98 protein-coding genes and 1 tRNA gene (2 of these 99 running past the window's edge) are annotated in these 115343 nt (G+C 47.6%); 23 read left to right on the top strand and 76 right to left on the bottom strand.

Going from position 1 to position 115343, the window contains the following annotated elements; all coding sequences use genetic code 11:
• The 31 genes from HGH91_RS25570 to HGH91_RS25420 all read right to left on the bottom strand — a co-directional run.
• Positions 1 to 394, bottom strand: partial view of a hypothetical protein gene (locus HGH91_RS25570; RefSeq protein WP_168741721.1) — the 5' portion only. The gene continues 86 nt to the left of window position 1, outside the view; 394 of the gene's 480 nt are visible here — the first part of the coding sequence; it begins with the start codon at positions 392 to 394; its stop codon lies beyond the left edge, outside the window.
• Between the two features lie 72 nt (positions 395 to 466).
• On the bottom strand, positions 467 to 1759 hold the full coding sequence (locus HGH91_RS25565) for a phenylacetate--CoA ligase family protein (protein WP_168741719.1): 1293 nt from the start codon (positions 1757 to 1759) through the stop codon (positions 467 to 469).
• 14 nt (positions 1760 to 1773) lie between these two features.
• The gene (locus HGH91_RS25560; RefSeq protein ID WP_168741717.1) at positions 1774 to 2151 is read right to left on the bottom strand and encodes a holo-ACP synthase; all 378 of its coding nucleotides are present in this window, start codon (positions 2149 to 2151) and stop codon (positions 1774 to 1776) included.
• Positions 2152 to 2162: 11 nt separating this feature from the next.
• Positions 2163 to 3854 (bottom strand): C45 family peptidase, encoded by a 1692-nt coding sequence (locus HGH91_RS25555; protein WP_317166856.1) that lies wholly within the window; start codon positions 3852 to 3854, stop codon positions 2163 to 2165.
• A gap of 1 nt (position 3855) precedes the next feature.
• The gene (locus HGH91_RS25550) at positions 3856 to 5373 is read right to left on the bottom strand and encodes a phytoene desaturase family protein (RefSeq protein WP_168741714.1); all 1518 of its coding nucleotides are present in this window, start codon (positions 5371 to 5373) and stop codon (positions 3856 to 3858) included.
• Positions 5360 to 9244: a trifunctional MMPL family transporter/lysophospholipid acyltransferase/class I SAM-dependent methyltransferase gene (locus tag HGH91_RS25545; RefSeq protein ID WP_168741713.1), complete on the bottom strand. Its 3885-nt coding sequence runs from the start codon at positions 9242 to 9244 to the stop codon at positions 5360 to 5362. Before HGH91_RS25545 ends, HGH91_RS25550 begins: the two co-directional genes overlap by 14 nt.
• Positions 9237 to 10430 carry a DUF2062 domain-containing protein gene (locus HGH91_RS25540; protein ID WP_317166855.1) on the bottom strand — a complete coding sequence of 398 codons (1194 nt, stop codon included), beginning with the start codon at positions 10428 to 10430 and terminating at the stop codon, positions 9237 to 9239. Before HGH91_RS25540 ends, HGH91_RS25545 begins: the two co-directional genes overlap by 8 nt.
• On the bottom strand, positions 10431 to 10790 hold the full coding sequence (locus HGH91_RS25535; protein WP_168741712.1) for a 3-hydroxyacyl-ACP dehydratase: 360 nt from the start codon (positions 10788 to 10790) through the stop codon (positions 10431 to 10433).
• 29 nt (positions 10791 to 10819) lie between these two features.
• Positions 10820 to 11458, bottom strand: a complete 639-nt coding sequence (locus HGH91_RS25530; protein WP_168741711.1) for a hypothetical protein — start codon at positions 11456 to 11458, stop codon at positions 10820 to 10822.
• Positions 11421 to 12053, bottom strand: coding sequence for an outer membrane lipoprotein carrier protein LolA (locus HGH91_RS25525; RefSeq protein ID WP_168741710.1), 633 nt, complete (start codon positions 12051 to 12053; stop codon positions 11421 to 11423). Before HGH91_RS25525 ends, HGH91_RS25530 begins: the two co-directional genes overlap by 38 nt.
• Entirely contained in the window at positions 12046 to 12825 is a 780-nt protein-coding gene (locus HGH91_RS25520) for a polysaccharide deacetylase family protein (protein ID WP_168741709.1), read from the bottom strand. The genes HGH91_RS25525 and HGH91_RS25520 overlap by 8 nt, the downstream gene beginning before the upstream one ends.
• Entirely contained in the window at positions 12819 to 13883 is a 1065-nt protein-coding gene (locus HGH91_RS25515) for a beta-ketoacyl synthase N-terminal-like domain-containing protein (RefSeq protein ID WP_211092423.1), read from the bottom strand. The genes HGH91_RS25520 and HGH91_RS25515 overlap by 7 nt, the downstream gene beginning before the upstream one ends.
• A 24-nt stretch (positions 13884 to 13907) precedes the next feature.
• The gene (locus tag HGH91_RS25510; protein WP_168741708.1) at positions 13908 to 15101 is read right to left on the bottom strand and encodes a beta-ketoacyl-[acyl-carrier-protein] synthase family protein; all 1194 of its coding nucleotides are present in this window, start codon (positions 15099 to 15101) and stop codon (positions 13908 to 13910) included.
• Complete coding sequence (locus HGH91_RS25505; RefSeq protein WP_145672153.1) at positions 15098 to 15364, bottom strand: phosphopantetheine-binding protein; 267 nt, start codon at positions 15362 to 15364, stop codon at positions 15098 to 15100. The genes HGH91_RS25510 and HGH91_RS25505 overlap by 4 nt, the downstream gene beginning before the upstream one ends.
• Before the next feature lie 27 nt (positions 15365 to 15391).
• Complete coding sequence (locus HGH91_RS25500) at positions 15392 to 16012, bottom strand: beta-ketoacyl synthase N-terminal-like domain-containing protein (RefSeq protein WP_168741707.1); 621 nt, start codon at positions 16010 to 16012, stop codon at positions 15392 to 15394.
• Positions 16005 to 17261: an NAD(P)/FAD-dependent oxidoreductase gene (locus tag HGH91_RS25495; protein WP_168741706.1), complete on the bottom strand. Its 1257-nt coding sequence runs from the start codon at positions 17259 to 17261 to the stop codon at positions 16005 to 16007. The genes HGH91_RS25500 and HGH91_RS25495 overlap by 8 nt, the downstream gene beginning before the upstream one ends.
• 34 nt (positions 17262 to 17295) lie before the next feature.
• Positions 17296 to 18360, bottom strand: a complete 1065-nt coding sequence (locus tag HGH91_RS25490; RefSeq protein WP_317166854.1) for a methyltransferase — start codon at positions 18358 to 18360, stop codon at positions 17296 to 17298.
• 14 nt (positions 18361 to 18374) lie between these two features.
• Positions 18375 to 19520 (bottom strand): beta-ketoacyl synthase N-terminal-like domain-containing protein, encoded by a 1146-nt coding sequence (locus tag HGH91_RS25485; protein ID WP_168741705.1) that lies wholly within the window; start codon positions 19518 to 19520, stop codon positions 18375 to 18377.
• 11 nt (positions 19521 to 19531) lie between these two features.
• On the bottom strand, positions 19532 to 19951 hold the full coding sequence (locus HGH91_RS25480; RefSeq protein WP_168741704.1) for an acyl-CoA thioesterase: 420 nt from the start codon (positions 19949 to 19951) through the stop codon (positions 19532 to 19534).
• Positions 19952 to 19954: 3 nt separating this feature from the next.
• Positions 19955 to 20704: a hypothetical protein gene (locus tag HGH91_RS25475; RefSeq protein WP_168741703.1), complete on the bottom strand. Its 750-nt coding sequence runs from the start codon at positions 20702 to 20704 to the stop codon at positions 19955 to 19957.
• Between the two features lie 11 nt (positions 20705 to 20715).
• Positions 20716 to 21141, bottom strand: coding sequence for a 3-hydroxyacyl-ACP dehydratase (locus HGH91_RS25470; RefSeq protein ID WP_168741702.1), 426 nt, complete (start codon positions 21139 to 21141; stop codon positions 20716 to 20718).
• Positions 21142 to 21216: 75 nt separating this feature from the next.
• Positions 21217 to 22092: a lipid A biosynthesis acyltransferase gene (locus HGH91_RS25465; protein ID WP_168741701.1), complete on the bottom strand. Its 876-nt coding sequence runs from the start codon at positions 22090 to 22092 to the stop codon at positions 21217 to 21219.
• A complete protein-coding gene (locus tag HGH91_RS25460; protein WP_145672184.1) occupies positions 22092 to 22349 on the bottom strand; it encodes a phosphopantetheine-binding protein in 258 nt (85 codons plus the stop codon). Before HGH91_RS25460 ends, HGH91_RS25465 begins: the two co-directional genes overlap by 1 nt.
• 90 nt (positions 22350 to 22439) lie before the next feature.
• Positions 22440 to 23666, bottom strand: coding sequence for a beta-ketoacyl-[acyl-carrier-protein] synthase family protein (locus tag HGH91_RS25455; protein WP_168741700.1), 1227 nt, complete (start codon positions 23664 to 23666; stop codon positions 22440 to 22442).
• Positions 23667 to 23743: 77 nt separating this feature from the next.
• Positions 23744 to 24472 (bottom strand): 3-oxoacyl-ACP reductase FabG, encoded by a 729-nt coding sequence (gene fabG, locus HGH91_RS25450; protein WP_168741699.1) that lies wholly within the window; start codon positions 24470 to 24472, stop codon positions 23744 to 23746.
• A gap of 46 nt (positions 24473 to 24518) precedes the next feature.
• Entirely contained in the window at positions 24519 to 26054 is a 1536-nt protein-coding gene (hutH, locus tag HGH91_RS25445; RefSeq protein WP_168741698.1) for a histidine ammonia-lyase, read from the bottom strand.
• Positions 26055 to 26204: 150 nt separating this feature from the next.
• The gene (locus tag HGH91_RS25440) at positions 26205 to 27494 is read right to left on the bottom strand and encodes a hemolysin family protein (RefSeq protein ID WP_168741697.1); all 1290 of its coding nucleotides are present in this window, start codon (positions 27492 to 27494) and stop codon (positions 26205 to 26207) included.
• 22 nt (positions 27495 to 27516) lie between these two features.
• Complete coding sequence (locus HGH91_RS25435) at positions 27517 to 28248, bottom strand: ZIP family metal transporter (RefSeq protein WP_168741696.1); 732 nt, start codon at positions 28246 to 28248, stop codon at positions 27517 to 27519.
• Positions 28245 to 28823 (bottom strand): phosphatase PAP2 family protein, encoded by a 579-nt coding sequence (locus HGH91_RS25430; protein ID WP_168741695.1) that lies wholly within the window; start codon positions 28821 to 28823, stop codon positions 28245 to 28247. The genes HGH91_RS25435 and HGH91_RS25430 overlap by 4 nt, the downstream gene beginning before the upstream one ends.
• Positions 28824 to 28825: 2 nt before the next feature.
• A complete protein-coding gene (locus HGH91_RS25425; protein ID WP_168741694.1) occupies positions 28826 to 29569 on the bottom strand; it encodes a class I SAM-dependent methyltransferase in 744 nt (247 codons plus the stop codon).
• A 92-nt stretch (positions 29570 to 29661) separates the two neighbouring features.
• The gene (locus HGH91_RS25420; protein WP_168741693.1) at positions 29662 to 31680 is read right to left on the bottom strand and encodes an LTA synthase family protein; all 2019 of its coding nucleotides are present in this window, start codon (positions 31678 to 31680) and stop codon (positions 29662 to 29664) included.
• 237 nt (positions 31681 to 31917) lie between these two features.
• Between HGH91_RS25420 and glmM the strand changes: the two genes are divergently transcribed.
• A complete protein-coding gene (gene glmM / locus HGH91_RS25415; RefSeq protein ID WP_168741692.1) occupies positions 31918 to 33300 on the top strand; it encodes a phosphoglucosamine mutase in 1383 nt (460 codons plus the stop codon).
• Between the two features lie 95 nt (positions 33301 to 33395).
• Here the strand turns inward: glmM and HGH91_RS25410 are convergent, their stop codons facing one another.
• From HGH91_RS25410 to HGH91_RS25390, 5 genes are all read right to left on the bottom strand, one after another.
• The gene (locus HGH91_RS25410; RefSeq protein WP_168741691.1) at positions 33396 to 34523 is read right to left on the bottom strand and encodes a cysteine desulfurase family protein; all 1128 of its coding nucleotides are present in this window, start codon (positions 34521 to 34523) and stop codon (positions 33396 to 33398) included.
• A 196-nt stretch (positions 34524 to 34719) separates the two neighbouring features.
• Positions 34720 to 35451, bottom strand: coding sequence for a LytR/AlgR family response regulator transcription factor (locus HGH91_RS25405; RefSeq protein ID WP_168741690.1), 732 nt, complete (start codon positions 35449 to 35451; stop codon positions 34720 to 34722).
• Positions 35448 to 36746: a sensor histidine kinase gene (locus HGH91_RS25400; RefSeq protein WP_168741689.1), complete on the bottom strand. Its 1299-nt coding sequence runs from the start codon at positions 36744 to 36746 to the stop codon at positions 35448 to 35450. The genes HGH91_RS25405 and HGH91_RS25400 overlap by 4 nt, the downstream gene beginning before the upstream one ends.
• Before the next feature lie 204 nt (positions 36747 to 36950).
• Positions 36951 to 37298, bottom strand: a complete 348-nt coding sequence (locus HGH91_RS25395) for a DUF4907 domain-containing protein (RefSeq protein WP_168741688.1) — start codon at positions 37296 to 37298, stop codon at positions 36951 to 36953.
• Positions 37291 to 38280 carry a Kelch repeat-containing protein gene (locus HGH91_RS25390; RefSeq protein WP_211092421.1) on the bottom strand — a complete coding sequence of 330 codons (990 nt, stop codon included), beginning with the start codon at positions 38278 to 38280 and terminating at the stop codon, positions 37291 to 37293. Before HGH91_RS25390 ends, HGH91_RS25395 begins: the two co-directional genes overlap by 8 nt.
• 247 nt (positions 38281 to 38527) lie before the next feature.
• Between HGH91_RS25390 and HGH91_RS25385 the strand changes: the two genes are divergently transcribed.
• Together HGH91_RS25385 and HGH91_RS25380 are read left to right on the top strand one after the other, a co-directional pair.
• Complete coding sequence (locus HGH91_RS25385) at positions 38528 to 39862, top strand: DUF4270 family protein (RefSeq protein ID WP_168741686.1); 1335 nt, start codon at positions 38528 to 38530, stop codon at positions 39860 to 39862.
• A 9-nt stretch (positions 39863 to 39871) separates the two neighbouring features.
• The gene (locus HGH91_RS25380; protein ID WP_168741685.1) at positions 39872 to 41101 is read left to right on the top strand and encodes a hypothetical protein; all 1230 of its coding nucleotides are present in this window, start codon (positions 39872 to 39874) and stop codon (positions 41099 to 41101) included.
• Between the two features lie 91 nt (positions 41102 to 41192).
• Here the strand turns inward: HGH91_RS25380 and HGH91_RS25375 are convergent, their stop codons facing one another.
• Positions 41193 to 42560, bottom strand: coding sequence for a GH1 family beta-glucosidase (locus HGH91_RS25375; protein ID WP_168741684.1), 1368 nt, complete (start codon positions 42558 to 42560; stop codon positions 41193 to 41195).
• 181 nt (positions 42561 to 42741) lie between these two features.
• Here HGH91_RS25375 and HGH91_RS25370 point away from each other — a divergent pair, with 181 nt between their 5' ends.
• Positions 42742 to 43788: a formylglycine-generating enzyme family protein gene (locus tag HGH91_RS25370; RefSeq protein WP_168741683.1), complete on the top strand. Its 1047-nt coding sequence runs from the start codon at positions 42742 to 42744 to the stop codon at positions 43786 to 43788.
• Here the strand turns inward: HGH91_RS25370 and HGH91_RS25365 are convergent.
• The 21 genes from HGH91_RS25365 to HGH91_RS25265 all read right to left on the bottom strand — a co-directional run bounded on the left by HGH91_RS25365 (position 43771) and on the right by HGH91_RS25265 (position 64227).
• Positions 43771 to 44283: a DsbA family protein gene (locus tag HGH91_RS25365; protein WP_247651841.1), complete on the bottom strand. Its 513-nt coding sequence runs from the start codon at positions 44281 to 44283 to the stop codon at positions 43771 to 43773. The two genes, HGH91_RS25370 and HGH91_RS25365, sit on opposite strands and share 18 nt — an antisense overlap.
• A 96-nt stretch (positions 44284 to 44379) precedes the next feature.
• A complete protein-coding gene (locus HGH91_RS25360) occupies positions 44380 to 45918 on the bottom strand; it encodes a M56 family metallopeptidase (RefSeq protein WP_168741682.1) in 1539 nt (512 codons plus the stop codon).
• 14 nt (positions 45919 to 45932) lie between these two features.
• Positions 45933 to 46292 carry a BlaI/MecI/CopY family transcriptional regulator gene (locus tag HGH91_RS25355; protein ID WP_168741681.1) on the bottom strand — a complete coding sequence of 120 codons (360 nt, stop codon included), beginning with the start codon at positions 46290 to 46292 and terminating at the stop codon, positions 45933 to 45935.
• A 147-nt stretch (positions 46293 to 46439) separates the two neighbouring features.
• On the bottom strand, positions 46440 to 47579 hold the full coding sequence (locus HGH91_RS25350) for an AhpC/TSA family protein (protein ID WP_168741680.1): 1140 nt from the start codon (positions 47577 to 47579) through the stop codon (positions 46440 to 46442).
• Positions 47580 to 47649: 70 nt separating this feature from the next.
• Positions 47650 to 48732: a TlpA disulfide reductase family protein gene (locus HGH91_RS25345; protein ID WP_247651840.1), complete on the bottom strand. Its 1083-nt coding sequence runs from the start codon at positions 48730 to 48732 to the stop codon at positions 47650 to 47652.
• A 261-nt stretch (positions 48733 to 48993) separates the two neighbouring features.
• On the bottom strand, positions 48994 to 49587 hold the full coding sequence (gene hisIE / locus HGH91_RS25340; RefSeq protein WP_168741679.1) for a bifunctional phosphoribosyl-AMP cyclohydrolase/phosphoribosyl-ATP diphosphatase HisIE: 594 nt from the start codon (positions 49585 to 49587) through the stop codon (positions 48994 to 48996).
• Positions 49588 to 49608: 21 nt separating this feature from the next.
• Complete coding sequence (gene hisF, locus HGH91_RS25335) at positions 49609 to 50364, bottom strand: imidazole glycerol phosphate synthase subunit HisF (protein ID WP_168741678.1); 756 nt, start codon at positions 50362 to 50364, stop codon at positions 49609 to 49611.
• Between the two features lie 11 nt (positions 50365 to 50375).
• On the bottom strand, positions 50376 to 51518 hold the full coding sequence (gene hisA, locus HGH91_RS25330; protein WP_168741677.1) for a 1-(5-phosphoribosyl)-5-[(5-phosphoribosylamino)methylideneamino]imidazole-4-carboxamide isomerase: 1143 nt from the start codon (positions 51516 to 51518) through the stop codon (positions 50376 to 50378).
• A gap of 1 nt (position 51519) precedes the next feature.
• On the bottom strand, positions 51520 to 52113 hold the full coding sequence (hisH, locus tag HGH91_RS25325) for an imidazole glycerol phosphate synthase subunit HisH (protein WP_145672239.1): 594 nt from the start codon (positions 52111 to 52113) through the stop codon (positions 51520 to 51522).
• Positions 52114 to 52118: 5 nt separating this feature from the next.
• Positions 52119 to 52892 (bottom strand): tryptophan synthase subunit alpha, encoded by a 774-nt coding sequence (gene trpA / locus HGH91_RS25320; protein WP_168741676.1) that lies wholly within the window; start codon positions 52890 to 52892, stop codon positions 52119 to 52121.
• 8 nt (positions 52893 to 52900) lie between these two features.
• Positions 52901 to 54109, bottom strand: coding sequence for a tryptophan synthase subunit beta (gene trpB, locus HGH91_RS25315; protein ID WP_168741675.1), 1209 nt, complete (start codon positions 54107 to 54109; stop codon positions 52901 to 52903).
• A 6-nt stretch (positions 54110 to 54115) separates the two neighbouring features.
• On the bottom strand, positions 54116 to 54751 hold the full coding sequence (locus HGH91_RS25310) for a phosphoribosylanthranilate isomerase (RefSeq protein ID WP_168741674.1): 636 nt from the start codon (positions 54749 to 54751) through the stop codon (positions 54116 to 54118).
• A 4-nt stretch (positions 54752 to 54755) separates the two neighbouring features.
• Positions 54756 to 55559 (bottom strand): indole-3-glycerol phosphate synthase TrpC, encoded by an 804-nt coding sequence (gene trpC, locus HGH91_RS25305; protein WP_168741673.1) that lies wholly within the window; start codon positions 55557 to 55559, stop codon positions 54756 to 54758.
• Positions 55560 to 55575: 16 nt separating this feature from the next.
• On the bottom strand, positions 55576 to 56571 hold the full coding sequence (trpD, locus tag HGH91_RS25300; RefSeq protein ID WP_168741672.1) for an anthranilate phosphoribosyltransferase: 996 nt from the start codon (positions 56569 to 56571) through the stop codon (positions 55576 to 55578).
• 61 nt (positions 56572 to 56632) lie between these two features.
• Complete coding sequence (locus HGH91_RS25295; RefSeq protein ID WP_168741671.1) at positions 56633 to 57202, bottom strand: anthranilate synthase component II; 570 nt, start codon at positions 57200 to 57202, stop codon at positions 56633 to 56635.
• 2 nt (positions 57203 to 57204) lie between these two features.
• Positions 57205 to 58614 carry an anthranilate synthase component I family protein gene (locus HGH91_RS25290; RefSeq protein ID WP_168741670.1) on the bottom strand — a complete coding sequence of 470 codons (1410 nt, stop codon included), beginning with the start codon at positions 58612 to 58614 and terminating at the stop codon, positions 57205 to 57207.
• A 331-nt stretch (positions 58615 to 58945) separates the two neighbouring features.
• Positions 58946 to 60082 carry a bifunctional histidinol-phosphatase/imidazoleglycerol-phosphate dehydratase HisB gene (hisB, locus tag HGH91_RS25285; RefSeq protein WP_168741669.1) on the bottom strand — a complete coding sequence of 379 codons (1137 nt, stop codon included), beginning with the start codon at positions 60080 to 60082 and terminating at the stop codon, positions 58946 to 58948.
• Entirely contained in the window at positions 60079 to 61152 is a 1074-nt protein-coding gene (hisC, locus tag HGH91_RS25280) for a histidinol-phosphate transaminase (protein WP_168741668.1), read from the bottom strand. Before hisC ends, hisB begins: the two co-directional genes overlap by 4 nt.
• Before the next feature lie 22 nt (positions 61153 to 61174).
• On the bottom strand, positions 61175 to 62455 hold the full coding sequence (gene hisD / locus HGH91_RS25275; protein WP_168741667.1) for a histidinol dehydrogenase: 1281 nt from the start codon (positions 62453 to 62455) through the stop codon (positions 61175 to 61177).
• A 14-nt stretch (positions 62456 to 62469) separates the two neighbouring features.
• Entirely contained in the window at positions 62470 to 63324 is an 855-nt protein-coding gene (gene hisG / locus HGH91_RS25270; RefSeq protein ID WP_168741666.1) for an ATP phosphoribosyltransferase, read from the bottom strand.
• Between the two features lie 222 nt (positions 63325 to 63546).
• Positions 63547 to 64227 carry a hypothetical protein gene (locus tag HGH91_RS25265; RefSeq protein ID WP_168741665.1) on the bottom strand — a complete coding sequence of 227 codons (681 nt, stop codon included), beginning with the start codon at positions 64225 to 64227 and terminating at the stop codon, positions 63547 to 63549.
• Positions 64228 to 64567: 340 nt separating this feature from the next.
• Between HGH91_RS25265 and HGH91_RS25260 the strand changes: the two genes are divergently transcribed.
• The 7 genes from HGH91_RS25260 (at position 64568) to HGH91_RS25230 (ending at position 69797) form a co-directional block, all read left to right on the top strand.
• Entirely contained in the window at positions 64568 to 64987 is a 420-nt protein-coding gene (locus HGH91_RS25260; RefSeq protein ID WP_168741664.1) for a LexA family protein, read from the top strand.
• A 19-nt stretch (positions 64988 to 65006) separates the two neighbouring features.
• Positions 65007 to 65501: a hypothetical protein gene (locus tag HGH91_RS25255; protein ID WP_168741663.1), complete on the top strand. Its 495-nt coding sequence runs from the start codon at positions 65007 to 65009 to the stop codon at positions 65499 to 65501.
• Between the two features lie 6 nt (positions 65502 to 65507).
• Positions 65508 to 66260 (top strand): SOS response-associated peptidase, encoded by a 753-nt coding sequence (locus HGH91_RS25250; RefSeq protein ID WP_168741662.1) that lies wholly within the window; start codon positions 65508 to 65510, stop codon positions 66258 to 66260.
• A 139-nt stretch (positions 66261 to 66399) separates the two neighbouring features.
• The gene (locus HGH91_RS25245; protein ID WP_168741661.1) at positions 66400 to 67398 is read left to right on the top strand and encodes a TlpA family protein disulfide reductase; all 999 of its coding nucleotides are present in this window, start codon (positions 66400 to 66402) and stop codon (positions 67396 to 67398) included.
• A 10-nt stretch (positions 67399 to 67408) separates the two neighbouring features.
• A complete protein-coding gene (locus HGH91_RS25240; protein WP_168741660.1) occupies positions 67409 to 68347 on the top strand; it encodes a hypothetical protein in 939 nt (312 codons plus the stop codon).
• 209 nt (positions 68348 to 68556) lie between these two features.
• On the top strand, positions 68557 to 68721 hold the full coding sequence (locus tag HGH91_RS25235; protein WP_168741659.1) for a hypothetical protein: 165 nt from the start codon (positions 68557 to 68559) through the stop codon (positions 68719 to 68721).
• Positions 68722 to 68816: 95 nt separating this feature from the next.
• The gene (locus tag HGH91_RS25230; protein ID WP_168741658.1) at positions 68817 to 69797 is read left to right on the top strand and encodes a hypothetical protein; all 981 of its coding nucleotides are present in this window, start codon (positions 68817 to 68819) and stop codon (positions 69795 to 69797) included.
• Here the strand turns inward: HGH91_RS25230 and HGH91_RS25225 are convergent, their stop codons facing one another.
• Positions 69798 to 70196: a DUF4267 domain-containing protein gene (locus HGH91_RS25225; RefSeq protein ID WP_168741657.1), complete on the bottom strand. Its 399-nt coding sequence runs from the start codon at positions 70194 to 70196 to the stop codon at positions 69798 to 69800.
• Between the two features lie 59 nt (positions 70197 to 70255).
• A complete protein-coding gene (locus HGH91_RS25220) occupies positions 70256 to 70837 on the bottom strand; it encodes a Crp/Fnr family transcriptional regulator (RefSeq protein ID WP_168741656.1) in 582 nt (193 codons plus the stop codon).
• A 143-nt stretch (positions 70838 to 70980) separates the two neighbouring features.
• On the opposite strand from HGH91_RS25220, the gene HGH91_RS25215 reads away from it, so the two are divergent.
• The 3 genes from HGH91_RS25215 to HGH91_RS25205 all read left to right on the top strand — a co-directional run bounded on the left by HGH91_RS25215 (position 70981) and on the right by HGH91_RS25205 (position 74863).
• Positions 70981 to 73740, top strand: a complete 2760-nt coding sequence (locus HGH91_RS25215; RefSeq protein ID WP_168741655.1) for a sensor histidine kinase — start codon at positions 70981 to 70983, stop codon at positions 73738 to 73740.
• Positions 73737 to 74486 (top strand): LytR/AlgR family response regulator transcription factor, encoded by a 750-nt coding sequence (locus HGH91_RS25210; RefSeq protein ID WP_168741654.1) that lies wholly within the window; start codon positions 73737 to 73739, stop codon positions 74484 to 74486. The genes HGH91_RS25215 and HGH91_RS25210 overlap by 4 nt, the downstream gene beginning before the upstream one ends.
• 107 nt (positions 74487 to 74593) lie before the next feature.
• Complete coding sequence (locus HGH91_RS25205) at positions 74594 to 74863, top strand: hypothetical protein (protein ID WP_168741653.1); 270 nt, start codon at positions 74594 to 74596, stop codon at positions 74861 to 74863.
• A gap of 56 nt (positions 74864 to 74919) precedes the next feature.
• On the opposite strand, the gene HGH91_RS25200 is transcribed toward HGH91_RS25205, so the two are convergent.
• From HGH91_RS25200 to HGH91_RS25170, 7 genes are all read right to left on the bottom strand, one after another.
• Positions 74920 to 75960, bottom strand: coding sequence for an isoaspartyl peptidase/L-asparaginase family protein (locus HGH91_RS25200; protein WP_168741652.1), 1041 nt, complete (start codon positions 75958 to 75960; stop codon positions 74920 to 74922).
• A 21-nt stretch (positions 75961 to 75981) separates the two neighbouring features.
• Positions 75982 to 77025: a cyanophycinase gene (locus tag HGH91_RS25195; protein WP_168741651.1), complete on the bottom strand. Its 1044-nt coding sequence runs from the start codon at positions 77023 to 77025 to the stop codon at positions 75982 to 75984.
• A 37-nt stretch (positions 77026 to 77062) separates the two neighbouring features.
• A complete protein-coding gene (locus HGH91_RS25190; protein WP_168741650.1) occupies positions 77063 to 78454 on the bottom strand; it encodes a RagB/SusD family nutrient uptake outer membrane protein in 1392 nt (463 codons plus the stop codon).
• 11 nt (positions 78455 to 78465) lie between these two features.
• Positions 78466 to 81822, bottom strand: coding sequence for a SusC/RagA family TonB-linked outer membrane protein (locus tag HGH91_RS25185; RefSeq protein ID WP_211092420.1), 3357 nt, complete (start codon positions 81820 to 81822; stop codon positions 78466 to 78468).
• 106 nt (positions 81823 to 81928) lie between these two features.
• Positions 81929 to 82972, bottom strand: coding sequence for a FecR family protein (locus HGH91_RS25180; RefSeq protein WP_168741649.1), 1044 nt, complete (start codon positions 82970 to 82972; stop codon positions 81929 to 81931).
• Positions 82973 to 83064: 92 nt separating this feature from the next.
• Positions 83065 to 83643: an RNA polymerase sigma factor gene (locus tag HGH91_RS25175; RefSeq protein WP_168741648.1), complete on the bottom strand. Its 579-nt coding sequence runs from the start codon at positions 83641 to 83643 to the stop codon at positions 83065 to 83067.
• 87 nt (positions 83644 to 83730) lie between these two features.
• On the bottom strand, positions 83731 to 85269 hold the full coding sequence (locus tag HGH91_RS25170; RefSeq protein ID WP_168741647.1) for a hypothetical protein: 1539 nt from the start codon (positions 85267 to 85269) through the stop codon (positions 83731 to 83733).
• 205 nt (positions 85270 to 85474) lie between these two features.
• Here HGH91_RS25170 and HGH91_RS25165 point away from each other — a divergent pair.
• Positions 85475 to 85545, top strand: a tRNA-Gln gene (locus HGH91_RS25165).
• A gap of 163 nt (positions 85546 to 85708) precedes the next feature.
• Here the strand turns inward: HGH91_RS25165 and HGH91_RS25160 are convergent.
• Positions 85709 to 86194: a nucleotidyl transferase AbiEii/AbiGii toxin family protein gene (locus tag HGH91_RS25160; protein WP_168741646.1), complete on the bottom strand. Its 486-nt coding sequence runs from the start codon at positions 86192 to 86194 to the stop codon at positions 85709 to 85711.
• A 136-nt stretch (positions 86195 to 86330) separates the two neighbouring features.
• Between HGH91_RS25160 and HGH91_RS25155 the strand changes: the two genes are divergently transcribed.
• The 6 genes from HGH91_RS25155 (at position 86331) to HGH91_RS25130 (ending at position 98957) form a co-directional block, all read left to right on the top strand.
• Positions 86331 to 90404, top strand: coding sequence for a hybrid sensor histidine kinase/response regulator transcription factor (locus tag HGH91_RS25155; protein WP_168741645.1), 4074 nt, complete (start codon positions 86331 to 86333; stop codon positions 90402 to 90404).
• A gap of 204 nt (positions 90405 to 90608) precedes the next feature.
• On the top strand, positions 90609 to 93800 hold the full coding sequence (locus HGH91_RS25150; protein ID WP_168741644.1) for a SusC/RagA family TonB-linked outer membrane protein: 3192 nt from the start codon (positions 90609 to 90611) through the stop codon (positions 93798 to 93800).
• 18 nt (positions 93801 to 93818) lie between these two features.
• Complete coding sequence (locus HGH91_RS25145; RefSeq protein ID WP_168741643.1) at positions 93819 to 95468, top strand: RagB/SusD family nutrient uptake outer membrane protein; 1650 nt, start codon at positions 93819 to 93821, stop codon at positions 95466 to 95468.
• 18 nt (positions 95469 to 95486) lie between these two features.
• The gene (locus tag HGH91_RS25140) at positions 95487 to 96740 is read left to right on the top strand and encodes a glycan-binding surface protein (protein WP_168741642.1); all 1254 of its coding nucleotides are present in this window, start codon (positions 95487 to 95489) and stop codon (positions 96738 to 96740) included.
• Positions 96741 to 96810: 70 nt separating this feature from the next.
• Positions 96811 to 98550: an alpha-L-arabinofuranosidase gene (locus HGH91_RS25135; RefSeq protein WP_168741641.1), complete on the top strand. Its 1740-nt coding sequence runs from the start codon at positions 96811 to 96813 to the stop codon at positions 98548 to 98550.
• A gap of 8 nt (positions 98551 to 98558) precedes the next feature.
• Positions 98559 to 98957: an SMI1/KNR4 family protein gene (locus HGH91_RS25130; RefSeq protein WP_168741640.1), complete on the top strand. Its 399-nt coding sequence runs from the start codon at positions 98559 to 98561 to the stop codon at positions 98955 to 98957.
• An 86-nt stretch (positions 98958 to 99043) separates the two neighbouring features.
• On the opposite strand, the gene HGH91_RS25125 is transcribed toward HGH91_RS25130, so the two are convergent.
• Positions 99044 to 100471 (bottom strand): SusD/RagB family nutrient-binding outer membrane lipoprotein, encoded by a 1428-nt coding sequence (locus HGH91_RS25125; RefSeq protein ID WP_168741639.1) that lies wholly within the window; start codon positions 100469 to 100471, stop codon positions 99044 to 99046.
• Between the two features lie 11 nt (positions 100472 to 100482).
• Positions 100483 to 103677: a SusC/RagA family TonB-linked outer membrane protein gene (locus HGH91_RS25120; RefSeq protein ID WP_168741638.1), complete on the bottom strand. Its 3195-nt coding sequence runs from the start codon at positions 103675 to 103677 to the stop codon at positions 100483 to 100485.
• Between the two features lie 119 nt (positions 103678 to 103796).
• Between HGH91_RS25120 and HGH91_RS25115 the strand changes: the two genes are divergently transcribed.
• Both HGH91_RS25115 and HGH91_RS25110 read left to right on the top strand, forming a co-directional pair.
• Positions 103797 to 104645 (top strand): hypothetical protein, encoded by an 849-nt coding sequence (locus tag HGH91_RS25115; RefSeq protein ID WP_168741637.1) that lies wholly within the window; start codon positions 103797 to 103799, stop codon positions 104643 to 104645.
• 286 nt (positions 104646 to 104931) lie between these two features.
• Complete coding sequence (locus HGH91_RS25110) at positions 104932 to 106533, top strand: NAD(P)/FAD-dependent oxidoreductase (protein ID WP_168741636.1); 1602 nt, start codon at positions 104932 to 104934, stop codon at positions 106531 to 106533.
• A gap of 48 nt (positions 106534 to 106581) precedes the next feature.
• Here the strand turns inward: HGH91_RS25110 and HGH91_RS25105 are convergent, their stop codons facing one another.
• From HGH91_RS25105 to HGH91_RS25085, 6 genes are all read right to left on the bottom strand, one after another.
• Positions 106582 to 107673 (bottom strand): sterol desaturase family protein, encoded by a 1092-nt coding sequence (locus HGH91_RS25105; protein WP_168741635.1) that lies wholly within the window; start codon positions 107671 to 107673, stop codon positions 106582 to 106584.
• Between the two features lie 23 nt (positions 107674 to 107696).
• Positions 107697 to 107819, bottom strand: a complete 123-nt coding sequence (locus tag HGH91_RS31425; protein WP_262888353.1) for a hypothetical protein — start codon at positions 107817 to 107819, stop codon at positions 107697 to 107699.
• Positions 107820 to 107840: 21 nt separating this feature from the next.
• Positions 107841 to 110153, bottom strand: coding sequence for an arylsulfatase (locus HGH91_RS25100; RefSeq protein WP_168741634.1), 2313 nt, complete (start codon positions 110151 to 110153; stop codon positions 107841 to 107843).
• Positions 110154 to 110180: 27 nt separating this feature from the next.
• A complete protein-coding gene (locus HGH91_RS25095; RefSeq protein ID WP_168741633.1) occupies positions 110181 to 111674 on the bottom strand; it encodes a SusD/RagB family nutrient-binding outer membrane lipoprotein in 1494 nt (497 codons plus the stop codon).
• Between the two features lie 18 nt (positions 111675 to 111692).
• The gene (locus HGH91_RS25090; RefSeq protein ID WP_168741632.1) at positions 111693 to 114911 is read right to left on the bottom strand and encodes a SusC/RagA family TonB-linked outer membrane protein; all 3219 of its coding nucleotides are present in this window, start codon (positions 114909 to 114911) and stop codon (positions 111693 to 111695) included.
• A 414-nt stretch (positions 114912 to 115325) separates the two neighbouring features.
• Positions 115326 to 115343, bottom strand: the final stretch of a protein-coding gene (locus HGH91_RS25085; protein ID WP_168741631.1) for a glycoside hydrolase family 43 protein. It continues 1068 nt past the right edge of the window; the window shows 18 of its 1086 coding nt (coding positions 1069-1086); its start codon lies off the right edge, out of view; it ends in the stop codon at positions 115326 to 115328.

Below are 115343 nucleotides of genomic sequence, written 5' to 3'. Positions count from 1 at the left end.
GTGCATAACTAAATACATCGCCATTCACTACGCCAAACTGTATCATCCCATCGGCATATACGATATCGGCAATGGCCGCTTCATCTTCAAATACGCTGATGTAACAGAACATGGCATTGTCGTTATAGGTGATGAGCGCTGTTTTGCCACCAACGGAAGCTTTTCTTACCCGGGTAGATTCTGCCACGCCGGAAGCCGGGCAGATAATAACGGTGCCCTTTTCACCATAGCACACGCTCATTGTCCATTCTGTAGCATTCATCCGCAAATGGCCGTTGAAAACACTCTCACCCGTTGGCTCCATACTTTTCAACCGGAAATCATCCTGTAAAGTGGATAACTGCTGAGGGTGATATACTTTATTGCTGAGCGCCACAACGAAACTCATGCCCATAGGGATACCTGTTTATATGTAATCAATAAGAATAAATATAAACATTATTTTATATATACAAATAAATAACGGCTAATTTCTGTTATCTAAAAACTTTACCGGTTTGCGGCTGTTTTCCGGAAACTGCATACGCATAATTTCCTGCTGGCCGGTATACCGCACCTGGGGGATTACCCGTAGCTTGGCCTGGAGATAGGATTTTATTTTGCGGTCCATTTCTTCCGACTCTTCCCGGGGCCAAAGGTGCAGGAGGATTTCATCGGTACCCAATTCATTGGAATATACTTCCACTACAAACTCTTTCACATCTTCCATATCGTTCAGCAGGTCGAACAGGGCCGGCGGATACAAGGTGGTACCCTTGTACTTGATCATCTGTTTTTTACGTCCTATTACGGGAGACAAGCGCAAGGTATGCCTGCCGCAGCTACAGGTATCGTAATGATACTGGCAGATATCGCCGGTCTTATAACGCAACAGGGGCATGCCTTCTACGCCCAGCGTGGTAATGGTAACTTCTCCTTCTTCACCGGGAGCCACTGGTTGGTTGTTTTCATCCAGTAATTCCACATACAACAGCTCCGGATGATGATGCCCGCCATTACCTGCTTTGCACTCCGTAAAGGCCGTTTGCATTTCAGTGGAAGCATAGGTGGAATACAATTTTATATTCCATTGCTCTGTAATTTTTTTGCCTAAAACATTCAGCGAAAAATCCGTATTCCGGATGTTTTCACCTATACACACGGCTTTCTTTACAGATGTTTTATTGATGTCGATGTGATGCTCTTTCGCGTAGGCGATCAGCTTTACGATAAAGGAAGGTACACCTACGATAACGGTAGGCTGTATACGCTGTATATTTTCCCATTGCATACTGGGTACGCCAGGGCCTACGCGTAATACGCCGGCGCCGAGTTTACGTATACCGTTGTAATACGCCATCCCTGCCATAAACTGGCGGTCCAGCGTCAGCATCAGCTGGTAAATATCGTTGTCTGTTCCGTCGGCGCAACAAAAAGAAATGTATTCGTTATAACTTAAACGTTGCAGGTCTTTTTCTGTGAGGGCAATAATGACGGGGCGCCCGAGGGTGCCGGAAGTGGTGGTATATTCCGCAATCTTACTTTTATCTACGCAAAGAAATTCCCAGTTGTGTTCCTGTAAGTCTTCTTTGGTTACCGGTGGAATCATGGAAAATGCTTCCAGCGACTGAACCTGGTCGGCAGCAATGTCATGCTTTTTAAACCACGCTTTATAGAATGGTGAAAATTCACGCAGGTAGCCCAACAGGCGCAACACTTCTTTCTCCTGGTAAGCCCTGATGGCTGCTTTCGACTGTAATTCAATATCTGGTATATACATCTTCCCCTAAAAATTTATCCTTCAATAATGACCATCGCCACGGCGGCGCTTTTTTCGTGAGATAAAGACACCCATATTTTTTTGATGCCCATGGTACCGTACCTGGAGGCACCCTTTCCAATCAGGTATACTTCCGGCTTGCCGGCTTCATCGTTGCGTATTTCTATCTCGTCGAAGTTAATGCCGCCGTTTCCCCAACCTGTTCCCATGGCTTTCAACACTGCTTCCTTGGCAGCAAAACGGGCAGCATAGCTATCGGCCGGAGCAGCCTGCTTTTCGCAATAGGTGATTTCATAGGGCGTGAATACCAGGTTGCGAAACCCCTCGCCCTTAGCCAGCTTGGCCGCGATACGGGGCACCTCCACAATGTCTGTTCCAATACCTATAATCATAACAGTTACTTTTAGTGGTTCGCCTGCAATTTTGCATTACATAACTCCAGCTGTTTACGGATATGATTCTCCTCTCCTTTGGTGGCAATGACTTTCGTTAAACCCGTTTCATAATATTGTTTGGCAGCCACATACTCCCTGCGCTTAAACGCATAATCACCTGCCAGCACATATGTATGATAGTATGCGGGGTTAGACGCAATCAATGCGTTAATATCTACCGTTTTACCTTCTTTTATCTGGTCTCTCAGCTGCCGGTAAGTATTGAAGGCAACATATTCTTTTGATAGCAGGAAGCTGTCGGCCGGAATAGTTTGTGCGCTATCATATACCTCATGATCGGAATCCAGGCCGTGCATGCTGAATATTTTGTTCAAATCGTAGGCCACAAACTGCCCCAGTTGCCAGGGTGCAGTAGATACCCACACCATCCGTTTTTTAGGTTCAAATACGATGGAATGATGGGCAATCAACTGGTTGATGGCTTTTTCATTCCCCAGGCCAATATTGGCATTATGTAAACCACCGCGGTCGCGGAGGATGTTCACTGTTTTTTGTACTGTATTGGGCCCGTTTTCCTGCATCAGCTCTTTCAATCTTTCATAACGGTATTCCGATGCACTTTCCTTCATCTGGAGCTTGTTCGACGCCAGGTTACCGAGTGTGTCGCCCTGGAAGTGATTGGTACAGGTAATGGTGTTTTTACCAGAGCTGTACATATCCATGCCCTGCGGCGTTTTTTCGATGAGCACCGCTTTGTTATCAGCAGCCGAGCCAACCAGGAAAGATTCCGACACAAACATTTCCCGCTTGCTGGCTATATTCCAGGCTTCGGAGATGTTACCTGCATATTGCAGGATTTCCCGGGCTACCAGCGATACCGGTGTAGCAGCAGCGGTAGGCACACTGGTTTTAGCGGCATTGATGGTCACTGTCAGGCCCTGGTCGTTCATACCGGATACGACTCCTGTAAAACCGCCCCAGGTTACAAACATGAACTTATGCCCTTTTTCCGGGCGATAGAACACTACCATCTTTTCTTTCGCAAAATCGTCGCCCATATAAAAGTCGAAATTGCGCCCGATAATCAGGTTGCTGTCGGCCGACTGATCGTTCCAGGTGCCAAAAGACGTACAACCCACCAGCATCATGCCTTGCAGTGCATGTCCTATATCGTGTGCCGCATGATAGTTCATCAAACGGGAATAGTTGGTACCAATGTAATCGTAGTTGGGAGAAGCGGAAAATGATTCTCCATAAATTTCTTCCTTAAACTCCTCCGGCACATGACTGGTCAGGTCCCTGTTAAACCAGCCTATAAAGTATTTCAGGAAGTGAAGCATGAACTTGGAGGGCACCATTTTACTGAACTGGGCCACAAACACATCTTCCTGCCGGCGGATCAACTCTCCGGACAATTTACCATTGATTACCCCGCGTTCAAAAGGCGCGCCTTCTACATACATTTCATACAGGCCACTGTTGCTCTTGCGAAACCAGTTGTTACCGAGTGTATAGCAGGTACTGTCCAGCTCTTTGCGTTGCAGCTGCAACGCGCGCTGATCTGTCACCACGGGCGGCGGCATTTTGCTCACGGCCACCAGGTAAACTGCCAATCCCACAAAGAGCAGCAAGAAAAACCCGATGATATATAAAAGTATGCGTCCTAATCTTTTCCAGCCGCTTCGTTTCTTTTGTTTCACTTTATATTGATATTGACTGATTAATTTCATCCACCAGGAAGTCCATGCCCAGCAATTCTGCCGAGGTAATCACCCCACTGATGGTCACTCCTAAAATTCCATGCAAGTTCAGGTTTTGACCTGTAAGATACAAATTGGATAATTTGGTACGGGCCGATATCATAGTCCGCAGTGGATCTGCGCTATCTTTCATAATGCCGTACATGCTGCCATCCCCGGTACCGATATAGTCGCGGTACGACAATGGTGTAGCCACATAATACGATTGTATACAGTTCCGGAATCCCGGGAATTGCTTTTCCACACAATCGATCAGCAGGTCTGCCTTTTGTTGTTTAAATGCCTCGTAGTCTGCGCCCCGGCCTTCCGGTTGCAGTACAGTATGGATGGTATGTTGCCAGGGCCCCATTTCGGCATACCGCATATACGTCATTACCGACAGGCTATCGGCATAGGTTTCATGCCGGGAGCTGGCCGATACGTACATCGCATAGGTTTGCGGCCATTCTTCCGCGCGGTAGTCGATGCCCGCCCAGGCATCAGGAGTGGCATGGTAATAATGATTATAGTTGAGATACCTGAATGTACCGGGTTTCAGCACCACGTTCAATACAAACGCGCCTACCGAATTTTCCAGTTGCTGTACGCGGTTGCGATAAGCGCTCCGGAGCGTATCGCTATGGGTCATGGCCATCGTTTGCGCCGGATGCAGATTAGAGATATAATGAGTGGCCCTGGCGCGGGTGCCATCCTGTAAAACAATATGGTCTACCTGGTCGCCTTCTCCCTGGATGGCGGTTACTGCCATATTCCGGATAATGTTGCCCCCATTTTCCCGGATACGCCGACATAACAGCTTCCCTATCTGGGAGCCGCCATCCACGCATTTCCAGGAGCTTTTCATATAGCTGTTTAACACCAACGCATGTACGTAAAAAGGCGTTTTTTCGGCCATGCCGGCGTATAACAGGTTGTTGCCCGCCAATACCTGTTGTAATTTTTCGTTGCTGGTAATACTGCGTAAGTAGCTGGCGGTATTGAGCTGCAGTACACTGCGTTTTTCTTCATAGTCGCCCGTACGGAGATTATACAGCGGGAACTTGCTGCATACTTCACTGATCTTATCACAGTAGGCCCGCAGCGCGGCTTCTTCTTCCGGGAAATCGGCCAGCAGGGTGCGGATAAAGTTTTCCTCGCCCTGAGCCAGTTTGTATATTTTATCATCCCCGGCAAAGCTGATATGATCGAAGCCGTCCATATCCATACGTTTCAGCTTCAGCTGATCGTAGATGCCCAGGTATTTAAATACTTTATAGAGATTTTCGCCCGGAGCCAGGCCACCAATATAATGTACGCCTGAATCAAAGATGACTTTTTCCCGGGAATAGGTTTGCAGGCAACCACCTGCCTGCCGGTTTTTTTCATAAATACAAACACGGTAGCCGTGCTGGCTGAGGATAGCGCCACAAACAAGGCCTCCGAGGCCGCTGCCTATAATGATGACATCATAGCTGTGCATAATTTTTTTGGGGAAGTTTTTTTATCACAAATATTACATTCGAGGTATACCGGGTGTTGTCTATCTGCTCCGCTACCGCACCATATTTGCTGACCAGGTTACGCACATGTGAAGCGGAAAAAAACGATAACTGCTGATTACCCGTTTTATTAAATCCAAACACTTTTGTAGACATAAACTCTGTAAACTTCGTGCCTTCATGCCTTTTGGCCATGTCACTGTCGCCATCGCGTACCACGATAACGCCATCCGGGGTAAGCCTGCGTATACACTGCTGCAACAGGGCTTCCTGTGCCGCAGGCTGCAGGTAATGCAATACATCACTTAAAATAAAGGCATCGTATTTTTCAAACGGCGTTTGGGAAATATCGCCGTGAATAAACTGTAGCTGTCCCGGCTTCTGGTAACACCAGGCCGCCGTAGCTATTTTCTCTTCGTCGTAGTCGATACCGGTAATTTCACGCCCTGGCGCTGTCCAGGTAAGCATATAATCCATGAAACCATAGCCACAGCCTATATCCAGGATGCGACCGGTTGTCGGAAGCAATTCATGAAACAGCTCATAGTTCTTTTCCATGGCGGTTTTCACCCGCATATACCACTCCAGCACCGGCCCTTTATAAATGTAATTATACTTCAGCTGCTCCCGGAAATATTTCGGCACCTCTATTTCTGCCCGCAACACTTCGTACTGTTGTCTGAAATACCGGCTGATACTTTTCGTACGTGCGCTATAGTTATCCCCCCAGGACGTGTCCTGTGGCGTAATACGCGGCAGGTATTTAACCGTTACGGTACCATCTTTCAGCAGGAAATCGCCCTTACTCATCGTATAGGCGGTACCGTGAATAACAATGGGTACTATATCCAGTCCCAGTTGTTCAGCAATATAGAAGGCGCCTTTATGAAACCGCTTGATAACAGGATCGGGAGAACGGGTACCTTCAGGGTATACCACGATGGAATAACCTTCTGCCACGCGTTGTTTTAATTTCTCAATAGCCCCTTCCGCTCCATCAGCTACCGGGTAATAGTCGGCCAGCCGCACTACCGCCCCAAATACCGGCGAACGCCATACCCACTGGTTAGTGAGCAGTATCACCTTGGGATGCAGCATGGTAGATACCAGGATATCCAGGAAAGACTGGTGATTACTGATGATAACTGCCGGCTTTTCAAACTGCTCATTGGCGGGATTGACAACACGCTTCTTCACATTCCCCATAATATACAATACGCTACGTGTATAGGCCGAAAGAATGCGGTGGTATAATAGTTTACCTTTTTCCTTATTGAAAGGATTTAAGCGGATCAATAGGGAGCCTATGACCGTCAACAACAGACAACCTACCGTGAAATAAATAAAGGAAAATACCGATAAGCACCACCCTTTCAGGGTCCAGGGAGCATAGTTCTTTTTTACGCGGTTGGTGATCAGCCAGTTGAACAGGAATGGGATAATCACCTGGGAAATCAATACCACCGTACTGATCCCGATAATAGATATCAGGGCAATTGATTTCAGTGAAGGATGCTTCGCAAAGATCAGCACGCCCAATCCAAGTATGGTAGTGATGGCCGACAGGAAAATAGAGGATTTGAAAGAAGAAAGGGTTTTCTTGCCGGTCTTGTATTCCTGCAACAGCCCGTCCATCATAAAGATGCTGTAGTCATCTCCCAAACCAAAAATAAACGTGGAAAGGATGATATTGACAATATTAAACCTGATACCAAACAATCCCATAATTCCTAATATCCAGATCCAGCTCACGGCCATCGGGATAAAGGTAATCAGCGCCAGCTCAATGCGGCCGTACGACAGCAATAGGGCGAAAAACACCAGCAGGGAGGTCATCCAGGCGATGCTGTTAAACTCATCTTTGATCACTTCTACCAGCCTGTTTGCTGCGTATTGCTTATCCAGCACCGTAGTGCCCCGCAGGTTTTCCAATGCGTTGTACACCGCCTGTTTATGCGCCGGATCCACCTTCAACAGTGTTACTACCGACGTAGCGCCATTCTTTTGTATAATAAAATCGCCCAGGTTGCCACTTTGCAAGGTCTTTACCGCCTCTGGCGACAACGGCTGAAAGTCTTTATGCAGTAACTCATCAAAGTTATTGAATGCGGTGGCGCTAAAGCCGAAGCGCGTGCCTTCCTGGCGCAGGTAAGCGAGCAAAGCTGCTCGTTTGTTGGCGTCGGCAGCCTGCCAGTAGCGGTTCCAGCGATCAATGCGTGTCTGCTGTTCTTTTTCAGATAACAGCAACGACTGTACGCCGGCATATTTTTTTACAATTCCTTTCTCCTGCAACTGCTGTATTACCGGCATCAGCTGCTCCCCGTTTTCCAGGGCGCTCTCCAGGTTATGCCCATCAGAAACTACGTATACCGACTGGGCAATATAAGCGTTCACCGCATTGAGGTGTGCTTCTGCTGCCTTCAATTGCGGCGTCATGTAATTCATGCGCATCATGTCACTTTCAAAAGATACGTTGCGCGCAGTATAAAAGAATACAATGGTGAGCAGGAAAATAGCGCCTACCAGGTATTTATTTTTCTCCGGTTTGTAAGCCGATAACTTATCCAGCCAGTTATCGTGGTGGGTGTGCTGCTGCTGTGCATGTTGCCCAATCACTATCCAGTGAGGCAGGAATACCAATGAAAATAAGGCCGCCCCTACCAGGCTAAGCGCTGCAAACAATCCCACATCGCGCAGCATGGGCGATTCTACAAACTGCAAACAGAGAAAACCGCCTACGGTGGTAAAGCTGCCCAGGGTCATGGGCATAGCCAGGTCATTGATCACTTCCCGGATATCATGCGAATGGCGGTAGTGATTAAATACATGCAACGAATAGTTCACGGCAATACCCAATACCACCGCACCAGCCCCCATGGCCATTACCGAGATATGTCCCTTTACGGCATATATCCAGGCCAGTGAAAAGAGGCCACCAAAAATCACGGGTAACATCACCAGTACCGGCGATCTTTTCTTCCGGAAAAACAGGGCAATCAATACTACCAATAACACAATGGTAATGCCCTGTGTTAAAAAGGTATCCTGTCTTAACTGGGTGGCATTGCCAACCGATACCGCAGTACCTCCAAAATAAGACGCTGCTACGCCGGGGTAATGCTGGTCCAGGCTATCTTTTATTTTATCCAGTCCCTGCAGGAACTGCGCATTAATCTTCGTTGCTCCCGGTGGATTAGCCGGTGTAATAAAGATCATCACATGCTTATGATCTTTTGTGATCACATAGTTGTCATATAGTTCATACTGATCATCCACCTGGAGATGTTGCAACTTCCGGATGCCTATCCAGGAAATGCCCACCGGGTCGGCCTGTATCATCTTCTTCAGTACCAGTCCCGCCGGTGAGATGAGAGTGTTGTAATCGTATTGCAGCGATTCCTGCAGCTTAGCAGGCTGCAATAAACTATCTATCTTTACATAGTCTTTTTCTTCCAGGAAGATGGGAAGATGTTGTTGTATCACCTGCATCAATCCCATGACCATGGAATCTTGCGCCTGCGATTGTATTTGTTTGATATAGGGCGACAGCTGGGCGCCGGCCTGTGTAGCAAGGTCCGCAGCATAGGCAGTAAGGCTGTCGGGTTGTGCCGCCTGTGTAGTATCTTTTTGAGAGATGGTGACAATCAGCTTGTCTGCAAAGCGGGAATCCTGGAATACCTGTTGCAGTTTATCCAGCTTCTTATCTTGCGGTAGTATTTTTGTGATATCTTCTTCCAGCTTAATTTTGGCAGCAAAATATCCCACCAGCAAAAAACTGAGCAGGGTACAGGACCACAGCCAGCCTTTGCGCTGTTCAAAAAAGTTATATATCGCTACAAAAAGACTACCCATTTTTTTTTTCTTTTCTAAACATTCCCAACAACATCCAACTCAGCAGCCAGGCGGCGATGCCCGCCAGTACGGCCAGTGTAACACTGCCCACTATAAATTGCAGCATATTGTCGCGGAAGGTCCGGAAGGTAATACCATCCTTAAATACCAGGTCTTTCGCGGTTTGCCCCATCCAGATGCGACCGGTGTAAAAACCGGCAAACATAATGAAGGGAGTAAACGGCGGTGTACTGATATGCGCCGACAACAATACCAATGCTTTATTCAATTTCAATTTAATAGATACCAGTATCGCTACCAGTAGTTGCGCGCCCCAGATAGGCATAATGGCCATGAACACGCCAAAGCCTATAGACGCTGCTTTCCTGACATTAGATTCTTCCGCTTTCAGCACTTCTTCTTTCCACATCCGCTTCCAGTTTTCCTTTTTCAACAGGAAACGGATAAAGTCGCGGGGCTTGATATATAGGAAAGTTACCAGTACCAGTACCGTATTAAGTATCGATATCCGGACGAAATCGCGGAACGGCCGGAAATGCGATACCCGCTCTTCCGGCGGCGGATAGTACACTTTCACCGGTGTCCAGTTCACTTTAATACCTTTCCAGGCGCTGCGTACCAGCACTTCTATTTCAAATTCGTACTTGGTACAAAAGAAATTCATTTTCCCCATGCGGAGCAGGGGATACAGCCGATAGCCGGATTGTGTATCAGGTCCTTTCAACCCGGTGGTTACCCAGAACCAGAAGTTAGATATTTTATTGGCGGTAGTATTCTTACCGGGCATATTTTCCTGTTGCAGGTTGCGCGCGCCAATGATCAATGCTTCCGGCTGCTCCTCTATCTGTTGCACCATAGCTGGCAAATCGGTGGCAAAGTGCTGTCCGTCGGCATCCATGGTAATCACGTAGTGATATCCTTGTTGCAGCGCATAGGAAAATCCGCGGCGCAAGGCAGCGCCTTTACCACGGTTAGGGCTATACGACACTAATTGCAGATGGGGATACTGTTCCAGTACCGCCAGCGTTTCATCGGTGGCCCCATCATTTACCACTATTACATGGCTGGTGTAGGTAAGCGCTTCCGATAATACCGCGCCGAGGGTACCTGCGTTGTTGTACGTAGGAATCAGCACCGCCGCGCGGTGACGCTCAAAATGGTCGTTATGTGTAGGTGCGTTCGCCACTTAGTTAAATATACCCTGGAATTTCATAAATGTTTTGTCTTCCCGCTTCAGGGTAGCCGTTACTTTCCAGCCGTTCTCTTCTTCTTTATACACCACGGATACATCTACCAGGGGCTGTTGTACCGGGTCTATCATTTGCAGGAACTTCATCTGGTTCGCTTTCTTCAGGGTGACCTTCTTTTGCAGCGCGCTCTCCAGTACTTCTGTAATGGTTTGCATCATGCATACGCCGGGCACCACAGGTTGTTCAGGAAAATGACCCTGAAAAATGGGATGTCCCGCATTCAGTTCAATGGTAGTGGTCACCTGTCCTGGTTCCTGGGATTGCGCTGTAACGTTATAAAAATTGCCTGCTAACATGGAGTGTGATGATTTAAATGATGTTGATATTATTTTTCTACCTTTTGCAGGGAGATATTGAATTTGAAGTGCTCGTGACGGATGTTGATCGAATCGGGCACGCCATTCGTGTAATGCTGCATCCACACCGTAACAGCGGGGCGACGGCGGGATGATTTTTCTATCCTTACCAGCTGTGTACAGGTAGTATCGGTAATGTAGTAGTTGTTCCCTTTTTCCGTTGGTAATACCACATAACGGTAACGGCTATCCGTAGCTACATGTGCCTGGGTGAGATCCGGATGCAGCAGCACCAGTGCAAAATCCTGCTGCAATGTTTTCACCACGGCTTTCTTATCCATTTTGGCCATCAGGTAGTGTTTGGTAAACTGCCCGTTTTTATCAAATTCAAAATCAAAGAACTTAAATCCCATTTCGTTGGCAAATACCACGCGGGTACTGCTATCCGGCATTTGTTTAAAAAACAGGAGGCCGCTGAGATGATGCTTTAAGATGTCGACCTGCGTACTATACAGCGAAGACGTAAACTGCGGACTGAATTGCCGGATGCAGTTTACATCACCGGCGGCAGGCTGCAGGCCTTTGTACACCGAGCGGCAGCTGGTCATCAGCAAAGCGATCCAGACAATATTACTTAACCGAAAATACCGCATCGGCAATAGCTGCATTCAGCTGTTTATGTAAAAAACTAATGGTCGTGTCATCACCAGACGATTCTGCCATCGTAATTTTAGATACAGAATAATCCTGCTTGTCTACCAGTAACACAATTGTTTTGAAATATTCTTTCATTACTTTGTTTACCGGTGTCAGCTCCAGGCGGTAGGACTGGTTATTTTCAGTAGCCTTGGTGGTGAAGTCGGCGTTATCCAGTACTGTTCCACGTACGCAGTCAACGGTAATTTTATTGATCTGTTCAAACAGCTTATTGCTCTTTCCAGACACTTTATTCTCTTTCTGGGCATCTTTAATCCGGATATCTTTCCCGTTGATGACCAGCAGGTAATAGGATGGCTGCATATATTCCATTCTTACCTTATTATCTTTCTTAAACCAGAACTTGCCTTTAGATACAATCTTATCAGACAGCATGCTCAGGTTTTTTTCCTGTACAAAATCGCATTGAATGCTCTGGGTGCGTTGCGCAGCGGCGGCAAACTGCTGTTTCAGCGGGGCCAGGTCGGCCACCGGCTTAAACCCTGTTTGCGCCTGTATTTGCAGGCTTGCTACGGAACAAAGCAACACTAAAATCCATTTACACATAAGCTCTCACGTTTAACATTTTATCAATTCTCTCCAGCCGGTATCCCTGTTGGCGGATATCGCGGATCAGTTGTGGCAATATAGCGGCGGTTATCTTACAGGTATCGTGTAGCAGGATAACGGCGCCGGGTTTGAGTTGTGTTAATATCCTGTGCAACAGTGCTTCTCCATCTTTGGCTACGGTATCGAGGGAGCGGACACTCCAGCCCACCGGGAGGTAGTTGCCTGCTTTTACGGCCCTGGCCAGGTTGGGATTGGTAACGCCATAAGGCGGACGAAACAGCCGCGGATGCAGGCCGGTAGCATCTACCGTAAGCGCATCCATTTGTTGCATATCTGTCAGCATATTAGCCGACAGTTTCATATCAAACCAGAAATGATGGGAATAGGTGTGGTTGCCTATTACATGTCCTTCCTGGTAAATGCGTTTCAGCAAGGATTCATTGCCTGTAATATTTTTTCCGATACAGAAAAACGCTGCAGGCGCCTGTTCTTCTTTTAAGATATCCAGGATAACAGGCGTATATTCCGTTTGCGGACCATCATCGAAAGACAGGGCCGCCACCTTTTCCGTCGTATCTGCCTGGCATTGCACCTTCATAAAGAAGTTAGCTTCAATATTGATGGCGCCATGAATGGTAAAGGGCAGGTAAATCAGTATGGGAAGGCCATAATACCAGAATGGTATATCATACCCCATGAGCTTGTCCAGGCATAATAATACCAGGAGGCTCACTACAGCAATGATATTTACAATCCTGTTATTCAGCATGCGGTGAGTAGTACAAAGGAATGGTGTGTTCCCTGGTGATGGTTATACAATAGAATCCTGTTGATTTTTTGTGGTGCACGACCATAGAATACGGCTGCTTCCGGAACGGCTTGTTCCGCGATAATGGCGTTGGCCATCCACAGCCCAAAGGCCGCAGCGGTAGGATATTCGCCGCAGAGATGTTTGAAGCTGGCTTCTGCATGATCGGGAAACAAGGCGGCGGCTACTTCTTCATACATTTCATCCTGGTCAATGTCTCCATTTCTGCCGGTTACCAGCAGGTCTATGTCGGCTGGCGTACAGCGGTGCTCTTCCAGGAATTTCATGATATGACCAATTACTTCTCCCTCCCACAGCGGTTTGTACAGGGTGCTTACACCTGTTAACTCCGCTACCGTGCCTGGGTCTTTGGTAGCGCCCAACGCAAAAAAGGCTGCGCCTTCGCCGGCAATGGTGCCGGTATCGGGACTGTTGAGCAACTCCATTGTTTTTACCGGCGCTTTCTTATAAATGCCGAAACGGGATAATACCTGGTGGCTGTAGTTGGTAATTTCATCCATGCCACCGGCCAGTATATGTTTTGCCGTGCCTTCTTTTAAGATCATAATAGCATCGAGCAAGGCATTTTCGAAAGAAAATCCGCGGTGTACAAAAGTATTGTTGTACCCGTTACATCCCAGCAGCAAGGCTATCTGCCCGGCTACGGTGTTGTGGGTGCTTTGTATAAAGGCGGTTGGCGTCAGCATTTCTTCCTGCTGGTTCACCATTTTGGTTAAAAACACGCCGGTATCGTCAAGGCATCCGTAGGCGGTGCCGGTGATGATAGCATCCGGCAAGGTGATGCCGGCGGCCTCCAGACTCAGGTTGGCAGCCGCTACGCCCATCTTCACCACACGGCTCATGCGACGGATCTGTTTTACGTCAATCCACTGCTTATAATCCGGATCTACGGTGGCCAGCCTCACTTGTTCATACTCCCTGGGAGCAGCCAGCAAAGGCCCTCCCTGCGCAGTATCCTGCGGAGATATACAACCGGTGCCATTGATGTAGATATTCATGTAGTCGTTAACTTTTTAGCAGCGTTACACTTTAGAAAATACCAGGCTGGAACAATTTCCTCCAAACCCAAACGAGTTGGACATGACGTGTTGCAGGTCATGACCGGTAGAAAAAGTAGTAGCTGGTGCAAATGGTAATTCTTTCATTTGATGCTCAAAACGGGCATTGGGATAGATGATTCCCTCTTTTACCGCGAGAGCCGAAAATACCGCCTCTATTCCCCCGCTAGCCCCCAATGTATGTCCGGTGAATGACTTGGTAGAGCTCATAGCCGGGAAATGCGGCGCAAAGAGTTTATTGATCGCTATTCCTTCCGATACATCATTGTTTTGTGTACCGGTACCATGTAAGTTGATATAGCCTATTTGCTGCGGTTGTACGCCGCTCATATCCAGCGCTCCCTTCATGGCCAGGTAGTTGCCGGTGCCATCGGGGGAGGAGGCCGTTTGATGATAGGCATCGTTGGCATTGGCAAAGCCGCTTAGGCGGCACCATGGCTGCAATTGAGCGGCCAGGCTGTCGGATACCAGCACCACATACCCCGCGCCTTCACCCAGGTTGAGTCCCGTACGGGTGTCGTCGAAAGGGCGGCAAGGCTGCTGATCGAGGATCATCAGGGTATTGAAACCATTCAGGGTAAAGCGGGTGAGCGAGTCGGTGCCACCGGCAATCACTACATCCACGATATTATTGCGAATCAGGCGGGCACCATACATCAGCGCATTAGCGCCGGAAGAACAGGCTGTGCTGATGGTAGACACATGGTGACGGATACCCAGCATATCGGCTACCAGCTCGGTAATGCTACCACATTCGTGGTGAGCTACCTGGTGCAAACGGCCACCACGGGGATTGGCGAGGAAGTCCGGGAAGAAATCTTCTGTTTTATCCATTCCGCCTACCGTATTACCCGACACAAATCCTACCCGGTAATGGGAAATATCTTCCAACCCGGAGGACTGCCACGCTTCGCGGGCAGCAATCATGCTGAGCAGGGCCGTACGGCTGATATTTTCCGGCATACGGGCCATATCAGCCAGGGTAGCATTATCAGCTTTTACTTCCGCTACCGGAAAGGTATTGCGATGCACAGAAGACAGGTACTGCATAGCAGCCATTCCTGGTTGCATATCGCGGAACGACTGTATACAGGCAGGTACATCCAGCCCTATACCGCTGATCACGCCACCACCTGCTATCCACACCTTTTCACTCATGCCTTGATGGTTTGATTGGCAGTAATGTATTCAGCCATGGTACGCACGGACTGAAAAATCTTTGGTCCCTCTTCAGGGTTGGCAATGCGGATGTTATAATGCTGTTGCAGCAATACAATCAGTTCCAGCGCATCGATAGAATCAAGCCCCAACCCTTCTTTGGAAAACAGCGGCTGATCATCGCCGATACTTTCCGGTGCTACCTCATGTAAATTCAATTGTTCTATGATCTGCGCTTTCAGATCCGCCATCAACTTTTCCAATGTAATTTGATTAAAGTTATTAACTGTTTATTGTTGATATAGCGACGATAAAGCCGCCGCTGTTAAGGCAATGGCGTTATCCCGCTGTTTATTTTCTACCAGGAATAATGCTGCTTCATATTGTTGGTCCATTACTTCCACCCAACCGGCAATACAGGCCTGCAGTGGTGTTTCGGCCAGCAGTTGCGCCGGGTAAGTACTCAGTAGCGCGGTGTCAAAGGTATCAGTTACAAAAAAAGTATTCTCTCCTTTAAAACCGTGCCGGATCGATATCTCTCCCATTACAATGTTGGGTAATGTGTATACAAACAACGCAGGACTGGCAAAATCCTTCACGGTGGCATAGTAACGCAAATCGGTATCCAGGCTGCTGCTCCGGTTGGATAATACCATGCCGGCCTGTTCCGGCGGGAGACTGTGGATATCCGTGTTTTCCAGCAATACTTCCGCCGCCAGCCAACCTAATTTGCTGAGGGCGTCCATTTTGTGAAACTTCGGATACTGACCGGAAAAACGGTCATATCCCGCCCGCAGAAAATCTGTGAGCTCCAGCCCCGGATCTGCTTCCCATAATAAGGCGCCGTTTAAGAACACCTGGTTACGCCGAATGATACAACTACCTGTAATATATGCCAACTCGCTATTCAATCTCAGAACTGCTTTTTAATTTTTCCGTTAATTCGATGGTCCTGGCCAGCCGTTTCAGCGCGGTATCATGATTTTTCACAAACGGATTGCTCATGTCCCACACATAACCTGCTAATACTGAACATATTTGCCCTTTGATCACCGGATCAGCGTCTTTTTTGAAGAAAATAGTGTCCAGCGTTCCCTCATACCAGGCCATTACATAGGAGCGGAATGTATTTACGCCCTGCATGGTTGGTTCCATGTATTCCTTTTCCCAGTCTACCGCTTCTCCTTTCAGTTTCCGGATCACCAGCTTCGCAGCGGTTTGTGCAGAAACGCAGGCCAAAGTTACACCAGAAGAGAAAATCGGGTCCAGAAATTCTGTCACGTTCCCTGTCAGCACAAATCCATCTCCATAAAACTTATCGGTAGTGGCCGACCACGACTGCAATATCCTTGGTTCAAATACCAGTTCTACATCGCGGAAACGCTCCCTGGTATAGGGTTCTGCTTCCAGCAATGCCCTGTATTTCTCTTCATCCGTACCGGGATATTGTTCAAAAAATTCCGGATCTCCCACAAATCCGAGGGACGTAATCCCGGTAGCGAAAGGAATTATCCAGATCCAAACGCCTTTTTGATGCACCACTGCCGTTATACGATTAGGTTCATCGGCCATGGAACGACGTACATCCACCGTATGGGCAAATAACGCTTTACGGGGCTGGAGATTGGAATTTTTCTCCAGGTTAAACAGTTTGGGTATCACACGACCATAGCCGCTGCCATCCACAATAAAGCGGGCGGCTATCTCAGACTGCTGGCCATCTTTATCTTCTATCGTTGTTACAGAATCGGAACCATTGAATCGGATGCCGGTAACAGTTGTTTCATAGGCTACGGGTACTCCCATACTTTCTACTGTATCGGCCAATGTTTTATCAAAATCGGCGCGGGTTACCTGCCAGGTCCAGGTCCATCCCGGCGTATATTGTTCCTGGAAAGTAAAATCACACAGTGCCTCCCCTTTTACGAATTTGGCGCCAAACTTCTGCTGGAAACCTTTCGCCTTAATGGCCTCAATAAATCCAGCTTCCTCCAATGCCTCCATGCTGCGCGGCAACAGGCTTTCTCCGATCACAAAACGGGGAAACTTTTGCTTCTCCACCACTTTTACCTTATATCCTGCCTGATGAATAATAGAGGCAGCTACTGTTCCTGCCGGACCTGCTCCTATTACCAATACATCAACTTGTTCAGTCTTCATAAGAGATCGATTTTGGGAGTTATAGATGATATGATTATTCTGCTTTTTTACATTTCAGCAATGTATAATTGATGCCCATCTGGTTGTTTTCTTCCACGATGCGCAGTCCTGCGTCTGCAATACATTGGAAAAAGTCGTCTGTATGGTACATCTGGCTGTTGCCGTTGGCCATCGCTGTGAAATACAATGATGTCTGCTGCAGGCAAAATGCTGCAGATTTAAACTGCTGGCGGTTCCAGAAAGGCTCCAGTATATAAATGGTTCCGTCGGCGTTGAGCGCTTCGCGGCAACGTTTCAGGATAGATACGATTTCAGCTTCAGAAAAACAGTCGAGGAACTGGCTCATCCAGATGGCATCAAAGCCTTTAGGGAAGGGCACTTCCTCGTGCAGAATGTTGGCAATATGAAAATGAACCCGGTTTTCTACACCGGCATCTTTCATTTTCTGTTGTGCGAGTCCTGCCTGTCCGGGCAAATCAAAAATGGTTACTTCCACTTCAGGGTCTTTGGCGGTACAGGCCAGCGCCCATTTGCCGGTGTTACCACCAATGTCGAGCAAACGTTTGGGTTTGTTTTCAAACACAATATCCAGGGCGGCGGGAGTAGCCAGGTCGGAGTAGTAGTGGTCGAAGTCGAACCAGCTCTTACCTACTTCCTGCGGCAGCAGCGACAGGCCCGGATAGATGGTGTCCCATGGCCCCAGTTCACGTAAACCGGCTGGTTTACCTTCTCTCAAACTTTCCTGCAGGTGATTCATGCCTTTGTAGCAGATATCCTGTGAAAAGTCCATATTGATCTGGGTAAGGCGATCGTGTAAAATAAAGTAACCTGTTTTGGTAAGGGTATAACGCTTGTCATTCACGATGATGAGTTCCATGCCCAAACCTGCTTCCAGCAACACTCTTACGGCGTAGCGCGACATCCCGGTTTGTTCCATGATTTCTTCGATGGTAATACCGGCAGAGCGACTGTTACTTACCGCCGTTAAGATGCCCATATCACGGAGGGCCCTGGTGGCCTGAAAGGCAATCGGAGCAAATGCCAGCCGTAATGCCGCTTCTTTCGCTTCCAGTGCTGTTTTTGTTTCTTTATTAAACACGACAATAACTTTATTTAGCTGTTAAGATTAAAGACCATGGCGGCATTACACCCACCAAATCCTGATACTGTTTTCAGGAAATGAGCGGACGATTGCTGCTGCAGGGTATTATAAACGTTTACCGGCATACTGACGCCGGGAGTGTCAAATCCTTTGGTGGGTATTATCACCCCATTTTTCATGGCCTGCATGCTGATAATGGCTTCTATCAGCCCGGCAGCGCCGAGGGTATGGCCATAGTATCCTTTCAGGCTGTTGACTGGCACGGATGCCAGGCCAGCATGGTGCAGGGCTTTGGCTTCCATTTCGTCGTTGTACAGGGTAGCGGTACCATGTGCCGATACGAAGCCGATATCCGCCGGCTGCAGTCCACTATTCTGCAACGCCAGTTTCATCACGGCTGCCAGCTCTTCGCCGGTGCGGGAAGGGCCGGAAATATGGTTGGCATCGTTGCTGATAGCACCGGCTCCCAACGAAAACGGCGCATGGCCCTGGTCTTTGCTGAGCAACACCGTTGCAGCGCCTTCTCCCAAAGTTACCCCGGTACGATGGGCATCAAAGGGCTTGCAAGGTACTGCACTCACCGCCTGGAACGACTGAAAGCCAGACAATACAAAGCGGGTGAGCACATCGGCGCCAGCTATCACCACATGGTCATAGCGACCAGCCTCGATCAGCCGCTTACCTGTTAAAATAGCTACCAGTCCGGATATGCAGGCACTGCTGATCACTACCGGTTGGTTAGCGGCTTTAAAATGTGCCGCTATTTTGGTGGCGGTGGTAAACAGTTGCATATCAGCCAGTGGAGGTCTGTCACTTTCCGGTGTTTGCTCCAACAGCTCAATATTTCCCTTGGTAGTAGAAATAATGAGTCCGCAACGTTGATCCTCCAGGGAAATATCGGTTTGTTGCAGTACATCTGATATAGAGGCGACCAGCAATTTTTCAAACCTGGTATAGCCTGTTACGGAATAAGCTGCTGTATAGCCTTCCAGCTGCCCCGGGGCCATCATAGCCCCATAAAACGGCGCAGCGGCATAGGCTGCATTTTCCTGCCGTCCTATGCCACTGTTGCCTTTTAATACCTGGTCAAAGTTTTCCCGGGTAGTACTGCCTAAAGGCCCCACAATATTATCCGCGACTACATACACCTGTTGCATAATACCCTTGGTTATACCAGCCCATGCGCTTTTTTCCATTCCAGGAAAAAGGCCGGGGCAATCAATTGCAGCGAAGAAGTTTCCTTGTCCAGGAATACCTGTACGGAAGATCCTTTCGCCACTACTTCCCCTGTTGCCGGGTTGGTAAGAATGTATTCAAATTTAATTTTTGCGGCCATGTCGTCCACAAACCTGGTTTCCACCACTACCCTGTCGCCGTAGCGCAAGGAGCGTTTGTAATCGCATTGTATGTTTACTACAGGAACCGTGTAACCTTTTTCAAAAATATCGAGGTAACGTAACCCGTATTTTTCTCCGAACGCTTCCCGGCCGTCTTCAAAATACCGCACATAATGCCCGTGCCATACTATTCCCAGCGGATCTGCTTCATTAAATCGTATCAGTATGTTGGTGCATTCGGTCAGTATCATAATTTATCCTTTCTTCTTTGGTTTCTTGGTTTCTTTCGCAGCTACGCCTGTTTTAGCTTCTTTTTTAGGAGCCGGTGCTACTGGTTTTTCTTCTTCCGGATCAACGGCGGAAGCGTATTTTTCTTTCAATTTTTTGTAGTCATCGTCTACGTTGTCCATCACATCCTTGATCATAGCCAGCCAGTAGTTACGCCAGGCGAAGCTCCATTTCTGGCCTTTACCCACATAACGCTCTGTCATCAGCACATTTTTGCGGTCCATGTCTACCACGGTTACCCACATAGAAGCGCTCTTGGAGCTTTTGCTCATGCCTTCCATTACGAAGAGCACACCGATACCATGTTTGTTGGAGAAATCGTAAGATTTTACCACTTTGGTGATGTCTTCCGGTTTCAGGCGTTCAAAGTCGGCTGATTCGTCGGATTTAAAAGCGTCTTTATTCACGCTTTCATTGTGTTTATTCACGAGCGTAATGCTGGTATTGTATTTCTCGCGATGGAACATGTCCGGGATATGGTATTTCTTCACTTCATTTACCACCACCTGGTTCATGGCAGGAAAATCGGCTTCCACAATCTGGTCTACTTTAGCGCCGGCATCACCAATGAGGCGGGCCTGGGTAAAGTCTACTCCCAGCCAGGTAAAGGAAGAATCTTTGTTTTCCAGGAAATTCTTCAGTTTTTGCGCGTTTGCATGATAGGTGAGCATGCCCATAAACGCTACAGAGAGTGCGATAAATTTTCTGCAGTTCATAATATTAAATATTATAGTTGGGGATTGATGAAGATTTTCATTTCACATTGTGCCATTACACGTCCTTCGTACATCACTTTTCCGGTTACCATGGTAGCGTTAAATACTTCGCTGCCTATTACGGTAGTGGTTTCAATCATTTGTCCTGCCGGCGGTAATTCCAGTATTTCCAGGTCTTTTACAGCGCCGATAAAGCCCAGGGGCACGGGTGTATTTTGTTGTTTAGCGATATAGCCAATACGGGCGGCGGCGGTTTGTGCAATATTTTCCATGAGGCCGGGAGCGGTGAGCACGCCATTTTCCACGAAAATGTTATCGGGGGCAATATGCAATCCGGTGCGGGTTAGCGGGCCATCTACCTCCAGGATACCACTGATCATCACAATAGGTGTACGCTGTGGGATATACGCGGTAATATCGTCTGTATGAATAAACATCTGCACAAGTTATTATTAAAAATGTAACACGAAATAAATAGAATTATACGAAATTATTAACAGTATAAACACGGTTTATTCCCAAAAATCGTAATAATTGAACCACTGAACAGGGTAACGATGCACTTTTTCTTCCACCTGGCGGCCAAACTCCTGTAGTGCGGTTGCCACTCCTTCGTTCCGGCGACCGTAATACTGCCGGGGCTCTGTGGCATAAAAATGATAGTGGGTAGCAGATTCCTTGAAGGCAAATACTACGGATACCGGCACCCGGAAGGTGGCTGCCAGCAAAAAAGGTCCCATAGGAAAACGGGCATCCTGCCCCAGGAAAGGGATGGTAATGGTTTTGTTGCCTGGTAAAAAGCGGTCGGCATGCATACATACCATTTCCTGGTTACTCAGCGCCTCGTTAATGGCATAGATATGTGACAGGTCGTCTTTGATCACGATAATATTCATGTTCCGGTCGCCCGTTACCCCGGAAAGATATTCCTTGATCCGCTGGTGTTCCCCATCAAACATTACGATATTGATACGGGTTTCCAGGCGTTTGAAAAGGTGGCCTGCTACCTCCCAGTTACCCAGGTGGGCACTCAACAGGATGCCGCCCTTACCGCCGGCCACCATTTCCCGCAGGTAATGTTCGCCCTCAAATTCAAAGGTGAATTGATTGGCCATATCTGCCATTACCACCACCTTGTCGATGAGGGTTTGGCCAAATATGTAATAATTGCGGTACAGGCTGAGCAGGGAACGCCACCTGCCAAATCCTGCTTTGGTGCGGAAATAACGATAAATGGGTGCGGAAGAACGCCAGGAAAATGCAAAATAGTAGAAGGCTACAAATCTCAATAACAGATAAGCCGGCCAAACTCCTCCATGTTTAAGCAGGAAAACAAAGCAACTATATCCGAACTTACTACCTTTTGATTTTCCTTGCCAGGATGGCATTATACCAGTTCTTTTTGTTGTACACGAGTGGCTACATAATTGTAGAAATCCTGGAAGGTAACGATAGACTGAAAATCTTCCGGATTTACTTTAAATCCGAAGTTATCTTCTATTACTACCACCATATCGATATAGTCCAGGCTGTCGAGATCCAGCGTGGATTTCATATTCGCTTCCGGGCTGATTGATTCGGGGTTTGCTTCAAACTCCTCTACCAGGAACTTATTCGTAACAGTTACTATTTCTCTAATGTCCATATTGTGTGAAATCAGATATAGGTCGTTTTAAAATATTTTTACTTTGTGTTGGTCTAACGATCCTGATCCAGGGGCCAAAGTTAAGGATATTTATTTTCCATTCCACCCTCTTACAATGAGAGAAGAGTTAGTTCCGCCAAAGCCAAAGGAATTAGACAAAAATATATTAAAATTTTTATCAAGTGTATGGGTCACAATATTTAACCTGGCAGCATCGTCGTCGGGGTTTTCCAGGTTAATATTGGGCGCAATAAAGTTGTGTTGCATCATCAGCATGGAATACACAATTTCGCTGGCGCCGGCCATCCAGCATTCGTGGCCGGTCATAGACTTGGTGGAGCTGACATATGGCTTTGATCCGCCAAATACTTCATGAATCGCTTTTGCTTCGCTGGCATCGCCCGCAGCGGTAGAAGTGGCATGTGCATTAATATATTCAATATCACCGGGTTGCAACCCGGCGTCCTGTAAAGCAATTTGCAGGGAACGTACCGGCCCGTCCACGGTAGGGTTGGAAATATGACCACCGTTGGAAGAAAAACCATATCCCAGTACTTCGCCTAAGATGGTTGCTCCCCTGCGTTGGGCCGACTCCAGGCTTTCCAGGATTACGGTAGCGGCGCCACCACTGGGCACCAGGCCATCGCGGTCGCGGTCAAATGGGCGCGAAGCACGGGTAGGATCGTCCTCCCGGGTGGAAAATGCCGCGATAGCGTCAAAATTGCCCATCGCGTATAAATTTACCTCCTGGGCGCCTCCACAGATCACCGCATCCTGCATACCGTTACGGATAAACATATACCCCAGCCCAATAGCGTGGGAACCACTGGCACAGGCAGCGCTGACGGTGAAATTCACGCCACGCAGCTTAAAGATGGTGGCAAGGTTCATATTCACGGTAGAATTCATGGTCTGGAACACCGAACCGGAACCTACCAGCATCGTATCTTTTTTGGCCCGCATAATATCGTTCGCTTCCACTACCGGCCTGGCAGAACTATCGTTGCCATATAAGAGTCCTATCGGGGTTTTATCAATGTATTCGGGCGTTATGTTAGCCTGGGCCAGCGCCTCACGGGTAGCCATATACGCAAATTCCGCCTGCTCAGGCATCATCAGCCTGGCGCGGCGGTCCAGCAATCCTTTCAGTTCCGGCCGCTGTATAGCGCCGGTGAGCCCTGAACGATAGCCAAAGGCTTTTCTTTCGGGATCCAGCACGATACCGGATTTACCTGCATACAATGAATCCCTCACCTCCTGCTTATCCTTTCCGATGCAGGAGTAGATTCCCAACCCAGTTATCACTACTCTGTTCATAAGCCGATAGCATTTATTCCGCTAACTTACAATACGATAATTTATAACATTAATAACTATCCGCTATTAGCGACAGTTTACGTGTGCAATCCTCCATTGATATTCAGCACCTCGCCGGTAATATACCCGGCCGCTTTGGAAGCCAGGAAGGCTACCGCTTCGGCTACTTCTTCCGGTGTACCAAAACGGTTCATCGGCACCTGTGCGGCCAGCTCTTTTTCATTGAGTTCCGCCGTCATATCTGTTTTGATAAAGCCAGGGGCGATCGCATTGACGGTGACGCCTCTTTTGGCCACTTCCTGTGCCAGGGCCTTGGTAGCGCCAATAACGCCCGCCTTGGCAGCAGAATAGTTGGTTTGACCCGGAAGGCCTTTAATACCAGATAATGATACCATGTTGATAATGCGTCCGTAACGCTTTAGCAGCATCTGGTTCAATACCTGTTTGGTAACATGATAAAAACCATTCAAACTGATATTCAGCACATTGGTCCATTGTGCTTCGTTCATCCAGAACATCAGGGAATCTTCCCGGATGCCGGCATTATTAACGAGTACCTCTATCTGTTGTTCTTTATTATTTTCCAGCCAGCTACCCAGTACCTGTTGTACTTCGGCAGCATCGCCCACGTTGAACTGCAACAGCTCACCTGTGCTGCCTTTGGCTTTCACGGCTTCCAGTGTTTCCTGTGCCGCTGCTTCATTGCCTTTATAGTTAATGAGTATATGATATCCTGCTTCGGCCAATCTGGTACATACTGCCCTGCCTATTCCCCTCGACCCACCGGTTACTAATGCACATTTCATGAATTACATATTTCGGTTCTCAAATAATGGTTAACCTCATCGCTGTTTAGCATTGCACAGGTACGTTTTTCAGCAGGTATTCCTTGATTTTCTGAAGATCCTTGTAGCGCGGGCTGTCTTCAATAAATTTAGGGAAAATTGCTCTTACTTCCTCGTACACCTTGTGGGAGAAGCCTGCCAGGCGATCCTGGCATTGCAGATAATCTACCGCCTGCAACATCGTCATTACCTGGATAGCCAATACCTGGAAGGTATTATCTATCACTTTGCTGGTCATCACGGCGGCATTGCACCCCATGCTCACAATATCCTGGTTATCATTGTTGTTGGGAATACTGTGTACATACATCGGGAAAGACAAGGTTTGATTTTCCGCCACTGTAGAGGTAGCCGTAAACTGTACGCCCTGCATTCCAAAATTGAAGCCAAGTTTACCCAGGTTCATAAACGGCGGGAACTTGTGATTCAATTTTTCATTCATCAGGTAGTTCAGTTGCCTTTCCGCCAGCATCGACAACTTGGTGATAGCGATCTTGATCTTATCCATTTCCAGCGATACATAATCGCCATGGAAGTTACCACCATGGAACACATTCTCCAGGTGATGATCTACTACCGGGTTATCGCTCACGGAATTCAATTCCTGCACCACCAGTTTTTCTGCCTGCGCCAGCGTATCATACACGGGGCCCAGGATCTGTGGTACGCAGCGCAGGGAATAGTATTCCTGTACTTTATCTTTAAATATTTCTTCTTCCAGCTCTTTATACAGGTGATCCGGGCGATGGCGTACCATTTTGCTGCCCTTGAGGATTTCCCGCATTTTGGCGGCTATCTGTTGCTGTCCTTCGTGTTTTTTTACCGCGTTAAGTTCTGCTGAGAGATGATCATCAAATGCTTCTACTATTTCGTTGATCATGGCCGACAAGGTTACCGACCAGCCCAGCAGCTTTTTAGCTTCAATGAGGTTTACCAGGCCTATACCCGTCATAGCAGAGGTACCGTTAATAATAGCTAAACCTTCTCTCACATGAATGCCGATAGGTTTAAGGTTCAGCCGGGCAAATACTTCTGCCGTAGGCTGAAACTTATCTTCATACCATACTTCGCCTTCGCCGATCAGTACCAGGGCCAGGTGCGCCAGCTGTACCAGGTCGCCGCTGGCGCCTACGCCACCGTGTTCGAATACACAGGGGTATACATTTTTATTGATCAGGTCTTTCAGCAGGTGTACCACTTCCGGATGAATGCCGGAATGCGCCTGCATAAAACTGCTCAAACGTGCAATCATCAACGCTTTGGTATGCAGGGGCGACATACATTTGCCCATACCGGAGCTATGGCTGCGAATCAGGTTATACTGCAACTGGAAGGTATCTTCATCGCTGATGCGGTATTGGGCCATAGGGCCAAAACCGGTGTTGATACCATAAATCAGTTTCTTTGCTGAAAATTTTTCGAGGAATACAAAACTGGCTTCTACCTGTTGCAGTGCTGCTGCTTCCAGCGTCAGTTCTTCACCACCCAAAAGCACCCTGTACACTTCTTCCAGGGACAGTGCCTTACTTCCTATTGCAACCATTTTATCTTAAATTAAATTATTTGTATATGTAAAAAAGTGCTCAAAATTAGCATAAAGCTGGATTTATCCAAATAATTAACAACCCTCCGTCCCGATTTCCGGGTATTTACGTATGTGGTTACTACTTATTTTCGTTTTGGGGAACAGGCCTTACTCTTCCGTTGTTTGAGGTGGCGGTGTGACCAGCACTTTATCGATACGATGTGCATCCATGTCCACTATCTCAAAAGTAAAATCGCGCCAGGTGAACTTCTCACCGGTTTCCGGTATATGTTCCAGGTGATGCAGGATAAAGCCGGCAAGGGTATCGAAATCCTGCTCAAATTCAGTCATCCAGTCTTCCTTATCAAATTCTTCCAGGAAATCATAAAATGGGATCTGGGCATCTACCAGCCAGGTACCATCCTCCCGCAATACCATTTCATAATCATCCACATCCGCTGTTTCCGGCATATCTCCCACAATCGCTTCCAGGATATCATTCAGGGTAATCATCCCCAGGAAAGTACCGTACTCATCTACAATAAATGCAGCGTGGAGGTGGGTTTCCTTAAACTTTTCCAGTACCTGGTAGGCGCTGTTATTTTCCGGTACAAACAAAGGTTTCCGGATCATATCTGCCAGCGGAACCGATTTATCGGCCACCCGGTACAGGTCTTTGATAGTGATCAATCCTTTAATACTATCTATTTGCCCATCGCACACCGGGTATACGGAGTGCAGACTATCGTGGATTTTCTGGTGATAGCTACCCGTAGCCTCGTTGATATCCAGCCAGGTAATATCATTTCGATACGTCATCAGGGAGGTGATGTTACGGTCGCCCAGGTGAAATACCCTTTCAATAATTTCCTGCTCTGTTTCTTCGATGGCGCCGGAAGTGGTGCCTTCGTTGATAATCGCCTTAATTTCTTCTTCTGTTACATGCGGTTCGCCGGCCTGTACACTGAATAACTTCACCAATACATTGGTGGAGGCAGACAATAACGCGATGAAAGGATAGGTAAGCCAGGAAAGCACCTGCATAGGTTTGGCCATTGTTTTGGCAATGGATTCCGGCTTGGCCATACCAATACGCTTAGGCACCAGTTCACCCAGTACCATAGAAAAGTAGGTAATGACAATCACTATGATAACAGTGGCCACCACGCCACTGTAAGGCTGTATCAACGGAAAGGTGTTGAGCCAGGCCATCACATCAGCTTTGATGTTCTGACCAGAGTAAATACCCAGTAAGATGCCGATCAGGGTAATACCGATTTGTACGGTAGAAAGAAAGATATCCGGATTGTTGGCAAGCTTCAGCGCTGCCTTTGCTTTTTCATCCCCTTTATTGGCCTGGTTTTCCAACCGGGTTTTCCGGGCCGAGACCATTGCTATCTCCGACATCGAGAACAGGCCATTCAATAAAATAAGGATGAGGATAATGACGACTTCCATATATGAGCCTAAAAATAAAGAATTATTCAAATATCAGGGTAAGAAATGCCAACAGCAGTCCTATGGCGATGGCCAGCACCTTCTTCCGGCTGAGTTCATGATGTTTCGTACCACTTTCATAAAAGATAGTGGTGGAAATATGCAGGAAAGCGCCAACTACCAGTGCCACTACATATAGGAGATAATGCTGTACCACTTCAAAACGGTTGCCCATCCAACCCGCCAGCAAAGCAGCGATAGGGGTTACCAGGGCAAAACACACCAGGATACTCCACAACTCCGACCGCTTCTTATGGGCATGTATCATCACCGTCATCAGGGTCAGGGCCTCCGGTATTTTGTGCGCCGCCACCCCTGCCATCAGGGAAGGTAATGCCGACTGATCATCGTATTTGAAGCCCAGGGGAATCCCTTCCATGAACGCATGGATGGAAAGTCCCAGCAGCAGCGGCGTTACCGCAATGTGGTGGTGATGTTCCTGCGGCAAATGGGTATGCCCATGCTCCATTCCATGCGACAGCTGCTGCAAAAATACCTGCAGGAAAAAGCCCAGCACGATATATATGCCAGCCTGGTGTCCCAGCTCATGATATACTTCCGGCAGCAGGTGCATGATCACCACGCCAAACAGAAAAGCCCCCGTAAAAGCCAGGAGGTAAATAGAAAAGTTGGCGCTGACACGCTTTATAGTCATGGGTATCAACCCACCGGCAACAGTGGCAGCCAGTACTAATATCAGATAGTTCCAGTTCATGATGCGAGTTCGGGCTCCAGTCTTATACGGCGTTGAAAGAAACTACCGCTGAGCAGCCCAATTAAAGTACCCAGTAAAGCACCTCCCAATACGTCTAACGGGTAGTGCACGCCTACGTAGACCTGTGCATAGGAAACGATAGCCGCCCATGCAAAGAACAACCAGGCATACCGGTGAAAAGCTGATTTTAAAGTTATGAAACAAAAGGTTGCCAGGGCAAAATGATTGGCAGCATGGTTGGAAGTAAAGCTGCCACTCATCGGGCAATACACCACCAATACCCTTGCATAGTGCGATACTACCGGGTCCCGGCAGGGTCGTATCCTTCCCACAGCACCCTTCAGATATAAACTGGCCTGATCGGACACCCCGAAGCAAAGCAGGAAAAACAGGATCCAGAACAGCCCTTTCCAGCCATAGTTAATGGTTACAAACAAACCCAGGAAAAGGTATAACGGCGCCCATACATATGGTTCCCGCACAAAAGGCAGCAGCGCATCTAAAAATGCGTTGTGCCATTGGCCATTGATATGAAAGAATAGTCTAAGATCCTCACGGAGAATAGATTCCAGCATGGCTATGATTTTGTGGCTACGATAATCAGTCGCGGTGAGCGCTGGGCATCATAGCTGTTAAAGTGATAATCTCCGAAAATTTCTGTTATCAGAAGCCCCTGTTTGGCAAACATGCGCTCAAAATCCGCCCGGGTAAAGGCATTTACACTTTCAGTATAAGTGGCCCTGCGCATTTTCGCTTTATCGAGGATGTTGATCTGCTTCATGAATTTATGGTCGTTCAGCTCCCTGCGGATATCGAATACCACTCCCTCTTCTTCCTTCACCTCATCTGTTACCAGGTGCGCGGCTACATACTCGCTGTTCAGGTAGTCCAGCACCAGCCTTCCGCCAGGCTTCATCGCATTCTTAAGCGTTCGCAGCGCATTATCATTATCCCGTTGCGAGTCAAAATAGCCGAAGCTGGTAAAAAAGTTAAATACCACGTCGAAATAATTGACCCAAAAAGGTAAGCGCATATCGTGCTGGAAAAAGCTCAGGTGGTCGTTTTCCAGTTTTTTTGCCACATTAATGCTTTCGATAGACAGATCGATCCCTGTTACGTTATAACCTTTGTCGGCCAGGTATTTGGCATGACGGCCTTTTCCACAGGCCACATCCAGCATTTCTGCGTCGGGAGCAGGATGCAGGTAAGTCAGCAGCTTGTCGATAAAAGCCGCCGCCTCCCGGTCGTCACGATGACTGTACAACAAATGATAATAGGGAGAATTAAACCAATCCTTAAACCAAAGTTTATCTACTTCCATAATTGTGGCAGTTACTGGCTGTTAAGCTTTAGCCGTTAGCGTTTCAGCAAATGCGCTAAAACGCTAACGGCTAAAGACCCGTTGCCAAACGGCTATTTTTTATTATTAAACATCAAATATCGGGTGCTTTGATAAAAGCCGCGTGTTAAATTATCGAGGCTTTTTGCCGTATCTGGCTGTTGTGCCCGGATATTTTTCAACGGATCCCCTTTCAGGTCGTACAATGCGGTAGAATCGTTGACCATATTGATTTCGTACATATACCGGTCGCCCATCACTGCGTAATGTGCCATCTGGTTACGCATCGTTGTCAGGAACACATATTTATTATTCACCCGGGTACTGTCGAACAGGTCTACTCCCAGGGTATAATTTTTATAAGGCATACCCACCATTTTGGCTACCGTAGGATATACGTCCAGCAAGCTGCCGGGCGTAGTCACCACCTGCGGCGCCAGGTGTTGAGGGCTGTACATAAACGCAGTTACATGTACGCCGCCACTGGCCAGCTCATATTCCGGCAGCGGCATAAAGCTGTAAGGGTTAAGCACGCAGTTGTGATCTCCAAAGAATACGAAGATGGTGTTATCCAGATAACCATCTTTCCGGGCCATGTCCATCAGGTGGCCTACGTTGTAGTCTTCATACCGGAGGGCATTCAGCTGATCGATCGATACAAACCCTGATTTTTTGAACGTGTTCATATCAATATCTTTCTCTGTCAGCTTTTTAAAATCACCGGCGCCACCAGTAGTGGTATAAGGCGGGTGATTGTCTGCCAGCTGGAGAAAGGCAATAAATGGTTGTTTCTTATCATTGTCAGCTTTGAAGATGCCGCTGGCTTCGGTGATCAGGTCGTAGTCGGCAATTCCCCATACATCGGCTTTACCGGATTTGTACATGCCTTCTTCATAGATACGGATACCTTCCACGTTGTTGGTAAATACCGCCCGGATATTGGCCCAGTTGGTGTTACCGCCCAACAGGTATAATTTATCGTACCCTTTAAACTGGTCCATCACAATACGCTGGTCCAGCATTTTCGGGTGCCGGCTGGCTGTTTTCACCGAGGTGATATCCGGCAACCCGGTATGAACACCGAATACTGTTTTCGCCGTGCTGATGGCGGGTACGTAAAAATTCTTAAACAGGATACCGCTGTCGGCCAACCGTTTCATATGGGGCGTAGCCTGCATAGGATTACCGTACATGCTGGTAACTGCTGCGCCGGTAGATTCGAGCATCACCAATACCACGTTGAGCCTCGGTTTAGACGCATCGGCGGCAATGGTGCGCACATAGCTGAGGGTATTGGGATTCAGTGAATCTACTTTCAGGTATTCAGCGATATCCGGGTAATATTTTTTGGTAGCTTCCAGGTCATAGGTATCGCCCTTCACAGAAAAATTGGACGCAAAATACAGTATGGGATTGAGTCCCAGGCTTGTAATACCATTATCCCTGCTAAACATGGCCTGGCTCCAGCGCAGCGGGAAATAGGCAAAATTGCCATAGCATCCGGCGCCAAACAGCAATACCATACCAATTACGTAGCCGGTGTAAGGCCAGTTGCGGAGATATAGGGTGGGCTGCGCCGCAAATTTTTTCCAGGTGGCTTTTTGCAGGCGGAATATAAGGAACATGAAGACGATGATGCCCAGTACCCCTCTTACTACCGGGTAACTTTGCCACACCATGCGCGCATTGTCGGCCCTTTCGCCTTTAGCCAGGAACCTTAATACGGAGGGGTCGAGGCGTAAGCCCAGGTAATCGTAATGTCCCAGATCCAGTATATAAAAGAGGGTCAGGAGCAGGTAAACGACAAAGAAATAGATAAAGTTGGTGCGTCGTATGGGTGTGGAGGTAAAAAATTTATTCCGGGTAATCAGGGCCAGCAGGAGGACGGGAATCATGAGGTAAAGGGCGAGACGCAGATCAAATCTGAGTCCCAGGTTCCAGGCTTTCCATATCGCTGCATGGTCTGTGATGGTTGTTTTGAAGAAAAAGAGGTAAAAAACTACCCTGAACATTACCATCAACAGGAAGAGGTAAAGCGTTTGAACAAACACATAACGAATATACCGGGGTATATTCTTCCACGAGTATTGCATGTAACGTATAGCTGTTTTTTGAAAAGCGTAGCTGCAAATATATCGAAAAAGCCGAAAGCGGAAAGCAGAAAGCAAAAAGCCATTAAAGCGGATAAAAAGCGGTAAATGACTTGACCAGGCCCGCTGGTCGACCGCTTCAATGGCTTTTTGCTTTCTGCTTTCCGCCTTCAGCTTTTGATAATTAGGATTTCTGGAATGCTTTTTTTTATATTTGCCTTCCTTTAAAAATTGAATCTTGTGGCACTGATCAAATCGATATCCGGCATACGCGGAACCATAGGCGGTAAGCCCGGCGAGGGACTTTCTCCATTAGATGTGGTTAAATTCACAGCAGCATACGGCACCTGGCTGAGCCGTCAAACAGAAAACCGTAAGGTGGTAATTGGCCGTGATGGCCGTATTTCCGGCGAGATGGTGAGAAACCTGGTCGTATCTACCCTCAACGGGTTAGGTATCGATGTAGTTGACCTCGGTTTATCTACCACGCCTACTGTAGAGCTGGCAGTAACCATGGAAAATGCTGCCGGCGGTATTATTCTTACTGCCAGCCATAATCCGAAAGAATGGAATGCGCTGAAATTACTGAACAGTAAAGGCGAATTTATTTCCGGCGAAGACGGCGCTACCCTGCTGGACATTGCGGAACGCGAAGATTTTAATTTTGCAGATGTAAATAAGCTCGGTACTTATACCGTAGATGATTCTTACCTGCAAAAGCACGTAGACCTGGTGGTGAACTATCCGCTGGTAGACGTACCTGCTATTAAGGCACGTAACTTCAAGATTGTAGTAGACGCGGTAAATTCTACCGGTGCTTTGTTTGTTCCGCCCCTGTTGAAAGCATTGGGCGTGGAAGAAGTAGAAGTGCTGTTTCCGGAAGTTACCGGCAAATTCAGTCATAATCCTGAGCCGCTGGCAGAAAACCTGACGGCACTTTCCAACGAAGTCAATAAATCCAATGCCGACCTGGGTATTGCAGTAGATCCGGATGTGGATCGCCTGTGCTTTGTATGTGAAGATGGCAGCATGTTCGGGGAAGAATACACCCTGGTAGCTGTTGCCGATTATGTATTAAGCAAAAGAAAAGGTAATACTGTTTCCAACATGTCGTCTACCCAGGCGTTGAAAGATGTGACCCTGAAACATGGCGGCCAATACACGCCTTCCGCAGTGGGAGAAGTGAATGTGGTGAAGAAAATGAAAGACACTAACGCGGTAATAGGCGGAGAAGGCAATGGTGGTATTATTGTACCGGATCTGCATTATGGCCGGGATGCACTGATCGGTATCGGTCTTTTCCTCAGCCACCTGGCGCACAACAAGAAGAGCATTAAAGCGCTGCGTAACAGCTATCCTGATTACTTCATCTCTAAAAATAAAATTGAGCTGGATAAAGGAGTAGATGTGAAAACTATCTTCGAAAAAATTAAGGAGAAGTATAAAAACCAGCCACTCAATACGGAAGATGGGCTCAAAATAGAATTCGACAAGGACTGGGTGCATCTCCGTACCTCCAATACCGAACCTATTATCCGTATCTATGCGGAAAGCCAGAATGAAACCACGGCAGATAATATTGCCAAGCGGATCATGCAGGATATCAAGGAGTTTATGCACTAATTGTGCACGCAAAGTATAAAAGCAGCAAAGCAGCAAAGAAACATATTATCTCTTTGCTGCTTTGCTGCTTTTATACTTTGCGTGCCTTTTTCTGCTTATATCAGTTCTTTCAGCTTAGCTACTACCTGATCTACTTCTTCTTTGGTGTTATTCTTACAGAAAGAGAAGCGTACAGCGATCTGGTTGGGGTTGCTGTTGATGGCGCGGATAACGTGCGAGCCGGCATTCGCGCCGGAGGTACACGCACTGCCACCGGAAGCACAGATGCCATTGATATCCATATTGAACAGGATCATTTCTGATTTCTCAGACTTAGGGAATGCCACGTTCAATACAGTGTAGAGGCTTTTGCCGTGCAGGTCGCCGTTGAAAGCTACCCCCGGGATATGCTGCTGCAGCTGATCGGCCATGTACATACGCAGCCCGTTGATGTGCGTGCTATGTGTTTCCTGTTCAGCTGTAGCAATTTCCAGTGCTTTGGCAAACCCGATGATACCGTACAGGTTTTCTGTACCTGCGCGCATATTACGTTCCTGGCTCCCTCCCTGGATGAAAGGCGTAATTTTTACGTTTTCGTTGATGTACAGGATACCTACTCCTTTAGGACCGTGGAACTTGTGCCCGGCGCCGGTAACAAAGTGTACAGGCGTGTTACGCAGGTCGAACGGGTAGTGTCCTACCGTTTGTACGGTATCAGAGTGGAAGATGGCATCAAATTCCTTGCAGAGATTGCCTACCGCATGAATGTCGAGCAGGTTACCGATTTCGTTGTTGGCGTGCATCAGGGTAACCAGGCATTTTTCGGTGGAATTTTGCAGCAGTTCACGCAAGTGTTCCATATCAATATGACCGGTAGGCAACACTTTCACAAAGGAAAGGGCTACGCCATCATGATGATGCAGGTACTCTACGGTGTGCAGGGTGGCATGGTGCTCGATGGGAGAGGAAATAATGTGTTTGCAACCCAGGTCTCTCACCGCGGCACTAATGGCGGTGTTGCTGCTTTCTGTACCACCGGAGGTAAAGAAAATTTCCCCGGGATGTGCATTCAGTATTTTAGCTACTGATTTGCGTGCGTTTTCGATACCCAATCTTGATTCCCGTCCGTAAGAATAGATAGAAGAAGGGTTACCGAACTTTTCGGTCATAAATGGCAGCATAGCTTCTAATACTGCCGGGTCCAGCGACGTGGTAGCTGCATTGTCGAAGTATATTCTTTCCATGGTGGTTTTTGATAAAAGAATAATTAATTAATGGTGGTATGGTTTAAAAAGAGGGCTAAGTTCGGAAAAAAAGCGGAAAGCATAAAAGGAAAAGCACAAAGCCACTGTAGCGGAAACATTAGCGAATGTAATAATATTACATCCTGCTGACATTTCCGCTACAGTGGCTTTATGTGGTATAACTTCTCCCCGCGCTTTACGAATTCCGGTTAATCACGTCGTAAAAACGGTCCCTATACCCATCAGAGATAGGGATAGATTGATTGGCGATCATGACGGTATTTTTCTCTACGCAATTTATTTTGTTGAGAGATACCAGGTAGGAACGGTGCACACGGATGAATTTATCTGCGGGTAAACGTGTTTCAAACGATTTAAGGCTACGCAGGGTCAGTACCGGCAAATTATGTGTATAAATTTTCGTATAGTCTTTCAGTGCTTCAATGAAAAGGATGTCTTCCAGGTTGATCTTAATGATCTTGTATTCTGTTTTGATGAAGATGTAGTCATTCACCCAGGCGGCTTCCATGGGTACGGTGTTACCAATGGCCGACACATTTTTCTGTTGGGAAACCGACCAGGTTTCGCTGGCTTTGGCCGCTGCTTTCAGGAAACGTTCGAAAGGAACCGGTTTCAGGAGATAGTCGACCACATCGAGATTAAATCCATCCAGCGCATACTCGCCGTATGCCGTAGTGAATACTACCATCGGTGGATATTTCAATGACTTGAGGAACTGGATACCGGTGATATCCGGCATTTTGATATCCAGGAATACCAGGTCAACCGGCTCATCCTGGATGAAGCGCAACGCGGTGGCCGCGTTTTCGAATTTACCCGCCAGGGTGAGGAATGGAACCTTACGGATATAATCTTCCATAATTTCCAATGCCAGCGGTTCGTCATCCACAGCAATACACTTAATCATTTGTTCAACACAATTTTAAGATCTACAATAAATTGGTTCTCCGTTTCGCTGATATTAATCTCATGCCTGTTTTCATAGAGCAATGCCAGGCGTTTCAGTACATTATCCAGACCTATGCCTCCCCTCTCTGCCACACGCTCTTTAAAATGACTGTTTTTAACTATTAATCTGATCATATCATTTGTTGTCGTCACATCTATATCGATGAAAGATTCTTCTGTATAACTGATACCATGTTTAAACGCATTTTCCACGAAAGGCACCAGTAACATCGGCTCAATCTGCAAACCATCTGCATCGCCATTCAACTGGTATCGGATGTCAATATCTTTCGGTAATCTCAATCGTTGTATTTCTATGTAATCATGCAGGTACTTCAACTCCTGCGACAGCAACACTTTGGCCTCATTGGATTCATAGATCATGTATCGCATGATGGTGGATAGCTTTAAAATAGCGTGTTCCGTTTGCGAAGACTGTTTATGCGCCAGCGAATAAATGGTGTTTAAACAGTTAAACAGGAAATGCGGATTAATCTGCGACTTTAGAAATTTCAGTTCCGCATTTAATTTTTCCACTTTCAGCTCTTCGCGTTGTTTTTCACTTTTAAACCATTCGAGCGCAATCTTGATGAATCCACTCATAAACAACATCAGCAACGCAAAAAAGCCCGATCTTCTGAGCACCTCCGGGAAAAAGAGGTATTCCCATAACGTAGGTCCTTCCTCAAAAATATGGGGAGGAGGAATGGGCAAAAATCCCGTTGAAGCCACTGATACTGCCGAACCTGAAGCGGTGACAGTGCCTCCGGCTGGAACCATAGCCGAATCTAATCGAGCACTGCTCGTAATAATTGTTTCTCCCATCCCGGCTCTGGCGCTGAAAAACATACGACGATGGTGAAACGGGGGAAAGCTATCAGATGTTACTGACAGGTCATTACTTTTTTTAGCTAAACGAACCATCATCCCCGGCCGGGGTCCTAAGTGTTTGAAAAAATAGAAATTGAGCGCCGCCTGTTGGGCCGTAATAAAAATAATTAACAGGGCTATACTGCACAGGTACGTAACAATCTTGCTCCTGTTAAAATACCGTGGAATCAGCACATAAATATTCAGGTAAAAAATGCCTATCAGGAACAAGTTATCTACCAGCTCTTTTAAAAAGAAACCGGTATGCATGATCTGTATACGATAAATGAAAAACGGGAAGAATAAAAAGCATGCCCATCCCAGGATGTGCAAGGAAATGAGGAAGGGACGACTTTTGAGAATCCGTTTGAAACTTAGCATCATGTAATTTGATGCGATAAACTTACATTAGATAGGGTTAGACTTGTGTTAAAGTTTGTTAATCCTCTATAAGGTATTGTTAAATTTAATAAAGAACTTAAAATCGGCTTAAAATACATAAACAGATTAAACCTTTGGATCAGTACTGTTTTTAATGCGTGGCATTGAAAACAACCTGTTCCAAAGGTTTATTTATATCGTAAATAATTATTCCGCTTCCGGTATCCCCATCCGCACCAGCTCCTGTTGCGACATAGAAGGAATCTTATGGTGGGTCAGCTTTTCAGCCACCACATTCCCTACCCGCAGCGCATTTTCCTTTGACCGGAATACCCGGTTTCCCGGAACGCCGGGGATAATGTCCTGGTAGATATAAGTGCGGCCACCTACATTTACTTTGTATCCCCAACCATCGTGTATTGCAAAGGGCTCTACTACTACAGCGAGCATATCTGAACCGTTCTGCTGTGCGGCTGTGCGGGATAGCTTCCAGGCGAAGAATACCAGCGCCACAACGGCTACCACGGAAACGATGATAATGTTACGCTTAGTCATTTTTATTGTATGCAGCGTTTGGATCAAATTCACGCATATCGTCCAGCTGTAAACTGGAGCTTTGTCCTAATACTACGAAGCCGCGGTTTTTCACGGTAAAACCGGTAGAATAAGTACGTGCAGCGCCTTCGAAATCTGTTTTCTGTACCCAGCGATCAGTGGCCGGATCATATTCCCAGGTAGCGGTGGTATAACTACCTTTAGTACCGGTAGTGATATACCCTTTACCATTGATGACAAAAGAAGCCGCGCCACTACCGGCAAAGTTGTAGGCATCATCAAAGCTGTCGTCGCTTACATTCGCAATCGAATTGAGGGTAGTCCAGTTGGTACCATCAAAGGAATAAAAATCTGTAACAGGTGTAGAGTTAGCTGTTCCCATCACTACATACGCTTTGTTGTTGATCACAAAGGCTGAAGCGTCTTGTCTTTTACCGCTGTTAAGGCTCTGGGATTGTGTCCAGCTATTGGTAGCAGGATCGTATTGCCAGTTATCCTTTAACCAGTTGCCATCGTAACCGGTAGCGATATAACCTTTGTCATTCAGGGCAAAAGCTACGGCGCCATAACGGGCACTACCGCCAAAGTCAGCTTTGCGTGTCCAGGTATTAGCGACAGGGTCGTATTGATAAAAATCATTCAGTTTATTCAGTCCATCGTAACCGGTACCGATATATCCTTTTCCGGCCATAGCCATACCAACAGCGTTACTGCGTGCGGTACCGGTAAAAGGCGCTTTCTGTGTCCACTGGTTCAGGTCCACATCGTACATCCAGATATCCTGTAATCTGTTAAGTCCATCATATCCGGTTCCTACATAGGCTTTGTCATTCACCACGAATGAAGCGGCTGAGCTTCTGGCAACACCTTCAAATTCAGAACGTTTAATCCAGTTCCCAACCAGCGTAGTAGTATTTGAACTCTTCGAACAGGCCGCCAGGGAAGCCATCAATAATAAACTATAACCTTTTAAATATCGCATTAGCATGTTCTTTTTACTGTAGCCAAAATTATCTGCCGGAGCATTCCGGCAAACAGGAAATAGCTATTCCCGCTATTTTAGATGACGGATACCGTTATTTCGTCTACCAGTAGGATTCTTTCCCCCGAAAAGCCCGTTCCCGCGCTATTGTCAGCATAAAGAACAGATTTCGTTATTCATCGATAAATTTTGGCTGTTGGCATATTAAAGCAATTGAAAATATCGATCCTGTCTAAAATTGCGCACCATGAACAATACCATGTATCATTTAATTTTCAGGTGCGTAAATGGTCGGATACGCAGGTACCTCCCGGCATTATTGCTGGTGGCGCTGATCTCATCCTGCCAGAAGACGGGGTTTACCTATAACAACATTGTAGACAATAATCAGAATACCGATTATATCCTTACCGATACCTTATCGGTGAAGATGCAAACCATACAGCAGGACTCTATGCCCACCTCCGGTGCCGAAGTACTACTGGCCGGCAAAAGAGCAGACCCACTGTTTGGCACCTCCACCGTTCAATCTTACTTCCAGATTGCGCAACCGACCACCATTGACATTCCTGCCAATGGCTCCAAATATGACTCCATGGTGCTCATGATGCGTCCCAATGGCTACCTCTCGGGCGACTCTACCCAGGTACAGCAGCTACAGGTATACCGGGTGACTTCTACCATCCAGACTACCAAGAACTTCTACTACCTGTACAACAGCAGTAGTTTTTCTACAGAAAGTACGCCTATAGGAAGTTTCACAGGCGTTATCCGTCCTCACACCGACAAGATCATCACCGCCCATATGTCTGATCAACTGGGCGCCCAGCTATTCCAGATGCTAGTAGATAAAAGTCCCGATATTACCACCAACAATATGTGGCTGGAGTTTTTCCGTGGGCTGAATGTAAGAGGAGGCGCCGGCAGCACCCTGGTATCGGGCTTTACTGCTAATGATACCGCCCTGGTGATGCGTTTATACTATCACGTTAATGAATTGATCACTACTGTAAAATATGTCGATTTCAAGATGCAGGCATCTAACCTGCAATTCAACCAGGTAGTAACCACCCGTACCGGCACGCCACTGGCGCCGCTTACAGGCCCGGGAAAAAACCTGCCTTCTGCCAGTGTCAGCAACCAGGGCTTCACACAACCTATTACCGGCGTAGCCACCCGGATCGATATTCCTTATATTAAAAACCTGGCTTACCTGGGGCAGTTCTTTAAAATAATGAAGGTGTACCTGTCCCTGAAACCGGTAAACGGCACCTATGTCAATGACCGGCTGCCACCACGCATGGCCCTCTGTGAAGTAGATAAGCTGAACAATGTTACCGATACACTGACTTATGGACAACTGACCATCGACAAACAATTTAACGTAAACACCAACTATACCTTCGATATCACCAATTATGTGATCAAGGAACAAACAGTTACCGATGTTAATTCACGGGGATTGTTACTCACACCAAGTGCTACAGACGGAAGAACAACACTGGATAGGCTGGTAATAGGCGACCAAAAGAATACTCAGAACCCGCTTAAAGTACAGTTATACTATCTGTTGTACAAATAAAGGATACACATGCGCATAAAAATATATAGCGGTTTAACTTTACTCCTGTTGTGCGGCGCCGCTGCCAAAGCGCAACATGGCCTTAATTCCATCTATTCTGCCTATGGTATAGGAGATATGGAAGCAAGGGATTACAGCCGGAACTACGGCCTGGGAAGCAGCGGTATTGCCCGTCGCCACTCCGGCTACCTCAATGAGCTCAACCCTGCGTCGTACAGCGCGATCCCTACCCAGAACTTCATGTTTGATGTATCGATCAAAGCGCAACAGATCAACTATAACGGCGCCGGCATTTCCAACAGCGCGGGCGACATCAACTTTAAACGATTGGCGCTGGGCTTCAAAGCAACCAGCTTCTGGGGCATATCTGCAGGTATCGCACCTTTCAGCAGTATCGATTACAAAATCCTTAACCAACAGTTTGTAACCGGTACCGGCGCACCCGTTACCACTACCACCACCGGTACGGGCGGGTTTAACAGGGCATATATTTCCAACGGTTTTGCCATCAACAAGCACTTTTCCGTGGGGGTATCTACTGCCTTCTTATTTGGGCCCATCAACGTATCACAGAATATTGGTTCCGACTCCTTACAAACACAGCATAACAAATATGGCTTCAAGCCCAACTTTACTGCTGGCGCACAATATATAGGTAAAATTACTAAAGACTGGCAGCTGGGGCTGGGCGCGACCTATCGCTTCCAGACCAAAATGAAATTGCAGGAAAAACTGAATATCGTTGATATCAACGGTACTTCCCTCTTTTCAAAAGACCAGGATCCTTCCTATTTCACACTGCCTGCTGAATACGGCGGCGGTATTACCCTCACCAATGGTACTTTTACCTGGGTGGCCGACTACCGGCATTCCCTGTGGAACAGCCTGAATGAGAAAGGCCCGACCTTCGCCTATGTAGATGGGCAACGCTACTCTACCGGTATCGAATACACGCTGAAACGCCAGTATTACAATCAAATGATTGAAGGGGCTGTATTGCAGGCTGGTTTTGCCTTTAACCAAACACCACTGGTAGTGAGCAATACCCAGATCAAAGATATTTCCGGTACCCTGGGCGTATCACTGCCCAGCAAAAACGGGCAGTTAAGATATTACGTAGGGCTCGAAGCCGGACAGCGCGGCACTTCCGGCACAGCGCTGATAAAAGAAACTTATATAAATGCGATATTTCACTTCAGCCTGAGAGACCTCTGGTTCCTGAAGCGATTAGCACAATAAGAAGATTCACGCAAAGGCGCTAAGCAAAAAAGCAGCAAAGGAAGTTATAAAATCCCTTTGCTGCTTTTTTGCTTAGCGCCTTTGCGTGACGTTATTCTACTTCTTCGTTCAAAAGCTTCCTGAACCAGTATCCGGAGTCTTTGATAATTCTTTGCTGGGTATCGAAATTAACATGCACGAGGCCGAACCTGGCCCGGTATCCTTCCGCCCATTCGAAATTGTCGGTAAGCGTCCAGGCAAAATAGCCATCTACCGGCACTCCTTCTCTACGGGCCTTTAACACACCCGACAGGTATTCCTGGAAATACTCAATACGGGCGGTATCTGCAATACGGCCATCGGTGGTAAGCTGGTCGGGGAAAGCAGCTCCTCCTTCTGTTACAATGATTTTCTTAATTCCCTCGTAGGCGCCAAACTGTTTGAGTATTTCATACAGTCCGTTGCCACTGATTTCCCAGCCCAGACCGGTAAGCGGTACATTGCGGTACCTGGCCTTTACTTCTGCAATTTTTACCACGGGCATAAAGTAGTTGTACTTTACTACCAGCGGGAAATAATTCTGTACCCCTATAAAATCAAAATCAAATGGGAGGCGGTCCCAATCGCGCCACAATGCATACCGGCGTTCAATACGGTGCAGCAGGGGGAAGTCTTTTTCCGGGTACCCCATGCCCAGGGCTGGTTCCAGGAACAGGCGATTAAAGAGTGCGTCTGCCCGGCGGGCAGCCCGTACATCTTCTTCATTATTGGTATAGGGGATAATTTTTGAGCAGGACAACGCTGTGCCAATATTGGCGCCGGCTACCTCCTGGCGGATCACGCGTCCCGCCTCGGCCTGAGCCAGGGCCGCATGGTGTACCGCCGGCAGAAACCAGGAAAGGCCAAATTTTCCCGGGGCGTGTACGCCCAACATATAACCCAGTGCTGTAAACCCAAAAGGTTCATTGAGTACAATCCAGTTCTTGACCTTATTCCCGTATTCACGAGCACATATCCTCACAAATTCCTCAAAGGCAAATACTACTCCCCGATGGCTCCAGCCACCTTTATGTTCCAAAGCCTGGGGCAGATCCCAGTGATATAGGGTGATATAGGGTTCCAGTCCCAATTCGAGGCAGGCATCTATCACCCGGTGATAATAGTCGATTCCCGCCTGGTTAACGGCGCCTGTTCCCTTAGGCATAATGCGCGACCAGGCCAGGGAGAAGCGGAATACGGAAAAGCCCAGCAGCTTGGCCAGTAGTATATCTTGTGTATAGCGGTTGTAGAAGTCGGTGGCTACCTGTGCGTGGCTCTTATCTTTGATTTTACCTTTGCGGCTGCTGAAGGTGTCCCAAATAGAGAGACCTTTGCCATCGGTATTGAAGGCACCTTCGTTCTGAAAAGCGGAAATAGTAACCCCCCAAAGGAAGTCGTCGCCGAAATCCTTGCGTGTAAAGGGTATAGCAGTTGTTTGCATACTCGATACGTAAACCGAGGCTTGCGGGCGTCCCGAAACCGGGTGCAGTTTACAACAGTTTTGGTGGAAAATCGATTATATAATTGTTAACACCTATATGGCGCCTGTTTTTGAGGAAAAGCCATAAAGCTATTGTTTTAATATTATTTTTGAGTGCCGACTAAACAGAGCTGTCAATAACATGCAAAAAATAAACATACTGCTGGGGCTAATCCTGCTAAGTGCCTGCGCCGGGAATAGTGGTAAAAAGAAAAACGATACTACGGAAAAGGATACACTGAATAAGATGGTATTGATTCCTGCCGGTTCTTTTTTTATGGGAGCAGACGACAGCACCGGTACGGCGGATGAATATCCCAAACACAAGGTGGATGTTGCCTCTTTCTGGATGGATGAGCACGAGGTAACCAATGAAGAATTTGCCCGCTTCGTGGAGGCCACCGGCTATGTTACCACCGCCGAACAACCTGTCAGCAAAGCAGAGCTGCTGGCCAGCTTACCTCCTGGCAGTCCCGAACCCGACAGCAGTACCTTGGCTTCTATGATGGCGCCTGGCGCCCTGGTATTTACGCCCCCCGATCATAAAGTGCCTTTCAATGATATTTCGCAATGGTGGTCATTTGTTCCCGGTACCAGCTGGAAGCATCCCGAGGGGCCGTCCAGTAACATCAATAACAGGGGCAAAGAGCCCGTTACGCAGGTTTCGTGGCTGGATGCCCAGGCCTTTGCCAAATGGGCCGGTAAAAGGCTTCCTACAGAGGCAGAATGGGAATATGCCGCCCGCGGTGGACTATCCGGGCAGTTATATCCCTGGGGCAATGAAGCACTGACCAGCGGCCGCCCCAAAGCCAATACCTGGAATGGTAATTTCCCTTATCACAATACGCAAACCGATGGCTATACCGGCCTGGCGCCAGTGAAATCGTACCAGCCCAATGGCTATAAGCTGTACGATATGTCGGGCAATGTATGGGAATGGTGTGACGATTGGTATGATGCCAACTATTACATACAGGGCGAAAAGGGCGTACGAAATCCTACGGGCCCTGCTACCGCCTTTGATCCGGACGACCCGGGGCAGGCCAAGCGGGTAATACGGGGAGGTTCTTTCATGTGCAGCGATGAATACTGCCGGGGATACCGGGTATCTGCACGTATGAAAAGTACGCCGGAGTCGGGGCTATCCAACCTGGGATTCCGTTGTGTACGGTCAGCAGGCCAGAAATGAGGCCAGGTCCTGGTAATCGCCGTCATATCTTTTGCCATTCACATAAAAAGTGGGTGTACCATTTACGCCGCTGCGCACGCCACTTTCAAAGTCGGCCTCTACTTTACTGAGTAGCCGGGGTGAGTCCATATCATCCGAAAATTTCCGGAGGTCTAATCCCAGTTCTGTGGCCAGTATTACCAGTAAAGCCTCATCCAGGTCAACCTGGCGATTGTACAGCGCATCATGCATGGGCCAGAACTGCTGCTGTAAAGCAGCCGCTTCTGCAGCCAGGGCTGCATCCATCGCATACTCATGGGCCTCCGATAACGGAAAGTGGCGGAAAATGAAACGCAGCTTATCTCCCAGCTGTTGCTGGATTTCCTTCACTATAAAAAAAGCTTCGCGGCAATACGGGCATTGAAAATCGCCGTATTCTACCAGTTCTATCGTTGCATGTTCTGCACCGGTGGCATGGTCCAGTGCATTTACGGGAGGAATCAGTGTCGGCATCATATTACCTATATAAACAGCCTTTTTCACATAATGTTGTGCAGAAACAAAAATGCCACGGTAGCGGACCGTGGCTTTTTGCAGGCTTGGTAGCATCAATTATTTTACGTTTATCGTATCTTTTGTCAGTACTACGGGTTGCAGTTTCACGCCCGTTTTGGTAGTAACGAGGATCACCCCGTTTTTTCCTCTTTCTCCATAAATGGCAGTGCCACCGTGATCTTTCAACACATTGACAGACTGTATCTGGTCAGGATCGATGCTGTTAAGGTCTTTCGCATTTTCCAGCGGTTTACCGTCTACTATAACCAGTACGTCTTTTAGATCATTTTGCGGGTCTCTCAGCACGATGTTGTTCTTTCTAGCTGGATCTTTTGTCTCTATAAAGATGATACCATTCCTTGCCTGGGGGCCGTAGGTTTCCGCATTTTTCCCGGTGGCCTCTTTCACTACTGTCATGGAGGAAATGGTACTGGCATCCTGGTATTGTTTCATCGCTTCCACATCTTTTACCTTTCCATCAATTACAATCACCGGTCTTTTGGACGGTTCCATATCAAAAATATCTGTCCGCGTACTGGTTGGGCCATCGCTGGAGCCAGTGGTGGTCACCACTTTGAGAGGTGGCGGTGGAGGCGGTGGCGGTGTTTTAGGCAGTTTCCCCGCTTTTTTCACTTGCGGCGCAGGAGCAGCGGGTGGCGGAGGAGGAGGAGGAGGCGGTGGTGGCGGCGGCGTTAAGGTATCTTTTTTCACCTCCTGGAATGGCATCATTACGGCGGCCCGGCTGTAGTTTAGCGACAGCACGGCGCCGGCTACAATGGCGCTCAGCACCAGGTAACGTACCACCTGATATTGGGATGATTTCTTTCTATTCATCATCATGATCCTGTTTTTAAGATGTGAGAAATTGAAATTGTTTGCGATGGCCGTCGCATATGGGATCCCACTAACTTTAATAAGGTTGTATTGATAAGCCGTTTTGTCTACTCCCTGTTGCAGGAGATAACGGTCGGTAATAAATTCGAGGTTCTCACGGATGGCTGTTTTCATGAGCCACGCGCCGGGATTAAACCAATAGAAGATGTTATTGAGTTCACCCAGCACTACATCCATACTATGCCACTGTTTCACATGCACTTTCTCGTGCCGCAGGATGGCCGGCAGTTCTTCCGGCAGGTGCAGGGAAGGATTGATATAGATATGGCGGAAGAAAGAAAAAGGATTGACAGGCTGCTGCAATACCTGTACCCGCACATTGTCGATTTCATCACGATGCGATTGCTGGTGTATTTTCCACAGGGAAAACAATTGTATAGCAAAACGTATAGCCATTACCGCTACACCGGTCCAGAAAATATATACCAGGGCGGTCCATACCGTAAATTCCGGCGCAGGTGCCTGCCATTTGGTAAAGTCGGGTATATAAGTCATGACCGTACCGGCAATGACTTCATGCCTATCCACAAAGGCATTGATGGAGACCAGCGGAAACAGGGAAGAAAATACGATACCTGTCAACAGGAACAGCCTGTTGCTGGTATAAAAGGTAAGCCGGCGCAGTCCGAAGCGGTAAGCCAGGAAAAACAGCGTAAGCGAGATGTTGGCCTTTAACAGGTAGATCAAAACAGCAGGTACCATAAATCTTCGTTTTATTATTTCCCTTTTTCAATCATATTAATTATTTCCTTCAGTTCATCGGGACTGATCTTCTTTTCTTTGGCGAAGAAAGACACCAGCTCTTTGTAGGAATTTTCGAAATAGTCTTTTACAAAGCCGTTCATGAACTTTTGTTTGTATGCACCTTCCTCCATCAATGGCGTATATTCATATACGTTACCCATTTTCCGGCTTTGCAAAAAGCCTTTTTTTTCCAGGTTTTTGATGGTAGATGCCAGGGTGGTATACGGTGGCGCCGGCGCCTGATGCGCTTCCAGGAAGTCTTTCACGAAACCTCTCCCTACTTTCCAGATAGCCAGCATGGCTGTTTCTTCTTGCTGGGTCAGTTTTTCCATAGCAACTGTTATTATTGAATTACGATTCTTTCGTAAATCTACGAAATAATCGTAGATGAGCAAATTTATTTTCTACCGGGATAAAAAAAGATGCCCCCGCCATACGGCGGGGGCATCTTTTTAATCACTCGCCAGAGGCGGTGGAAATTATTTCAGGATCTCTTCCAGTTTAGATGCAAGCTCTTCACCACGGAGGTTTTTAGCAACGATCTTACCTTTAGGATCAATCAGTACGTTTTGTGGAATAGCGCGTACACCGTAGAGGTCGGCCGCCGCATTTTTCCAGCCTTTCAGGTCGGAAACATGTTTCCAGGCCAGCTTATCGGCTTCTACAGCAGCCAGCCATTTCTCTTTTTTATCATCCAGGGAAACACCGAGGATTTCGAAGCCTTTATCTTTGAACTTATCGTAAGCTTTTACCACGTTAGGGTTTTCTGCACGGCAGGGACCACACCAGCTGGCCCAGAAGTCAACCAGCACATATTTACCGCGGAAAGAAGACAGGCTGATATCTTTTCCATCGGCATCTGCCTGTGAAAACTCCAGGGCAGGTTGGCCTACTTCTGTTTTGCGGGCAGATTCCAGGCGTTTGGCAAACTCTTTACCAGAAGGGGAATTCTTGGCCTGCTTGCTTAATTTCTTATATAAAGGCGCTATTTCAGAAGGTTTCAGATCGTAGCCAGCTACCTGGTTCAGCAGGAACATAGCAATAGGAGAAGAAGTATTTTTCAGGAGAAAATCATTCTCGATTTTCTTCTCTTCTGTGTCCAGTGCATCGTATTCAGCTTCCAGCTTTTTGATACCTTCCTGGTCCTTATTCTTGGCAAGTTCACGGTATTGTTTCTGCAGGGCAGCACCTTTTTCGTTCACATCTTTCAACAGGTCGTTCAGCTTTTTGTAGTCGTCGTTAGCCTGGGAACCGGTAACGGTGGCCTTGCTGATAGAATCGGTGGTGTTTACACTCACTACGCCTTTATCGATGAATACGGCGAGCATATCGCGGCCCATAGACAACGGTCTTTCTGTACCTTTCTGTACCAGCATTAAACTGGCCATAGAAGGTTCTTCCAGTGTGCCACTGAAAGAAAATTTACCCTCTTTCACCTGTGCGCTGTCCAGGAAGCTTTCGCCCGACTTACGCATTCTGAGATATACGGTGGCAGGGTCTTTTTGCTGAGAAACTGTTCCCTGTATGGTATAAGGCTTACCAGCAGCCGATCCCTTTTTATCCTGGGCTATCAACACGGTGGGAGCTAAAAGGGCAATGCCTAAAATTGCTTTCTTCATTGGTTTTTGTTTTACGAATAACAAATTTGTAAAATCGGCGGCGCAATCGCAACCTGATTTTGATAAGCGGCTATTTCAGCAGCTCCTCCAGTTTGGCTTCCAGCTCTTCGCCACGCAGGTTGCGGGCAACGATTTTCCCTGCAGGGTCTACCAGGAAATTGGAGGGAATAGACTGAATGCCGTACTGCACGGCCACTTCATTGCCCCAGCCCCGTAAATCGGAGACCTGGGTCCAGGCGAGCCCATCGTGATTAATGGCCTGCAACCAGCGCTCCCGGTTATCGTCCAGCGATACGCCCAGGATAGTGAAATTTTTACCTTTGTATTTGTTATACGCTTTTACCACATTAGGGTTTTCCTGGCGGCAAGGTCCGCACCAGCTGGCCCAGAAGTCAACCAGCACATATTTTCCACGGAAAGAAGACAACTTCACCTGCTGGCCTTTGGTATCCTGCTGCGAAAAATCGTCAGCGGGCACATTGACGCCGTTTGCCCGCAGGCTTTTTATATAGGCGGTTACGCTTTCGCCATATTGGCTGGCCTGTACCGACTTATCCAGTGAGCTGAACAACTGCTGGAATTCATCGGGCTCCAACCGGCTGCGCAATTCATTCATCAGCATCCAGATGCTGGCAATCGCCTTGGGATGGGTTTTGATGAACTCTTTACCCGTACTCACTACATCTTTGCTGAACACGTCTGCCTTCTTGCGGAATGCATTCTTCCCCGGCTCATCTTCGGGGTTAATGTTCTTTGCCTCCGCATTCAGCTCCTGGGCCTTTTTGATTAACGGCTCAAAAGCTTTCTGGTACTGCTGCATAGCCTGTGTGTTCTCATTTCCCTTTACCGATGAAGCAATGGGAAACGTAGCCATGGCGGTCACCAGGTGTATAGGTTCATTTCCTGTTACAAATAACATAGGGTAGCTTACGTCCTTCATAATCAAGGCGTATACTGATGGCTCCTTCCCGTTTTTCACCTTAAAGCTGAACTCATCGTTCTTGATCACTACCGAGTCATCAGGGTAATTGTCCTGGTCATCCAGGAGATATATGGTTTTACCGCTCCCGTTCTTCACAATACCCGATACCTGCTGGGCATACGCTCCTACGGAAAGCAGCCCTGCAACGGCCAACAGGAAAATTCTTTTCATTACAAATTATTTTAATTAGTTAGAGGGCTGTAATATACGAAGAGATTCTTTATAGAGAGAGGGGATAGTCACCTGGCCACTATGGGCAATTGGCGGGACATGATTTCCCGGATGCAGGTGCCGGTAAGTGCTTCATTCCCGTTTATTGAAGGCTTATTTGCTTAAAATCAAGCATTAATAAATAAAAATAAAACACCAGCAGGCAGCTATACCCGGGAAAGAAGCCAGCAACAACACCCGCCTGGCGGGTGTTGTTCACATTTATTTATGACGTTGTTTTAACACCGATATAACATCTGACAGCTGGAATCCTTTTGCCTGGAGGAGTATCAGGTAATGGAACAACAAATCAGCAGATTCATTGAGAAATAAATCGTCGTTATTATCCTTTGCTTCAATCACCACTTCTACAGCTTCCTCTCCTACCTTTTGCGCTATTTTGTTGATGCCTTTGGCAAAGAGACTGGCAGTATAGGATTTATCGGTGGGATTATTTTTCCGGTCGGCAATAATTCCTTCCAGGGTAGCCAGGAAATCGTTGCTGATATTTTGCTCATCCCAGCAGGTATCTGACCCTGTGTGGCATACAGGGCCCAGGGGACTGGCTTTTACCAGGATGGTATCCTGGTCGCAATCTACCTTCAGGTCTTTAACGATCAGGAAATTTCCACTTTCTTCTCCTTTTGTCCACAAACGGTTTTTAGAGCGGCTGAAAAAAGTCACCTTACTTTCCGCCATGGTTTTTTCCAGCGCTTCGCGGTTCATGTAACCCAACATCAGCACTTTACTTGTCACAGCATCCTGTATAATAGCCGGAACCAGGCCATCGGACGACTTTTGAAAATCTATCTGCATGTTAACATATTTCAGGTATCACTAAAATCTTACGTTCACTCCCTTCTCATAGAGAAAGGTTTTGAGCGCAGGTATTTCTATTTCTTTGTAGTGGAAGATACTGGCAGCGAGGGCCGCATCGGCCTGCGCATTTTCAAATACATCCACAAAGTGGGCCATATTGCCGGCGCCACCGGAGGCAATTACAGGCACGTTCAGGTGCTGGGATAACTGCGCAGTAATATCGAGCGCAAATCCCTGCTTGGTACCATCGTTATTCATGGATGTGAGCAGTATTTCCCCGGCTCCGCGGTCAACAGCTTCTTTGGCCCAATCGAACGCTTTCACCGGCGTTTTTACCCGTCCCCCGTTCAGGTATACGTACCAGTCGCCTTCTTCAAATCGGGTGTCGATAGCAAGTACGATACATTGACTACCAAATTCCCGCGCCAATTTATCCACCAGCCCGGGATCTTTGAATGCGGAGGTGTTCACCGAAATTTTATCCGCGCCCGACTGTAGCAGTACATTCACATCTTCCACGGAGGAAATGCCTCCACCTACTGTAAAAGGGATATTAACATGGCGGGCAATACGGGTAACCAGTTCCGACAATGTTTTCCTCCTTTCATTGGTAGCGGTAATATCCAGGAATACCAGTTCATCGGCTCCCTGCTCAGCGTATAATGCGCCCAATTCGATCGGGTCTCCGGCATCGCGGATATTTTCGAAATTGATACCCTTAACGGTGCGACCGTCTTTGATATCCAGACATGGTATGATGCGTTTGGTCAACATGTTGTAATATTTTACAGGAATGTTTTTAATGCCTCCATCGAGATGTTCCCCTCATAGATGGCTTTACCGATAATGGCGCCACTACAGCCAATTTCCTGCAAGGCAGCCACGTCGTCAATATTGCTTACGCCGCCGCTGGCTACAAAGTTAATGCCTGGGAAGCGTTCTATAATCTTTTTGTATAAGGCGGTCGATGGACCTTGTAAGAGGCCGTCTTTAGCGATATCTGTACAAAAGATATTGGTAACGCCGGCTGCAACATTGCTTTCCAGGAAATCAAACACCGACAGCGTAGTGGTTTCCAGCCATCCGCCTACAGCTATTTTCTCCTCCTTCACATCTGCACCCAGGAATATTTTCTCTGCGCCATATTGTTTTACCCAGCTGAAAAAAAGTTCGGGCTGTTTCACCGCCACACTGCCAATGGTGGCCAGGGCCGCTCCACATTCAAAAACAATATCCAGGTCTTTCCCCGTTTTGATACCACCTCCGAAATCTGTTACCAGGCTGGTTTTCCCGGCAATACTTTCCAGCACCTTCCAGTTCACCACCGCGCCTTTTTTAGCACCATCGAGGTCTACCAGGTGAAGACGGCGTACCCCGATCGCTTCGAATTCTTTAGCTACTTCCAGTGGATGTTCGTTGTATACTTTTTGCTGACTATAGTCGCCCTGCGTGAGTCGAACACATTTACCATCAATAATGTCGATGGCAGGAATCACTTCAAATTTTTTGGTCATAGTGTGTTGTTCCAGGGGCAGTTCCATTCTGATATACCTGATACCGCCCTTCATAAAATAATCGCCCTTTTTTAGGTAGCCGAGCTTATCATAAAAGCTGGCAGCAGTATCGCGTGCATTACACCAGAGTAATTTTATTCTCTCCTGCTTACAAACGCTTGCCAGGTGCGCCAACACGGCTTTACCGTAGCCTTTGCCCTGTGCGGCAGGCAACGTAGCGAGTTTACGGAATTGGGCGCTGTCGCTGCCCAGGAACAGGGATACCACCGTTACCAGCTGCCCCTGATCATATACACCGAAGTGTAATCCATCGCGGTCGTTGTCTACCATCACTGCCTCCAATGATTCATTGGGATACAGTACATCTCTCCTTAGCTGCAAGGTATCTGCTGCCGTAATCTGACGGATGTTCATCTTACAGGTTCAAAAAGTTTTCGATAATGCGTGCACCTGCTTCAGCAGATTTTTCCGGGTGAAACTGCACCGCATAAAAATTATCTTTCTGCAGGGCGGCGCTGTAGTTAATCACGTAGTTGGTGATAGCTACGGTATCCGCTCCCAGTGCGGCATAGTAGCTATGTACAAAATACATGTAGGCATTTTCCGGTACATGTTCAAACATCACACTGTGTAAGCCGGTAATGTTATTCCAGCCTATCTGCGGTATTTTGAGCAGGTTTTCTACGGGCGACTGAAAACGTTTTACAGCCGTGTCAAATACCCCGATACATTCGGTATCATTTTCTTCTGAATGTTTGCACAGCAGTTGCATGCCCAGGCAAATACCCAGCACAGGCTGTTGCAGACCGGCAATCACCTGGTCCAGCTTCCGCTCTTTCAGGTACTGCATGGCCGTACTGGCTTCCCCCACACCGGGAAAAATCACTTTATCGGCCGACATGATTTCCTCATGATTATCCGTTACAGTACCGTTAACGCCTAAACGCTCCAATGCAAATTGCACAGAGCGGATATTACCGGCGTTATATTTTATGATAGCTGTTTTCATGTTTGTTACTGAATTATTCCCGAAATAAACGTTTCTACCGTTTTATCAATATCCTGGCTATGCTCAATAGCTTTGATGAAAGCCGTGCCAATGATGGCGCCATTAGCATACGCAGATGCCGTATCAAAAGTAGCTTTATCTTTTATACCAAACCCGATTAATACAGGATTACTGAGCTGCAAACTTTTCAGCCGCTCAAAATACGCCTGCTGATCGTTCATATTCTTGTCTTTCCCTGTGGTAGAAGAAGACGATACCGCATACAGGAAACCCTTGCTCAGGCTATCTATCTTACGAATGCGCTCTTCACTCGTTTCCGGCGTTACCAGGAATATCAGGTGCAGGTTATATTTTTCAAAAACGGTTCGGTATTCACTTTCATATTCGGCCATCGGCAAATCAGGTACAATGATGCCATCGATCCCTACTTCGGCGCATTTAGCGCAGAAGGCTTCTACCCCATAAGTTAATACCGGGTTGAAATATCCCATGAGGATAACCGGCACGTGTATCGTTTGCCTGAATCCCGCCAGCTGGGTAAACAGGGTATGTAAGCTCATTCCGTTCTGCAGGGCTTTGGTGCTGCTATCCTGGATCACGGGACCATCGGCCAGTGGATCGGAGAAAGGCATTCCCAGTTCAATCAGGTCCGCACCATGCTGTTGTAAAGCGGTCATTACCGGCAGTGTATCATTTAACTTCGGAAAACCTGCCGTGCAATATATATTTAAAACGCCGTGTTGCTTTTTGGCAAACAGTTGATCAATACGATTTTGCATAGTCCATTTTATTTTTTCATGTTACGGATATAGGTATCCAGGTCTTTATCACCACGGCCGGAAAGACATACCACTACTACATCATCTGTATTCAGCGGGAGGTCTTTCAGTTTGGCGAGGGCATGAGCCGATTCCATTGCCGGGATAATGCCTTCCAGTAAACTCAGTTCGTAGCCGGCTGCCAGGGCTTCCTCATCGGTAGCATCCAGGAACTGGGCGCGGCCCGATTCATACAAATGGGCGTGCATGGGGCCAATGCCGGGATAATCGAGACCTGCGGAAATAGAGTGTGGCTCTACAATCTGTCCATCGCTGGTTTGCATGAGCAGGGTTTTACTGGCATGGATAATACCAATGGTTCCCAGCTGCGTGGTAGCTGCTGAAAATCCGCTGTGTACGCCTTTACCACCAGCTTCCACGGCCACCAGTTTCACTTCTTCTTCATCCAGGTAGTGGAAGAAAGCACCAGCCGCATTACTACCGCCACCAATACAGGCTACTACGTAATCAGGATGTGCGCTGCCTGTTTTTTCCAGCAGTTGTTTTTTAATTTCTTCACTGATCACTGACTGGAAACGGGCCACCATATCAGGATATGGATGAGGACCGGCAGCGGTGCCCAGTATATAATGCGTGTCTACGGGATTATTGATCCAGTCGCGTATCGCTTCATTGGTAGCGTCTTTCAACGTTTTGCTGCCGCTGGTAGCCGGTACTACGGTAGCTCCCAGCATTTTCATGCGGGCCACATTGGGCGCCTGTCTCTCGATATCGATGCTACCCATATACACTACACATTCGAGTCCCATCAGGGCACAAACCGTTGCCGTTGCTACGCCGTGCTGACCAGCGCCGGTTTCAGCGATGATACGGGTTTTACCCAAACGTTTTGCCAGCAGGATTTGTCCGATGGTGTTATTCACCTTGTGAGCGCCGGTATGGTTCAGGTCTTCCCGTTTGAGGTAAATTTTTGCCTTATATTTTTCAGATAAACGCTTCGCGAAATATAAAGGAGAAGGCCTTCCTACATAGTCTTTCAACAGGGCTTCAAACTCCTGCTGAAAAGAAGGATCACTGAGTATGTCCAGGTATTTGGTTTGCAACTCGTGTACGTTGGGATACAACATTTCAGGAATGTATGCCCCTCCAAATCTGCCATAATAGCCATTCTTATCCACCTGATACCTGGAGTTGCCGGTATTGATCGCAATATCCATGACCGTTTATTTAGTTAATGATGAATGTATTTCTTTTACAAATTGTTCTACCAGTGTGATGTTCTTAACACCAGGGCTGTCTTCAAACTTACTGTTCACATCTGCCGCAAACAGCATCGGCAGCTGCATACTACTAATTTCCGCTGCCTGGTCCGGTGTAATACCTCCGCTCAGGAAAAAGGGATGATCGAAGGGGTAAGTTTTCAGCAGTTCCCAGTTAAACCGGTCGCCGGTGCCACCATAGCCTTTTACCGAAGCGGTATCGAACAGGAAATAATCGGTAACGGGAATAAATGGCGCTACGGCTGTTTGCCAGTCAACGTTATCCCCTATACGAAATGCTTTGATCACCGGGATGCTTTCACGGAGAGCGGCACAAAATCCGGGCGTTTCATCGCCGTGCAGTTGTACCATATCCAGCGCATAGTCGGCAATAGTACGTTGTACCTGTTCCAGGGAAGCATTTACAAACACGCCTACTTTACGGATGCGGATAGTTTCCCGTACCGACCTGGCATCTATTTTATTACCCGCAAAGCGGGGTGATTTCTCATAGAAAATAAATCCGGCATAGTCTACTCCGTTAGCGACCAGCGCCTGCAAGTCAGTGATTCTTGTAATACCGCATACTTTAATACGCATATCGTTATTGTTTTTGCTGCAGGTCGTTGAGTGTCTGTACAAAATTTTCAAATGCCCTGGCCGGATCTTCCTGTCTCATAAAATGTTCCCCGATGAGGAAACCCTGGAACCCTGCGTTCTTCAGGGTAACGATCGAAGCGGGATCATTGATACCACTTTCTGCCACCTTTATTTTATCTGCCGGAATTTTCGGCGCCAGCTCACAGGAGCGGTTAAAATCGACCTGGAAAGTAACCAGGTCCCTGTTATTTACACCTACCAGGTGGGTATGTGCCGTTACCTTTTCCAGCTGGGCTTCACTATGTACTTCCAGCAATACTTCCAGCCCGAGGTTATGCGCAAATGCTGCCAGGTATGCTACCTGAGCGGCATCCAGGCATTCTGCAATCAGCAGGATAACGTCGGCGCCGATGGCCCTGGCCTCCAGGATCTGGTATTCATCTATCACAAAATCCTTGCGCAGGATGGGAATCTGGTTAAAGCTGCGTGCCTGTTGCAGGTCGTCGGAAGAGCCGCCGAAATACTTTTCATCGGTGAGCACCGACAAGCCGGAGGCGCCATAACGGGTATACGCAGTAGTTACCTCCTGCACGGTTACGTCTCCATTGATCAATCCTTTGGAAGGGGAGCGACGTTTGAACTCTGCGATGATACCTGTCTTCTCCGCTTGTTGCAGGAAGTTGCGCAGCGATAAGGTTTCCCGGCTAAAGCCCGGCGACTGTTGCAGGTCCTGCGCACTACGTTGCAATTTACGGGCAGCTATTTCTACCTGTTTATGCGCGACTATTTCAGCTAAGATGTTTTTCATGATCAATTATCTGGTACTACGATTGCAAAGCAATCAGTTTTTTAAATGAGGTAAGCGCGCTACCCGACTCGAGTGACTCTACCGCCGCGGCGAAGCAATCATCGTAAGATGAGTATTTTCCAAGGCTGTACAAGCCCATGGCTGCGTTGGCAAATACCACAGAGTTCTGTGCCCAGGTGCCTTCTCCTTTGAGTATTCTCATAAAGATCTTCGCGGCTTCTTCGGTAGAATTACCACCATAGATGTCTTCCGGGTGAACCTTCCTTTTGCCCAGCTGTTCCGGCGTCCAGTCTTGCTCTCCTTTATTGGTGATCACCTTGGTATCGGCAGTCAGGGAAATTTCGTCATATCCGTCCAGGCTGTGTACAATCACAAATTGTTTATCTGTTTGCTGGAACAGGTAGTTGTATACCCTTGCCATTTCCAGGTTATATACGCCAATGAGCTGATGCTTGGCCAGGGCTGGATTTACCAGGGGCCCCAGCATATTAAAGAAGGTGCGGATACCCAGCTGGCGGCGGATACCGGCCACGTGTTTCAGGGCCGGGTGAAATAGCGGTGCGTGCAGGAAACAGATGCCGGATTCCTCCAATTCTGTTTTCAGCTTAGCATCATCATTTTTGAACTTGTATCCTACCAATTCCATCACATTGGATGCGCCGCTTACGGAAGACACGCCATAGTTACCATGTTTGGCCACTTTAGCCCCTGCCCCCGCTACCACAAAGCACGACAAGGTAGAAATATTAAAGGTATTTTTTGCATCTCCACCGGTGCCTACGATGTCCAGTACATCGTAACCATTCAGGCTTACCGGTACACAAAGCTCCAGCAGTGCATCGCGGAAGCCGAGCAGCTCATCGATGGTGATACTGCGCATAAGGAAAACGGTCATGAAAGCGGCCAGTTCACTTTCATTGTACATACCCTTGGAAATGCTGATCAGGATATCCTTTGCTGCTTCCCGGGAGAAGGTTTTATGTTCGAAGAGATAATTGAGAATCTTTTTCATAGCTGTTAGCTGTTGGCTTTTAGCTTTTTAACAAAATGGTTTCATACGTCAAGGCTGTTATTTAATGCTGTAGCCAGTTTCGCAAGATTTGCTCGCCCAGTGGTGTCAGCACACTTTCGGGGTGAAACTGTACGCCGCTTACATCGTATTTGTTATGTTGCAATGCCATAATAAAGCCGTCTTCATCTTTGGCAGTCACGATTAATTCAGCGGGGAGGGTACTTTCGTCTACCACCCATGAATGATAGCGACCAGCCTGGATCTGGCGCGGCATGCCTTTAAACAGGCGCCCGTTATCGGCGATAATATTTACCTGGGTAGCCACGCCGTGGTATACTTCCTTGAGATTAGTTAAGGAAGCGCCAAAAGCTTGTCCGATGGCTTGCTGGCCGAGGCAAACTCCAAAAATGGATTTGGTGGGGGCATATTCCTTAATGAGCGGGAGCAACAGCCCTGCTTCTTCCGGGATACCGGGGCCGGGAGATAAAATAATTTTATCGTAGTCGTTTACTTTTTCCAGTGGAATTTCATCATTGCGCACCACGGTGACTTTGCCGTTGATGATTTTTTCCACGAGGTGAACGAGGTTGTATGTAAAGGAGTCGTAATTATCGAAAACGAGGATATTCATCACTAAATTTTTTGTGCCAGCAGGATGGCTTGTTTTAACGCATTGAGTTTGTTATTAACTTCTTCCAGTTCTGAAGAGGCTACCGATTTAGCCACTACGCCCGCTCCGGCCTGATAATACAGGGTATTCATTTTGCTGAGTATGGAACGGATCATGATGGCATGGTTAAAGTCGCCGTTGAAGCCTACCGCACCGATACAGCCGCCATAGAAGCCGCGGGCAGTGGGCTCATACTGATCAATGATTTCCATGGCCCTGTATTTGGGAGCGCCGGAAAGTGTGCCTGCAGGGAAGGATGATGCCAGCAGGGCAAAAGGATTCGCGGTTGGATCCACTTTCCCCGTTACTTCACTCACCAGGTGAATCACGTGCGAGTAAAAATGTACTTTCCGGTAGGAAGCCACTTCCACCTCGGTGGCATTGCGGCTAAGATCATTGCGGGCCAGGTCTACCAGCATCACATGTTCTGCATTTTCCTTTGGATCTTCCAGCAGTTTTTCTGCCAGCAATTTATCCTGGCTATCATCCCCGGTACGGCGGAAAGTGCCTGCTATCGGGTGAATGGTCGCCTTACCGTTGGTAATTACGATTTGCGCTTCCGGGGAAGAACCCATTAGTTTATAATCGCCGTAATCGAAGAAGAAAAGATAAGGAGAAGGGTTGATAGAGCGGAGCGCGCGGTATACGTTGAATTCATCGCCACGGAAAGACTGCTGGAAAGCCCTGGAGAGTACTACCTGGAAAACATCTCCGCGGAAACAGTGTTGCTTGCCTTTTTCCACCATTTGCATGTACTCCTCATCTGTCATATTGCTTTCCTCCACTCCGGTAGCGGCAAACGGATATCCGGGCGAGTCTTTATGCCGTATGAGTGATTCTACCAGGTCAAATTCGCTATCGAGGCCCTCTACCTGGTTTTCACAAAGAAAGAGTTCATCTTTAAAGTGATTGATGGCAATGATATATTGATAGTAGCGGTAACGCATCAGGGGGATGGTATTACCGGCTTGTTTTTGCTTATTGAATTCGATAGTTTCGAAGAACTGTACCGCATCGAAAGTGGTGTAACCAAAGAGGCTCTGGGCGCCTGGCACGGGGTGTTTGCCACTGAAAGAGAAGTTGCCCAGGAATTTCTGCAGTTCATCCAGCACGCTCTGGCTGCTTTTCAGCTCTTTCTTTTCTACCGGCAGGTTGGGATATTTGAATTCAAACTTAGTGGTAGAAGTAACTTCAATGCCAGCAATAGGCTTTACGCAGATAAAGGAATAGCTGTTTTCACTGGCCCTGTAGTCGGTGCTTTCGAGGAGGATGGAACCGGGGAATTTATCGCGGAGCCGCAGATATATCCCCACTGGCGTGAAAATGTCTGCCAGCATCTGTTTCGATCTCGTGTTTACTTGGATGGTACGCATGATATATTGGGTGAAATGTTTGTTTTTCTGTTGAAATAGAAAGGTATAAAAAGCCAGAAGGCCCGCTGTGTAACAGCGGGCCTTCCAAATATATTTCTAAACGAAACATGGCACTGTAACACAGATCAGGAATTGATTCCGTGCCACCACCAATGTTTATTTGTAATGATATTTTGCATAGCGGGACAAAAATGGGCATTTTTTTTATAAAATGCAAATTTTTTTCGCGTGAAGTTTCACGCAGAGGAGCTAAGCAGCAAAGCAACAAAGGAATTTTATCTAAATTCTTCTTATTTCCTTTACAGCTTTGCACCTTTGCTCCTTTGCGTGACTATAATACTCCTTTTGTAGATGGCAGCTGCATGTTATAAGGGTTCCGCTTCACGGCCATCCTAATTGCTTTGGCAAATGCCTTGAAGATCGCTTCTATCTTATGGTGCTCATTTTCACCTGTTGCCTGGATGTTCAGGTTTGCTTTAGCGCCATCGGAGAAGGATTTGAAGAAATGATAGAACATTTCGGTAGGCATCTCCCCTATCTTTTCTCTTTTAAACTCCGCATCCCATACCAGCCAGTTACGACCGCCAAAGTCGATTCCCACCTGCGCGAGGCAGTCGTCCATAGGCAAACAGAAACCGTATCTTTCAATGCCGCGCTTATCGCCCAGGCCTTTTGCCATGGCTTCTCCCAGAGCAATACCAGTATCTTCTATGGTATGATGTTCGTCTATATGTAAATCACCTTTAGCGGTAATATTCAGGTCTATGGCGCCGTGGCGGGCAATCTGATCGAGCATATGATCAAAGAAACCCAGTCCTGTATGAATATTGGCTTTGCCGGTACCGTCGAGGTTCAGTTCAATACTGATATCCGTTTCGTTGGTTTTTCGTATATGCGTTACCGTTCTCAATCCCAGTTTCAGGAATTCATAGATACGGTTCCAGTCGGTCGATTCCAGCACTATCACAGATTGCAGGGCGGCTACATCATCGCTGATCTCCGCGCTGCCCAGGCCAGAGCCTTCATTGATCCAGATGGCTTTGCTGCCCAGGTTTTTAGCCAGTTGTACATCGGTGATCCGGTCGCCTATTACAAAAGAATTGGCCAGGTCGTAACTGCCGTCCAGGTATTTGGTAAGCATACCGGTACGGGGCTTACGGGTGGGCGCATTATCGGCTGGAAAAGAGCGGTCGATACATACTTCATCGAATTTCACGCCCTCATTTTCGAAGGCTTTCATGATCATATTTTGTGCCGGCCAGAAAGTATCTTCCGGGAAAGACGCTGTACCCAGGCCATCCTGGTTGGTAACCATCACCAACTCGTAATCCAGTTCGGCCGCTATCCGCGCCATATTCACAAATACTTTTGGATAGAACTCTACTTTATCCAGGCTATCGATCTGGTAGGTGGGTGGCACTTCTTTGATAAGGGTACCATCGCGATCTATAAAGAGTACACGTTTCATGCAGATACAGGCGTTTCTTTTTTCAGGTTAAAAGATTTCAATACTTCCAGCAGGTGCAGGTTTTCAGCGGGCGTACCGATGGTAATGCGCAGGCAACCCATACACAGTTCTACTTTGGAGCGATCGCGCACCACGATACCGCGTTCAATGAGGTAGTTATAAATACCTTTGGCATCGGTGGTTTTTACCAGGATAAAGCTGGCGTCGCTGGGATAAATTTCCAGTACTTCCGGCAGCTGAATAAGGCCGGCAGAGAGCAGGTCGCGTTCTATCACGATTTCGCGGATCCACTCATTTACCTGGCCTACATTGTCAAGCGCCTGTAAAGCCAGTTCATTGGTGGCCTGGCTGATATTGTACGGAGGCTTTACCTTATTGAAAGTATTGACGATATCTTCACTGGCAAAGGCCATCCCGATCCGGAGCCCTGCCAGCCCCCAGGCTTTGGACAAGGTTTGCAGTACTACCAGGTTAGGGTATTCTGTCAGCTCCTGTATGAATGTTTTCTGGCGGGAGAAATTAATGTAAGCTTCATCGATCACTACGACCCCATCGAAGTTGTTCAGTAGTAATTCAATATCCGCGCGGTTAATAGAGTTGCCGGTCGGATTATTGGGGGAGCAGATAAAAATCAGTTTGGTATTTTCATCGATGGCCTGTTGCAATGCAGGGATGTCCAGCTGAAAATCAGGTGTAAGACTCACTTTGCGTACAATGGCATCGTTGATGTGCGCACTTACTTCATACATGCCGTAAGTAGGCGGACAAAGCACCACGTTATCTACACCGGGGTTTACGAAGCAGCGATACAGTACATCGATCGCTTCATCGCTACCGTGGCCGATGAAAATATTCTGTGGGGGCACGCCTTTTATTTCGGCCATTTTATATTTCAGTTTCCACTGCATCGGATCGGGGTAGCGGTTATAATTTACCGGCAGCGGTGATCCGAAATTATTTTCGTTGGCGTCCAGGAAAATGGTTGCTTCTCCTTTAAACTCATCCCGGGCAGTAGAATACGGCACCAGTCTTTTTATATTTTCCCTGATCAGGGTATCGAGATTAAACATATCGATTGTAATTAGGTGATTATTATGAGTTGGATTTCTCCAGTTGCTGTAATCTTACGGTCACGGCGTTTTTATGTGCTTCCAGTCCCTCAGCCGCTGCCATGGCTTCGATGGTGGCGCCAATGTTTTGCAGTCCTTCCGGTGAAATCTGCTGGAAAGTAATTTTCTTCACGAAGCTATCCAGCGATACGCCGCTATAGGCGCGGGCATAACCATTGGTGGGCAGGGTATGGTTAGTACCGGATGCGTAGTCGCCTGCGCTTTCAGGAGTGTAATTCCCCATGAAGACGGACCCTGCATCGGTAACCCTGTCTGCCAGGTTTTCGGCGCCGTTACAAGCTAAGATAAGGTGTTCCGGTGCATATGCGTTCAACATATCTATGGCGGTATCGATATCTTTCACCAGGATCATTTTGCTGTTATCCAGCGCGGCCGTGGTAATTCCTTTACGGGGCAGCTTTTCCAGCTGGGCATTGAGGGCGTTGGTCACGTTGGTGATTACACTTTCGCTGGTGGTTACCAGTACTACCTGGCTATCGGGGCCGTGTTCTGCCTGTGACAACAGGTCGGCGGCCACAAAATCAGGGATACAGCTATCATCCGCCAGTACAGCCACTTCCGAAGGGCCAGCCGGCATGTCGATGGCTACACCGCTTTTGTTGACCAGCTGCTTGGCGCAGGTTACGTATTGGTTACCGGGGCCAAAGATCTTATATACCTGTGGTACGGAGTCCGTACCATACGCCATAGCGCCGATGGCTTGTACACCTCCGATGGTAAACACTTTTTCAATGCCTACCAGCCGGGCGGTATAGAGGATGGCCGGGTGCAGGGACGGCGTACATAGTACCACTTCTTTACAGCCTGCTATCATGGCCGGAATGCCCAGCATCAGGATAGTGGAGAACAAGGGTGCTGATCCACCGGGAATATATAAACCTACCTTTTGAATGGCTACGGGTTTGCGCCAGCATTGCACGCCGGGCATGGTTTCAATCACCTGCACTTTTTCCTGTTGTGCGCGGTGGAAAGTGGTAATATTTTTGGCTGCCTGCTGGATCGCCGCTTTCAGTGCGGGTTCCAGCACCGATTCTGCAGCAGCAAAAGCGGCGGCAGGGACCTGGATATCTTCCAGGGTTACCTTATCAAATTCGGCAGCAAATTTTCTGATGGCTTGGTCGCCATTGTCGCGTACTTCCTGCAGGATGTTATTCACTTTTTGTTCCAGCGCGGAAGTGTCCATTACCGGCCTTTGCAGCAGGGCTGCCCAGGCGCTTCTTTCCGGAAATCTAATTGTTTGCATCATTGACTCTTTTATCAGATCACCATTTTTTCGATAGGCACCACCAGGATACCTTGTGCGCCGGCTTCTTTCAGGCTTTCGATGATATCCCAGAAATCATTTTCATTGAGTACAGAGTGAACAGAGCTCCAGCCAGCTTCTGCCAACGGCAGTACGGTGGGACTTTTCATGCCTGGCAGCAGGCCAATGATTTCATTCAGTTTATCATTGGGTGCATTAAGCAGGATGTATTTATTGTTCTTCGCCTTTTTCACGGCCTGGATACGGAACAGTAGTTTATCGAGCAATACCTGTTGTTCAGCCGTAAGCTGGTGACAAGCTGCCAGTACCGCTTCTGACTTGAGAACAGTTTCCACTTCTTTTAGTCCGTTCATGAACAGGGTGGAACCACTGCTTACCAGGTCACAGATAGCATCTGCCAAACCTATGCCCGGCGCTATTTCTACCGAACCGCTGATCTCGTGTATTTCTGCGGTGATACCATTGCGTTTCAGGAAATCTTCCACGATCACGGGATAGCTGGTAGCAATTCTTTTGTTTTGCAGGTCTTTTACAGACGTGTAATCCACTGATTTTTCCACTGCCATGGATAAGCGGCATTTGCCGAATCCCAGCTTCTGTACGATGTTTACCTGTTTTTGTTTTTCCAGTACTACATTCTCACCCACGATGCCAATATCGGCTACACCATCTTCAATGTATTGAGGAATATCATCATCGCGCAGGAAGAACACTTCCAGCGGGAAGTTGGTCGCTTCTGTTTTCAGCTTGTTCACACCATTGTTGATGTCGATGCCGCATTCCTTCAGCAACTTGATGGAATCGTCGTGCAGGCGGCCTGATTTCTGGATTGCAATTTTTAATTTCATCCTGGGTAAAAATAAAAAAGGGCTTACCTCTTCGGTAAGCCCCTGTGATGATGTAATATGGTGATATACACAAAAATCATCCCCTGCCTACCGTGCTGGTAAGATATGATGGTGATGATGTATATGTATGTTTGTTGTCATAATTCGGGTACAAAAATAGTAATGAAAATGATAAATCAAAGGATTTTTTTTGGTGGTAACACGGAAATAATATATTAGCACTTATTTAGTTAGCCTACTTTGCAGCTCTGGCACCACATTTTCGAAGGTGCGCAATAAACGGTCCCAGTTGCGAAAAGATTCATCTGAGCTGGCAGCGACCCCTGGAGGCGCTATTTCGCTCACTAATTTTGCCTTATAGGTAAGCGGATCGGTATTGCCTGTTTTGATGATTAAACGGGTACGGATCGTGGCCGCCTTGAAAGATTTTACCACCCAGGCGGTGCACATATAGCCGGTAGCCTTGTCTGTTACTGCGATAACATCAAAATAGCCGGTGATGATGCGGTTGATCAGCTTCCAGGAATCATCTTCATTGTGACTGGTACGCACGTCGATATCCTGGTTAGCCAGGTTGGTGACCATGGAATTTTCGTAGGCATCATCTTTTTCCAGCTTAATATAATCAGTGGAAGCCAGGGTATGTTTGCCATCATTGATATAGTTTCTTTCCTGGGTAATATAGCCAGCTTTTTCCACCCGTACGTTCACCTGGGCATAGGCGCCCACTTTGATTTCGGTAGACGTATTGTTGACCAGTTTGCCATCCACAAATATTTTCGCATCGTTCTCTGTATTGATGGTTATTTTCTTGGGACGAACTTTTGCGTAAAGGGTGTTTGGATAAAAGAAAACGATCGAGGCAGTACAAAAAAACAACAGTGCCAGAAGGTGTTTGCTCATAAGGTATTTGATTTGCTGAGGTTTACAATATCATAAGTATAACAGGACCGCAATTTGCAACATCGGGGTAGTCATCTTGTTAATCAAATGCAAATAGCCCTGAAATAACAACTTAACAATCAATTCATTCTGGAAATGCCCCCGTCAGGGCAGGTAGATAAGTAAAAAAAACTGACTGCGCCTGTTTTAGCACCTACCCGACACATCTTGCTGATCTGCTGTCGATTAGCTCCCAGACTGGTTTTGCAGCATTGTCAACGATCTGTTAATTGATTTTTTTAACTAATTATTTTAGCTTTAATTTGCTAATATTATTAGTATTTATTAAAACGATAGTTATATGGAAGCATTGAAACAGCGCGCGTTGGATATAACCCTGCCGTTTGTTAACACCAACATACCCGCAGGGTTCCCAACCCCCGCATTGGATTACCAGGAAGAAGAAATAGATCTTTCCCGGATCCTGCAACCTAATCCCAACAGTTCCTTCATTATTAAAGTGAAAGGAGATAGTATGACAGACGCCAATATTCCTGATGGCTGCATGGCGGTGGTAGACCGCTCCCTTCGCCCCGGTACCGGCGATATCATTGTAGCAGCATTAAATGGAGAGTATACCGTGAAGCGCCTGGTAAAAGCCGGGCGTAGCTGGGTATTGCATCCCGAAAATGCGTTTTATAAGCCCATCGTGATCACAGAAGACTGTGACTTCCAGGTATGGGGCGTAGTCACCGCCGTGATTGTAGATATGCGTAAATAAACCATGAAACCGGTCCCTCATGCATAATCCACTGGCATTATTGACGCCCGAACTGGTAAAGGCCTTGCTCGATCATGGCTTTACTTTGTTTGTCCGGCAAAGCTATGCCGCCGGAAGAAATGATACAGATACACCTATCAGGGAAGTATTTCTCATTACTCCCTATAAAGACATAGGTGAAGCCAACATTCACTTTCAGCAGATCCGTTTTGACCACCGGAAATATATCTACCAGGCCCACCACCCGGAAGAAATAGACAAGTTATTGATTGCCGCTTCGCAGCCGGAAGGCTACAAAGTATATGCGGCACTGCTACAGCAGGAAGTATGGCAGCCGCCTCTATATATGGACCCGGCGGTAAGAAGATACATTTCCCGCAAAACTACCTGGAGGCCAGACAAGCAGGAAGAAGTCCAGGCGGAATTATACCTGCACTACGGGGAGTTGTATTTTTCCCTGAAATACGCCAATGAAGAAATAAAAGTACCTTTATCTGATATAGACTACGACTAAATTACTATGTGTTACGATATTGCCTTCAGTGCCAACATAGAGAGTATTTTCAAATATCTGCCCCAGCTAAAAGCCGGTGGCAACCTGGATATTCACTTTGATCCCACCTGGCATAAAATCGGGATGTCTTACCCACAATGGCCCGTAATTACGCACCGTAATGGCCTGCAGCTGGAACAATTCACCTGGGGACCTATACCCAAACTATTAGATACCCTGGAGAAGGTAAAAAGACAGCGCCAATTATACCTGAACGCGCGCAGTGAAAAGGTATTGGAAAATGGCACCATGTGGAATGCTATCCGGCACCAGCGCTGCCTGATACCCGCTACCGGCTTCTTCGAATACCGGCAGATACCCGGATGGAAAAATAAAGTAGCTTATCATATCAAATCCAGGGAACAGGAAGTCTTTTTTATTGCCGGCCTGTGGGCGTTGTCCAACTCCTGGGATGTGGATAAACCCGGGCGTATTCCCACCTTTACCCTGCTGACACGCAGCGCCAATCCATTAATGGCACAAATCCACAATGGCGGCGACAATGCCGGCAGAATGCCTATGATGCTCACCAACGAACTGGCAGAGGAGTGGGTTAAGCCATCCCTCACAGACACGGATATACGTGAAATATTACGATATGAGTTACCAGCCGGTCAACTGGATTGCTGGCCGGTAAATTCTGTACGCAAAGTGAAACCCGACGACGCTAGTGTTATTGCCCCCGTGATACACGGAGGGTTGCCTGCTCTCCAGCTATAAGCTACCCGTAAGCTGCTAACCCGGCTACTAAAACGATTTGCTGTTTACATAAAAATGCGGCTATTTTAAAAGAATTACTGCATTGCCTTCACCCTTTATGTATAGTGCGTTGTCTTACCTCTAATAAACGCGCACAAATATGATTAAAATAAGATATAGTGCCTGCTGCGTGCTGTTGTTGCTCCTGCTACGGTTACCAGGGCTGGCACAAGGGTTTGAGATCAAAGGAGCCGTAAAGGATGTAAAATATGGCAAGATAAAGCTACTGGCGCTGGAAGATAACAAAGTCATACTGGGAGAAGCCGATATCAGAGGGCATCAGTTTATCGTAAAAGGGAAACTGGATTACCCTCAACCAGTTACGCTTTGCATCAACGGAAATGTTACACCTGTATTCCTCGAAAACACCCGTTACCAGCTACAAACGGATTACTTCGGATTGAATGGCCGTCAGTTAAAAGGCGGACAGCTGAACGATGAATACCAGTACTATCTGCAGGATATGAGGACCCCCTCTAATCCTGACCGTACCGCGGAATTTCTCACTAAATACCCTGATTCTGAGGTAGGAGCTTTCCTGGCCAACTACTGGGGAAAGTATCCCTATTCCCGGGTAAAAGCTTTCCTGGATGCCATGGGACCTCATGCGCGGCAATCCTGGTATGGCAAACTGGTAACCCAACGGGAAGACGTTATGTCGAGATCACAGCCAGGTCGCGTAGTGCCGGATTTCAAAGCCCTGGGCGTAAATGGCGACACCGTTAGCTACAATCGTTTCCGTGGCAAAGTACTCATGCTTGATTTCTGGGCTTCCTGGTGCCATCCCTGCCGCATGGAAATACCTCATCTCAAAAAGGTATACCAGACCTTTCATGAAAAGGGCGTGGAAATTCTCAGTATTTCTGTAGATGCTGTAGATACAGCCTGGAAAAAAGCACTCGGCCAGGAACAGATGCCATGGCCGCAGGCACGCGACCCCAAAGGATTTGATGAAAATGGTTTCCGCAAAGTATTTGGATTCGGCTACGTTCCCTTTGCAGTGATCATAGGCGCCGATGGCAAAGTGGCAACCGTATGGGACCGCACCGGGAAATCGCTGGAACAATTGCTGGAAGAAGCCCTGGCACAAACCAAATAAAAAAAGATCCATGAAATATAGCTTTCTATTATGGTTGCTTGCAGGATGGGGCCTATCAGCTACCGCGCAACAGGCAAGTATACAAAATCAACTGACTGCCATGCACAAAATAGCTGCCGATGGCCTCCAGGACAGCGCTACGGCCAGCAAAGCTGCTATCAGGCTGTTGGCACAACTGGATCCGGACAATGCGTTGCTGGCCACGCAAGGTAATGACAGTATCATCAATAGCTACCTCGATGGCTTTTTCGAGATGCGTCACCTCGCAGGAGTTGCCACCCACTTCGACAATGGCAGTAACATGCGCCTGAAATATGTGCTTTACAATGTACAGAGCGACCGGGTAAGATGGGCTTACTATCAACGGGTGGCTGCCGGGCGCACAACACTTAACGATGACTATAGCATACTGAAAGAAGTGAAAGCAGACCTGGCATTCGTAGTACCGGCGCGCCAGCGGATGAAATACGATTCCCTGTTCAGCATCTGGTACAACGTGCGCCAGGGAGAGCCGGCGCCGGCCTTCACTTTATATAATAACCAGGAAGGACGCCTGGTTACCAATGCTCCCGGTGAAAAGATGTGGGTTATTCAAACCTATGCCCCATCAGACACTGCCAGCATGCGCATTTACCAGGACTTCTGCGCCCTTGCGCAACGATTCGCCAACGACACCAACTTCATTTTTATTGGCGTTAATCTGCAGCCGGGAACGGCTCCCGCCACTATGCTGCCACAATATCACCTGCTGCCAAAGGATATCCCGGCTTTCCGCCGTTTATACGCTATCCATGGTAACAGCCGGGGCATGATTATACGCAACGGCTACTTCCAGATGGCTACTATCCCCGATGCCCCGGAAAATATGCTGGTACTGCTCCTGCACTATAGCGCCAATATGCACTATCCAGATAACGAACATCGAGAAACAAGCATCAGCGTTGAATAAACAAAAAAGGGATGGTAGCCGTAGTGGCCACCATCCTACGCCGGGAACTGAAAGAAGAACATTACCCCGGTATGCTCCTGGTGGCTGCCGGCAGCCTGATTTAGCCCTTAAAATTCAGGTATTATTACACTCCTCTGGTATGGTGATTGTGGCGTATTATAACGAACTTTGTATTGTTCAATCTATTGTTACACCAAAACGCTACTCATATGGCACACGTAGAAATTCATCACAAGAGGAAGAGCAACACCACCTGGGTATGGATGATCATCATACTGCTTACGTTAATGGTCATTTTGTTTGCGTTGATGCGCAGCACCGATAAGGTGGCTCCATCACCTATTCCACCTGCCAATACAGCTGTAAACGCGTAAAAATACCAGACCTGGTGAGGATTTCGTTACCCGTATTTCGCATATCGCCACATAATATTTAAAATATTATGTTTTATTTGTGTCAAATAACCGGGATGAAATACTTGTTGTGGTACTGTTTTCTGCTGCTTCCTTTTTTGTCGTATGGCCAGGAATTAACCTCCTATCGCGATACGGTACATAACTTTTCGGTGGGTATCCCTGCCGGGTGGCAGGTGATGCAGGCGCCTGCATCGTCGCCTGTAAAACTCCTGGCAGGGCGGTTATCTGCCAACAGTACCCAGCGTATGCCGGAAAAATTCAATGTAACCATTATCGATGCACCCAGGTCCAATCTGTATGCGGAAGTAAAGAAACTGCTGAATTATACCCGCCACAACCCTTATTTTAAGCTGGTAGATTCCAGTACTACTGTCAATAGAGGGAAGCGACTGTTCCGGATGGATGAAATACACCAGGAACCCAATATACCCGATACCTTTTTTGCCAGTATTTTCGTGTCTTATACCAACAACAAGGTATACCTGCTAACGGCATCCACTTTATTGCCATTTTCAGCCGATTTCCGGCCATTATTTCACCAGGTGGGGACTTCATTCAAAACAGGGAAGGCCAGCCGGAAAGAACGCCTGAAAATCGCTTTTCCCACCACAGAAAAATGGAAGACCATTGTAGATACGGATGTGGACAACCTGGCCACCCGCCAGTTGTTGCCAGAAAATGAAACCCCGGATAACTGGACCCAGCTGCTGAATGAAATGACGATGGAACAGGGCCAGGTAGCTAATATCGACCAGGCTGTTAAAAGCTTTACGGGAGCGGCCCTTCAGCAATCGCCCAATGCTACCGTAACTTTGCTGGCGAAAGAAAATCTTCCCAAACGCCGCTGGGCATTGTTTAAAGTAGAAAGCCCGGTATCTGCGGTACAGGCGCCCCAATCGCAGCTCTATTACGTTATGCAGGGACCGGAAGCATTTCATGTGGTTTTTATTGCGAGAAAGGAATCTTTCCTGCTGCCTTCCTTTATCAAAACCTGGGGAGATATTTTCCGGAAAAGCCAGGTGGTATACGAATAACTAGGCCGGCAATATTGCCTTACGGCCGGAAAACCAGGTTCCGGCCGCCGCAATGGCGATTAAAATAATGGCAATAATATGCGGCATGGCCGTCATCACATTCCCATGCGTAGCCTGCAATACCAGTGTCATATCCACAAACGGGACCATGCTGCCTGCCAGCAATACCACCACCAGCGCTTTTCTTTCATTCATAGCCGCCAGCAATACAATGACAATACCGGTAAATAAATCGCGGATACCTTTGATGTAGTGAAAAGAATAATCTCCATTTTCCTGGAAATGCAAACCAAAACCCATCTCCCCTGCTTCCGGCTGTAACAGGAATTTTAAACCGATATATACTAATACTAATCCAGAACTGATGGTGAGGTACTTAAAGAAATTTGAACGTGTCATAATTGATAGTTTTATAACACAAATTTCTGTCAGGCAAACAAGGATTTCGTGCACCCAGGTTAATTAATTCCTTTGGCCATCCTTTTTCGTATCCGGCTCAGCGACTGTGGCTTTACGCCTATATAAGACGCAATCATATACTGCGGGATACGATGTTGTATGGTCTGAAACATTTCAAAAAACTCATGATACCGTTGCTCGGGCGTTCCCGTATAGAGGGAAGTAATTTGCTTCGCCGACCTGATAAATACGTCTTCTATGATGAGCCGTCCCATACGGTCACCTTCCCGGAAAGTGTCGTACAGACGCTGCAAATCTTCCGCCGAAATGGTCCATAAGACAGTAGGCTCCACCGCTATAATACTTTTGGTAGAGGGCGTACGGGTGAGCATACTTTCGTGCAGTCCGACCCACTCATTTTCGCAGGAAAAATAAAGGGTTACCTCTTCCCCGTTATGGTTCGTTAAATACCTGAGCAGCCCTTGTTCTATGAAGGCCACCCGGGTGGCTACCTTCCCTTCCTGCAGGAAGTATTCGTTTTTCTTCAGCGTCACCCGTTTAACGAAATCAGGTAACATTTGTTCCTCCTCTTCCGACAAGCGGATCAGGTATTTAATGGATGCGACTAGTTGCTGGTTCATAGGTATCAAATGTATAAAAATTATCAAAAGACCTGTTTAGGTCATATATTCACCGGATATTCAGCCAGGTTTACCATTTGCTCAGTGGGCAAAAGTAGCGTGTACAGATACCGATAGCTTTGGTATTATAAACCTATAGTATCATGAAAAGGACTTATTATCTATTGCTACTGCTTTGTCTCCCTTTACTGACAGCAGCCGCAAAACCACCGGGTTACCTGGCATTGCAACCTGGCGACTGGTTTGAGATGCAGGTAACATTTGGGCCCAAAGACGGCCCCTACCCTGTACTTCCTTCTCCCTATCTTCCGGAAGGGTTTGGGCCCGCTAAGGGAACCACTTCCTTCTTATGCAGCCGGCGTTATACTGTGAAGTACCTGTTACTGCAACAATTGGCCAATGGGAACCAGCAATACCGGATTTCCCTGGAAAGGGCAGCCAATTTCGCGCAGCCGGCTCTCTCTCAAAACGGGAACCGCTATCTGCCCACCGGATGGATGGGATACGACAGTTACTATCCTTCCTACATACAAGGGCTCACCCAGAAACCACCCAAAGATGTGTTTACACTGGAAATTACATCCCAGGGAAAAACGGTGTCACTCTTGGAAGATTCCCTCCTGCAACCGGTCACCATCACGATGACCAGTTATGGCCCTGCTACCAACGCTGCCAGCAGCATGCTCATTACCACTCCTGCTATCAGCATAGTGGACCTGCAGGAAAATATTCAACACGTAATGGCGTTGCGTACCCGGGAAAAACTACCACCGTTGCTTACGCCGGTGAGTATGGGTGGATACTCACAGCTATTGGTGGGGGCTTCCTACCTTCCTGGTGGCAATACATTGGTAAAAGGAAGTACCGGAACAGGCGCAAAAGAAATAACCCTGCAACTATCAGATAGCACCTACACCATCCCGGTAAAAGCCAATGGTGAATTCATTTGCCCACTGTTGCTGAAAGGCCCGCAGGAAGGGATGTTACTCCTCGACAACCGCAATGTCCCTGTTTTCCTGACGCCCGGCGACACCCTGGCCATCACCTTTGATAAAACCGGGGCCATGACACTGGATGGAAATGCCGCCTCAAACAGCCGGCTGTCCGAAGCCGTGAATGGGCTCTACTACTACCGCGACCGGGTAAAGGCAATCCAGCTGATGGCCAATATCCAGGAGTGTATGGATATACAACAAATAGCCACCGATAAATTTAATGCGCTGCTCCGGCAGCACCAGGGCGATGCATCGCCGGTATGCCTGGATTATTACCAAACCGCCTGGAAATATTACATTGCCGGCGAACAGTTGCTGTTCCTGAATGTACGCGGCTACCAGGCCGACCGCGCCCTGGCTTCCTTCCAGCAGATACCGGTTTCCGTTACCACAACTATAGATACCTTGCCAGTAGCGCTTTGCCCCTATCCACAGAATAATTTTTATAAAATTTATATAGAACAGCTCCTGCAATATCAAACGGCGCATATCAGCTATGCCAGCGGTGGTAAGGCCATGTTCAACAATTTTTACGACGACTTTTTTTCCGCCGTTTCCATATTAAAAGGTTATCCGCTTTATTACAGGCTTGCCAGCAGTATCAATAAAGAACTGATGCAGAAAAGCTGGACAGAGAATCAAAGGCTTAAACCTTACTACCAGGATTTTATACAAAACTGTGATGACAGTAAACTAACCACACCGGTAGTAAAGAACTGGCAACTTATGGACCAGTGGGCGCCCGGGAATAAATTACCATTCAGTAAATTATCACAGCCTGATGGTCAGGCAATTACGCTACCTATCTCCCAGGATAAAATTACCTGTCTGCTATTCGACGATGGGAGCCCGATACAGGACACCGCTTTCCTTTCTTTCCTGAAAAGGCATCCGGAAGTACATTTCATTTACCTCTGGATGCAGGAACCGCACACCACGGCGCCACAAAGAAGGGATAGCCTGTTTCGCACACTGGCTCATGTAACCAGCATTGAAATAGCTAACAAAGGCGATCAAAACTATGCGGCTTACGGCTTAGCCAAAATAGGCAACAATAATTTTGTGGTGTTGGATAAATGGGGCCGCATTGCCAACGATCATATTCACAGCACTTATAACAGCTGGCCCGAACTGGAAGAAGCTTTTAAAGCAGCCGAAAAAATCCCCCGTTTTTCCGCAGCGCAAAAAGCAAGTTTTTTGAACATTGCAGGATGGAGCTTAGGCTCTATCCTGCTCACGGCTTTAGCGGGCATTTGGATTTACCGGGTCCGTGTACGCCGCCTGCAACAAGGCGCCACTTTGAAAGCTACCATCCGCGACCTGGAAATAAAAGCGATCCGCTCCCAGATGAATCCGCATTTTATTTTTAATGCGCTCAACTCTATTCAATCGCTGATCAACACGGGACAATTTAAGGCTGCCAACAGCTACCTGGTAAAGTTTTCCCAGCTATTACGAAGTGTATTGCATAATGCCGAAAAAAATACTTTGCCGCTGTCTGATGAATTGGCTACGATACAACTATATTGCGAACTGGAACAACTCCGGTTTAACTTTAATTTCGAGATGACGGTAGATCCTGATATTGAGCCCGATCTGCTATCGATACCCGGCATGATCATCCAGCCACTGGTAGAAAATGCGATTGTACATGGTATTGCCGCCAAGGGCGCCGCCGGGATCCTTCAAATTAAAACGACCAGGCAAGATAACGTCTTACGTATCAGTATATACGATAACGGAACCGGGTTTACCGCCGCTCCCACGGATCCTGCACAACATAACGGTATAGGGCTTAAACTGGTAAGAGAACGGCTGCAACTGTTTACTACCCATGCGGGCAATCTCCAATTCAGCAATGGTACCGGTACTACGGCACTATTAACCATTCCAATTGAACCGGCATGAAAATAAAGAGTATCATTATAGACGATGAAAGCAAAAGTCGCGACAACCTGCGGGTGTTACTCAGTGAATACTGCCCGGCCATCGAGATCGTGGCGGAAGCCGAAGATGCTGCCAGTGCATTGAAACTGATCCGGCAACTGGAGCCTCATCTGCTGTTCCTCGATATTGAAATGCCGGGAGGATCCGGATTCCAGTTATTACAATCATTACCGGCCAACAGGGACTTTGAAGTCATATTTGTAACCGCCTATGATCAATATGGCATTGCTGCTGTAAAAGCCTGTGCCATTGATTATGTATTAAAACCCGTCGATGTGCTGGAATTATCGGCAGCTGTAGAAAAAGCGGTAGCACAAATTATTCCCCAAAAGGAAAATAGCCGGCTGCGCGAGTTAGTTGCCAACATGAGCAAATCCCCGGCGGAAAGCCGCATTGCCTTTCCACTGGCCGACAAAATTATTTTTGCTTTGCCTACCGAGATCGTACGACTGGAAGCAGATGGTAACTATACGCATGTGTACCTCGCCGGACAAAAAAAAATAATTGTCTGTAAAACATTGAAAGAGTATGCCGATCTGCTCAGCAACAGTCATTTTATCCGTACTCATCAATCCCACCTTGTTAACAGTCACAAAATAACCGCCTGGATCAAAACAGAAGGAGGCGCCATTGCTATGGAAGATGGCAGCCTGGTGCCTGTTTCCCGCCAACGCAAGGAAGAAGTATTAAAGCACCTGGTGAAATAAATCGCCGCTGTTGTGTATTTCTTTACGCACTCATAAAACCCTTATGAGTTGTAAGTCAACCACTTCTTTATGGTGTAGTGTTTGGAGCTGATTTTATAAAAAACGCTATGCAAAAAATACCTGAAACACCTGGTCCACTGCGGGATAATGACCTGCAACCGGATGACGTGGTGCTGAATCAGCAGCAGCCCGTACCGCCCAAAGGCAACCAGGATGAGCAATCACGGTCAGAGGCCGACCATTCGGAAGAACTGGAAGATGAAGAAATGGAAGACGAACAGATAGATGATTTACTGGAAGAAGAGCATATTACCGACGAAGATATCAATCCTACTTTTCCGGAAGAAGATGATACCGAGAAAGGCCCCATGAAGTGACAAGATATAAACGGATACAGATAAGCAGTGTTATCTGCATCCGTTTATATTATTTATTAATCTTTATAAATAAAGACTTCTATTTTACCGTCTTTGGTAACACTACCGCGATACATGCCTTCCGTATTGAAAGACATGGTCATATTACCTTTTTTATCCAGCGCAATCAGGCCGCCATCGCCACCCATATCGCCTACTTTCCTGATCACTGTTTTACCCGCCTGTTGCACTGTATATCCTTTATACTCCATCAGGGCAGATAAATCGTACGCTACCACATTGCGGATATAAAATTCGCCCCAGCCGGTACAGGAGATAGCAGCAGTTTCGTTGTTGGCATACGTACCCGCGCCAATAATAGGCGAATCGCCAATGCGGCCGAATTTCTTATCCGTCATACCTCCGGTAGAAGTAGCAGCCGCCAGGTTACCTTGTTTATCCAGGGCCACCGCGCCAACAGTACCGAACTTATAGTCCCTGTTCTTAATACCCAGCTTGCCGGGATTATTCGATACGTGCGTTTTAAGTGCCGCAATAGAATCGTCTTTCAACGCTCTTTGCAGGTCGTTCCAGCGTGTTTCTGTTCTGAAGTAAGAAGGATCTACAATGACCAGTCCGGCTTCTTTGGCAAACTTATCGGCGCCGGGACCTACCAGCATCACATGTTCTGATTTTTCCATCACGGCGCGGGCGGCGGTGATGGGATTACGTACGGTGGTAACACCTGCTACCGCACCGGCAGCTTTGGTTTTACCGTTCATGATAGCCGCGTCCAGCTCATTCCGGCCATCGTGCGTAAATACAGCACCTTTACCGGCATTGAAGAGGGAATCGTCTTCCAGTACTTTTACCGTAGCTTCTACGGCATCGAGACTGCTGGCGCCTGATTGCAGCACCCGGTAGCCCGTTTCCAGGGCCTTTTTCAGGGAAGCTTTATAAGCAGCTTCTTTCTCCGGTGTCATATTCTTTTTCAGGATAGTACCAGCTCCTCCATGGATCACCAATACATAAGAAGGCGTTTTTTCCTGTGCCATAGCCGGCGTTAAAAACAATATCCAGGATACCAGGAAAAACAAATAACCAAACCGTACTTTCATATCAAACTTTATTAGAAATCATCAAATTGCTTTTTTCTTCAGTTGCCCTTTTTCTACCCACCACCAATACCAGCTACCACCGCTGGCCTTGGCCGGGTCGAAGTCGGCCACGGAAAAGCTGCCGTTGCCATTGGCCGAAGCAGGTATTTCATACACTTTCAATGCCTGCCCGGCATGGTTCCATTCCAGCGGTTGACCGTTCTCGCAAAGTTCTGGTTTTTTAAGACTATCTGTCATAATAAAACAAGCTTTGCTTACGCCATATACCGTGGCCATCCCATTTTCATCGATACATACTGCCGTTTTCTCATCGGGTGCAATACCGCGTGGGAAAACAGCATTGTCTTTTATAATACGGCTCATAAAGGTAACATGCCTGCCTTCCCGGTGACGTTTCAGGTAGTGTTGGTCGCTGATTACCTGTTGCAGGTATGGCGCATGGAGGAAGTCGTTATTATAGAGTTTTACGAGTGAATCATATGGGTTGGCGAGTACAGAGTCGGATACGGCACTGCCACCTTCCCCACTATAATACCAACCGCTCAAAATAGCACATCCGGCGCTGGTGCCTCCTACGGGCACTTTCTTTTCCTGCAGCAGGTAATTAATAGCCGCATCTACTTTAGTACCTCTCCATTGCTGCATATATCTCGACTGATCTCCACCGGCAATAAACAGCATCTCTGCATGGCGGATAATGTACGCCACAGTGTCGTTGTTGGCCAGTTCCCGGCTGGTGATGTTCAGGGTTTCCACTGAGTTTACCTTTCCCAGCGAATCGATATCTGCGTTATAGCCGCCGTTGCCGGAAGCAGTGAGTACCACTACATCTCCACCACCACTGCGTGACAGCATCCATTGAAAGGCCCCGTCTACATTACCTCCGCCACCAATCAACACCACACCACCTTTCACAGGTGCAGAGATATCAGCTGTATCGCCTATAAAACCGATAGACGCCGGACGCCCGGGAATAACGGGCGTTTTGGGAGCAGATTGATAGCAGGCAGAAAAACAGGTAGCCGTTGCCGTTATAAGCGGAAAAAAGAGCTGATTTATTTTCATCTGATCGTTGTTATGGTTTTACCGTAAAGCCGGAAGACTAGTAGCCCGGGTTTTGTTTCATGTTTTTGTTGGCTTTGGTTTCTGCATCGGGAATAGGGAAAACATACCCTTTGTCGCCGGGCTTTAGCAATACTTTGCCCTGCGCATTGATGGCGTCTTCCGGGTTCCTGGTTACAGAAAGATTTCTTCTTCTGAGGTCAAACAATCGTTGTCCCTCGAAGGCCAGTTCTTTGAAACGTTCGGTATAAATGGCGTTGATCAGGGCATCTTTACCGGCAAATGCTTCCGGCGTATAACCATTGATACGGGCGGTCCGCAGGGTATTGAGATCTGCGGCGCCGTCGGTCACTTTATTTTTTTCCGCCAGTGCTTCGGCACGGATCAGGTACATTTCCCCGGTTCTGAACAACTTGATATCAGCGAGGCCGGGATTACCAGCAGGGCCGAAATATTTATTCACGATATACTTTGAGGTGCCATCACCGCGAGTATCATCATACAGAATGTAAGCAGGGTAACGCACATCATTGTTCTTATCGAACAGGTTAATCAGTTCAAAGGAAGGCGCATAATACACGATGTCACCATCATAGTAAATAGCGCCCACCGGGTCGTCGGCGCCGGCTACCTGTTTCAGCTTCCAGATCACCTCGGCCGATTTGGTATCTTTCCAGATGCCGGGAAATTCGCTGGCAGTAGCCAATGGCAGGGCATCGATTGCTTCCGTGGCATAGGTGATGGCGTCGTCCCATTTTTTCTGGTACAGCGCTACGCGGGCACGGATAGCGGCAACGCCGGTACGGGTAATCCGTGTATTATCGTCTGCATCCGCAGGAATCAGGGTACTGGCCAGCTGCAGATCTTTTTCTATACCTGCCATCACTTCTCCAAAAGTATTACGGGCAGGGAAACTGTTGATGGAAGTATCCATCAGGGGCACGCCCATCGCAGCTGGATCATATGCTTCTGCATAACTCTGCAACAGCTGGAAATGGCAATAGGCGCGCAATGCCAATCCCTCGCCACGGTATTTTTCTTTCAGCGCAATATCATCGCCTTTGGCGGGCACGCGGTTAATAGCGGCGAGCACCCGGTTTACGCGATCCAGTGTAATGTAATATTCACCAAAAGAACCGGTAATAGTGGTGGTCCCCGGATCTATTTGCCAGCGGTAAGTGGCAATACCCCTACCCAGGTTATTTTCATTGGGCAACATACATTCATCTGTTACCAGCGATACGCTGTAGATCGTATTGTAGGTGAGCTGTGTATAAGCGCCCAGCAGCCCGCCATTCAGGTCGGCCACATTGCGGAAGGTTCTTTCCGGATCAATAATAGAGTCGGTAGGTTGCAGGTCCAGCTGCTTATTGCAGGAAAATAAAATGAACGGCAGCAGTAGTGCAATATATTTTAAATGACGAAACATCATAGTTGCTGATTTTAGAAATTAACATTCAGGCCAAAGGTGTAGGTCCGTGCACTGGGGTAGTCAAACATGCCTTCCCCATTATTATTTTCCGGATCAAAGCTTTTCCATTTGGTCCAGGTATAAAGGTTCTGCGCCTGTGCAAATACCTGTATACCCTGCACAAATTTTAAGTGCGTTAACAATTGTTTCGGGAAGTTATACCCGATGTTCACATTCCTTAAACGGATATAAGAAGCGTCCTGGATATCTTTTGAAGAGTAGTTCCGAGCAGCAGTGATCCTGGGCAGGATGGCGTTATCGCCGGGCTTTTTCCAGCGGTCGTATAACATACGTTTAGATTGGTTACTGCTGGCGAAAGAAGGGTTTTCGTTGTAGTAGTCTTCATTCAGGTAGCGCATGGCCTTATCCGCAAACGTAAACAGGGCGTTGGCGTAAAATCCTTTCCAGTTAAGCGATGTATTGAAACCACCGGTGAAGGGCGGAATATAGGTACCAAATTCAGCAACGCTTAGTGCTGTTTCGTTATAGTTGGAAGTTTTCTTACCCTGGCGGTCATAGTATTGCGGATCACCGGTTTCGGGATTTACGCCGGCCCATTTAGGCGCGTAGTGGGAACCGTAAGGCAATCCTACTCTTACAATCTGGGAAAGGCCCTGGGTAAATTCGCCGGCGCCACCCAGGTCGGTGATCACGTTTTTATTATAGGCAAAGTTGGCGCCTACACTCCAGGTAAAATCTTTACGGCGGATCACATCTCCCTGGATATCCATTTCTATCCCCCTGTTACGCATGGCGCCTGAGTTCAGGAACATGCTGTAGAAGCCAGAGGTGATGGACATCGGTTGATCTACAAACAGGTTGTTGGTTACTTTATTATATACATCGGTAACGAGGCGGATGCGGTTATTCCATACACCAAGATCGAAGCCTACGTTAAGCTCCTTGGCATACTCCCAGTCGTAGGCCGGGTTGCCGGGTTGTGAAGGAACAATAGCCGGGATGCCGCCGTATTGGTCTGTTTTATAGGTACGGAAATAGGCGAATGGTCCGAGCCCGGAAAATGGATTCGCGGAAGTACCGTAGCTGGCGCGGAAGCGCAGGTTATTGATAAAGTTGTTGTCTGCCAGGAAATTTTCCTTCTTCACTTCCCAGCCCAGGCCAAAGGAATAGAAACCATGCCAGCGGTTGTTGATCGGCACGGTGGAAGCGCCGTCACGCCGGTAGCTGGCGTTGAGGGTATATTTTTCGTTGAAGGTATAACGGCCTACTGCGATATAGGATGCCAATGCACTTTGTGTACGGCCGCCATGCAACAATGGCGTGTAGGGCGAACCTGGGGTAATGGCAGCCGGTGTAGCCGGCAGGCGGCCATCGAGGTCGTAACCGGTATAGTCGAAAGAACGGTAGTTATTCTTTGTAAACTCGAAGTAACCGGATACTTCGAAGTCATGCATCCTGTTAATTATTTTGGACCAGGTAAGCCCTGAAGTACTTACCAGGGTGAAGTTGCGGGTAGTGCCTTCACCGAAGCTGCCTTTGGAACCGTTGTCGATTTTATAGCCGGAATAAGAATCGGGGTTTACATATTGTTCAGCAACGGTTTCCCTGAAGTCTAGTCCCAGCCGCGTTTTCGCTACCAGTCCTTTTGCCAGTTGATAGTTCAGCGACGTACCGATAATACTTTTCAGCTGGTTTTCTTTGCTGGAGGTATTCAACATTGCTTCCAGTGCGCGGCTGCCCTCGCGGGGATCCAATGTGGGATATTTATCGCGGTTGTACCGGGTCATGAGCGTACCGTCGGGCGCGTAGGGGTATTCGTAGGGCATGGCATAGTATACGGCCGACAAGGTATTATCGCCGTTGCTGGAGCCTTCCCGCCGTATGAATGAAGATTCGGAGTAGGCGAGCCCGATGTTAATATTGGCAGTTAATCTGCCGGCATTAAAGTCTACATTATTTTTCAGGCTATAGCGCCTGAGCCCCGACCGCCGGGCGATACCCTGCTGATCGAAATAATTCACAGAGCTATAAAATCTCACATTATCATTGCCGCCGCTGGCACTTAACTGATGTTCCTGGAACTTACCTGTTTGCAGGAATATTTTTCTCCAGTTGGTATTCATGCCTCTGAGACTGTCGAGGATGTGGTTAGCCTGTTGTTGTTCCTGTGGGGTTTTGGTAGCATAGTCAGGATTTTTGGGAGAATAATCCCAGCCAGGGCCATTACTTTCGCCGGTTTCCAGGCCTACTTCTTCCTGGAACTGCAGGACTTCGGCCGAATTCATCATCTGGTATTTGGGGGTGGTCATGTTGGAAAAACCGTATTGCGATTTATACGCGATGCCTACTTTACCGGATTGTCCTTTTTTGGTAGTGATCACGATCACGCCGTTGGAGCCGCGGGATCCGTACAGGGCTTTGGCGGACGCATCTTTCAGCACCGTAACGGAGGCAATATCTTCGGGGTTAATGCCCTGGAATTGGCCGGATTCAATGGGGATGCCATCCATTACGTAGAGGGCAGCGGAGCTGCCATTGATAGTACCTACGCCCCTGATGGTTACTTTAGCGCTGGCGCCGGGCTGGCCGGAGCCGGCAGATACCACCATGCCGGGCACGCGTCCCTGCAGGATCTGGTCGAAGCTGGCCATGGGCACCTGGGTAATTTTATCGGCGCCCACTACACCGGAGGCCGCGGTAGATTTATCGCGGGCATAGTTCGTGTAGCCGGTAACCGTTACCGCGTTCAGGGTTTTTATATCTTCAATTAGTTTTACATTTATTTCGGATCGCTGGTCAATATCTACCTGTTGACTTACATAGCCTACCAGGGAGAACTGGAGCGATTTAGTGTTGTCGGGTACATTCAGGGTATAGGTACCGTCGGTATGGGTGAGGGTACCGATAGTGGTGCCGGTTGCCCTTACGGTAACGCCGGGGAGGGGAAGATTATCCGTTCCCCGCACCGTTCCATGGATGGCAATGTCCACTGCCGCTTTAGCAGCTGCATCGGCATAAATCACTACCAGCCCATCTTCCTTGAGCCGGTAGGCCAGTCCTGTACCGGCGAGGGCCTGGGCCATTACCGCATCCAGGGTAGCCTCTTTGGCAGCAACGGTGACCTTTTTATCGGCGGGCAGTGTTTTATCATGAAACACAAACCGGTAGGTGGTTTGATGTTCCAGTGTTTTCAGCAGTTGCCTGATACTGGTTTCTTTTACCTGCAGGGTAATGGTTTCCTGTGCGGAACAAATAGCTTGTACCTGCAGGCAGATTAAAAAAAGAAAGACTGTCAATTTCATAGTTAGCAGCAGTTTGCCGGTGGGAACAGGTTTTCCCTTCCACTCCAGGAATACAAGTTTTAACATACCTTTGATGTTGGTTTAGTAAATGATCAAATCCGACATTTTTCTGACCTAAGTCCGGGGGAAGTGTTCCAGCACCTCCCCCTTTTATTTTTGGTTGATATATCGTTTACTTACTGATAATAATTTCTCCGTTGAGCATTTTAAAATTAAATGGATACGATAATTGCAGCGCGTCCAGCGCTTTTATGATTGTTTCACTCTCGAAAGTTCCTGAATAGCGGTACTGCTTCACGGTATTGTCGGCAAATACGACCCGGATGCCATACCATTTTTCCAATTTGGCAGCGATTTGTTCCAGCGGTTCATTCTCTATTTCCAGCCGGTTTCTTACCCAGGCAATTTCCCTGGCTTTGTGATTTACCGGGTCTGCATCCAATGGCGCTACTGTAAAAGGAGTGGTTGTATTGGTTGTTAATTTCTGATTAGGTGCTAATACTATTTTCTGTGCGGGTTTACCGGCCAATGTTACCTCTATCTTCCCTTTAAACAGGGCGGTGGCTGTTTGCCCGCTACCTGTATAGGCGCTCACATTAAAAACAGTGCCCAGCACTTTGATATCGAGTGCAGCAGTATGTACAATAAAGGGAAACTGTGCATTTTGGGTAACATCGAAAAAGGCTTCACCGGTAAGGGTGAGGCTCCTGTTGTTGTGATTAAATCCGGGCGCCAGTTGTATGGCGCTGTTTTGCCGTAAAACGATTGCGGAGCCATCAGGTAACACCACTGTTTTCCTTGGGTCGTTGCCCGCCTTGATAGCGGTGGCCTTTTCAGTGGGGCCTGGCTGATGCCGCGGAAAAAATAACACGCCGGCAGCCAGCACGAGTGCGCCTCCTATCATCGCGGCATATGGCCATATACGCCGGGACTGGCGTGTTGTTACAGGAGCAGTTTCTTCCAGCAACGCCTGATGCAGCAGCTCATAGCGCGCAATCCCATCCTCCAGGTGTTTTAACTGCTCCAGTCGATTGCCCTGGCCGGCAGATAGCAACATCACCATATGGCGGGCTTCAGCCACAGCAGTGCTTTTTTCGGGATGCCGGGTTATCCAGTTTTCCCAAAACTGCATATCTGCCTCCTGCTCATCCAGGCAATAACGCTGGAAAGATTCGTCGCAAGCAAAATCGATGGCTTCGTAATCCTGGAAATTCATGTAGGTAATGCCTTTGGATATACAGACGGCATAAAGCAGCTTTTTTCCTAAGGATTTTTCAATATTTTTTTGGGAGAGAGAAAGGATGCTGTTTATTTCAGCATTTTTCTTAGCGCCTTGATGGCATCATAGATCGTATTATAGGCCGTTTTCACGGTTTGCGATGTCTGGGCAGCAATTTGTTCGTAAGTCATTCCTTCAAAAAATTTCAGCCTTACCAGCTCTATCTGCCGGGGAGTTAACGCTTTCAGGGCCTGTTGCAGGCGGTGCTTTATTTCTTCGTCCTGCTGGCTGCGGATAATTATTTCTTCGTACGACAACTCACTCTCTGCTTCCTTATCCGTCATCCGGTGAATAGCGGCATGGATCTTAGCCTGGTAGGCCAACTGATCAAGTAGTTGCCGTTTCAGGGCGGTAAACAGGTATCCCTGCACATTCGTAACAGGTGGCAGGGTAGCCTGTTTGGTCCATAGTTGCAGGAACAACTGGGTAATACAATCTTTTACCAGTTCATCGTTGCTACCCATCTTCAATCCAAATCGCAGCAAATGTGAATAGGTGTTATTATACAACGCAAACAACGCCTGTTTGTCGCCTTTTCTCAGGCGTTCCCAATAAATATGATTGTCGTCTTCATAAACATCCATGCGCTGTTGTTGTATGCTGAACATGACCGGTGGAAAAGATGTACACAATACAGGCTTCTTCCGCCGGTTAAGATACAGCGAAAAAAACTTTATCGGGCATATCTTCTTTGTTCAGATACCCAGCATCACCAGTTCGTCTTCCGCCGCTATTTCTTCGGGCGAGCGCTCCGGCATATCGATGATCTCTGTCAGTAACAGCGTATATCCCAGCAATAATACAATGAGCAATACCTGGTAACGCAGCACAATAGGCGCTGCAAACACGCTGAAGCCAAAGTTGAGCAGGATGAAAGTCCAGCATAGCAACAAGGCGAGGTTAAATTTGCGGGAGGTACGCCTGATCCCTTTCCTGATAAGGTAACGGATCGTTTCCTCCAGGAACAGCACATGACAAACAACGATCAGCCAGGGAAATATAGCCATGAGCGTTAGTTGTGCATCCCCGTATTTACCTACAGGCTTTTCTTTTGCACCATCTGTAAAGAAAGCTGCCACATTTTGCAGGTTGGATCCCATATAAGGGCGGTTATAAGCTGCCAGTACTTCCATTTCAGGGAAGAGGTATTGTTTGGCATTAGGCCATATGTAATAATGCAAAAAGTCCCAGGGATATTTTTTTATCATGTACGCACCATAACTACCAAACAAGGGCGCCACATTCGCCCAGCCCGTATAAGTATCTTTTCCCGGGTGCGCCTGGTTATAACGCGCAAGCATGATCTTTTGAGGTCCGCCGTTATCCCACATAAATGCCGATCCCAGGCTAGGATCTATCCTGCCTTTACCCTGTTTCAACAGGGTACAATACTGGTACACCAGCTTATGCATAGGTTCCAACACAGCAGGTGCGCCTGTGGAATCTATTTTAACATACTGCAGCATATACATCGAGTTATTCATCATCTGCCAGCCACTGAAAGCGGAAAACAAACGTATACCCGCATGCTCATAACTCTTTTGTCGCACAAACAATACAAAGGCAGTAATGAGCACCACCGGCAGCAAAATAGCCGTTATCTTCTGCCAGGGCCGGTACCGGGCACACAAGACAGGAATCAATGCCACCAGCGGATAAAACATGGCGTTATAACGTATAGTAAATGCTGCTCCCAACACCAGTCCATGCAATACCAGCAAAATGGTGGTAGGTTTATGCAGCATCCACAGCAGTAATGTAATCCAGGTCAGTCCCAATGACAAAAACAAGGCATCTGAAATAAAATAGTTGCCCAGGAAAGGAAACAAAGGGTTAATGAGCAGGAAGGCATAAAACCCATAGCGGAAATAGCTTTCAGGGTGAAAGATATATACCACGCTGAAATAAAAGAAGAAAGCGCTCATCTCCAGCAAAGTAAATTGCAGCACTGCCAGCACTGTTTCTGAGTGCGACACCTGGTGAAACAGCCATAGAAACCTGGAATATCCAATAGGCCAGATATTATAATCCATATGCTTCAGGGTTGTTTCCATATAAGACCCGGTATCGGACGTAAAATCCATATACGGGAAAAAATGTTTAAACAGCATCATTTTAATCACGGCCATTATTACCGCACCTGTCAATAACAGTTGGTTCCGGCGATGGGCAAAGATAAACGAGGCAAAGCCGGGAGCGGGACGCAGGAAAGACGTGGCGGTTGTTAACAGCATAATTTGAGGGTATTGATTGCAGGGTTTTACAAATGCGGTTGCACTTACAAGGATAAGGGAAGAGGCTGAAATGGTAATTCAGTGGGATATAAATACCTGGCTGCCATGCTATTACAGCATATTTTTTGCACAAACCGCAATAAAAAGTAGTTAAAAATTTGGTATTTATGAGAAAAGTTATAATTTCGCGGTCCTGATTTACTATTGCCTGATAGTATAACGGTAGTACGACAGACTCTGACTCTGTTTGTCTTGGTTCGAATCCAGGTCAGGCAACGATAAGAAACCCACTCTCGGAGTGGGTTTTGTTATTTTAACTATCTTCTTCGATCAGATGACATATACCCCAATACTAAACTGATACGTAGAATGATAGTATCACGTGATACTATCAATATCTAAAATAGCTATAGCTGTCACACCACTCAAAGCCATTTACTTAGCGTCGATTGTCGACAGGCTCTTCGACATTAATAAATTCAGCATAGGCCATGGCGTTGATATTTTGCTGTAAAATTCTAAGTTCATCTGCCATCTGCTTGAAATCAGTTGTTTGTCCGAAGATCATATACTCTCTCATAGTTTCAAAATCTTTCGACCAAAGATCAAACACTTCTTCGGGAGGAAGGAAACTGATAGTTGCAGGGGCATGCTGCTTATAATCAACGCCACCTTCGTGATTGAACAAATATCTATGGGCAACAATATGTTTATATAGCCCTTCATCAACTAATGCATCTGCTGCATGCCCCGTACCCATCAGCTTATATAAATCATAATAGTGGCGAGATAACCTTTCATACCTCCATTTTTCACGAGGTTTTTGGAAGTTTTCATGCAAAAGAAAGATTTTCTCGAGGAAAGTTCGTTTCGGTTCAACTGTTTCAATTTCAAAAGGAGGCAATTTCCTTTGCGCCAGTAGCATAAAAATAAAAAACAATGAATTTTATGCGTTAAATACTTCCTCCCTTAATGGCTTTAAATGTAAAAACGACAACTAATCCCCGCTACTTTTATCTCCCTAATATGTTTATATTTATACTACGCCACTACCACACGTTATGTTAAAGACAACGCTACTGATCTCACTGCTATTATACCTCCTGCTACCTGCCAATGCCCAGGAGTTTTCCTCCCTGAATGTTAACAACGGCCTTTCCAATAACCAGGTAAATTGCATCTTTAAAGATAATCGTGGATTCATGTGGTTTGGCACCATGAGTGGACTGAATCGCTACGATGGCTTTAACTGCAAGGTGTTCCGGCATAGTGCCACCGATTCTGCTTCTATCTCCGACGACTATGTTACCGCCATTACTGCCGCCCCCGGCAACCGGTTGTTTATACGCACCCGGAATGGCGATGTGTTGTATGATCCTGTTACCGAACAATTTGCCAATGCCGCCGGCTGGCTAAAAAGTAAAGACCTGCCCACTACCGGAATTACCGCCTTGCAGCAAACCGGCCAATCCTGCTGGATAGGCTACCAGGACGGTAACATCTATCAGCTGACCGGGGAAAAAGTACAACGCCGGCAATACCATTCAGGTTTACCGGTAGCGGATATTACTTCCACTGCGCCGGGCCAATTAGGCATTCTTTACATCAACGGCGAGCTGGATATACTACAGGAAAAAAACGGGCAACTGCTGTCTCACACCGATACTCTCACCCATTTCATCGACAACCGGCCATTATTCCTCCGGCTCTTTACCGACGCACAGCTCGACAAATGGATATACATGCCAAACACCGATTTCGGGATCGTCTATATCAACAGTAAAAATGGTGACATACGCCGCTTCACTTCTAAAAATAGTGCCCTCAATAACGATATCATCAACAGCATTGTACAGGATGAAAAGGGGCAAATCTGGATAGGTACCGATCATGGTGGTATCAATGTATTGAACAAGGCCGACTTCAGCTGCTACTATCTCCGTAAACGTCCGGAAGATGTGAAGAGTATCGCGGAAAACACCATTTATACCCTCTATAAAGATAACATGGGCATCATCTGGTGCGGCACCTATAAACGAGGCGTCAGTTACTATGCAGAAAACATGATGAAGTTTTCATTGTATGTGCACAAATATGCCGATCCGCAGAGTTTAAACTATAATGATGTAAACTGTTTTACGGAAGACAGGAAAGGAAATATATGGATCGGCTCTAATGGCGGAGGGCTCATCTATTTCGATCGCCAGGCCAATATGTTCTCACAGCTAAAACATGATCCGGGAAATGATAACAGCATCAGCAGCGATGTAATATTAAGCCTGTTTTTAGACAATGATAATAGCCTGTGGATTGGGTACTACTTCGGTGGCCTCGATCACTACGCCAATGGCCACATTACCCACTACCGGCCGGGCGCCGCCAACAACAGCCTCGGTAGTAAAAGTGTGTGGAAGATCTATAAAGATAGCCAGCAGAATTTTTGGATTGGCACCCTGGGAGGAGGCCTCGATCGCTTCGATCAGTCGGCCGGTTTGTTCTACCACAACAACGTCAACATACCTAACTCCGTTCACTCCAATTTCATTACCGACCTGGCGGAAGACCGCAAAGGCAACCTCTGGATAGGCACCGCCTACGGCATCGATGTACTGGATAAAGCCAAAGGCGTATACATTCACTACCTGCACGACTCGCATCAACTAAGTAATGACAATACCAACTCCCTGCTCTGCGACAGCCGTGGCATCATGTGGGTCGGTACCCGCGATGGCCTCAATGCCTATGATCCCGACAAACAACAGTTCTTCGTTTTTCGCATGAAAGACGGGCTGCCCGACAACAACATTATCTCTATCCTGGAAGACAACGACCACCACCTGTGGGTAAGCACTTCCAATGGTCTGAGCAAAATAACGGTGCTACCGGAAAAAAATGGCAGGATCAACATCAACTGCCATAACTACGATGAAAAAGACGGCCTGCAGGGCAATGCGTTTAACATCAACGCCGCGCTAAAACTCAGATCCGGCGAACTGCTGTTTGGTGGCTACGACGGCTTCAATATTTTTAACCCGGCTGCTGTAAAACCCATCCGGCAGGAACCACCCATTGTGTTTACCAGCCTGCAACTATTTAACCGCACCATTGCGGTAAATGAAACCATACACCACCACGTCATACTTCCTGCTGCGATGCCGGAAACCCGGAAAATTGTGCTACGTCATAATGAAAACGATTTTTCCATTGATTTCGCCACACTCGACTTTACCAATACCGATAAGAACCGGTATACCTACGCCTATAAACTAGAAGGGTTTAATAAAGATTGGCAAACAACCGATGGAAAATCCAGGCGTATTAACTACACCAATATCAACCCCGGCAACTATACCTTATACCTGCGGGTAGTCAGCGATGACCAGGTGAATCAATGGAAGGGCATTTCCCTGCATATACGCATCCTGCCACCCTTTTGGGCAACGCCACTGGCCTACATAATTTACCTGCTGCTGATAGCCGCTATCCTGCTGCTGCTGAGAAAGATTGTACTTCGCCGGGCGCAGCGCCGTTTTGCACTGGAACAGGAGCGGCGCGAAGCCCGGCAATTGCACGAACTGGACATGCTCAAAATCAAACTGTTCACCAATCTCAGTCACGAATTCAAAACACCGGTTTCACTGATCATGGCGCCACTGGAAGAAGTCATTACCCATGAAGCCGACCATAACTTCCGCCATAAACTATACCTGATACGCCGTAATGCCAAACGACTGCTTTACCTGGCTAACCAGTTGATGGATTTCCGGAAGATGGAAATGCAGGAACTAAAGTTAAATCCGGCCAATGGCGACATTATCGCGTTTATCCGCGATGTGGTGTACTCGTTTACGGACCTGGCCGAACGCAAACAGGTGGAATTTTCCTTTTTTGCCGAAAATGAAACCTTATTTACCAGCTTCGATCACGATAAAATAGAGCGCATACTATTTAACCTGCTCTCCAATGCCTTTAAATTCACCCTCTCTGGTGGTAGTGTAAAAGTATTTACCGGCTATACCCCAACAAACGATCAGGCGCTCCTCGAAATCCGCGTAGAAGATACCGGGATCGGTATCCCCCCGGAACGGCATGAAAAAATCTTTGAGCAGTTTTTCCACAGCGACTCCCCCGGCGGATTTGTGAACCAGGGCAGCGGTATGGGCCTCGCCATTACCCGGGAATTCATCAAACTATGTAAAGGCACCATCGGGGTGACCAGCGAGGTGAATAAGGGAACTACCTTTACCCTTCACTTACCCCTGGAAATACTTCCTGCTACCACTATGCCGCCGGAACCTGCCATCACTGCCAACTTAGTGGCGCCTGGCTTACCGGAACCCATCACTCCTGAACCTGTTAGCAGGTTAAAACAGGAAGAGAAACAAACCATCCTGCTGGTAGAAGATAACGACGACTTCCGCTTTTATCTGAAAGAAAACATGAAAGCCCACTATCATATTATTGAGGCGACCGACGGCGTCAGCGGCTGGCAAAAAACCCTGTCGGCGCATCCCGACCTGGTAGTAAGCGACATTAATATGCCGGCCATGAACGGCCTGGCCCTCTGTACTAAAATCAAAAACGATAACCGTACCCGGCAAATTCCCGTGATATTACTGACCGCCCTCACAACGGAAGAAGAACAGTTGCGTGGACTGGAAAACGGCGCGGATGATTATATTATTAAACCGGTACGATTCGAAATCATGCTCTCCCGGGTACGTAATCTATTGACACGCAAGGCGCCCGCCAAACAAATGCTCGTGTTGCCGCCCCCGGAAGATACCGCCACCATATTATCAGCCGATGAAAAGTTCATGCAAAAAGCACTGGAAATTGTGAATAAACAGCTGTCCAACGCCAACTTCTCCGTAGAAGAACTAAGCCGGGAACTGTTCATGAACCGCGTGTCCGTTTACCGGCGCATCTATAGTATTACCGGTCAGCCCCCTATTGAGTTTATCAGGGGAGTACGCTTACAACGGGCAGCACAATTGCTTACCCAAACAGAAATGAATGTAGCAGAAGTAGCCTACGAGGTAGGTTTCAACAACCCCAAATATTTTACTAAGTACTTCAAAATGATGTACCAGGTACTGCCTTCCGCCTATGCTGCCAGGATGAAAAAAGAATAACTGCAACCAAATATACCCTCGTCCGTATACATTTGATACCCTTGCCATGCAACATAATAGCCTGGATTATAAACATCCGGATACCCTGCGTTAAGATCAATAAGAATAACTTTATTCTCATCGCCACAAATGCTACGTCTATGAAATAGCAAAACCAAAGTCAGTAGAAGATTCCTTTTTTAAAAATTTTTAATTTCTCCACGTATGAAAAGAGCCAGTATTACTGGAAGGCCATCTCTATGGGTATGGCTAACGATCACTTATTGTGCCTTTGCTTTTACTGCAAGCGCACAAAATCCACCTCCAGGAAAAAGAATTACCGGTACCGTTACAGCCCACGAATCCGGCCAACCCGTGCCCGGCGCCTCTATTGTTTTTAAAGGTACTACCACCGGAGTAGTCACCGATGCCCTGGGTAAATTCAGTATCACCGCCTCCCCTGGTCAGGTGCTCACCATCAGCTCTATTGGTTTTACTGCGAAAGAGGTAACCGTGGGCAATGGCGCTGTTCAGAACATTGTTATCAGCGAATCTTTGAGCGCACTGCAGGACGTAGTGGTAATAGGCTACGGTACCATGAAGAAAACAGACCAGAGTAGCGCCCAGGTGTCTATTTCTTCTGCAGATATCAATAAAACGATTAACACTACCCTGGATCAGGCCATACAGGGCCGCGCCGCCGGCGTATATGTAACACAAAACTCCGGGCAGCCCGGCGGCGGTATCTCTGTTAATATCCGCGGCGTAAACACCATCGGTGGCACCAACGAGCCATTGTATGTGATAGACGGAATACAGATACAACCGGCAGTGGTATCTTATGGCGTTACCAGCTCCGTTAACCCGCTGGCAGGTATCAATCCATCTGATATTGAATCCATGGAAATATTGCAGGGCCCTTCCGCTACTGCCGTATATGGCTCCCGCGCTACCAACGGGGTGGTACTGATCACCACTAAAAGGGGACAGGCAGGCCTGAAAGTAAGTTATAACTATCTCTATACTTCCCAGGAAAAGCCGGAAGAAGTGAATACGATGAGCCTGCAGCAATTTGCCATTATGAGCAACGAAATTGCCAGCCAGCTGAATCGCACACCCACTGCGGAGTTCAAAAATCCTTCCGCACTCGGCGCAGGCACCAACTGGCAACAGGCACTCTTTAGAGTAGCCCCCTTGCAAAAACACCAGGTCACCGTCAGCAACGGGAATAAAAACACCAACTACTATATGGGAGGTGAATACTTCTCCCAGCAAGGGGTCGCCATAGGCTCTAATTTTGATCGCTACTCCTTCCGGCTCAATCTCGACAACAAAGCATTCGACTGGCTCAAACTAAGCACCTCCCTTAATTTTTACCAGACGAAAGAAAAACTGGGCGCTACCAGCGAAGATGTAATCAGAAACGCTATCAATCTCGCGCCTAATATCCCTGTAAAAAATCCGGACGGCAGCTGGGGCGGCGCCACTACCAATGAATTTGGTAACAATGCGCAGTACGCCCCGCTCAACCCGGTGGCCATCGCCAACCTGGTTAACAACAACTATAAAAGAACCGGGGGCCTCGGCGGCGTGAGCGCAGAATTAAATCTTATACCGGGGCTTACTTTCCGTACCAGCTTTAACGGCAATTTCGAATATGCCGACGGATCTAAATTTACGCCTACCTACCAGCTGGGATATGCTTCCAATGAAAAAGCTACCCTCAGCATCAGTAGCAACAAAAATTTCTACTGGAACCTCAATGAACTGTTACAGTACAATAAAACATTCGGGAAACACAGCGTCAGCGTAATGGCCAGCCATGAAGCACAAGCCTGGAATTACCAGAGCTTTTCCGCTTCCCGCACCGGTTTTGCCAGCAATGAAATTCCTTCACTCAATCTCGGTAATGCCCAGGGACAAACCACCGGCTCCGGCAAAGGCTCCGGCGCACTGGAATCTTACCTCGGGCGTATCAACTATGTATACAATGATAAATATATTCTCCAGCTGGCCGGACGTGTAGACGGATCTTCCAACTTCGGGGTCAACAACAAATGGGGCTACTTTCCCTCTGTGTCAGCAGCATGGCGCATTTCCAATGAGCCTTTCATGAAAAATGTAAGCTTCATCAATGACCTGAAACTACGCGCAGAATATGGTACTACCGGTAATACCGGCGGCGGCGGTGCGCAGTATGCACGACTCAGCGCTGTAACCACCCCCTGGGGAACCGGATTCGCTACAGCGCTGTATGGAAATGAAAACATCAAATGGGAATCTACCACCACGAAAAATATAGGCTTCAACATCAGCGTGCTGGACAACAGGATACAACTGGAAGGCGACTACTACATCAAAAAAACAGACAATCTCCTGCTGCTGAATCCTTTGCCCGCCTACATGGGCACACAGGGAGAAGGCGCCATCACGCCTCCCACCATCAACATCGGCTCGTTGCAGAACAAAGGTTTCGGCATCACCTTAAACACCGTGAATATCAAGAGCGGCAGCGGTTTTGTATGGAGAACCAACTTTAATATCTCTTCCTTTAAAACCAAAATCCTCCAGTTCTATTCAGATAATGCCTTTGTTTCACACAACGCCTGGTACATGAACAACTTCAGTGAACGCGCCGCTGTAGGACAAGCGCCCTGGCTGTTTTATGGCTATGTGGCAGATGGCATATTCGCTTCTGTAGACGAGATCAACAAGAGCGCTATCCCCACAAAAGCGGATGGCAGCCGCCTCGATGTATCAAAAGACGGAGGCGTATGGGTAGGCGATATCAAATACAAAGACCTGAATGGCGATCATGTAATCGACTCCCGTGATCAGACCTTTATCGGAAATCCCTGGCCAAAATTTACCTTCGGGTTCACCAATACCTTCTCCTATAAAGGCTTTGAACTGAGCGTACTGATCACCGGTTCGCAAGGCAATGATATTTACAACTACCTGCGCTTTGAAAACACCAACCCGAATAATATCAACCTCGGACGCAACCTGTTGGTTGAAGCTTTCGACTATGCCCGGTTTACCAACGAAGGAGATAAATCTACGTTGTTGAATCCCGGCACCAAAGTACCGAGAATTACCGGTTCAGATGTAAATGGCAACGGCAACCGCTTCACCAATCTCTTTGTGGAAGACGGCTCTTATATACGGATCAAGAATGTACAGCTGGGATATAATGTACCAAATTCGCTTTTGAGAAAGCAACCGGTTATAAAAGCGGTAAGGCTTTCCATTGGCGTGCAGAACCTGGCCACTTTTACAAAGTATAAAGGCTATGATCCGGAAGTAGGCGCTTCCATTGGTAAAGAAGTACAACTCAACAGCCAGTTCTATGGCGTGGATGGCGGCCGCTATCCTTTAACCAGGATGTATTCTGCCAGCGTTGCAGTTGATTTTTAAAGCAGTAAAAAAATAATCATGAATTATCGTTCATATACAAAATACCTGACCTCACTCGTAATACTGGCTATCTTGGGTAGCTGCAGCAAAGACTTCCTGAACAGACCGCCGGAAGATAGTATTGTGGATGCCAACTTCTACCAGACCTCCGACCAGGTATGGGCTGGGACCGCCCCCCTCTATGGCCTGGTATGGTTTGCCTACAACGATAAAGCCTCTCACGGCTTGGGCGATGGAAGAGCCGGCGTACTTATGTCTGGCTCTTACCAGGTAGAAAATATCCGCATGCAAACGACGGATGTTACGCCGGAAGTATACAGTTCGTGGACCGCGTTCTTCAGCGTGATAGCACAATCCAATATGGCTATCAACAATATCACCAAGTACACAGCGAAGAGTGTACCCGACAACGTTAAAAACGGTGCAATCGCGGAAGGCCGCTTTATGCGGGCACTCGCCTATTCCTACCTGGTACAAAACTGGGGACCGGTGCCGGTAATTGTGGATAACAACGTACTGGTAACAGATACTTCTATCAGTCGCAATACCGTAGAATCCGTATGGGGCTTCATTATCCGCGAATTTCGCTATGCAGCTGCCAACCTTCCCACCGCACCGGTACAAAAAGGTCGCTTAACCAAATGGTCGGCCGAAGGGATGCTGGCGAAAGCATACCTTACCCGCGCAGGCGTAGGGAGTGTTCAAACAAGGCGGCAAACGGATCTCGACAGCGCAAAATGGTTTGCCAAAGATGTAATCAGCAACAGCGGTGCAGCACTCATGAGCAATTATGAGGACTTGTTCCTGACAAAAAATAATAACAACTCCGAAAGCCTGTTTGCCCTTCAATGGAAATATGATGGCGACTGGGGCACACAAAACAGCGTACAGGCATTCCTGGCTTATGGTTCTGAAATCACCGGCTTTGCAGATGGATGGGGCAGTGACCTGGGCGCTTCGCTGGACCAGCTAAAATTATATTCTCCCAATGACAAAAGACGTAAAGGTACTTTTATGTACCCAGGCGATCACTACTCCTATATTCATCAGTCGGTAGATGATCCGAATAATCCCGGTAAGAAGATCATCCAGGAGCTGCAAGTTCCCTGGCGCTACAATGGAACCGAACGGTATAATACCCGGGCATGGGTGAAAAAATATGTAGTAGGCCGGCCGGAAGACAACGATGGAAAAGTAACCCAGCAACATACGGAAATTAACACTTACATGCTGCGGTTAGCAGATGTATACCTCATATATGCAGAAGCTATACTCGGCAATGCCGCCAGCACCGCCGACGGAGAGGCGCTTACTTATTTTAACGCCGTTCGTCAGCGCGCAGGGCTGCTACCCAAATCAACCATTACCTGGGATGATATCTATAAGGAAAGAAGATTGGAACTGGCCATGGAAGGACAAGCATGGTACGACATCCTGCGCCTGCATTATTACAATCCGCAAAAGGCAATCAACATACTGAATGCACAGGATAAAGGCACCTACCGCATTATACCTGATAAGGAAACAAATGCTACCAGCTGGACAGTAACTTCCGATACACCGGCATTTTACCCGGTAACAGAAAGTAATTTCCTGTTGCCACTACCGGCTGCCGAATTATCGGCTGCTCCCAATCTCCGGAAACCACCGGTACCTTATCCTTATTAATCTTCAAAATGAACTTGTATGACGCATAATAATCCTGCATTTCATAAACAATATGGCGGCCTGGTTACAGGTATGCTGGCCATCTTGTGCCTGCTCCTGTCCTGCTCTAAAAACAATGACCAGTCCGGTCCACCGGTGATCAATAAAGTCACCCTGCTCGACTCTACCCTGCAAGACAGCACCTTCACCAAAGCCTTGCCCGGTACACTGATCCTCATTACAGGTCAAAACCTGGGAGGAGTGGTAAGCATTGCGTTCAATGGCGCCAGTGCTTATTTTAATCCTACCTACAATACCAGTACACATATCATTCTCACCATCCCGTCTAACGCACCTACCGAAGCTACAGATCCCAAAGTGCCCAACCAGATACACCTGGTTACCACCCACGGGGAACTCACGTATACTTTTGTAGTAGATATACCGCCTCCATCTATAGCGGCCATTTCTAATGAAAATGCGCTTCCCGGCGACTCTCTTATCATTTACGGTTCCAGCCTGTTCCTGATCAATAAGATCACCTTCCCGGGAGGAAAAGAGGTGACATCGGTTGCTACCAACGCCGCAGGTACGCGTGCAGGCCTCATTATGCCCGATCTGGGCAGCGATACCGGCCGGCTGGTTATACATGCCAAATTCGGCACCGCGATGTCTGACGGGCCTTTAAATGACCATGCCAGCGGGGATGTGATCAGCAACCTGACCAACAGTGGAGAAAGTGGCGAACCTCCTGTGTTTAACTGGGCCTGGTGGGGCGCCAACAGAACCAGCGACGCCGCTTTATTTCCCGGCACCCATGGTGGATATCTGCAGAACATCTTCGGAGGTGTGGGCGCTAATGATGGCGGATGGTGGAATGGCAACCGGTCTGGCAACTTCAACGATGTAGCCATGTTTACTACAGATGTACTTACTAAAGAAGCCTCTCAGTATGCATTGAAATTCGAAATCAATACCAAAGAGCCATGGACAGCGGGTATCAACGTACTCCGCTTCAACGATAAATATGCTTTCCGGTATATGCCATGGCAAAATGCCGACAACAAAACCTTTGACACCAAGAACAAATGGCAAACGGTAACGGTTAACCTCTCCGCATTCCGGCTTGCCGACAACGGGGTGGAAGGTACCGGCGCAGCAGCTGCGGTAATGGGCGACCTGTTAAAAAGCGATGGCAAAGTAACTTTCGGATACCGCATCATCACAGAAAGCGCCGGCGTAGAAGTATACAATACCGCCTACGACAACTTCAGGATAGTAAAGATAAAATAGTGGTCAACCGCTCGCCGCACCTGCTATAGATACGGCGAGCGGTATTCAAAAGGAAGCATAATCTGTTCAGATGAAAAACATAAATGATAGCACACTACTTTGTCTCCTGTTTTGTTCATTAGCAGCCTGTGGTAAAAAGTCCACCTTACCCAACAACAATGACAACGGCAATCATCCTGATACTGTTACTACCGTAGTTACGCCTCCCGATCCGGCTACCGCGCTTACAGAAGGATTTTTTAAAGATGGATGGACCGCCAGGAGCTTTACTGCGCCTGCATTCACAGAAGCGACAGCGCCAACAAGCGCCAATGACACCGTGAACGTGGACGCAGCTACGATTGTTACAAAAATTTCACCGGCATTGTTTGGCAACAATGCCAACCTGTATATGACACAGATGGTGACCGAGCCCGCCCTATTGGGGCATATTACCAAACTCCGTCCTGGCATTATCCGGTTTCCAGGCGGTAACCTCAGCAGCGTTTATTTCTGGAATGCCGCCCCGGGCCATCCGCCAGCAGATGCACCGGCCAACCTTCCCGATATGAATGGCGCCATGGCCAATGCCGGTTATTGGTTTGGACGTAACAACGACAGCTGGACGCTTTCGCTGGACAACTACTACCGCATGTTACAACAAACCGGCAATGAAGGCATCATTACGCTCAACTATGGCTATGCCAGGTATGGCGCCGGGTCAAATCCCGTAGCCACTGCCGCCCACCTGGCCGCCGATTGGGTACGATATGATAACGGTCGCACGAAATACTGGGAAATAGGCAATGAAAGCAATGGCACCTGGCAAGCTGGTTATCGCATCGACCAGTCGCAGAATAAAGACGGGCAACCGTTGCAGGTAACCGGCGACCTGTATGGCCGCCATACTAAAATATTTATCGACTCTCTCCGTAAAGCGGCTACCGAAATTGGTAAGCCCATTTACATCGGCGTACAGCTATTGGAGCAGCAGCCCGCCAGCTGGGCCACGCCTACCGATAAAAGCTGGAACAATGGCGTATTACAACAAGCCGGCAACCTTGCAGACTATTTTATTGTACACAGCTACTATACGCCTTACAATACCAACTCGACCCCACTGGAAATACTGGCATCTGCCAGCACCGTTACCAAAAGCATTTATGATTTTGTTGCCAGCTCCTGCCAGGCTGCCGGCGTAAGCCCCAGGCCGCTGGCACTTACAGAATGGAATATCTTTGCTACCGGCTCACAACAAATGGTGTCGCAGGTAGCAGGCATGCATGCAGTGATGGTATTGGAAGAGCTTATGAAAAATAAGTTTGGAATGGCCAGCCGCTGGGACCTTTCCAACGCGTGGGATAATGGAAATGACCATGGTCTTTTCAGCACCGGCGACGCGGCTTCCGGTGAATCAAAATGGGATCCACGCCCCGCCTTCTATTACCTCTACTTTCTGCAAAAAACGTTAGGCGACAGGTGTATCAACGCCGCTACCACCAATGCTAGTATTGTCTCCTATGCGTCTACCTTCAGCTCAGGAGAAATATCCACGGTACTGGTCAACAAAGGAAATACTACCCGGAATGTACAGCTTACTTTCAAAAATTTTAATGCGGGCAACCGGTTCTATTGGTATACGCTAAACGGCGGAGATGGTGTTACCGGGTTTGGCAGAAAAGTATTTGTAAATGGTAGCGGACCGGGTGGATCCGCCGGAGGCCCTGGGGATTATGAAAATGTAAAAGCCAATGCCGCCCTTACACAGAACGGTATTAAAGTAGCTTTGCCGCCGATGTCGGTAGCATATGTTGTGATAGAAAAAAAATAACCGTAGCTATGAAAAGTTGGACAGAGGGCATTATTCAACAATGGAAAACAGACAGTATCCCGCTTAACAAAGGTGCATTAATAGAAATGATTGCCGAAACAGAAACCGCGCTGGGGTTCAGATTCCCGGGAGAGTTCACAGAACTCTACCTGCAAACAGATGGATTTGCACACCGGGAATTTCCCGGCGGCGGTTATGTTATATGGCCTATCCACCGGATACTGCATGAATTCAGGGAAAGCGCCAATAAAAATTTTATCGGATTTGCCGATTTTCCCGGGCATCACCAGAAAATCGGTTTCCTGAAAAACAAAAAAGGGATCTTCAGAAATTCAGACCAGCAATCTTCATTTGCCGACACTTTCAGGGAAGGCATACAGCGGATGAATATCACGCAAAGACGCTAAGGAGCAAAGCAGCAAAGAAATTTATAAGCTCCCTAAGAGCTCATGTTTTGACAAATTCTCTTTGCGCCTTAGCGCCTTTGCGGGCATCATCGCGCTACATCCCACCACACACGGCCGGTCAGGTCGTCTTTACCCTGTAACCCCGGCTGTGCAGCAATTGCCGCTTCTACATGCTTAGTATTGATATTATGCTCCGACAAAGGATAACCTTGGCGGCGGGGAATAGGAATATTATTATTTCCCGGGGCAGGCGTCAGCTCCGGATAGCCCGTTCTTCTCCATTCTGCCCAGGCTTCATAGCCGTTCATATACAAATGCACCCAGCGTTGGTAAGCAATCTGTTTAATGGCAGTGGCAGCATTATACACTACTTCCGGGCGGGCCATATAGGCAGCCAACCCGGTGGAAGAACCCGTCCACTGATTAACAGAAGCTTCAATAGCTGCATTGTAATCCGCCATAGCAGCGGCATCGCCGCCGGGAATCCAACCCAGCTTGGCTGCCTCCGCCCGTGCCAGCAGCACCTGTGCATAAGTGACCACGTAAGCGGTGGCATCCTGCTTACGGATAGCTGTTCCCTGGAACGACACACTACCTGCCGGAATATTCTGCGCATCTTTTCCTTCCAGACCATAAGGCATGCCTGCATAATCGCCACTGCTGTTGGTGGCCGCATATACTTTTAACCTCGGATCGCCCAGGGGCTTCATAAAGTCCACCAGTGGCTTGCTGATGCAGTACCACCGGCGGCCCTGTATACTATATACATAGTACCAATAGTTTTGGTACGCGGTTTCCGGCAAATGCTGGGTAATAGCATTATCATCATTCCCCGTAAAAATACCGGTAGTAAGCGCCGCGACAAATTCCCGTTTACCCCAGGCAGGATCCACTTTCGACAACCGTAACGCCATCAGCGCATGCAGGGTGCCTGCAAAACGTTTCCATTTGCCGGTATCGCCATAGTACAACACGTCGCCTTTAGCTGGGTTACTGTTTTCCAGCTGTGCCGCGGCCTCTGTCAGTTCTTTAAACAGATCGGTATAAATATCTTTCTGACTGTCATAGGCCGGGTCTATCTTTGCCCTGCCCTGTAAGGCTTCTTTATAGGGCACATCGCCCCAGCGATCCGTGATATACCAGAAAAAATAAGCCCTTAGTATCCGGGCTACCGCCTGCTGGTTATTGGCCGACCCTTCATCAGTATTGAAGTGTGCCGTTTTAATAATCAGGTTCAGGTTCATCAACGCATCTGCATAAAAATTAGAGAACTCAAAAGAGTTGTTGATATAACGGGAAGCATCGGTATACACTTTCTCCGACAGGTGCTGCACGTATAACAGGCCATAAGGCGTAGCAGCGGTAGTATCCATTTTCAGGATGGCATAAGTCAGCAACTTGGGGTTGGAAAAGGTATCCGGCAAGTTCGGATTCCGGTTAAGGTCGTCGGAAAATTTTGTACATCCGGTTAACGTAAACGATGCTACGAAAATAATATATAGTAATTGCTTCATGATGATCGGGTTTACAGGGAAATATTCAGGTTAATACCAAATGACCGGGTAGACGCCAGCTGCCCTGTTTCCAGCCAGCTGATAGAAGACCTGCCGGTAGATAGTTCTGAAGGATCCAATCCTTTAGGCGCCTGTTGATATATCATCACCGGGTTGCGGGCTATCAATGCTACATTGATGCTATTAAACGGCATGCGGCGATGTGCTTCCCGGGTAAACGTATAGCCTACACGCACTTCTCTCAGCTTAATATAACTCGCATCATACAACCATTCTTCATATATCGAGGTACCCAGCGTAGTACGATAATAGGATTTGGCATCCACGTAAGCGGTGACTTCCTGCCCGGTAACGCTGGAAATACCGTTCACTTTTACACCGCCCCCATCTGCCAGCGGATCACGCACATTCTTGCCACGATCATTCATGGCAGCCGTTTCCGGCGCCTGGCCCGATTTTACACTCAGCATTTTTGTCCAGCTGAAAAATTTACCGCCGGATTGAAAGTCAACCATGGCCGACAAATCAAAGTGCCCTATGCGGAAAGTATTCTGCCATCCGCCAGTGAAATCAGGTACTACACTACCAAAATTGTGGTTCTCCTTAAACATGGGCAAATTGGCGGCATCCAGCAGGATCTTACCGGTTTTAGGATCACGCTGATACGCATTGCCCACCAGGGTGCCAAAGGCCGCATTCACATCGGCATTCAGGTAAACGCTCACGCGGGAATACGTGTTGGCATCCAGCTGCAGGGTGTTTAACCCGGGATACAATTTCTTTATCAGGCTCCGGTTCCGGCTGAAATTCAATACAGATGACCAGTTGAACACCTTTGTTTGTACAGGGGTGGCATTCAGACTCAACTCCACGCCCTGGTTCTGGATATTACCTGCATTGATCACTGTACTCACATAACCGATAGCACCCGATACCGGGATACTGAGTACCTGGTCGATATTCTGTTGGTTATACCAGGTAAAAGCCAATCCTACCCGGTTCTTCAGCATCTTCAGGTCCACCCCTGTTTCGAATGAGTTGCCCAGCGAAGGCCGTATCTCATTGTTATTAAGCGTTGAAGGCAAGTGCATAGGCAGGTAAGGACTATTATCACGTCCTTTGTAAGGCGCCTCCAGTAAATAGGATTCGTAAATCTGGTAAGGATCCAGGTCGGAACCGGCTTTAGCAAAACCTATGCGGAACTTGCCATAGGAAAGCGGTTCCCACTTCAACAGCTCACTGAATACTACGCTCAATGATACAGAAGGATACCAATAAGAGTTATGATTTGCTGGAAGGGCAGAAGAAATATCATTACGGATGGTAGCATCCAGGTAATAGATATTATCATACCCCAGCGAAACGGCTGCATACTCGCTGCGTACCTCCTTTCTCCGCAGGTAATTAGATACGTCCGGGCGGTCGATGGAGGCAGAAAGGTTGTAGAAATTTACCACAGATAAACCGCCCTGGGTTCTTCCCATGATACCGGTATAACGCTGGGTAAGCAAGTTGGCGCCGAGATTGGCGTTCAGGCTCCACTTGTCAAATGTTTTATTATACTGTGCCAACACTTCATAGTTCATCTCCTTATTCTCAAATTTGGCCTCATAATATTCATTAAGATCCCTTCCGCCATAGGCTTTCCGCTGGTTGATACTTTGGGTAAACATATCCGCCCTTACCGCACCGCTTACCTTCAGGCCGGGCAATACGTCGTAAGTAAGACCTATATTGCCAAAGAAGCGATCGCGCCCATCCTCGTTCAGGTTTTCATAAGCTTCGAAGTAAGGGTTATTCCAATCGCTGCCAGGCTTCTTCAGGAAATCCGGGTCATCTACATCTTCATGATTCCAGTGATAAAAAGTACCGTCCGGGTATTTATACTGCCGTAGCTTCTTCATATCCAGCGAACGTTCGAACCACTGGTAAAAGTTACGGGAACCGTTGTAGTAGCCCTGCGCCGGGCGTTGCCCTTTATTATTGGCGTAATTAAAACTGGTAGATACCGTTACTTTGGTATTCAGGTTGAGCGAGCCGTTAAACCCCAGGTTATTTCTTTTGAGATAAGTATTAGGTTCTATTCCTTTTATATCCGTATGATTAAACGACAGGCGAAACGTAGTGTTTTCGCCACCTCCCGACATACTGACGTTGTTATTGAAGGTGGTACCGGTTACAAAATAATCCTTTACATTGTCAGGATGTGGACTGAAGGGCGTTAACTTCCCATAGTCGGGATCGGCGGGGTAAAAACTGTACATCTGGCGCACCGGCGTACCATCCATCTTAGGACCCCAGCTTTCATCGGTGCCGGATGCCAGCAACTGCGTTTGCCCGTTTACGGTAATGGTACTAAACTTTTGGCTGCTACCGGCGCCATAGATATTTTGCAGCGGCATAAAGTTACCCGCTTTTTCTATGGAGAAGGCGGAGTTAACATCCACCATTACCTTCTTACTTCCCTTACGGCTACCCTGCCGGGTGGTGATCAGGATCACGCCGTATTGTCCTCTTAGTCCATATAAGGCAGAAGCAGCGGGGCCTTTCAGCACGTTCACAGACTCAATATCCTCCGGGTTAATATCCTGGGCCAGGTTACCCAGATCGGGGCCATTCCTGCCCGCGAAGTTGTTATTGCTCACAGGCGTACCATCCACCACAATTAACGGCTCTTCCTGGCCATTAATGGAGTTGATACCCCGGAGCTTAATTTTCTGCGTACCTCCCATACTGGCGCCCGACGCGCCCACTACCTGTACACCGGCTATTTTACCCGACAAGGAGCCCAGTACATTCTGCTCTTTGGTCAGCGTAAGGTTGCTGCCTTTTACCTCCTGTACCGAATAGCCTACGGCTCTTTCCTTCCGGGAGATGCCCAGGGCGGTAACCACCACCTGGTCCAGGTTATGGGTATCCTGCCTTAATACCACATCAATACTGCTTTTTCCCGAGGTACCGATTTCAGTAGTGAGGTACCCTACCAACCGGAAAATAAGTATGACCTCATTTTTCCCGGCATCCAGCTGGTATCGGCCTTCCGGATCTGTAGACGTGCCTTTATTAGTGTTCTTAATCTGTACGCTTACGCCGGGCAAGCCCTCCCCTTTTTCGCCTGTAACCTTACCGGTAAGAAGGTGGGATTGGGCTACAGACATCAGGGAAACAGTACAGCACACTAATAGGATAGTGAATAGTTTTTTCATGAATAAGCGGGTTAGATCTTGGTGAAATATTATGTTCTACAAAATAGAATAATAATTGGGGAATGTCAATAGGTATAAAATGCCAGCTGCTATCCTGTATAAATTCCGTAAATTAACATATGCGTTTACTCATATTGCTACTGCTGACAGGACTTTTATCTACCGCCGTAATTGCGCAGACCGCGCCACCAGTGGTGCTCGGGCAACTGACCACCGACAAAATAAAGGAGGCCTCGGGCATTGCATCCAGCGTGCCGCTGAAAGGCTGCTACTGGACACATAACGACAGTGGCAACAAACCAGAAGTATACCTGCTCAACAGTAAAGCTGCGCTAATCAGTACCATTAAGCTGGAAGGGGTGAGTAACCGCGACTGGGAAGATATTGCAGAAGGCGCCGGCCCGGTAAAAGGCAAGCATTATGTATATGTTGGAGATATTGGCGACAACGCCGGTATCCGGAAACATATCCGCATTTACCGTTTCCCGGAACCTGAAAAATTACCGGAAGAAAAAACAAGCGTTACACCAGATATACTAACGCTCAAATATCCCAACGGCCCGCGGGATGCAGAATCGTTGCTGATAGACCCTATCAATAAACAAATCTATATTATCAGTAAAAGAGAAAAAGAAGTTAGTCTCTATAAAGCCGGTTCCACCCTCTTTAAAGATGGCGATAAAGTGGTGCTGGAAAAGTTGATAAAGCTCCCCTATACCTGGGTTACCTCTGGAGATATTTCTAAAGACGGTCACCATATTGTGATAAAAACGTTGACCCATATTTACTACTGGCACCGCAACAGCAATGAAACGGTGGAAGAAGCGATGGCGCAACCTGCCAAAGAGCTTCCCTATATCGAAGAAAAACAAGGCGAAGGCATTACCATCACACCCGGGAATGATGGCTACGTTACCATCAGTGAAGGAAAAAATGCACCGATCTATTTTTACAAATGGAACTTCTAGTTTCCCCGCTTGCAATGCGGCTGCTATCGCAATTCAGTAACTAATCCTATCATTGTATAGTGCAGGCAGCCCTCACTTTCTGCTGCTAACCCTTTATCATATAAACCCTCAAAACAGGTGTTGCTATTGCCGGTAATACCTGCGTAAAACCGTTTTGCTATGCCATCGTTCAAAAGGTTCCATCATTTTCATGTGCGGGGAATGCCGCTCCGACACAACATACCAGACCAATAAGCGCTATATCAGCTCACCTCAGAAACCATTTACTCAACAACCTCATTCGCTCATGCAAAAGAAAGCTATCATCATTGGCGCTGGCCCGGCAGGGTTGACCGCTGCCTATGAACTATTACAACGTACCAGCATCATCCCGGTAGTACTCGAAAAAAGTACCGACATAGGAGGTATCTCCAAAACAGTCAATTATAAAGGCAATCGCATCGACATTGGCGGCCACCGTTTCTTCTCAAAATCAGACCGCGTAATGGATTGGTGGATGAACATGATGCCACTGGATAAAGAAGCCGCAGAAATATTTTCTATCAGCTATCAACAGAAAACAAGGGAAATAAAATCCCCGCGAAATAACCACAGTACTGATACACTGGTAGCGCCCAATCCTGACCTGATCATGCTGGTAAGAAAACGCCTGTCGCGCATTTACTTCATGCATAAATTCTTTACCTACCCTATACAACTATCGGTAGATACGCTGCGTAAGCTGGGTTTCACTACCACCATCAGCATCATGGTATCTTATCTGTGGGCACAGATCTTCCAGCGGAAAGATGAAAGCACCCTGGAAGATTTTATGATCAACCGCTTTGGTAAAACCTTGTACCACCTCTTCTTTAAAGACTATACGGAAAAAGTATGGGGCGTTTCCTGTAAAGCTATCTCGGCCGAATGGGGCGCACAAAGAATTAAAGGAATTTCCATCGGCAAAGCCATTGCACACGCAGTAAAATCTGCTGTAGAAGCCGGCAAGCCGAAAGACCTCAAACAGAAAAATGTAGAAACCAGCCTGATCGAACAATTCCTATACCCTAAACATGGCCCCGGCCAGCTTTGGGAAGAGGTGGCACACCAGGTGATCAACAAAGGCGGCACCGTATTAATGCAGCACGATGTCAGAAAAATCCACACTTCCGGCAACCAGATAACCGCTATTGAAGCGCTGGACCGCACCACCGGCGAAGTCGTCACCCTGGAAGGCGATTATTTTTTTTCTACCATGCCCATCAAGGAACTGGTAGCCGACCTGGAAGCAGATGTTCCGGCTAATGTACAGGAAATAGCCGCAGGCCTACATTACCGCGACTTTATCACCATTGGTATCCTGCTAAAAAACCTGAGCTTCGAGGATAAGAAAACGAAAGAACACAAACCCATCACCTTAAAAGATACCTGGATTTATATACAGGAAAAAGACGTTAAAGTAGGACGCCTCCAGCTCTTCAACAACTGGAGCCCCTATATGGTAAAAGATCCGGATACCACCTGGGTCGGAATGGAATACTTCTGTAATAAAGGCGATGATTTCTGGGAACTGACAGACGACGCTATCCGCCAGACCGCTATCAATGAACTGTGTAAGATAGGTCTGGCCCAGCCTTCCGATGTGCTGGATGCCACCGTACTGCGCATGGAAAAAACTTACCCGGCCTATTGGGGTACCTACGCCCGGTTTGAGGAGTTAAAAACATATATCGACGCCTTCGAAAACCTTTTCCTGGTGGGCCGCAATGGTATGCATAAATATAACAACTCCGACCACTCCATGCTTACCGCCATGGTGGCGGTAGACAACATCACAGAGGGTATTGTTACCAAAAACAATATCTGGTCTATCAATACAGAGCAGGAATATCATGAAGAGAAAAAATAAAAACAAGGGCTGATCAGAGAATTATGCACTGGTCAGCCCTCCTTATTTTTATATCGCCTGCGCCGGCACTGCCACCGGGGCAGCTTTGGGTGGAGTAACCGGCAGCGGCGCCACTACTTCATCCCCTACCATAGGCCCATCTGCGGCCAGCTCACTACCTTCTTTCTTCGATTTGAAAATAGGCCACAACAGCTGCGCATACCATTCTTCCTCCTTGTAATGCTTTAATCCGTAAGCCTTTGGATACTGCCGGGTGATAATACCGGTTCCAAAAATAACATCCCAGATAAAAAACATGTTTCCAAAATTCCCCTTATAGTATCCGATGCCATCATCGGTGGTATCGGCATGGTGTGCATGGTGGGTGGCCGGGGTAGATATGAGCCGTTCCATTACCCAGCCTATAGGCTTCAACCACTTGATGGTGTAAAATGGCTTATCCCATTTGATACTGCTATGTGCGCCGGTTGTGATTAAAGATTTGATACCTCCCACAAAGAGCGCCGGATACCCCAAACCAAGATAGGTAAGCGCTACCGTGAGGTATATCTGGGAAAAGAAGGCCGTGTAAATAATATTCTGCCTGCTGGCCATCGCCATTCCCATATAGGGCGCAGAATGATGCGTACGGTGAAAACGCCACAGGATGGGCAACTGGTGATGCAAACGATGATACCAATATTGGGTCAGGTCGTCGGCTACGGCCATGATAGCAAATCCCCACCAGAAAGGCACCCAGGCAAAGGCATCTTTGGCCTGCGGTAACACCCAGGGCAACAGCTTCAACCCGAAATAGGCAATCATAGGTCTTAATACTACTTTAGGAAGAATAAAGCATACCACATCAAGTATTCGCTCATTCTTCGTCCACTTGTTTTCATATAGCCCCACAGAAAATTCCACTACACCCACCGCTATCATAATAGCAGGCAGGCCCCATGTTTTCAGATTTTGAAATACTGCCTCCAGGATGGCCGGCATACGGAAAGGCAGCTGTGTTGTTGCGGTGGTTAACCAGGGTTTGCTTCCACTAAAATAAAAGGAGAGCAACATCAGGAAAATGGGTAATACATATAGCAGCAGGCTCACCAACGAATCCCGCAGGATGACGGGTGTGCTTGTTTTTGCAGGTGCTGTCATAATGAAATGTTTTAGGTGATACATTAATTGTTTAACAGGTTAAATACAAACCAGATAGCGCCGGATATTACTATCAGCGGTATCAAAAAAATAACAATGCCGATGGCGATCTTCTTTGTGATCAATACGATATCTGCCAGTGTCATAAATTGTTTTTTTTAAATGGGTTAAGGATGTATAATTTCTACATGGTTCAGCTTACCGGTAAACGTGTAGGGCGATCTGTACAACGGCGATACGGCCGACCCCTGATCCCTGCCTATATCCAGCCCTTCGTCATAAGGTGTAATCACTGCATCTTCTTTGGTAATAGCCCGTTCTGCTACTTTCTCCTCATTGATGTATAGTATTTCAGTACCAGCAGGATCTGTTAATCGCCGCGCCGGTGTATACTTCAATTCATAACGCAGGATAGCTTTGCCAACGGTAAGTTTCCGGGAGGCAGCCAGGTCTGTTAAGCGGCCGTTATTGTTATGCACGGCTTTCAACCTGCCATCCTGCACAAAAAGGGTAAACCCGGAAAAGCGGCCACCGATGGCCAGCAACACGCCTTCTGCCTGGCCATCCTTCCACTCCACATCGGCATTAATAATAAATGACTGCTCGCTGAGGAAAGGCGCTGAGCGTGTAGGCACCTGGGTTAGTCCCGGATACAAAATGGCACTGCGGCGGCTATCCAGCGGTCCCCTGGTGAGTAATGCCGGCGTAATGCGGGCACTGTCGCCCAGCAAAGGATATACTTTATACTTATGCGCCTGCTCATCAAACAGGGCCTGCAACTCTTTCAGCTTTGCAGGATTGGCAGCAGCCAGGTCATGTTGCTCGTTAAAGTCTTCATTAAGATTGTATAGCTCCCATTTATCGTTGCTGAAGGGGGTTCCCCGCTCATGTGCCACCGCCGCTTTCCAGCCATCTTTGTAAACGCTGCGCCCACCGGCAATTTCATAGTATTGCACATGATGCCTGCCGGCTGCCGTGGGATTATTAATCGTATAGGCGAGACTGATACCTTCCAGGCTGTCTTGTGGATAACCATTAATTACTTTGGGCACGGTTAATCCCGCCAGTTCCAGTACAGTGGGCGTAACGCTGTTCACATGAGAATACTGTGTACGAATCCCTCCCTGTTTAATCAGCTTAGGATAAAAAATGACCAGCGGATTACGGGTACCTCCTTCGCTGTTGGCATCCTGCTTCAGGTAGCGGAAAGGCGTATTGGCGGCCTGCGCCCAGCCCACCGGGTAGTTAGGACCCGATTCCGGCGTGCCTATTTTATCATACAGGCTATCTATCTCTTTAATCCTGCTGTCGTATGATTCGGTAAACAGGTTCCCGTTAATATATTCATTGATACCATGTACATGTCCGCTAAGGCCGCCTTCCTTGCTGGCGCCATTATCCCCGATAATCAATACTACCAGGGTATTATCCAGTTGCCGGGTATCGCGCAGGTAACTGATTAATCTTCCTACTTCATAATCGGTATGGGATAAGAAGCCGGCATATACTTCAAAGAAGCGGGCAAATACTTTCTTCTCTACCGGCGACAAGGATGCCCAGGGTTTCACGCCGGGGTTGCGGGGAGGCAGTGTTACATTGGCAGGTACCAGTCCCAGTTTCTTTTGCCGGGCTAATACCTGCTCCCGGTATACATCCCAGCCTGCATCAAATTTTCCTTTGTATTTCTCTACCCAGGATTTATCTACCTGGTGTGGCCCATGCGTAGCGCCGGGAGTAAAATAAAGGAAGAAAGGCTTATCCGGCGCAGCGGAATGCTGGGCAGCAATATAGGCAATAGCCTTATCTACCAATACTGTAGTGAGATGCTGGCCATGCAGGTCTGGTTCTACTTTCACGGTATTTTCCCAGAGTGCAGGCGTATACTGATCCGTTTCTCCCCCCATAAAACCAAAGAAGGCATCAAAACCGCGACCGGTAGGCCATCGGTTAAAAGGCCCTGCCGGCGTAAGGTCCGGGCTGGGCGTAACATGCCATTTACCCACTGCATAGGTATTGTAACCATCTTCTCTTAATATTTCTGCAATAGTCCCTTTCTCAAAAGGCATATAGCCATTATGCCCCGGGAAATTAACAGCTGCATCAATTACCGTAGGCACATTGACGGAGTGGTGATTACGCCCGGTTAACAGGGAAGCACGCGTGGGACTGCATATGGCTGTGGTATGAAAATTCGTATAGCGCAAACCGTTATTAGCGAGACTATCAAACACCGGCGTCTCTACCAGTCCCCCAAAGGCGCTGCTGGCTCCCCAGCCAACATCGTCCAGCATGATGTAAACAATATTAGGGGCACCTTTCGGAGCAATAGGATTAAAAGGCGCAGCTGCCACGACTGACTGTGATAAGGTAACACCTACCTTGCCTGCATAGGGCTTTTCAGGACTATACTGGGCATATGCGGAAGCGCCGGAAAGCAGCGCGATGGTAAAAAACGTTTTGTAAGAAAGTAAATATTGCATGTGAGGTTGATTGTGTTGGCCATTAGATTATTTGTCCCACCAAAGTGCCGGTGTCTGATAACCGGAGCCAGCGGGCGTATGAATATTCAGGGATACTTCATTTTGCGGATAAGGAATCCTGCGGGGAATCTTACCTTCCGGGTTGGTCACACTGGTAGCATTTTTGGCCAATGGCAACACAGGGAAACCGGTACGGCGGTAATCGCTCCAGGCTTCCGGTTGCAGGAACAGGGCTATATACTTCTGCGTAATAAGCGTATTGAGGTCTGCGGTCGACTCTCCCTTTAGAGTAGTCTTTGCCGTTATATAAGCCAGTTGCTTCTCTGGTGTGGCATAGGGATCAGCGCTATTGCTGATCACCTTGGCAAAAGATGCTTTGATGGCCGCTTCCAGCGATGCTTTCACCAGGGGATCAGCCGGGTTAATCCGCCAACGGGCTTCAGCCTCCAGGAATTTGGCTTCAGCAAAGCTGGTAAGGATAACCGGACTGGTAGCAGTGCCATAATAGCTGCCAATAACAGAGAAGGCGCCGGGTACGCCGGGTGCGCTCCCCCTGTAAGTAGCGCTGCCCACGGGATAGGGCGTAGCAAAATAGGCCCGGCGGGGATCTACCAATGGCCCTTCCGGCTTAGTAGGATCATCTGTTACGGCGTTGCCATTAAGCAGGTTCACAAAAGAAGCGCCCAATCCGATCCAGCCCGGGCGATTACTGTTTTGTTGATAAAATGGATTGGCATTGGTGGTAGAAGCACCAAATATCACTTGCGCATCGGCAGAATTATCGGCTATGCCGCGATACCTGCTGCCATCATATAAGGCAGCCAACACCTGTTGTGCAGCACCTGTACTGTTTATTTTTGAGAGATGAATAGCATACCGGGCTTTCAATGTATATGCGAACGATTTCCAGCGGTCTATATTTCCACCGAAGATAACATCATCTGAAGCAGGTAAAGCGCCCTTGTTGTTAGCTGCCGGCACAGCCAGTTCCAGCAGCGCTGAATCCAGCTGCGCCTGCAGATCCTTATAAATATCTTCCTGCTTATCATACGCGGGATTGGTAATATTATTCCCGTATAGAGATTCCTTATAAGGGATATCTCCAAAAAGATCAGTCAGCGTACCATAACTGTAAACACTCAATATCCGTGCAATACCACTGTAATAAGGTAATTGCTGTTGTGCTGCAGTGGTTTTCACAATCTTCAGTTCATCCAGTACATCCGCATAAAATCCTTTCCAGGTACTGTTGAAATACTGGCTAGACGTAGTATAGTTATCGAATGAAGCGGCATCTCCATTAGCACCGGAGGCCTGCTGTATGTATATATTGGCAATAAGCCCCGCGTTCACGCCCACATTGAATCCCAAGGCCACTTCCGCGCCGGTCAATACAGCACTGATAGATACGGCTGTGGATGCATTCGGATTTACATTGGTTTCCTGCAAGGAGCAGGCTGCCGGCATTGTAATGATACTAACGCCAACTAGTATACGATTTATATATTGATAGACTTTCATGTTAATAGATTGAGGTGGTTAAAAAGAAACGTTCAGCGCAATACCATAGCTTTTGGTATTGGGGGTAGTCCAGAAGTCAATACCGGCGGCATTTGACAAACCGTTACGACTACCCAGGTCAGGATCGCTGCCGGTGTAATTAGTGCTCAACAGGAAATTCCTGGCGGTAAGCGTTACACTGGCGGCCTGTATATGCGCCGGCTTTAAAAGCTGCTGTGGTAAGGCATAGGTAAAGTTGACATCTTTCAGTTTTACCCAATACAGGTCATGTTCTACATAGAGGCCCTGTATGTTGAATGTATTCCGGTACCAGGCTTGCGACAACACCGCTGGAATGGTATTGGGTTCGCCTTTGGAAGCAGTTACACCTTCAAAAACTGTTTGAGAGCCCCTGTTTACCGTTGAAGCATCTACGCCATTAAATACCATCTGTAAGTGTGGGGCATTGAAAATATCGAACCCGAAACGTCCATCCAGCAGGAAAGAGAAGGTAAAGGCGCCATACCGGAACTCATTGCGCAGCCCTACGTTGAAGTCGGGGTTGGGATCCCCGATTTTAGTAAAAGCGGTATTCACCAGCGGATAGCCATAGTTGGCACTGGCAGGATTATCGTCAATTACCGGTTTACCTGCTGCATTGCGTTTTACGTCAATACCATAAAATACACCATAAGGCTGCCCTGCCTGTCCACGGGCTTCCATCCATATCCCACCCAGGCTCACGCTGGAAATATTATCGGTGATATAATTGACGCGACTGATATTCTTATTGAACAAAGCGGTGGCGGTCCAGTTAAATTTCCGGCCATTGATAATCCGTTGCTGTAGAGTAGCCTCCAGTCCCCGGTTCACAATATTGCCGGCGTTGGTAAGCGTATAGGCGGCGCCGGTAGAATAAGGCAGGGTAACCGGGATAATCTGGTCTTTACTGCTATTGTGATAGTATACTACTTCCAGCTGTGTTTTGTCGCGGAAAAAATGCAGGTCCAGCCCTGTTTCCCAGGTACTGATGCGTTCCGGCTTCAGGTTGGGATTACCGATAGTCGTACTGTAACTTAATCCCTGTTTGCCGTTGAAGGGAAAGCTGATAGCGCTTTGTATCCATCCGCTGCTGGCGGTAGGCACATAATAGGTTTCCAGTGAGTAGGGATCCGCATCGTTACCCACCTGTGCATAGGTAGCGCGTATCTTTCCAAAGTTCAGGAAGTTGCTGCTCCAGTGCAGCGCATCTGTAAAAATGAAGCTGGCGCTGGTACTGGGATAAAAGAAAGCATTCTTTCCCTTAGCGAGTGTAGAGGTCCATTCATTTCTACCGGTTAACTCCAGGTACAGCCAGCGTTTAAAATCCAGCTTCAGATCAGCATATCCGGCCACCAGTTTTTTACGGATAGTCTGGTTAAACGTTTGCGTAGCAGCTGCATTGGAAATATTAAAATTCTCCGGAATAGTTAATCCATCGCCACGTGTATTTACCTGGTTCCTCCAGGAATTATAGTAGTTGTAACCCGCCACTGCCGTTAGTTGCAGGTCTTTGCTCAACTTCCTTTCTGCAATCAGCAATACATCCAGGTTATTATCTCTCCGGGCATAATTCACATCATTAACAGTACCTGTAGCCACGCCGGAAGTGCCCCGGCTGAAGGCGCCTTTACGCACGTCGGTATAGTTATCGATGCCATACCGCACCGTGCCTTTCAACCAGTCGGTGATATCAAGATTGGCTTCAGCAAAGGTGATAAAGCGGTTCACCTCGTCCGATTGCGGGTTCATATTCAGCGACCAATAAGGGTTATCCCAGCCAATGCCATTGGCGTAAGAGCGGCTGTCGCCCCAGGGCTTAGCCGTGGTTGCCGGCAGCTTATAAGACTCCGGATGTTTCCAGGGGTCGGAGTAGCCATTGGTAATATCGAAGTTGGAAGGCGTGTTTATCAACGCGCGCATCACATTGGTATTAAAGCCTCCCATGAGTGCGCGGTTATCTGCCCCATCTTTAATATAATTAACGCCACCGGAAAGTTTCAACCGGTTGCTCACATTATAGTCGCCGTTAAACCGGAATGTTTGACGATAAAAATCTGTGGTGGGAATGATACCGGTTTGTTTGAGATTACCGTAAGAAAAATAATACCCCGTATTTCCCGTGTTGCCGTAAAAGCTGATATTATGGTCATTCGTATAGCCGTTCACGAAAAAGTTATCGATGTTATCGTACCTGTTCACGGGAATACCGTTGGACGCAGGATCGCTTTTACCGACAATGGTACCATTCTTATCGAAGTTGCTGGGAATATTGCTGTAGGTAAGGGTATCCAGCAAAGCGCCCCAGTTTTCGTCGGAGCCGGTGGTACCAGGTTTTACATACTGGCCACCAATGCCGTTGGAAAAACTGGTCTGGCGGGGTTGTAAACGACGGTTAATTTTATCTACCGTAAAAGAGCCACTGTAGCTTACACCGAAAGTTTTATCAGTTAGTGAACTACCTCTCTTGGTGTTGATCACCACGGCGCCATTTGCCGCCCTGATACCGTACAATGCAGCGGCAGCGGGCCCTTTTAATACGGTTACGCTGGCAATATCAGCGCTGTTGATATCAATAGCCCGGTTGGAAGGAGTAGCCAGCGACACACTGTTGGAAATAGGAAGAATATCCTGGATAGAGTTATCTAGCGGAATACCGTCGAGAATAAACAGTGGTGCATTACTTCCCAGCAGGGAGCTGTTGCCCCGTATTTTTATGGTAGATGAACCACCAGGAGAACCGCCGGAATTGTTGATCTGCACACCGGCCACTTTTCCGCTAAGTGCCGCTACCACGTTGGGTTCCCGGCTATCTTTCAGGGCAGCACCTTTTAATTCGCCCACGCTGTATCCCAGCGAGCGGGTGGCGCTTTTAATGCCCACTGCGGTAACTACCACCTCCGACAGCGACTGCTGCTGCTCCAGTTTAATGACCTGGTGGAGATTATCTTTGGTAACCACGATTTCCTGTGGCTGATAGCCGATGAAGGTGACCAATAGCGTTTGTGGCAATTGGGTAATGCTAAGCTGATAATTGCCGGTGGCATCAGCGAGTGTGCCCGCTTTCCCGTTTTTTACACGAATAGATGCACCTGGTAATGCTTCTTCCGTTTTATGATCGATCACTTTTCCTTTGAGAATAATGGGCGCTTGCGCCATGATAGTTCCTGGCAGTAACAGGAATGCGCACAACATCATTTGTCGTAAATATTTCAACATAAAAAATTGATTAATGGTGGAGAGATATGGGCAAAACAGGTCCTGACAACGGCATGAGCCGTCATCTAAATAATTTCGGAAATACCTGGAAATTGTTTAGCAGCAGCAACAACAACAGCAGCCATCAGACAGTAACCTGTCAGTATGCAGCGCTTTCTTCCTATTGTTGTTCAATAGCTGATTCATGGTTGAAAATGTTTAAAAAATAGTGGCCTGGGTTACTTCAGAGAAGTAACATTTGCTGATAAATTATTTACTCGCTTTGTGTGGTGGGACAAAGACTTTTTGCCGGGATACCGGCGTCTGGTGGTGGTAAATTCCTATTAGTCTACTAAAACTGTAGACAAATATACAAAGGCTTTTCAAAAACGCAAATCTTTGCGCAAAAATTTTGGGTTAACAAACTACTTGTACTTATTTTCCGTGGTAGGC

It is taken from the genome of Chitinophaga eiseniae, from assembly GCF_012641265.1.
GTDB classification, from domain to species: domain Bacteria; phylum Bacteroidota; class Bacteroidia; order Chitinophagales; family Chitinophagaceae; genus Chitinophaga; species Chitinophaga eiseniae_A.
The sequence above is the reverse complement of the archived record's forward strand: the minus strand, read 5'-3'. Positions and strand labels throughout refer to the sequence as shown.

What these genes read in the sequence shown, in the direction of transcription:
- trpB (WP_168741675.1), bottom strand. Translation starts at nt 54,109, where the DNA reads ATGGATATTGCGATCAATACCGGCAACTCCAGGTATCAGGTGGATAAG.
- HGH91_RS25265 (WP_168741665.1), bottom strand. Translation starts at nt 64,227, where the DNA reads ATGAGCAAACACCTTCTGGCACTGTTGTTTTTTTGTACTGCCTCGATC.
- HGH91_RS25440 (WP_168741697.1), bottom strand. Translation starts at nt 27,494, where the DNA reads ATGGAAGTCGTCATTATCCTCATCCTTATTTTATTGAATGGCCTGTTC.
- HGH91_RS25460 (WP_145672184.1), bottom strand. Translation starts at nt 22,349, where the DNA reads ATGGACATTAGAGAAATAGTAACTGTTACGAATAAGTTCCTGGTAGAG.
- fabG (WP_168741699.1), bottom strand. Translation starts at nt 24,472, where the DNA reads ATGAAATGTGCATTAGTAACCGGTGGGTCGAGGGGAATAGGCAGGGCA.
- HGH91_RS25310 (WP_168741674.1), bottom strand. Translation starts at nt 54,751, where the DNA reads ATGCGTATTAAAGTATGCGGTATTACAAGAATCACTGACTTGCAGGCG.
- HGH91_RS25405 (WP_168741690.1), bottom strand. Translation starts at nt 35,451, where the DNA reads ATGATTAAGTGTATTGCTGTGGATGACGAACCGCTGGCATTGGAAATT.
- trpD (WP_168741672.1), bottom strand. Translation starts at nt 56,571, where the DNA reads ATGAAAAAGATTCTCAATTATCTCTTCGAACATAAAACCTTCTCCCGG.
- hisF (WP_168741678.1), bottom strand. Translation starts at nt 50,364, where the DNA reads ATGTTGACCAAACGCATCATACCATGTCTGGATATCAAAGACGGTCGC.
- HGH91_RS25185 (WP_211092420.1), bottom strand. Translation starts at nt 81,822, where the DNA reads ATGTTAAAACTTGTATTCCTGGAGTGGAAGGGAAAACCTGTTCCCACC.
- HGH91_RS25495 (WP_168741706.1), bottom strand. Translation starts at nt 17,261, where the DNA reads ATGAAGACTGAACAAGTTGATGTATTGGTAATAGGAGCAGGTCCGGCA.
- HGH91_RS25215 (WP_168741655.1), top strand. Translation starts at nt 70,981, where the DNA reads ATGAAAAGGACTTATTATCTATTGCTACTGCTTTGTCTCCCTTTACTG.
- HGH91_RS25365 (WP_247651841.1), bottom strand. Translation starts at nt 44,283, where the DNA reads ATGATGCCGACACTGATTCCTCCCGTAAATGCACTGGACCATGCCACC.
- HGH91_RS25425 (WP_168741694.1), bottom strand. Translation starts at nt 29,569, where the DNA reads ATGGAAGTAGATAAACTTTGGTTTAAGGATTGGTTTAATTCTCCCTAT.
- trpA (WP_168741676.1), bottom strand. Translation starts at nt 52,892, where the DNA reads ATGCAAAATCGTATTGATCAACTGTTTGCCAAAAAGCAACACGGCGTT.
- HGH91_RS25135 (WP_168741641.1), top strand. Translation starts at nt 96,811, where the DNA reads ATGAAAAACATAAATGATAGCACACTACTTTGTCTCCTGTTTTGTTCA.
- hisD (WP_168741667.1), bottom strand. Translation starts at nt 62,455, where the DNA reads ATGCAAACAATTAGATTTCCGGAAAGAAGCGCCTGGGCAGCCCTGCTG.
- HGH91_RS25115 (WP_168741637.1), top strand. Translation starts at nt 103,797, where the DNA reads ATGCGTTTACTCATATTGCTACTGCTGACAGGACTTTTATCTACCGCC.
- HGH91_RS25180 (WP_168741649.1), bottom strand. Translation starts at nt 82,972, where the DNA reads ATGAATTTCCAGGATTACGAAGCCATCGATTTTGCTTGCGACGAATCT.
- HGH91_RS25360 (WP_168741682.1), bottom strand. Translation starts at nt 45,918, where the DNA reads ATGGTACCTGCTGTTTTGATCTACCTGTTAAAGGCCAACATCTCGCTT.
- HGH91_RS25455 (WP_168741700.1), bottom strand. Translation starts at nt 23,666, where the DNA reads ATGAACAGAGTAGTGATAACTGGGTTGGGAATCTACTCCTGCATCGGA.
- HGH91_RS25145 (WP_168741643.1), top strand. Translation starts at nt 93,819, where the DNA reads ATGAATTATCGTTCATATACAAAATACCTGACCTCACTCGTAATACTG.
- HGH91_RS25205 (WP_168741653.1), top strand. Translation starts at nt 74,594, where the DNA reads ATGCAAAAAATACCTGAAACACCTGGTCCACTGCGGGATAATGACCTG.
- HGH91_RS25120 (WP_168741638.1), bottom strand. Translation starts at nt 103,677, where the DNA reads ATGAAAAAACTATTCACTATCCTATTAGTGTGCTGTACTGTTTCCCTG.
- trpC (WP_168741673.1), bottom strand. Translation starts at nt 55,559, where the DNA reads ATGAAAAACATCTTAGCTGAAATAGTCGCGCATAAACAGGTAGAAATA.
- HGH91_RS25100 (WP_168741634.1), bottom strand. Translation starts at nt 110,153, where the DNA reads ATGCAATATTTACTTTCTTACAAAACGTTTTTTACCATCGCGCTGCTT.
- HGH91_RS25160 (WP_168741646.1), bottom strand. Translation starts at nt 86,194, where the DNA reads ATGCTACTGGCGCAAAGGAAATTGCCTCCTTTTGAAATTGAAACAGTT.
- HGH91_RS25350 (WP_168741680.1), bottom strand. Translation starts at nt 47,579, where the DNA reads ATGAAGAAAGCAATTTTAGGCATTGCCCTTTTAGCTCCCACCGTGTTG.
- HGH91_RS25480 (WP_168741704.1), bottom strand. Translation starts at nt 19,951, where the DNA reads ATGATACTGACCGAATGCACCAACATACTGATACGATTTAATGAAGCA.
- HGH91_RS25535 (WP_168741712.1), bottom strand. Translation starts at nt 10,790, where the DNA reads ATGTTAGCAGGCAATTTTTATAACGTTACAGCGCAATCCCAGGAACCA.
- HGH91_RS25190 (WP_168741650.1), bottom strand. Translation starts at nt 78,454, where the DNA reads ATGATGTTTCGTCATTTAAAATATATTGCACTACTGCTGCCGTTCATT.
- HGH91_RS25255 (WP_168741663.1), top strand. Translation starts at nt 65,007, where the DNA reads ATGCATAATCCACTGGCATTATTGACGCCCGAACTGGTAAAGGCCTTG.
- HGH91_RS25560 (WP_168741717.1), bottom strand. Translation starts at nt 2,151, where the DNA reads ATGATTATAGGTATTGGAACAGACATTGTGGAGGTGCCCCGTATCGCG.
- HGH91_RS25095 (WP_168741633.1), bottom strand. Translation starts at nt 111,674, where the DNA reads ATGAAAGTCTATCAATATATAAATCGTATACTAGTTGGCGTTAGTATC.
- HGH91_RS25170 (WP_168741647.1), bottom strand. Translation starts at nt 85,269, where the DNA reads ATGCTGTTAACAACCGCCACGTCTTTCCTGCGTCCCGCTCCCGGCTTT.
- HGH91_RS25430 (WP_168741695.1), bottom strand. Translation starts at nt 28,823, where the DNA reads ATGCTGGAATCTATTCTCCGTGAGGATCTTAGACTATTCTTTCATATC.
- hisA (WP_168741677.1), bottom strand. Translation starts at nt 51,518, where the DNA reads ATGAACATCCGTCAGATTACGGCAGCAGATACCTTGCAGCTAAGGAGA.
- HGH91_RS25370 (WP_168741683.1), top strand. Translation starts at nt 42,742, where the DNA reads ATGCAAAAAATAAACATACTGCTGGGGCTAATCCTGCTAAGTGCCTGC.
- hutH (WP_168741698.1), bottom strand. Translation starts at nt 26,054, where the DNA reads ATGGTTGCAATAGGAAGTAAGGCACTGTCCCTGGAAGAAGTGTACAGG.
- HGH91_RS25200 (WP_168741652.1), bottom strand. Translation starts at nt 75,960, where the DNA reads ATGAAAGTACGGTTTGGTTATTTGTTTTTCCTGGTATCCTGGATATTG.
- HGH91_RS25210 (WP_168741654.1), top strand. Translation starts at nt 73,737, where the DNA reads ATGAAAATAAAGAGTATCATTATAGACGATGAAAGCAAAAGTCGCGAC.
- HGH91_RS25530 (WP_168741711.1), bottom strand. Translation starts at nt 11,458, where the DNA reads ATGCAGCTATTGCCGATGCGGTATTTTCGGTTAAGTAATATTGTCTGG.
- HGH91_RS25355 (WP_168741681.1), bottom strand. Translation starts at nt 46,292, where the DNA reads ATGGAAAAACTGACCCAGCAAGAAGAAACAGCCATGCTGGCTATCTGG.
- HGH91_RS25525 (WP_168741710.1), bottom strand. Translation starts at nt 12,053, where the DNA reads ATGTGTAAATGGATTTTAGTGTTGCTTTGTTCCGTAGCAAGCCTGCAA.
- HGH91_RS25225 (WP_168741657.1), bottom strand. Translation starts at nt 70,196, where the DNA reads ATGACACGTTCAAATTTCTTTAAGTACCTCACCATCAGTTCTGGATTA.
- HGH91_RS25510 (WP_168741708.1), bottom strand. Translation starts at nt 15,101, where the DNA reads ATGAGTGAAAAGGTGTGGATAGCAGGTGGTGGCGTGATCAGCGGTATA.
- HGH91_RS25395 (WP_168741688.1), bottom strand. Translation starts at nt 37,298, where the DNA reads ATGACTAAGCGTAACATTATCATCGTTTCCGTGGTAGCCGTTGTGGCG.
- HGH91_RS25155 (WP_168741645.1), top strand. Translation starts at nt 86,331, where the DNA reads ATGTTAAAGACAACGCTACTGATCTCACTGCTATTATACCTCCTGCTA.
- HGH91_RS25245 (WP_168741661.1), top strand. Translation starts at nt 66,400, where the DNA reads ATGATTAAAATAAGATATAGTGCCTGCTGCGTGCTGTTGTTGCTCCTG.
- HGH91_RS25295 (WP_168741671.1), bottom strand. Translation starts at nt 57,202, where the DNA reads ATGAATATCCTCGTTTTCGATAATTACGACTCCTTTACATACAACCTC.
- HGH91_RS25390 (WP_211092421.1), bottom strand. Translation starts at nt 38,280, where the DNA reads ATGCGATATTTAAAAGGTTATAGTTTATTATTGATGGCTTCCCTGGCG.
- HGH91_RS25375 (WP_168741684.1), bottom strand. Translation starts at nt 42,560, where the DNA reads ATGCAAACAACTGCTATACCCTTTACACGCAAGGATTTCGGCGACGAC.
- hisH (WP_145672239.1), bottom strand. Translation starts at nt 52,113, where the DNA reads ATGAAAACAGCTATCATAAAATATAACGCCGGTAATATCCGCTCTGTG.
- hisIE (WP_168741679.1), bottom strand. Translation starts at nt 49,587, where the DNA reads ATGCAGATAGATTTTCAAAAGTCGTCCGATGGCCTGGTTCCGGCTATT.
- HGH91_RS25125 (WP_168741639.1), bottom strand. Translation starts at nt 100,471, where the DNA reads ATGAAGCAATTACTATATATTATTTTCGTAGCATCGTTTACGTTAACC.
- HGH91_RS25110 (WP_168741636.1), top strand. Translation starts at nt 104,932, where the DNA reads ATGCAAAAGAAAGCTATCATCATTGGCGCTGGCCCGGCAGGGTTGACC.
- HGH91_RS25195 (WP_168741651.1), bottom strand. Translation starts at nt 77,025, where the DNA reads ATGAAAATAAATCAGCTCTTTTTTCCGCTTATAACGGCAACGGCTACC.
- HGH91_RS25345 (WP_247651840.1), bottom strand. Translation starts at nt 48,732, where the DNA reads ATGAAAAGAATTTTCCTGTTGGCCGTTGCAGGGCTGCTTTCCGTAGGA.
- HGH91_RS25520 (WP_168741709.1), bottom strand. Translation starts at nt 12,825, where the DNA reads ATGCTGAATAACAGGATTGTAAATATCATTGCTGTAGTGAGCCTCCTG.
- HGH91_RS25420 (WP_168741693.1), bottom strand. Translation starts at nt 31,680, where the DNA reads ATGCAATACTCGTGGAAGAATATACCCCGGTATATTCGTTATGTGTTT.
- HGH91_RS25550 (WP_168741714.1), bottom strand. Translation starts at nt 5,373, where the DNA reads ATGCACAGCTATGATGTCATCATTATAGGCAGCGGCCTCGGAGGCCTT.
- hisG (WP_168741666.1), bottom strand. Translation starts at nt 63,324, where the DNA reads ATGAAATTAAAAATTGCAATCCAGAAATCAGGCCGCCTGCACGACGAT.
- HGH91_RS25410 (WP_168741691.1), bottom strand. Translation starts at nt 34,523, where the DNA reads ATGGAAAGAATATACTTCGACAATGCAGCTACCACGTCGCTGGACCCG.
- HGH91_RS31425 (WP_262888353.1), bottom strand. Translation starts at nt 107,819, where the DNA reads ATGACACTGGCAGATATCGTATTGATCACAAAGAAGATCGCCATCGGC.
- HGH91_RS25230 (WP_168741658.1), top strand. Translation starts at nt 68,817, where the DNA reads ATGAAATACTTGTTGTGGTACTGTTTTCTGCTGCTTCCTTTTTTGTCG.
- HGH91_RS25175 (WP_168741648.1), bottom strand. Translation starts at nt 83,643, where the DNA reads ATGTTCAGCATACAACAACAGCGCATGGATGTTTATGAAGACGACAAT.
- HGH91_RS25240 (WP_168741660.1), top strand. Translation starts at nt 67,409, where the DNA reads ATGAAATATAGCTTTCTATTATGGTTGCTTGCAGGATGGGGCCTATCA.
- HGH91_RS25385 (WP_168741686.1), top strand. Translation starts at nt 38,528, where the DNA reads ATGAACAATACCATGTATCATTTAATTTTCAGGTGCGTAAATGGTCGG.
- HGH91_RS25545 (WP_168741713.1), bottom strand. Translation starts at nt 9,244, where the DNA reads ATGGGTAGTCTTTTTGTAGCGATATATAACTTTTTTGAACAGCGCAAA.
- HGH91_RS25130 (WP_168741640.1), top strand. Translation starts at nt 98,559, where the DNA reads ATGAAAAGTTGGACAGAGGGCATTATTCAACAATGGAAAACAGACAGT.
- HGH91_RS25150 (WP_168741644.1), top strand. Translation starts at nt 90,609, where the DNA reads ATGAAAAGAGCCAGTATTACTGGAAGGCCATCTCTATGGGTATGGCTA.
- HGH91_RS25235 (WP_168741659.1), top strand. Translation starts at nt 68,557, where the DNA reads ATGGCACACGTAGAAATTCATCACAAGAGGAAGAGCAACACCACCTGG.
- HGH91_RS25380 (WP_168741685.1), top strand. Translation starts at nt 39,872, where the DNA reads ATGCGCATAAAAATATATAGCGGTTTAACTTTACTCCTGTTGTGCGGC.
- HGH91_RS25470 (WP_168741702.1), bottom strand. Translation starts at nt 21,141, where the DNA reads ATGTTTATTCATACAGACGATATTACCGCGTATATCCCACAGCGTACA.
- HGH91_RS25475 (WP_168741703.1), bottom strand. Translation starts at nt 20,704, where the DNA reads ATGAACTGCAGAAAATTTATCGCACTCTCTGTAGCGTTTATGGGCATG.
- HGH91_RS25090 (WP_168741632.1), bottom strand. Translation starts at nt 114,911, where the DNA reads ATGTTGAAATATTTACGACAAATGATGTTGTGCGCATTCCTGTTACTG.
- HGH91_RS25250 (WP_168741662.1), top strand. Translation starts at nt 65,508, where the DNA reads ATGTGTTACGATATTGCCTTCAGTGCCAACATAGAGAGTATTTTCAAA.
- HGH91_RS25260 (WP_168741664.1), top strand. Translation starts at nt 64,568, where the DNA reads ATGGAAGCATTGAAACAGCGCGCGTTGGATATAACCCTGCCGTTTGTT.
- hisC (WP_168741668.1), bottom strand. Translation starts at nt 61,152, where the DNA reads ATGTTTAATCTCGATACCCTGATCAGGGAAAATATAAAAAGACTGGTG.
- hisB (WP_168741669.1), bottom strand. Translation starts at nt 60,082, where the DNA reads ATGAAACGTGTACTCTTTATAGATCGCGATGGTACCCTTATCAAAGAA.
- HGH91_RS25105 (WP_168741635.1), bottom strand. Translation starts at nt 107,673, where the DNA reads ATGACAGCACCTGCAAAAACAAGCACACCCGTCATCCTGCGGGATTCG.
- HGH91_RS25290 (WP_168741670.1), bottom strand. Translation starts at nt 58,614, where the DNA reads ATGCGTACCATCCAAGTAAACACGAGATCGAAACAGATGCTGGCAGAC.
- HGH91_RS25400 (WP_168741689.1), bottom strand. Translation starts at nt 36,746, where the DNA reads ATGATGCTAAGTTTCAAACGGATTCTCAAAAGTCGTCCCTTCCTCATT.
- HGH91_RS25140 (WP_168741642.1), top strand. Translation starts at nt 95,487, where the DNA reads ATGACGCATAATAATCCTGCATTTCATAAACAATATGGCGGCCTGGTT.
- HGH91_RS25485 (WP_168741705.1), bottom strand. Translation starts at nt 19,520, where the DNA reads ATGCAACAGGTGTATGTAGTCGCGGATAATATTGTGGGGCCTTTAGGC.
- HGH91_RS25565 (WP_168741719.1), bottom strand. Translation starts at nt 1,759, where the DNA reads ATGTATATACCAGATATTGAATTACAGTCGAAAGCAGCCATCAGGGCT.
- HGH91_RS25515 (WP_211092423.1), bottom strand. Translation starts at nt 13,883, where the DNA reads ATGAATATCTACATCAATGGCACCGGTTGTATATCTCCGCAGGATACT.
- HGH91_RS25465 (WP_168741701.1), bottom strand. Translation starts at nt 22,092, where the DNA reads ATGCCATCCTGGCAAGGAAAATCAAAAGGTAGTAAGTTCGGATATAGT.
- HGH91_RS25435 (WP_168741696.1), bottom strand. Translation starts at nt 28,248, where the DNA reads ATGAACTGGAACTATCTGATATTAGTACTGGCTGCCACTGTTGCCGGT.
- HGH91_RS25220 (WP_168741656.1), bottom strand. Translation starts at nt 70,837, where the DNA reads ATGAACCAGCAACTAGTCGCATCCATTAAATACCTGATCCGCTTGTCG.